Genomic DNA, 113,155 nt, shown 5'->3' on the forward strand with positions numbered 1-113,155 from the left:
CGCTGGCCGTGATCCCCAACAATCCGTCCCGCGCCAAAAAGCACCCGCTCGACCAGCAGCTCTATGCTCAACGTCACCTCGTCGAATGCTGCATCCGCAAACTCAAGCAGTTCCGAAGGGTCGCAACCCGCTTCGAAAAGACCGCCAGGAACTACCTCGCCGTCGTCACTCTCGCCGCAACTGTCTTATGGCTCCGATAAGTGTCCACAGGTCCTAGGCCTGCGCTGGCCGCATGGCGCGTATACCGGGCATTAACCTTGCTGGAGGCTTAACTCGATCCCGAGCATGCGTTTCGCAGGAAACCCCGTTTCGGCCCATCTTTCGCCGGATTTTCAAGCGATTGACGGCACCGGCAGTTCCCCGGATCGCGGATCGGGCGGCGGCGTGGGGTCTCTCGCGACGCGTGCGGCGGGCTTGCGTCGGGAAATCCGGCGCACTCGCTAATGCAGAAGGATGACAGGATGAACCCCGCCGATGTCGCGCAGGCCGCGCCGCAGATCGACATGTCGTTCTGGACGCTGTTCTGGCACGCTCATATCGTCGTCAAGCTGGTGATGTGCGGATTGATCGGCGCCTCGATCTGGTGCTGGTCGATCATTATCGACAAATCGCTGCTCTATCGCCGCACGCGCCGGGACATGGACGCCTTCGAGGAGGGGTTCTGGTCCGGCCGTTCGCTCGAGGAGCTCTACCGCGACCTCTCCAGCAAGCCGGCCAATGACATGGCCGCCGTCTTCGTCGCAGCAATGCGGGAGTGGAAGCGCTCCTTCGAGAATGGCGGGCGCTCGGTCGCCAGCCTGTCGCAGCGCATCGACAAGGTGCTCGACGTCACCATCCAGCGCGAAACCGAGCGGCTCGAATCGAAGCTGCTCGTGCTCTCGACCATCGCCTCCTCGGCGCCCTTCATCGGCCTGTTCGGTACGGTCTGGGGCATCATGCATTCCTTCACCGCCATCGCCGTCTCGAAGAATTCGTCGCTTGCCGTGGTGGCGCCCGGCATCGCCGAGGCGCTGTTTGCCACCGCAATCGGCTTGTTCGCCGCGATTCCGGCACTGATGGCCTATAACAAGCTCCAGGCCGAGGTCGCCAAGGCACAGAACCGGCTGGAGGCCTTCGCCGACGAGTTCTCCGCGATCCTGTCGCGGCAGATCGACGAGCGGCTGGCGGCGTAGGGGCAAACGAAATGGGCATGTCAGCAGCATCCGGCGCGAAGGCCGGGGGGCGACGCGGCCGGCGGGGCCGGCGCCATGGCGCCATCGCCGAGATCAATATGACGCCGTTCATCGACGTCATGCTGGTGTTGCTGATCATCTTCATGGTCGCGGCGCCCCTGATCGCGACCGGTGTACCGCTCGATCTGCCGCAGACCGGCGCCAAGCCGATCAATGTCGACCAGAAGCCGGTCACCATCGCCATCGACAGCAAGGGCCAGATCTTTCTGCAGGACCAGCCGACGCTGGAGCCCGATCTGGTGATGAAGCTGCAGGGCCTGGCCAAGCAGGGCTTCGACGAACGGATCTATGTCCGCGGCGATCGCATGGTCGATTACGGCCGTGTCGCCTCGGTGATGTCGACCATCACATCGGCGGGTTTCAAGCGGGTCGCGCTGGTCACCGAACCGGCGCGGTGAAGACGAGTGCAGTGAGGGTGTTCCAGGCGTGAAGCTTACGACCTCCGAACCGGGCATGATGGTGTCGGCGCTGGGCCACGCGACGTTTCTCGTCGTGGGGCTGCTGGCGTTCGCCTCGCCGGTGCCGCTGCCGGAGAACGAGGAGGCGATCGCCGTCGAGGTGGTCGATCCCAGCGCGCTGAACCAGGTCACGCGCGGCGAACGCAAGGCCGAGAAGGTTCAGGAGCAGCCGATCCAGCGCGCCGAGCGCCAATCCGAGATCGTCGAGCGCAAGGAGGCGGGCGAGGCCAAGCTGGACACGCCCGCGCCGCCGAGCCGGCCGGTGGAGCTCAAGACCGCCGACGACAACGCGGCTGCACCGCTGCCGCCCTCGCGTGCTGCGCTGCTGCCGAAGGCCGAGCCGAAGGTCACGCCGCCGGAGCCGGTGAAGCAGCCGCCGCAGAAGGCCGAGCCCAAGGCGGAGCCGAAACCCGACCTCAAGCGCGAGGAGCTGGCGAAGCTCGCCGAGGACGCCGAGCTCCAATCCAAGGCAAAGCAGGCCGAGGAAGATGCCAAGGCCGCGGCCAAGGCGAAGGCCGAAGCCGAGGCTCAGGCCAAGCAGGAGGCGGCTGCCAAGGCCAAGGCCGAGGCGCAGGCCAAGGCGGAAGCCGCCGAGGCGGCCAAACAGAAGGCCGAAGCCATCGCCAAGGCAAAGGCTGAAGCCGAGGCCAAGGCGAAGATCGTCGCGGCGGCAAAGGCGAAGCAGGAGGCCGAGGCCAAGGCCAAGCGCGAGGCCGAGATCGCCAAGAACTTCAACCCGACCGACATCGCCAAGCTGCTGCAATCGAAGGAGCAGGCGCAATCCTCGGGATCGGCTGCGCCGCAGGTCAACCGTACGGCTTCGCTGGGCACAGAGCGCGGTGCGTCGCAGAAGCTCAGCCCTTCGCTCCGAGCCCAGCTCATCGGTATCATCCAGGACCAGTTGCTGAAGTGCTGGAATGTGCCGATCGCGCTCGCCAACGCCAAGGGCTCGGTGGTGCCTTCCGTGCGGATGAAGCTGAACACGGACGGCTCGCTGGTGGGGCAGCCTGGCGTGGTCAACTCTTCGTCAGATCCGCTGTTCAGGGTGGCGGCCGATTCCGCCCTCACCGCGACCCGCCGCTGCGCGCCTTTGCGCATTCCGGCTCAATTCGCTTCCTATTATGACGACTGGCGCGACGTCGTCGTCAATTTCGACGCAAGGGACGTACTGTGACCCTCATCGACCGCAAAATCCTTTCGCCGGTTGCCAACGGACTGACGCGTCGCGGCGCGCTTGCCCTGGGCGGCGCGGCGTTGCTCGTGCCGGCCGTGGCGAAGGCCGAACTCGTCATCGATCTGCGCGGCGGCTCCTTCCAGCCGCTGCCGATCGCCATTGCCGATTTTGCCGGCGATGGCGGCGTGCTGGTCTCGGGCGTGATCACCAACAACCTCAAGCGCTCCGGCTATTTCACGCCGATCGACAAGAGCCGCCATCCCGACAGGAATCCGCCCTTCGATTCCGTTCCGCAATTCGAGGCCTGGAAGGCGGCGGGCGTCCAGGCGCTGGTGACGGGCCGCGTCTCGCGCGACGGCTCGGGCCGCATCAAGGCCGAATTCCGGCTCTGGGACGTGACCACCGGCACGCAGACCGACGGCCAGCAATATTTCACCGACCCGAGCAATAACCGCCGCGTCGGCCACATCATTTCCGATGCGATCTTCACCAAGGTCACAGGCGTCGGCGGCTTCTTCGACACGCGCGTCGTCTTCGTCGACGAATCCGGGCCGAAGGAGAACCGGCGCAAGCGCCTTGCCATCATGGACCAGGACGGCGCCAATGTGCGCTATCTGACCAATGGCGACGTCTCCGTGGTGACGCCGCGCTACTCGCCGGTGGCCCAGGAGGTCACCTATATGTCGCAGCGCATGGGCGAGCAGCCGCGCGTGCATGTGCTCAACATCGAGACCGGCCAGCGCCAGATCGTCGGCAATTTTCCCGACATGACCTCGAGCCCACGCTTCTCGCCCAATGGCGCGCGCATCGCGCTCTCCCTCCAGCAGGGCGGCAACGCCAATCTCTACGCCATGGATATCGGCTCGCGCACCACGACGCGGTTGACATCGACAGGCGCAATCGACACCTCGCCGTCCTATTCGCCCGACGGCACGCAGATCGTCTTCGAGAGCGACCGCGGCGGCTCGCAGCAGCTCTATCTGATGCCTTCGGGAGGCGGGGAGGGCAAACGCCTCTCCTTCGGCGCGGGCTCCTATTCGCAGCCCTCATGGTCGCCGCGCGGCGATCTGATCGCCTTCACCCGGCGCGGCGCGGGCGGTTTCGCCATCGGCGTGATGCGCCCCGACGGCTCGGGCGAGCGGGTCCTGACCGAGGGCTTCCACAATGAAGCGCCGAACTGGGCGCCTAACGGCCAGTACATCATGTTCTTCCGCGACCCCGGCGGACAATCCGGCGGAAAACTCTACATGGTCGACATCACCGGGCGCGTCGAAGTCCCGGTGCCGACGCCGGCCTTCGCCTCGGACCCGACCTGGTCGCCGCTGCTGACCGCAGGGAAGTAACGCACCTCCTGTCCTGAGCCCTGATCCCGGGGAGCCGCGAGCCCGCGTCTCGAGGGATGGTCAGCCGTCTCGAGAGCCGCGACAGGGATCCTTCGAGACGCTGCCTCGCGGCTCCCCGGGATGGGGCTGCGCAGGATCGAGGGACAGAAGCGATGTATTCGCGCAACACAGTCTGGAAAGCCGCATTTCGCAGTGTTTGGTTAACCATATGCCGCAATGCCGCCACTTCGCCTTGTTTTGGCAAGGTCTCGTTTAGGTTGACGCTTCATTGATGGGCTCCTGTGCAACGCCGTCCGTGAGCCGCGCCCCGCAGATTCGATTGCCCCGGAGTCAAACCATGCTTGCCACTCTTCTTGCCGGCGGCCGCGCCGTCCGCTTCGCCGCCGCGATCGCAGCCTCGCTTGCGCTCGGCGCCTGCGCCAACAACAACCAGAACGCCGACGGTGGTTTCGGTGCCGGCGGCGCCGCCACGCCCGGCAGCGCCCAGGATTTCGTCGTCAATGTCGGCGACCGCGTTTTCTTCGAGACCGACTCGACCGATCTGACGCCGACCGCGACCGCCACGCTCGACAAGCAGTCGGCCTGGCTGCAGCGCTACCCGCGTTACACCTTCGTGGTCGAAGGTCATGCCGACGAGCGCGGCACCCGCGAATACAACTTCTCGCTCTCGGCTCGCCGGGCCCAGACCGTGCGCGACTATCTCGCCTCGCGCGGCATCCAGGGCAACCGCATGCGCATCGTCTCCTACGGCAAGGAGCGCCCGGTCGCTGTCTGCAACGACATCTCGTGCTGGTCGCAGAACCGCCGCTCGGTGACGGTGCTCGACGGGGCCGGCGGCGTCTGATCGTCTCCCAGCATTCCGATCAAGCTCGGGCCGGCGCCTTCCGAAGAGGAAGCCGCCGGCCCTTTCATATTTTGGCCGTGGTGAGGGCGTGTTATAGCGCCCGAACCAAGCGCAACCGGTTGTCGACAATGCTCAAAGACGTCGCTCTTCACCGCAAGGTCCATTCCCTGCTGGTCGTTCTGGCCGCAGGCTGGATGGCATTCGCCCTGGCGGCTCCCGCGCGAGCGCAGGACGCGGCCGAACTCACCGTGCGCACGGCGCGGCTGGAGAACCAGCTGCGTCAGCTCTCCGGGCAGATCGAGCAGCTCCAGTTCGAGAACAAGCGCCTCACCGAGCAATTGCGCAAGTTTCAGGAAGATGTCGATTTCCGCCTGAACGAACGTGGCGGCGGCCGCGCTGGTGGGGCCGCGCCCGCAACGGCGCCGAGCAGCGCCCCTGCAGGCGGCCAGCAGCGCCATCGGCGCGGCGACGCCTTCGATCCCACGACGCAGCAAGGGGCGGCAGGTGCGCCGCGCTCGCTCGGTGGTGGCGTGGAAGGAATCATCGAGGAGGATTTCGCGGGCACGCCCGGTCAGGGACCGCTCGACATCCAGGGCGTAGGCCGCCCGGTGCCGCAAGGCGCCTTGCCTCCAGCAGTTCCGCGTGGGCCCAGCGTGGCCGCGACCGGCGGAGTGACCTCGGCCAAGGAAGCCTATGACATCGCCTACGCCTCGGTGCTGCGCAAGGAATACGAGCAGGCCGAGATGGGCTTCCGCCAGTTCCTGCAGAGCTATCCGCGCGACCGGCTCGCCGCCGACGCGACCTATTGGCTGGGCGAGAGCTATTTCCAGCGCCAGCGCTATCGCGAGGCGGCCGAGCAGTTCCTGAAGATCTCGCGCGAGAACCCGCGTTCCCACAAGGCGCCCGACAGCCTGCTCAGGCTCGGGATGGCTCTGAACGGGCTTGGCGCGCGCGATCAGGCCTGTGCCACCTACGCCAAGGTCGGCGTCGACTATCCCGCCGCCTCCAGCGCGGTGCGTCAGGGCGTCGAGCGCGAGCGCCGCCGCTCCGGTTGCGCTTGAGCGCGCAGCCGGCTCCGGTTGCGGAGCACGAGCCGGTCCTCGCCGGCGAGGCGGAGATGCTATTCGCCGATCTCGCCAATGAACCCAGATTGCTCGTCGCGGTCTCGGGTGGGCCGGATTCGGTCGCGCTGCTGGCTTTGCTTGCTGAATGGGCGGGCCGCCCCGGACGGCCCGAGATCGCTGCCGCAACGATCGATCACGGTCTCCGCGAAGGTTCCGCCGCCGAGGCGCAGGCCGTGGCCCGGCTTTGCGACGGACTCGGCGTTCCTCACGCGCTCCTGCCCTGGCTTGGCCCAAAGCCCGCGACCGGCCTGCAGAACCGGGCGCGAGCTGCGCGCTACCATCTGCTCGCCCGCGAGGCCGAGCGGCGCGGCGGCGCGGTGGTCGTCACCGCCCATACGCTGGACGATCAGGCCGAGACCCTGCTGATGCGCATGGCGCACGGCTCGGGACCAGCCGGGCTTGCCGGCATGCGGGCGCGTAGCCGCCGGGACGGCATCGCGTTGGCGCGGCCGCTGCTGAGCGTCTCCAAGGCGCGGCTTGTTGCGACGGCAGGCGCACGCGGCCTGCGGTTTGCCGCCGATCCGAGCAATCTCGACCCGCGCTTCGAGCGCGTGCGCTGGCGCATGCTGATGCCGGTGCTGTCGGAGGCCGGCCTCGACGCCGATCGCCTGGGGACGCTGGCGACGCGGCTGGCGCGCATGGAGAGGGCGCTGGCGAGCCAGGCCGAGGCGATCTGGCCGGCGATCGTCATGCCCTGCGACGAGGCCGGCGCGGTCAAGCTTGGCTTTACCGCCCTGCTCGCGCATCCCGAGGAGATGGTGTTGCGCCTGCTGGCGCGGGCCGTCGACATCGTCGCGGCCGATGACGACGCGGTGGCGCGGCTGGAGAGGCTTGAAAGCTGCACTTTTGCGTTGATCGAGGCGGCGCGGGCGCGCTTTGCCTTGACACGGACATTGTCGGGGTGCGTGCTGACGCTTGGTCGCGATGGCGTCCTTTGCGTGCGGCGCGAGCCCGTCCGCAAGCGGGGTGTTCACCCTGCGGCGTCATAAGGTCTGGCCGATCGGCCCGTTTCCCTTGGCAAGGGCGTGTGCCGCACCTAGATTAGCCGAGCAAACCCTTGGCCTCCTCCGGAATTCCGGCAGGCCCGATCGGACTGGTGATGAATCCGAACTTCCGTAATTTCGCCCTTTGGGTGGTGATCTTCCTGCTGGTTCTGGCGCTCGTCACGCTCTTCCAGAGCCCAAGCCAGCGCGCCAGCACCAATGAAATTCCCTACAGCCAGCTGATCAACGAATCGGAGGCCGGGCGCATCGCCAATGTCGTGGTCGCCGGCCAGGAGATTTCCGGCACCTTCTCGGATGGCCGCAGCTTCGTGACCTATGCGCCTTATGGCGACCCGGCACTGCTCAAGACCTTGGCCCAGAAGGGCGTTCAGGTCTCGGCACGGGCGCCGTCCGAAGGCACGCCCTGGTTCATGGCGCTGCTGGTGAACTCGCTGCCCTTCGTCATCTTCATCGGCCTGTGGATCTTCATGTCCCGCCAGATGCAGAACGGAGCCGGCAGGGCCATGGGCTTCGGCAAATCCAAGGCGAAGCTCCTGACCGAAGCGCATGGCCGCGTCACCTTCGAGGACGTCGCCGGCATCGACGAGGCCAAGGAAGATCTTCAGGAGATCGTCGAATTCCTGCGTGATCCGCAGAAGTTCCAGCGGCTGGGCGGGCGCATCCCGCGCGGCGTGCTCCTGGTCGGCCCTCCCGGTACCGGCAAGACCTTGACCGCACGCGCCGTCGCCGGCGAGGCGAACGTGCCGTTCTTCACCATCTCGGGGTCCGACTTCGTCGAGATGTTCGTGGGCGTCGGCGCGAGCCGTGTGCGCGACATGTTCGAGCAGGCCAAGAAGAACTCGCCCTGCATCATCTTCATCGACGAGATCGACGCGGTCGGCCGCCATCGCGGCGCCGGCCTCGGCGGCGGCAATGACGAGCGCGAGCAGACGCTGAATCAGCTCCTCGTCGAGATGGACGGCTTCGAGGCGAATGAGGGCGTGATCATCATCGCCGCCACCAACCGTCCCGACGTGCTCGACCCCGCATTGCTGCGTCCGGGCCGTTTCGACCGCCAGATCGTCGTGCCGAACCCCGATGTCGCCGGTCGCGAGAAGATCCTGCGCGTCCATGTCCGCAAGGTGCCGATGGCGCCGGATGTCGACCTCAAGATTCTGGCCCGCGGCACGCCCGGCTTCTCCGGCGCCGACCTGATGAACCTCGTCAACGAGGCGGCGCTGCTCGCGGCCCGTCGCGGCAAGCGCATGGTCACCCATGGCGAGTTCGAGGACGCCAAGGACAAGGTCATGATGGGCGCCGAGCGCAAATCCATGGCGATGTCCGAGGAAGAGAAGAAGCTGACCGCCTATCACGAGGCGGGCCACGCCATCGTCGGCCTTTACGTTCCCGCCGGCATCCCGGTCCATAAGGCGACGATCATCCCGCGCGGTCGTGCGCTCGGCATGGTCAAGTTCCTGCCGGAGGGCGACCGCTACTCGATGAAGTTCAAGGAATTCACCTCGCAGCTTGCGGTCGCCATGGGCGGGCGTGTGGCGGAGGAGATGACCTTCGGCATGGAGAACGTCACCTCGGGCGCGACCGGCGACATCCAGCAGGCGACCAAGATGGCCAAGGCCATGGTCACCCAGATGGGCTATTCCGAAGAGCTCGGCCTGGTCGCTTATGGCGACAATCAGGAGGAGGTTTTCCTCGGCATGTCGATGGGCCGGACCCAGAACTTGTCGGAGGCGACCGCGCAGAAGATCGATAGCGAGGTCCGCAAGCTCGTCCATCAGGGCTATCTCGACGCCAAGGCGATCCTGACCGAGCACCATGAACAGTTCGTCGAGGTGGCCGAGGCGCTGCTCGAATTCGAGACGCTGACCGGCGATGAGATCCGCGACCTGATCGCCGGCAAGCGTCCGGTGCGTGAGACTGACGACACCCCGCATGCACCGCGCGGTTCGGCGGTTCCCAGCGCTGGCCGTGGCCGCAAGCGCGGCGAACCCGACGCCGGGCTGGAACCGCAGCCGCAGATCTGAAGGCCAGGTCCTCTTGAGATTGGAAAAGGCGGCCGTATCGGCCGCCTTTTTCTTGTGAGCCGTAGTTTTCTCTTCTCGGACCGATGCAGTGGTCGAGTGTAGCTGCCCGATCGCAGTCAGTGGCAGCGTCTTGCGTCCGCTCCGCTTCGCGGTCGGATAGGATTCGTCACAATTCGTGAGAAGGCGGAAACCAATTCCGGCTATAGAAGGAAGCCGGATCGAGCCTGCGGGCTCGTGTGGACAGAGCAAACATGACACGCAAATATTTCGGAACCGACGGCATTCGCGGGCGCGCCAACGGCGTCATCACGCCCGACCTCGCCTTGAAAGTCGGCCAGGCGACCGGCATTGCCTTTCATCGCGGTGAACATCGCCACCGCGTCGTCATCGGCAAGGATACGCGGCTCTCGGGCTATATGATCGAATACGCCATGGTTGCGGGCTTCACCTCCGTGGGCATGGACGTGATGCTGCTCGGCCCGATGCCGACGCCGGCTGTGGCGATGCTGACGCGCTCGATGCGTGCCGATCTCGGCGTCATGATCTCGGCTTCGCACAATCCCTATGAGGATAACGGCATCAAGCTGTTCGGCCCCGACGGCCACAAGCTCAATGACGAGGTCGAGGCCGAGATCTCGGCCCTGCTCGATTCCGATCTGTCGCCGCGGCTCTCGACCTCGCCGATGCTTGGCCGGGCCAAGCGCATCGAGAGCGCCCATGCCCGCTATATCGAGTTCGCCAAACGCACGCTGCCGCGCAATATGAGCCTGGAGGGCCTGCGGATCGTGGTCGATTGCGCCAATGGTGCCGCCTACAAAGTCGCCCCCGAAGCGCTTTGGGAGCTTGGGGCGGAGGTCATCGCGATCGGCGTCGAACCGGACGGGCTGAACATCAACAAGGATGTCGGTTCGACCCATCCTGCCGCCTTGATCCAGAAGGTGCGGGAATTGCGCGCCGATGTCGGCATTGCGCTCGACGGCGATGCCGACCGCGTGTTGATCGTCGATGAGCAAGGGCAGGTCGTCGATGGCGATCAGCTCATGGCGGTGATCGCGCGCAGCTGGCAGGAGGATGGGCGGCTGTCGCAGCCCGGCATCGTCGCGACGGTGATGTCCAATCTCGGCCTAGAGCGCTATCTCGGCGGCCTCGGCCTGTCATTGGCACGGACCTCGGTGGGCGACCGTTATGTGCTCGAGCACATGCGCGCCCATGGCTTCAATGTCGGCGGCGAGCAGTCCGGCCACATCATCCTCTCCGATCACGGGACGACGGGCGATGGGCTGGTCGCTGCGCTGCAGCTTCTTGCCGTGGTGAAGCGCCAGGACAAGCCGGTCTCGGAGGTCTGCCACTGCTTCGAGCCGCTGCCGCAGATCCTGAAGAATGTCCGCTACAAGCAGGGCCAGCCGCTCAAGGAGAAGCCCGTCGTCAGCGCCATCGAGGCGGCGACGCAATTGCTCGGCGCGGGCGGCCGGCTCGTCATCCGCCCGTCGGGCACCGAACCGGTGATCCGGGTGATGGCGGAGGGAGATGACGCCGACCTCGTCATGCGCGCGGTCGACGATGTCGTCGAGGCCGTGACGAAGGCGGCGGCTTAACGGCAGTTCGGCGCTGTTGCTAATCCTCGGAACGGCTACGCCATCCCGGACAAGCGGCCTTGGGGTCCGGCCTGCGTCCTGTCCGAGGACGCAAGTTCCGGGAGCCATCGGAGGGCATCATTCTCGGGCTTGTGCGCCTTGAGAATCTCATGACCGGAGCGCTCTGGTTTACGAGGTGGTCGGGTCAAGCCCGACCATGACGCCCGCCGTCGTTCCAGGTCTGCGCTTCGCTGCGCCTGGAATGACGATAGGTTTCCCCGACAGGACAGCCGAAAAGGCTGTGTGGTCAGACAGCCGTGAAGGTCACGCTCCAAGTTATTTCATTCCGCCGCGTCAGGTGAGCGGATTGGCTGGCCGTTAACCCGAACCCCGTCACGGTTAGGAATTCGGTAAGTATTGAGGCGTGCTTCATTCTTTTTTGAGGTTAAGCGTTAGGGTTAAGTCTCGTTTAAGAAATCCCTGCCAATGTCCTTCCCATCGGTAACTCGCGCGAGCTGCGTTCCTTGCGTCGCGCAAACTCGAAGGACACTGCCATGGGCAGCCTGAAAATCCTTGCGCTGGCAGGCGTCATGGCTGTCAGCGCCTCCGCGCTCGCAACCGCTGCCGATTACATGCCGGCTCCGCCGCCGCCGCCCGAGCCGCTCGGCCTCAAAGGCTCGATCTCGAGCGGGGTCTATCTGCGCGGCGATATCGGCGTCGGCTATCAGTCGGTCAGCAAGTATCATCAGGACGATGTCGCGACCTATGGCGGCAGCTTCTTCGGAGCGGCCGAGGGCAACCACGCGGTCTTCGGCGGGCTCGGCATCGGCTACCGCTTCAACAACTGGTTCCGGGTCGATGCGACCGGTGAATATCGCGGCGGCTCGACGATCGGCACCAACGACATCATCTACAATCCCTTCGCAGGGGTGAACCAGACGAACACCTACAAGGGCAACCTGTCCTCGATGGTGGCCCTGTTCAACGGCTATGTCGATCTGGGAACCTGGAACTGCCTGACGCCCTATATCGGCGCCGGTATCGGCTATGCCTCGAACAGGATCACGGGCCTGACCGATCAGGGCATCGTCGGCATTTCGCCGACGCTCGGCACGGCGGCCAGCGGCACCAAATCGGGCCTTGCCTGGGCGCTGATGGCCGGCGTCGGCTACGAGGTGAACAAGAACCTCACCCTCGAAATCGGCTATCGCTACCTCAATCTCGGCGATGCCCGCTCCGGCTCGATCAACAACGCCTTCCTCGCCGAGAGCTATGCGCCGCTCAAGGCCAAGGACATCGACAGCCACGATTTCCGGATCGGCATGCGCTGGAATTTCGGCGAATCGGATTGCTGCGGCCCGGTCGAGCGTCCGGTGGCCTATGCGCAGCCGACCGTGCGCAAATACTGAGAGCCGGCAAAATCCCGCATTGTGGCGGCGCGGACCTCCGGTCCGCGCCGTTTTTGTTTCGGGCTCCCGCCGTCAGCGCATTGCGCGATGCGACGTGATCTAGCGCAGCAGCGAGCGGCCCGTCATCTCGGCCGGCTGCGGCAGGCCGATCAGGGCAAGCAGCGTCGGGGCGATATCGGCGAGGCGGCCTTCGGCCAGGGCCATCGCGCCGCCGCCGACCAGCATGATCGGCACGGGATTGGTGGTGTGGGCGGTATGCGGCTCCCCTGTCACCGGATCGACCATCAATTCGCAATTGCCATGATCGGCGGTGACGATGAGCGAACCGCCTGCTGCCATGATCGCGTCGGCGATGCGGCCGAGGCCGGCATCCACCGTCTCGACGGCCTTGATCGCGGCTGAGAGCACGCCGGTATGGCCGACCATGTCGGGGTTGGCGAAGTTCAGCACGACAAGATCATAAGCGCCGGACTGGATCGCCTCGACCGCCCGCTGAGTCAGTTCCGGCGCCGACATCTCGGGCTGCAAATCATAGGTCGCGACCTTGGGGGAGGGCACCATGACGCGGTCCTCGCCCGGATAGGGCGTTTCCTCGCCGCCATTGAAGAAATAGGTGACATGCGGGTATTTCTCGGTCTCGGCCATGCGGATCTGTGTCATCCCGGCCCTGGCGATCGTCTCGCCGAGGCCGTTGGCGAGCGTCTGCGGGGCGAATAGCGCCGGCATCAGCGGGTCGAGCTCCGCGCTGTAGGAGGTCATGCTGACAGCCTTGACGAGCACGGGGCGGCGCGGGCGCGCGAAGCCCGTGAATTCGGGCTGAAGCACCGCCCCGAGAATCTCGCGAATCCGGTCCGAGCGAAAATTGAAGCTGAGCAGCCCGTCTCCGTCCTGCATGCCGCTATAGCCTGCGATCACGGCAGGCTTGATGAACTCGTCGGTCGTGCCTTGCGCATAGGCGCTGGCGATGGCGGCCTGCGCATCGGCGAAGGCTTGGCCCTCGCCGAGGACCGTGGCGCGCCAGGCCTGCTCGACCCGTTCCCAGCGGTTGTCGCGGTCCATCGCGAAATAGCGGCCCGAGAGCGTCGCGATCACGGCCTGCGGCGGCAGCGCGGCGCTGAAGGCTGCGACATAGTCGGCAGCCGATTGCGGAGGGGTGTCGCGGCCGTCCGTGAAGATATGGACGCGAACCGGGATACCATGCCCGACCAGGATTTGCGCCAGCGCGACGGCGTGGTCCTGATGCGCATGGACGCCGCCGGGCGAGACCAGCCCGAGCAGATGGCAAGCACCGCCGCTGGCCTTCAGCGCCGCGATCAGGCCCGTGCCGTCGAGGGCGCGTGCGATCGAGCCGTCCGTGATCGCCTGGTTGATGCGCGGCAGGTCCTGCATCACCACGCGACCGGCGCCGAGATTGAGGTGGCCGACCTCCGAGTTGCCCATCTGGCCGCTGGGCAGGCCGACATCGAGGCCCGAGGTCTTGAGGGTGGCGTGCGGGGAGGCGGCCCAGAGCCTGTCGAAATTCGGCGTGTTGGCGAGGCGGACGGCGTTGTTCTCACCCTCCCCGCGGCAGCCCCAGCCATCGAGGATCATCAGCATCACGGGGCGTTTGGGCATGGGCTGTCCTTCAGGCGTGGTTTCGGAGCAGGGGAGGGCGATAGCACGACCAGGTGTCGCGAGCGAGGCGGCGCGCGCCTGCGCTTGATGCATCAAGGGAGTCTACGCATTCTTGATGGGCGGAGAGGCTGACAGCCGCCTATGCTGCGCGCTGTTCTCGACGCCCCTTCAAGAGCGGGCGCATGGGGACCCTCAGCCAAGGAGATGATGCGTGATCCAGTTCTATTATCACCCCTCGCCGAATCCCGCGAAGATCGCCCTGTTCCTGGAAGAGGCCGGTCTGCCCTATGAACTCGTGCCGGTCGACACCCGCAAGGGCGAGCAGTTCAAGCCGGAATTCCTGGCGATCAACCCCAACGCCAAGACGCCGGCATTGACCGATGGCGATGTCGCCATTTTCGACAGCAATGCGATCCTGCTCTACCTCGCCGAGAAGACCGGCCAGTTCCTGCCGGAGAACACGCCGAAGGCGCGCGGCGAGATGCTGTCCTGGCTGATGTTCGTGGCGACCGGCATCGGCCCCTATTGCGGCCAGGCGGTGCATTTCAGCCGATTCGCGCCGGAAAAAATTCCCTATGCGATCAACCGCTATGCCCGCGAGGCCGAGCGGCATTGGGGCATCCTCGACGCACAGCTTGGCAAGCATCGCTACATGCTGGGCGACGCCTATACGCTGATCGACATGTCGGTCTGGGGCTGGGCGACGCGGGCGCAGTTCGCGCTTGGCGACGAAGCCTTTGGCAAGCTGCCAAACGTCAAGCGCCATCTCGACGAGATCTCGGCGCGCCCGGCGGCCCAGCGCGCTACGGCGCTGAAGGACAAGTTCGCCTTCAAGACCGAGTTCGACGACGAGGCGCGCAAATTCCTGTTTCCGCAGAACGCGCATCTGGTGGCGTGAGCCAACGCGCTTTCTGAGCCAAGCCGCTTCCTGAGCAACTGCGGCCCGGCGGATCCTCCGCGTCAGGCCGCGAGTACGAAATCGAAGCGGCCCAGCTTTCCGCCCTCGGCTGCGCGGATCTGCATCAGGAGCGACTTGTCGTAGATGCCGTCCCCGGCATTGGCGGGCTCGTCTGGGAAATAGAGTTGCGTCGTCAGTACGGGGCCGGTGCCGGCACGCAGCTTGACATGGAAATGCCGCGTCCGGCCCGGATAGAGTCCCGGAATGCGCGTGATGAACTGGTAGCGCCCCTGCTCGTCGGTGAACTGATGGCCGCGAAAGCGGAAGCCGGAATTGTCGTAGTCGCCGCTGTCATTGGCGTGCCAGAGATCGACCAGCGCCCCGCTGAAGGGGCGGCATTGCCGGGTCAGGACGAAGCCGGACAAGGCCAGGATGTCGCCGGGGCCGTCCCCGCGCAGATCGCGCTTCAACGGGGATGAGGGGACAAAATAAGGTCCCTCCGTCTGCCGTTTCGTCGCTGCGGCCGGCGCGCCGCAGGCGGGCGTGAGCGGCAATTCGGCCTCTTGCGCCATGGCAAGGCGCGGCAATGCCAAAGCGGCGAACCCGGCCGCGGAGAGGCTGGCTGCAACGAGATCGCGTCTGCTGATCATGATGTCGGCTCCGGTTGGAGTTCGTCGTCTAGCTCATCAAGGCGGCCGAAAGCCGGCGCCTGCTTGTCTGCGTTTTTCTCAACTCCGCTGCGCTCGACGGCGCCCCTGACTTGCAGGAAAGCAGTGGCAGCGCGGCGGGTTTCGCGGCAGTGTCGCAGCGACGATTCCGCGCCCGCCGCTTCAGGCTCCGGCGCGCTGCCATGAGGATGGAATGCCGACCGATATCGAAATTGCGCGCGCGGCGAGGCTGAAGCCGATCGCAGCCATCGCCGACAGAGCCGGCATTCCCCAGGAGGCGCTCAACCCCTACGGCAAGTTCATCGCCAAGGTCGATACATCAGCCATTCCCGATTTCGCGAGCAAGCCCGATGGCAAGCTGATCCTGGTCACGGCGATCAGCCCGACGCCGGCGGGCGAGGGCAAGACGACGACGACGGTGGGACTCGGCGACGGGCTTTCGCGCATCGGCCGGAACACCATGATCGCGCTGCGTGAACCTTCGCTGGGCCCCTGCTTCGGGGTGAAGGGCGGCGCTGCTGGCGGCGGCTATGCCCAGGTCGTGCCGATGGAGCAGATCAACCTGCACTTCACCGGCGATTTCCACGCCATCACCAGCGCGCACAACCTGCTCGCGGCGATGATCGACAATCATGTCTATTGGGGCAACGCGCTCGGGCTCGACACCCGCTACATCGCCTGGCGGCGGGTGATGGACATGAACGACCGGGCCTTGCGCTCGACGGTCTCCTCGCTCGGCGGGGCCAGCAACGGCTTTCCGCGCGAGGACGGCTTCGACATCACCGTCGCCTCCGAGGTGATGGCGATCTTCTGTCTGGCGAAGGATCTGCCTGATCTGGAGGAACGGCTTGGCCGGATCGTGATTGGCCGCACGCGCGACAAGCGCCCGGTCACGGCAGCCGAGCTCAAGGCGACAGGCGCAATGAGCGTGCTGCTCAAGGATGCCGTGATGCCCAATCTGGTGCAGACGCTGGAGGGCACGCCGGCCTTCGTCCATGGCGGCCCCTTCGCCAATATCGCCCATGGCTGCAATTCGGTGATCGCAACGCGGGCTGCGCTCAAGCTCGCCGATTATGTCGTAACGGAAGCCGGCTTCGGCGCCGATCTCGGGGCCGAGAAGTTCTTCGACATCAAATGCCGCAAGGCCGGTCTCAAGCCTGCAGCTGCCGTCGTGGTGGCGACCGTGCGCGCCTTGAAGATGCATGGCGGCCTGGCCAAGGACAGCCTGGCCAGGGAGGATCTCGCAGCGCTGGAGGCGGGGCTCGCCAATCTGGCGCGGCATGTCGAGAACATCCGTAAATTCGGCGTGCCGCCGATCGTGGCGATCAATAACTTCACCAGCGACACGGCGGCCGAGCATGACCTGATCCGCAGCTTCTGCCGCAACCATCTTGGCGTCGAGGCGGTGATCTGCCGCCACTGGGCGGAAGGCGGAGCCGGCACCGAGGAGCTGGCGAACAAGGTCGTGGCATTGGCGGAGGGGGGCGAGGCCGATTTCGCTCCGCTCTATCCCGATGTCATGCCGCTCTGGGACAAGCTCGAGACGGTCGCGCGCGAGATTTATGGCGCCGCCGGGCTCGTCGCCGACGCCAAGGTGCGCGCGCGCTTTGCCGAGCTGGAGGGCGCCGGACACGGGGCGCTGCCGGTCTGCGTGGCGAAGACGCAGTATTCCTTCTCGGCCGACCCGACGCTGCGCGGCGCGCCCTCCGGCCATATGGTGCCGGTGCGCGAGCTCAGGCTCTCGGCCGGTGCAGGCTTCGTCGTCGCGATCTGCGGAGACATCATGACGATGCCCGGCCTGCCCCGTGAGCCCGCAGCCGAGCGCATCCATATCGATGCGAACGGGCAGATCGAAGGGCTGTTCTAGAGCAGGATGCCAGACGGGATCACCCCGTGATTCCATCTGAAATCATCCGGCGCTGACGGATACCGGTCGCGCCTTTACGTCATGCCGGAGTAGCGGGCGGAATTGTTGCCGAATCAGCTTGGTCTGTTGTCTTGCTTCTCCAGCAGGGAGCAAGCCGGAGACCATGCTCACGATGCACGCCAATCGTGTCCGCCTCTTCTTCCTGTCGAGCTTGAAGGGCCGGGTCCTGGTCCTGACCTTGATGGCGCTGCTGGCTGTCGCCGTTCCCTCCGCGATCGCCTTTTCCTGGATCGTCAACCTCACCGTGGTGAAGCTCGGCACGCTTTTCGCCGAGAAGCAGATCCTGTTCGATCGCTATCGCGGGCTGGAATCGCTGATGCGGGAGGTCTCGCTGGCGGAAACCGTCGCGCGTTCACCCGCAATTCTTGCATGGGCGCAGGACGAGGGCGATCCGGCCAAGGCGCAGCGCGGCCTTGCCGAGCTCGAGCACTACCGGCTGTCCTTCAAGGACAAGAGCTATTTCATGGTGATCGGCAGGTCGGGGAATTATTACTTCAACGACAAGGACAACAGCTATCAGAACGACCGCAAGCGCTACACGCTCTCGCGCGAAAACCCGCGCGACGGCTGGTACTACAAGACGGAGGCGCTTGGTTCGGGCTGTCATCTCAATGTCGACCATGATGACAATCTGCAAGTCACCAAGGTCTGGATAAACTGCGTCATCCGCCAGGGCGAGCATGTGCTCGGCATCATCGGGACCGGCGTGGACCTGAGCCAGTTCATCCGTGAGGTCGTCGATATCCCGCAGACCGGCGTGCAGAGCATGTTCGTCGACCGCAACGGCGCGGTGCAGGCGCATCGCGACCCGCGCCTCGTCGACTTCCACAGCCTGACCAAGGATCTCAAGGCCAAGAAGACGGTGTTCCTGCTGCTGGATGACGAGGAGGACCGCGCCGCGCTGTCGCTGATGATGGCGCAGGTTTCACGCGGGGATGCGCTGGTACAGTCGCGCTTCATGCGCGTGGACGGGCACAAGACGCTGGTTGGCGTCGGGTATCTCGACCGTCTCGGCTGGTTCAACATCACGCTGATGGATGTCGACGCGATCATCGACCGACGCCTCTTCGCGCCGATCGCGGTGTTGCTGGCCGCGATCCTGCTCGTCGCGGCGGCGCTGATGACCTATCTGTTCAAGCGCAGCGTGCTCGACCGGCTGGCCCGGGTCGAGACCTCGGTCAACAATGTCAGGGGCGGGGCTTTCACGGCGGTGGCGGCCGACACTGCGCAAGACGAGATCGGCCGCCTGTCGCGCGCGCTCGACGAGATGGCGCGGGCCGTCGGCGACAATACCGACCGTCTCGAGGCGATGGTGCGCGAGCGCACCGAGACATTGGAGCGGCTGGCCCATGCCGATCCGCTGACGGGCGTGCTCAACCGACGTGGTTTCGAGGATGCGTTCGCACGCGAACAGAATCGCGCAGGCAGGACGGGGCGGCAATCGGGTCTCGTGCTGGTCGATCTGGATCTGTTCAAGTCGATCAACGACAAGCATGGTCATCAGGCAGGCGACAAGGCGATCATCGAGATTGTCGGGAGGCTATCGGCCGTGCTGCGCAGTTACGACATCTGCGCGCGCTGGGGCGGGGACGAGTTCTTCCTGCTCATCGCGGAATGCGATCTCGGTGCATTGTCGAGCATCGCGTCGAAGCTGGTGAGCGTCGTTGCGCGGGAGCCGGTACGCCTGGCCGACGGAACCGAGATCGCGATGACCGTCAGCGTCGGAGCCTGCCTCGTCTCTTCCAGCCAGAGTTTTCAGGCGGCGGCCGCGCAGGCCGATGCCGCCCTCTACGCGGCAAAACATGACGGGCGTGGCACCTTCGCCATCTACGATGCAGCCCGCCATGGGCGGCCCGGAAGGCCGACTCTGCGGCTCGGCTGATCAGCCGAAGGCGAGTTGCACCTTCATCGCCTTCGACTTGTCGGCGGCGAGATCGAAAGCCTCGATCGCGCGTTCGACCGGGATCGAGGCCGTCAGCAGCGGCGAGAGGTCGATGTGGCCTGAGCCGATCATCGCCACCGCCCAGTCGAACTCCTCATGGAAGCGGAAGGAGCCGCGCAGATCGAACTCCTTGGCGACGAGCACATTCATCGGCAAGGTGAAATTGCCGCCGACGCCGATCTGCACGATGGTGCCGCCCGAGCGCACCACGTCGAAGGCGCCCGTCAGCGCGTGCTGATTGCCGGAGGCCTCGAACATCACGTCGAAGGCGCCCTTCTGCGCACAGTATTCCACCTTCAGCCGCTCCGGCTCAGCCATGACGTTGATTGCGGCGGTCGCGCCCATCTTCAGCGCTGTCGGCAAGGGGCCATCGACCACATCGGTCGCGACGATCTCGGAGGCTCCCGCCGCCTTGGCCGCAACCACAGCCAGAACGCCGATCGGGCCCGAGCCCGTCACCAGCACGCGCTTGCCGAGCAACGGGCCGGCACGCTTGGCGGCATGCAGGCAGACCGAGAGAGGCTCGGCGAAGGCGGCCATGGCCGCGCTGACGCCTGCTGCGACCTTTACCGCCTGGCGCTCCTCGACGACGAGGATGTCGCGGAACCCGCCCTGGACATGGGGAAAGCGCATCGCCGAGCCGTAGAACAGCATGTCGGTGCAGTGTTGCTGCTGACCCATCTGGCAATAGCGGCAGCGCCCGCAGGCGCGGCTGGGATTGACCGCGACGCGGTCGCCGGGCTTGACGCGCGAAACCTCGCCGCCCACGGCCTCGACCGTGCCGGCGATCTCATGGCCCAGGATCATCGGTTCCCTGATGCGGATCGTGCCGAAACCGCCATGCAGGTAATAGTGCAGGTCGGAGCCGCAGATGCCGCCGGCCTCGATGCGCACGCGGACGTCGAGCGGCCCGAGCGCCGGCGCTGTCGTTTCCTCGACGCGCAGATCCTTCTCGGCATGGATGACGACGGCGCGCATGGCGTTCTCCCGGCGCAGGACTTGGGGATATGCGAGACTTGGCGATCTCGGCCCAGCTTACGATTGTCTAATCGATTGAAAGATGCTTACCGAAATCGGGCCCGCGCTGGCAAACGCAAACTGCGCAGGTCAGACGCGCCGCAACCGGAGATCCACCGATGTCGCTTTCGCTGTTCAGCCTCGCGGGCAAGATCGCCCTGATCACCGGCTCCGGCCAGGGTATCGGACTGGCGCTTGCAGAGGGTTTGTCGGAAGCCGGCGCGCATGTCGTGCTCAACGGCCGCGACAAGGCCAAGCTGGAAGCGGCGGCTAAGACGATCTCGGCTGCCGGCCGCAAGGTCTCGGTCGCCGCCTTCGACGTCACGGATCAGGCGACTGTCGAAGCCGGCGTCGCGACGATCGAGGCCGAGATCGGGCCGATCGACATCCTGATCAACAATGCCGGCATGCAGAAGCGCGCCCCCTTCACCGAGTTCCCGGTCGAGGGCTGGCACGAGGTCATGGCGACGAACCTGCATTCGGTGTTCTACGTCACGCAAGCCGTGACCAAGCGCATGGTCCCGCGCAAGCGCGGCAAGATCATCAGCATCGGCTCGGTGATGAGCGAGCTCGGCCGCGCCACGATCATTCCCTACACCGCCTCCAAGGGGGCGGTGAAGATGATGACGCGGGGCCTGGCCGCCGAGCTCGGCAAGCACAACATCCAGGCCAACGCGATCGGGCCGGGCTATTTCACCACCGAGATCAACAAGGCGCTGATCGCCGACGAGGCGTTCTCGGCCTGGGTGAGCAGCCGCACGCCGGCCGGCCGCTGGGGGGAGACGAAGGAGCTGGTGGGCGCCGCGATCTTCCTGTCCTCGGCCGCGTCGGACTATGTCAACGGCCACCTCCTGATGGTCGATGGCGGGCTGACGGCGGTGGTGTGACGGCGTCCTGATGGAGTTCAGGGCATTGCTCCAGCGAAGAACCGGTACCCGCTTCTTCGCGCAAGGCTCTAGGGTCGCGGCGCCCGCGGGTTCGGGTGCCCGTCGATGCGCATCTGGAAGAGGAAATAGGTCGGCGAACAGAAGCCGTAATCCTTGACCCTATCGGCCGCGCCGGGGACATCGTCGGGCATCGCCTGGCACATGTAATCCTCACGGCAGAAGCGCGTCGCGCTGCAGGTGCCGCGATTGCCGCGCGTGACGGATTGGGCGAGGCAGGCGTCGAAATTATTGGTCGCGACGCAGTCGTCGAAGGCCTTGCCGCCGGCGAGGCCGCAAATCTCGTCGGGCGTCCTGCCGCCCGTAAAGCCTGCGAAATTCTTGTCGGCGGCGTTGCATTGGCGATAGGCCATGCCGCCGGGCACGCCGATCTTGGCCGGCCGGCAATTGAAGCTGTCCCGAGAGAAGGTCCTGGCGAAGGCGCCGAACTGTCCGGTCAGCTTGTAGGAGTCGAGATAGGGCTTGCCGATGACCGTCGTGATTGCGCCGGAGAGGCAGGGCTGGCCTGAAAAATTGCGAGCCTCCTCCAGCTTCAGGCATTGGCCGAGCTCGGTGCCGACGGACGGGTTGGCGATGATCGCCTTGCAGGTCGAGCCGCTGCCGCAGGTCCAGTTCTCGCCGAAGGCCGGGCGGGCTGTATCGGTGAGGCACGGCATCGTCAGTCCGGCAGTGCGATAGCTGAACGGCGTGCCGGGCTGCCAGCTGGCGGGCGGCGCGAAGGAGAGCGGACGATAGCGGTCGGGTTCGCGGCCTGCCGCCATCGCCTCGATATAGGCCGCGCGGCGGATGGTCTCGGCGTGGAAATGCGGGGAGACACCGGTCTTGATCCGGTTCAATGGCGATGTGGTCGCATCGTCGAGCCCAAACATATGGAAGCCGGCCGTCGCATTGGCCTGATGGCAGCCCATGCAGGTGCCGTTGTCCAAGCGCTCGATGACGCCGCGCGCCGTGCGGACCAGGCGTGTCGCGCCCAGATCCAGGCCGGCCAGCGCGCCGACCGGCAGGATTTCGGTGAAGGGGTGGTTGGCAAGGCGGGCACTGCCGAAGGTCGAGTACGAGATCGCCTTCGTTGCCAGAAAGCGGGTCGGCAGCAGGTAGACGCCCTGGTCGATCGCCGGAACATGGTCCCGGACATAGTCGACGAGGTCCTTGCGTAGGGCGGCGTCGGCTTTCAGGCGAGGAATGTCGGGGGTGTTCTCGAGCGGCTTAGGCGAGAGCGTCAGGGCGCTATCCTGTCTCGCGGCGGCGAAGACCCGCAGCAGATAGGCGGCCTGACCGCCGAATTGCGTTTCCATGCCGGAGGGAAAGCGCACGATCTGCGCATTGATCTCGACCTGTTTCAGGCTCAGCCGGGCCCGCGCGAGGGGGCCGTCGATGATCGCCTTGGCGCTCACGGCAGTCTCCGTGTTCGCCTGCTGGGACAGCCAGAGCGCGGCCGTATCGTTGCAGGTCTCGCCGGGCAAAGCGGCGGTCGTGAAGACGGCGTTCAGCGTGAAAGGCAGGCGCGAGGCGAGCTGGCGCTTCAGCTGCCTATCCTCGAACGCGTAGGCGAGGCGATAGATCAGCCGAACCTCGCCGCAGCCGGTCTCGCCGCCCAGGCTGGCGAAATCGCGCCGGTCGAGCCGGTTGACGACGGCGCTCAGCCGGAACTGCGCGATCGGCGAATTCAGCCAGCCGAGATCGATGACGCGGCCGACATTGCCGTCGGTGACTTCGAACAGCTTGCGTCCATTGGCGGCCATCTCGGCGCGCAGGCCCGAGACGTCGTCGCGGACATGGCTCGCGATGATGCGGAAGGCTGCGCTGGCGCGCGTGAGATCAGCGGTCGAGGAGGCCTGCGCCTGTCCGAGGATCGCGCCGAGCGAAAAGCCCGCGGCTTCGATCTGCCGCAAGGTCGCGACGTCCTGGACGTCGGTCAGCACAGGTCGGCGACTGGCGGGCTGCTGTGCCGATAGCTCGATGGTCGCCGTTGCCAGAGCGAGCGAGGCGAGGGTGATCCTGAGGCCAGCCGACCAGCGCATCCGCTCTCTCCGCACTGAGGCGCCGTCTCGCTATGATGCAAGGATAGCGAGCGAGCGGCGCCCTCGTCCAGAGCGTTTCCGATCCATTGGATCGTTCGACAGCTCGAAATCTAGCGCACGCCGAGCCGGCGGCAGAACCACAGGCTGATGATGCTCAGCATGATGATTGCCGTCAGATAAATGCCGGGGCTGGTGCGGTCGCCGGTCTGGGCGACGAGTGCGGCGGCGACCAGCGGCGTGACGCCGCCGAACAGAAGCTGGCCCAGCACATAGCTCAACGAAATGCCCGTCGTCCGCCGCCGGACCTGGAAGAGATCCGAGAGCAGGGCCGGTGCGGTCGCGAAATAGCCGGAATACATCACGAAGGCGAGCAGCGCCTGGATGGTGACAAGCTTGGCAAGCGTCGGCTCCTGCACCAGCCAGATGAACAGCGGGTAGGTCATCAGCAGGCCGATGACGGCGAAGACCAGCATCACCGGGATACGGCCAACCTTATCGGAGAGATGTCCGAACATCACCGGCATGACCGTGTTGATCAGGCCTGCGACCATCGTGCCGATCAGCGCCTGCTCGGTGGTGAGCTTCAGCGTGGTGATGGCGAAGGTCGGCATGTATTGGTTCATGAAGCTGCCGGCGGCTCCGGCCGCGACCACGCCCGCGCCGATCAGCACGATGCGCTTGTCATGAGCGGCGATCTCCCGCAGCGGATTCTTGGCGTGCTCGGTCGTGGCGAAGAGCGGGCTCTCCTGCGCGCGCTTGCGGATGTACCAGGCGACCGGGCCGATCATCACGCCGACGATGAACGGGATGCGCCAGCCCCAGGCCAGCACCTGCTCGGGCGTCAGAAGCGTGTTGACCGCATACGCCGAAAGTGAGGCCAGAAGCACCGAGAAGCCCGAACAAGCCCACTGGATCGAGGCATAGAAGCCGGCTCGCTTGGGGTCCTGCTCGGCCATCAGCGCGGTTACGCTGCCGAACTCGCCGCCAGCCGAGAAGCCCTGCACCATTCGCGCCAGGATCAGCAGAACCGGAGCGGCCAGGCCGATGGTGGCATAGGTCGGGAGGATCGCGGTCACGCCCGTGCCGACCATCATCAGCAGGGCCGAGAGCACCATGGCGGGCTTGCGGCCCGCCTTGTCGGCATAGGCGCCGATGACCATGGCCCCGAGCGGGCGCACCAGCCAGGCCGAGGCGAAGGTGCCCAGCCCGAGCAGGATGCCCACCGTTGGGTCGGCAGTCGGGAAGAACAGCTTGGCGAAGACCGGCACGAACATCGCGTAGATGACGAGGTCGTACCATTCGAACACTGCCCCGATCGAGCCGGCGAGGACAGTGCGCCGAATCGCGCGGTCACGCTCGGTCTGGGTCAGAGCAACGGGAGGCGCGAGCGCGATATCGGTCATGACATTGGTCTTCCTGCTGGAGGGACACCGCGCTGCGGCTCGCGAGTAAAACGGCTGATGGAGAAGACCTCGATCGGCGTTGGGCTTTCGCCGTCGCGGATGAGTTCGGCCAGGACCTCGTCGACGCCGGGCGCGATCTGGAAGCCCGTGCCGACGAAGCCGAAGGCGTGTCGCCGGCCCTGACCTCGCGCGCCTGCCCGTCGAGCAGCAATGCGATGGCCGCATGATCCTTGCGTGCGAGGCGACGGAGCAGCGGCATCTGCGCCGCTCACAGCAATCCGACGGGAAAGGCGTCGAGGCCAAAGGCGACGCGTGCGTCATCATCGACAAGGCTCGGCGATGACAGCCTCGGAAAACCCATCGGCATCTCGAGCGGAAAGCACGCAATCGACCTCGGATCAGCCCACCGGACTGCGGTGCAGCGAGGAAAGCGCCACCATCGAGATGGGTCAACGGCGAATTCCACATGACAAAATTTTTATTGTCATAATTTCGCTATATAGAATTTTATCGTGATGTCATGAGTGGTGCTGTCGATATCGCTGAAACTGCCGGGCCCCAATCTAGCTTGCGTCGGGCCCTGGCCCTGCTCCGCGTCATCGCGGCGGGCGATGCCGCCGGCATGCGGCTGAAAGACATCGCCCTGACAGCCGGCTGCGGCCAGCCGACGGCTCATCGCGCCTTACGCGACCTGATGGCGGAGGGTTTCGTCGAGCAGGCAGCGGGCGGCAAGCGCTATCGGCTCGGGCTCGACTTCTTCGTGCTGGCGGCGCGGGCGGGTCAGGCCGGAGGCCTGCGCGATCTGGCGCGCCCGGCGTTGCTGCGCTTGTCGGCGACCTTGAGCGACACCGTCTTCCTGCTGGTGCGCAATGGCTATGACGCGATCTGCCTGGACCGGATCGAGGGACCCTTCCCGATCCGCACCTTCACCGGCGACATCGGCGGCAAGGTACCGCTCGGCCTCGGCCAAGGCAGCCTCGCCATGCTGGCGCATCTGCCCGAGGCCGAGCGGGAGGCGGTGATCCGCTTCAACATGCCCCGCCTGCTCGATCTCGGCTATCTCGACGAGGCGGCGCTGCGTAGCGCGCTCGACACGACCCGGGCACAGGGTTGGGTCAATCTCAACAAGGGCCTGATCCCAGGCATGGCGGGCGTCGCCGTGCCGATCCTCGATCCCGAGGGCCGCGCCGTCGCCGCGCTCAGCATCGGCACGCTGGCGGAACGGCTGCGCGAAGAGCGCCTGCCGAACATCGTCGCCATGCTGCGAGTCGAAGCGGCAGCGCTTGCGGCCCGGCTCAACCCGTTCGACATGACGCTGCGCTATCCCGCGCGCAGCCTCGGCACGATCGCCATGTGACAGTCTTGCCATGTGACAAACCTGCCTCGCAGGCACCAAGGGGGGCTGCGGCGCAGCGGAACGGCTGCCCCGCATTTGACGGGCGCCAAGACTGCTTGGAAAAGAGGTGAGCGAGGAAGAGGTGGCTGTCGATCGGCGCGAGCGTGGCGGACGGCATCGGCATGACTCATCGCGATCGGAAGCGGACCATAGGCAGGCAATTGCCAGCGAATGCCGTCACCGATGTGGAATGTGTAGGAAGACTGCGCGTGTGGCGCCTGAGCAACTCCGGTACCGGATCGCGCTTGATCGCCGACAGTTCGAATTGGCCTCCTATTGGCTGACCATCTGCCGCATCTCGAGACGGCTTCAGGCTGGCTTGCCATCGCGCGCCTTGCCGGCGCGTTTCTCGAATTCCTGGCGGATCGCCTCGAGTTTCTCCTCGTCGAGCTCTTCCAGATCGAGCAGCTCCTCGCGCGCGCCTTCAAGCCGCACGATCAGTTCGTCGAGCTTGATCTGCATGGCGGCGCTGTCGCGGTTCTGGCTGTTCTGGATGATGAAGACCATCAGGAAGGTGACGATGGTCGTCGAGGTGTTGATCACCAGTTGCCAGGTGTCGTTGAAGCCGAAGAAGGGGCCCGACAGGCCCCAGAGGACGATCACCGCGACGGCGACGACGAAGGTCTGCGGCCTGCCCGCCCAATGCGCCGTCGCCTGGGACAGGCGGGTGAAAAGCGAGCGATCGGTTAGCGCTGCGACACGAGACGGCATGGCGATTTCCCCTGGGCCGGATTTCGACCTGGAGATTCAACGCGTGCGAGGGCTGCCCGTTCCGCAGCCGGATGGCTCAGTCGGGCAGCAGGCGCCGCGCATGCCAGCCGATATGCTGGGCCATGAAGGTCGAGACGAAGTTGTAGGAGTGGTCGTAGCTCTCGCGCATCGTCAGTTCGAGCGGGATCTCGGCCTGGACGCAGGCAAGTTCCAGGAGCCAGGGCCGCAGCCCCTCCTGCAGGAAGCCGTCGGCGGTGCCCTGGTCGACCAGGAGGTCCTTGAGGCGATGCCCGTCTGCGATCAATGCGGTGGAGTCGTAAGGACGCCATGTCGTCTCGTCCGGCCCGAGATATTTCTCGAAAGCGGGCCGCGACCAGCCGGCGGTCGAAGGCTGGGTGATCGGCGCGAAGGCCGAGACGGAGGTGTAACGCAGCGGATTCTTGAGTGCGAGCGTGATCGCGCCATGGCCGCCCATCGAATGGCCAAAGATGCCCTGGCGGCCCATGTCGAGCGGAAAATGCTGGGAGACCAGCGCCGGCAATTCGTCGCGGATGTAGCTCTCCATGCGATAATTCTTTGCATAAGGCTCTTGCGTCGCATCGAGATAGAAGCCGGCGCCGGAGCCGAATTGCCAGTTGTCCGGCTCGTCGGGAATGCCCTCACCGCGCGGTGAGGTGTCAGGGCAGATGATGGCGACGCCGTTGGCTGCTGCGGCGGCGCGGTACTCGCCCTTGTCCATGACGTTCTGGTGCGAGCAGGTCAGGCCTGAGAGATACCAGAGCACCGGCACCGGCCCGTCCTCGATCTGCTGGGGCAGGAAGATCGCGAAGGTCATCGGGCAGGCGCAGACCGTGCTGTCATGGCGATAGACACGCTGCGAGCCGCCAAAGGCCTTTGAGGAGGAGATGAGTTCCATCGGGTATCCTTCGCAGTTGCACGACCTTTGTCATTCCGGGGCTTCGCGGAGCGAAGCGCCCGGAACCCACGAGCGGGCGAAAACGTACCCGCCCGGTTCGCCAAGGGTCGCACCCAGTCGTGGGTTCCGGGCTCAGCGCGGAGTTTATCCTTGGGCCGACCAAAGGTCGGACCCGAGGGCGCTGCCCCGGAATGACGCGGTGGTTCAGTGCGTCATGGATGCGGCTAAAGAACGGCCGCTCAGTACACCACGACCGACCTGATCGACTTGCCTTCATGCATCAGGTCGAAGCCGTGGTTGATCTCGTCCAGCTTTAGCTTGTGGGTGATCAGGTCGTCGATGTTGATCTTGCCCTCCATGTACCAGTCGACGATTTTCGGCACATCGGTGCGGCCGCGCGCGCCGCCGAACGCCGTGCCCTTCCAGACACGGCCGGTGACGAGCTGGAACGGGCGGGTGGCGATCTCCTTGCCGGCCTCGGCAACGCCGATGACGATCGACTCGCCCCAGCCGCGATGGCAGCATTCCAATGCCTGCCGCATCACATCCGTGTTGCCGGTGGCGTCGAAGGAGAAATCCGCGCCGCCGCCGGTGAGATCGACGATCGCCTGCACGACCTTGTCGTTGCCGACCTCTCTGGGGTTGACGAAGTCGGTCATGCCGAACTTCTTGGCCATCTCGACCTTGGCCGGGTTGATGTCGACGCCGATGATCTTGTCGGCGCCGACCATGCGCGCGCCCTGGATGACGTTGAGGCCGATGCCGCCCAGCCCGAAGACCACGACATTCGCGCCCGGCCAGACTTTCGCGGTGTAGATCACCGCACCGATGCCGGTGGTCACGCCGCAGCCGATATAGCAGATCTTGTCGAAGGGCGCGTCCTCGCGGACCTTCGCCAGGGCGATCTCGGGCAGCACGGTGAAGTTCGCGAAGGTCGAGCAGCCCATATAGTGGAAGACCTCGCCGCCATCGCAGGAGAAGCGCGAGGTGCCGTCCGGCATCACGCCCTGGCCCTGGGTGGCGCGGATCGAGGTGCAGAGATTGGTCCGGCGCGACAGGCAGGATTTACAGCTGCGGCATTCCGGCGTGTAGAGCGGGATGACATGGTCGCCGGGCTTCAGCGAGGTCACGCCCGCGCCGATCTCACGCACGATGCCGGCGCCCTCATGGCCGAGGATCGCCGGGAACTTGCCCTCGGAATCCAGCCCCGACAGCGTGTAGGCGTCGGTATGGCAGATGCCGGTCGCCATGACCTCGACCAGCACTTCGCCGGCCTTGGGGCCGCCGATCTCGATAGTCTCGATGGTCAGCGGCTTGCCCGCTTCCCAGGCGACGGCGGCGCGTGTCTTCATCGGATGTGTCCTTCTTCTGGCGGTTATTGCGGTTATTTCAGATAGGGGCGGATGGCGCGCATGATCTGTGCGATCTCCGCCTCGCCGGCTTGCGGCGCGGTCTTCCCGCTCGTTCTTCCCAGCAAGGTTTCGCGCAGATGGCTTTCGAGAACCTCGGCCATCAGCCCGGTCGCCGCGCCGCGCAGCGCCGAGAGCTGTTGGAGCAGCGCGCCGCACTCATCGCCGCGCTCGACCGCGAGCACGAGCGCATCGGCCTGCCCTCTGATGCGGCGCAGCCGGGCGATGGCGCGCTTCTTCTCTTCGGGTGTATGCGGCATGCGATCCGGATACTGGGGTGGAGTATAATGGGCGGACGCTAATATGTCGCTGGCGAGCGTGTCAATGCCGCCCCAGCGGACTTAGAATCAAAACGGCGGCCGCGTTGCCGGGGCCGCCGTTCAGGACATGCCTGGAAATGGCTCGATCGCTCAGAAACTGTAAGACGCTTTCACCTTGACCAGATGCTGGCTGAAATTGGTCAGGTCGAGATCGCCGGGCTGACCCTTGGCCTTGCCGGCGACCTGGATGTTGTAGGCGGCCGAGAGGGCAAGCTGCTTGGTCGCCTGCCAGTAGACGCCGGGGCCTGCGAAAGTCGCGTAGCCGGCCTCGGTGCCGAATCCGAGATCGTTGTAGCGGCGCTGATGGCGCACTTCGCCGCTGAGATAGATGCCGTCCACGGCCTGCCAGGCGAGCGAGGCGCCCAGCGTCAGCGTCGAGCTGCGGCCATAGGGGCTGGGGCCCGTCCAGGTCAGGTCGTGCGAGACGTTGAGGGCGGCGTAGAGCTTGCCGGGGATCAGCGTCTTGTCGGCAAAAACCCGGATGCCGGTGTTGTAGCCGGTGAAGCGGCTGGCGCCGTCGGGATCGGTGCGGTTGACGCTGGGGTCGAGCACCACGGTCAGGCCGATGCCGTGGAGGTCGCGGCCGAGCAGCTTGTATTTCATCTCGACGCCAGCGCCGTAGCTGCGCGAATCCGCGTTGACGCCGCCGAAGGAAGCGTCGGTGTAGTTGCCGAGCAGATAGGGGCCGACCTCGAGGCAGGGCAGCAGGCCATAAGAGCCCTGGAGCTGGGCGCTGTGGCTGTTGAGCGTACCGGCGCGCGCACCGAAGCCCCCGCCATAAGTCAGACTCGGGCCGAAGGAGCCCTTATCCGCGACATCGGAGCCGGTGGTGAAGCCGAAGGCGTCGGTTGGGATGCCCTCGCTCTCACTGCAGGCGGACAAGGTGGCCGGAATCGCCGGCGCGCCCTTGCGCGAGGGCAAATCGGCGGCCAGCGAGACGGTTGCAGCAGCGGCCGAGCCGAGCAAGGCGAGAGCGAGGGATCTGAACGACATGGGCGGGTTCCGGTTGAGATGAGAGACCCTTATGCAAATGCGAATGATTTGCAATATCTGATTCCGCGATTATCCAGCAAAATCAGGATGCCTGAGCCGGAAAGGCAGCGCGAGAGTCGGCGGCGGCCAGGTTGCGCAATGCGACGCAATGTTGCGCTGCGGCAACATGAACGACGTCAGCGCGGTGCCATATCGCCGAGTCGGGCATGCACCCGAGGCGCGATCGCGGCCAGTTCCACCATGGGTTTCCAAGCCGCGGCACGGACCTCCTCCACCTGTGCGACGAGCGCCAGCGTCGGGTCGGCGAGGAAGAGATATTGCAGGTCGTGATGGACATGGTCGGGCTCGCCGCGGGCGGGCTTGCCGGGCACGTCATGGCTGTCGATGGCGAAGGGCAGGTCGCCGCCCTGGTGCCAGGGATGCAGCACCAGTCCCTGGATGCCGGTCTCCTCGACCGCCTCGCGCGCCGCTGAATGGTGGAAGGCCTCAGCCGGCTCGTAATGGCCGCCTGGCTGGAGCCAGCGGCCGATCGCGACATGGTCGATCAGCAATATCTGGGCGTGGTCGGGCGAAAGCACGATCGCGCTGGTGGTGAGATGTCCGGGTATGGTCGCGCGCTCGTCGAGCGCATCGCCCCGCGCGATCTGCCAGCGCAGCAGCGCCAGATGCTCGCGCGGGGAGGCGACCTCGCTGCGATAGCGCGCGACGATCGATGACAGGCGGTCGAGGAAGGATAAAGCGGTCATGCGCTCGGTCTAGCCGATTCGCTGGCTTTCAGGGCGCGGGCAGGCGGTATTCCTCGAACTTGCCGTTCCTGGGACCGTCATAGCCGATCAGGATGTCGAGGCCCGTGGCTGTTTCGGAGAGGATCGTCAGCGCCTCGGCCTTGGCGCTGTCGCGGTTGCGCAGCTTGCCCAGCTCCCGCGCCGCCTCGGGCCGCGCCGGGTCGATGAGCATCAGCGCGTAATCCAGATCCTGCTCCTGCGCCGGGCCGACCAGGGCGAGCAGCCGGCCATCCCTAAGGGCTGCGAGATCGCGGAAGCCGCGCTGGCCGCCGAGCGGGACCGCCACGAGGCCGGGCTCGCCCTGCGCCGGCCGATGCCCGGCCGCGAAGAGATCAGCGAGGCTCGCGCCGATGAGGAAGGCCTTGCCGTCGAGTGAAGGCGCGCGCAAGCCGGCCCAGAGCCGGTCTCCGGCAACGGCGATGGCCTCGACATTCGTGCCATTGGCGCTCATCAGATCCCGGCCGAAAAAGCCACCGGCCGTGCCTGCCCGCCGCAGCAGGTCGCTCAGGCGGTAGGTCAGTTCGGGCGCACCTTCAGCCCGGCCATTGGCGTCGACCTTGATGCGGGCGAGGTGGAAGGCCGAAAGTCGGAACTGGCCGGAATGGCGCGAGCAACCATGCGAGCCGGCGACATAGAAATAGGGCGCGGCAAAAGCGACGCTCTCGCCGTCAAGGTCGCGGAACTTGCCCTGTTCCGGACAGGCTACGGCTGGGGCAGCGCCGAGCGTCGCCGGCGATGGCCCTTCGCCAAGCAGCGGCAGGCTCTCGCCGGGGGTGAGGGCGCCGTCACGAAGCGTCGCGAATTGTGCAGCCGTGCTCTCGTCATTGATCAGCAGGCAGCGCTGCCTGCCGTCGCGCGCCGGCATGCAGGCCATGCCGCTGACGTCATGGGCGGCTTTGCCGGGCTTCTTGCCGGCGAAGTCGCTCGTGGCCTCGATGCGACGCGCTGGCTGCAGCGTGTCGGCCAGGGCGGGCGAGGTTGCAAGAAGGGCACCCGCAAGCAGGGTGCAGAGCCGCAGATGCCGCATGATCCGTTTCCCCTTGGAAGGCCCCAAGCGCCTTAGCCTTCCAGCCAGGATTTCATCACACGCCAGAAGGCGAAGCGCTGCTTGCTCGAGACCAGCGTATGCGCGGCACCTGGGATGATGGTGAGCTGCTTGTCGCCATTGGGCAGTTTCTTGAAGAAGTCGCAGATGTCGTCCATCGAGGCGATGCCGTCATATTGCCCGCTGATCATCAGCACCGGAGCCGTGACCCGATCAGGATGGACCACCGGCAGATTGACCGTCATGTCGAGATAGGTGCCGGCCGGCACACTGTCGCCAAAGGGCAGCTCGGCCTTGATGAAGGCGTCGATCACGTCCTGGTCGGTGGTGCCGGGCTTGTCGCGGGTGAAGATGCTGCCCAGCATGCCGGCATCGCGCGGGCGGCGGTTATGGCTGCGGAAATACTCGGCCTGCTCGGCCCGCTTGCTGAGCGTGCCCGAGCCCTGGCCGGTATAGGTGAAGGCCTGCAGCACCAGCCGCCCGACGCGGTCGGGCCGCGCCATCGCATAGGCGCCGACCCGCAGCGCGCCGGAGCTTTCGCCCATCATATGCATGCGCTCCTGGCCGGTTTCGCGGCGCACCAGGTCGCCTGCGACGGTCAGATCCGCGACGCCGCTGGCGATGTCGGAATTGCCGGAGGTGCGCGTGGATTTGCCATAGCCCTCATGGTCCATGGTCCAGACGTCATAGCCCCAGCGCGCCGCGACATTCATCATTGAGATGTCGTCACGCCCGGGAATGGTCAGGTCGTATGTCGGCCGGCCCGAAGCCGATGAGCCATGTACGAAGAACAGCACCGGCAATGGCTTGCCGCCCGGCGGTCCGACGCGCTTGCGATAGATCGCAAGCTCGACGCCGGGCGCTTTTGTGGCGCTGTATTCGGCGCTCCAGATTGCAGGTTCCTCGGCCTTTGCGCCCTGGCTGTCGAGCGAGGAGGCCAGACCGCCAAGGGCCGCGACCTGAAGCAGCGTGCGACGGTGAAGCATATGCAACCCTCCCGGAGCCTGATCTTGCTTTCGGTCAGAGTAGGAGAGGGGAGCCGAGGGCGACAAGCGGAGCCGCTTGGCTTGCGATCACCAATGCGAGATCCGGCAGCCGCGGTTTGATGTTCGGGCTGTGATCTGACCGCCGCTCCATCGTCATTGCGAGCGCAGCGAAGCAATCCAGAGGACGTAGAGCGTGCCCTCCTCGATTGCTTCGCTGCGCTCGCAATGACGGCAAGGCCATCGCGCCACTGGTCCGGCGGTCTACGCCTTACCCTCCGCCCTCTCCGTCATGCTCGGGCTCGTCCCGAGCATACACGTCTTGAACCCAAGTCGCGACCGGCCATCGCTGCGCCTGCGCCCTCAGTTGACTCATCCATAACTCTCTGGTTATTGATCTGAACAATAACCAGAGAGTTATGGATTCGATGCCGGACAGCCACGACATGCTCTTCAGGACGCTCGCCGACCCGACCCGGCGGGCCATCTTCGAGCGGCTGTGCCGTGACGGCGAGCAGACGGTCGGGGCCTTGACGGCCCGGGCCGGCGTCTCGCAGCCGGCGGTGTCGAAACATCTCGGGGTGCTGAAGCAAGCCGGGCTGGTGCGTGACCGCCATCAAGGTCGCCAGACCCATTATTGCGCGCAGCCCGGCGCCCTGAGCCCGCTGATCGACTGGACAAGCCAGATGGCCGGGTTCTGGGAAGCCCGTTTCGACGATCTCGAAGACCTGCTGAAGAGGATGGACCAATGATCGAAACATTGACCGAGACCCGCTCCGTCGTTGTCGAACGGGAGCTCTCTCATCCGCCGGAAAAAATCTGGCGCGCGCTCACGCAGCCACATTTGATCGCGGAGTGGCTGATGAAGAACGACTTCAAACCTGTCATGGACCATCGTTTCAGCCTTCGCGCCGATTGGGGCGCCGTCGACTGTCAGGTCCTGGCTATGGAGCCGAACAGGGCGCTGTCCTATAGCTGGGGCGCTTACGGCCTCGAGAGCGTCGTCACCTGGACGCTGACTCCGACGCCCGGCGGAACGCATCTGCGCATGGAGCAGTCGGGCTTCAGGCCTGATCAAGTGCAGGCCTATCAGGGCGCCAAGGCCGGGTGGCCGCAGTTTTTTGTAAATCTGGAGCAGGTTCTGGCGCGGGTGGAGTGAAGTTAGCGGGAACGGGGCAAGGCGAAGGACGAGCCTGTCGGACAGGGGCGATCATCGACACCTGGTGGACAAAGCAAAAGCGCCGCCTCGCGGCGGCGCTTTTATCTTCCGACAGCAGTCCTTACAGCTTCCCGTAAGCCGGGACGGTCAGGAACTCCTCGAATTCCGGCGCGAGCGAGAGCTGGGAAAACAGCGCGATCGCCTCGGGGAAGCGGCCCTTGTCGTAAGTCTCTGCGCCGAGCTCGCCCTTCACTCGCGCCATCTCTTCGGTGAGGCAGCGCTTGAACAGATCGGCGGTGACTTTCGTGCCGCCATCGACCTCGACGCCGTATTGCACGAACTGCCAGATCTGGGCGCGGCTGATCTCGGCGGTCGCGGCGTCTTCCATCATGTTGTAGATCGGCACCGCGCCGCGGCCGCGCAGCCAGGCTTCGAGATATTGCACGCCGACGCGGATGTTCTCGCGGAAACCCTCTTCCGTGCGCGTGCCTTGATGGACCTCGAGCAGATCCTTTGCGGTCACGCTGACGTCCTCGCGCTTCTTGTCGAGCTGGTTGGCCTGCGGCATCAGCCGGTCGAACACCTCCATGGCGACGGGGACGAGGTCGGGATGGGCGACCCAGGTGCCGTCATGGCCGTCGCCAGCCTCGCGCTCCTTGTCGGCCTTGACCTTGGCGAAGGCCGCAGCATTGGCCTCAGGATTGTTCTTGACCGGGATTTGAGCCGCCATGCCGCCCATGGCGAAGGCGCCACGGCGATGGCAGGTCTTGATCAGGAGCAGCGAATAGGCGCGCAGGAAGGCTTTTGTCATCACGACCTGCGAGCGGTCGGGCAGGACGTAAGCCGCGTTGCGGGCGAGCTTCTTGATGAAGGAGAAGATGTAGTCCCAGCGGCCGCAGTTCAGCCCGGCCATATGGTCCTTCAGCTCGAACAGGATCTCGTCCATCTCGAAGGCGGCCGGCAGGGTTTCGATCAGGACGGTGGCCTTGATCGTTCCGACCTTCAGGCCGAGCGCGTTCTGGGCTGCGACAAAAACGTCGTTCCAGAGGCGCGCCTCGAGATGGCTCTCGAGCTTGGGCAGGTAGAAATAGGGGCCGGAGCCCGCCGCCAGCGCAGCCTTGGCGTTGTGGAAGACATAAAGCCCGAAATCGACCAGGGAGCCCGAAGCGATTTCGCCGTCGATCTCGATATGCGCTTCCGGCAGGTGCCAGCCGCGCGGGCGGATGATCAGGACGGCGGGCTTGTCCTTGAGCTTGTAGGCCTTGCCGGTGCTCGGTTCGGTGAAGTCGATCTTGTTCGCCCAGCGATCCCTGAGGTTGATCTGACCTTCGATCATATTGGCCCAGACCGGCGATGAGGCATCCTCGAAATCGGCCATGAAGACTTTTGCGCCCGAGTTCAGCGCGTTGATGATCATCTTGCGGTCGACCGGGCCGGTGATCTCGACGCGGCGGTCCAGCAGATCGGCGGGGATGGGCGCGATCTTCCAGTCGCCCTCGCGGATATGGCGGGTCTCGGTCAGGAAATCCGGCGTCTCGCCGGCATCGAAGCGCTTCTGGCGCTCGGCGCGCAGGCTCAGCAGGCGCTTGCGCGTCTCGTTGAAGCGGCGCTGCAGATCGGCGACAAAGGCGAGCGCGTCATGGCTCAGAATCTCGTCGAAGCGCGGGCCGAGCGCGCCCTTGATGACGACGCCCTTGGGCAGGCTGAGGCCGTTGGCTTGAGATGGCGACATGATCTTCTCCCTGCGGCGCGAATGCTGCCAGCATCATGTCGCAGTGTTCTCTTTCTCGAAATCCGGAAAAGAGACGGATCACCTTTCTCGATTTGGAAATAATGCCTGCCGTTGCGAGCCGGGTCGGATGGCGAGCGGGATTGGTGCCCTATGGTTGTTTATGTGCATATATTCTCTCAAAAGTTGTGCTGTCGCTGCGTTATTCACGGCAACTGCGAGATAGAGCCGAGTTCCTGCGATCGATTTTAGCGATTCGTAAGGTCCTGGACGCCATCGCTACCCGCGGTTGAAAACGGCGCAAGGTTGAGAGGTGGCTGGCGATGGAGCGGATCAAGATCGAGGCGACGCGTTTCATGTCGCTTTGGGCGCGTTTTGCTCAGGACCGCTCGGGCAATGTCATGATGCTGTTCGGCCTTGCGATGATCCCGGTTCTCGGGCTGGTCGGCGCGGCGGTCGACTATTCCCGCGCTACCACGATGCGCACCATGCTCAACGCGGCGATCGATTCCGCCGCGCTGATGGCGGCGCGCGACGCGACGAAGCTGAGCGACGCGCAATTGCGCGAAAGGGTCAATGGCTGGATCCGGGCAAGCCTGCATGGCGACGCCGCGGATGGGTTCAGCGGCGCCACCGTCACAATCGACCGCACCGGCCGCACGATCAACATCAGCGCCAAGGCAAGCCTGACGGCAAGCCTGACGCAATTGATCGGCCAGGATGCCATCCAGATCAGCAGCAGCAGCCAGTCGTCATGGGGAACCAACACGATCGAGCTTGCCCTGGTGCTCGATAATACCGGCTCGATGGCATCGTCGGGCAAGATGGATGCGCTGAAGACCGCTTCGCTCGATCTCCTGAAGATCATGAAGGAGGCGACCTCCGAGCCGGACCAGATCAAGATCTCGATCGTGCCGTTCTCGACACGGGTCATTCTCGATACGAGCTACAAGGACGCGAGCTGGCTGCGCTGGGACCAGACGCAGACACAGGAAAGCTGCAGCGGCCACGGCCGGAACTACAGCTGCACCACGACGACGACCACGATCAGCAAGAACAGCTGGCAAGGCTGCGTTGCCGACCGCGACAAGAACTATGACGTGCAGGACGGCGATGGCGGCGGCACCAATGCGAGCGCTTATCCTGCCGATTTCTGCGACGCCTATTCCCCGTCGAGCCAGGCGAAGGTCATGCCGCTGACAAGCAATTGGGACGCCCTGACGCAGCGCATCAACGCAATGACGCCGGTCGGCGCGACCAATGTAACCATCGGCGCCGCCTGGGGCATGGCGACTCTGAGCCCGGGCGCGCCCTTCACGGAAGCAAAACCGCTTGCCACGCCGCGCCTGAAGAAGTTCATGATCCTGCTGACCGATGGCGACAACACCAAGAACCGCTTCGAGGGAGATGGCTCGAGTTCGAATCCGAACATCGATGCGCGCACCAAGCTCGCCTGCGCCAATGCGCAGACGGCGGGAATCGTCGTCTATACGGTGCGCGTCATGGATGGGAACCGAGACCTGCTCAAGGCCTGCGCGTCCGATGCCGGCAAGTATTTCGAAGTGACCGCCGCCTCGCAGCTCAGTCCGATCTTCAAGCAGATCGCCAGCGAGATCAGCGCGGTGCGCCTGACGATGTGATCGTCAGTTTGCAGGCGCTTCTCGAAGGGTAAGGGTCATGTCTTTGAAGGCTTCCAAGCTGTTTTGATTGTATATTTTCAGAAGCACTCTCTATGGTTGCGGTTTCAGTGATTTCTTCACCGAGTTTCCGCGATAGAGGCAAGTTCCAATAGTCGGTTTTATCAATTCGTAAGTTCCGGAGCCCATCGCTTTCTAGGCCGAATGCGGCTTTTGAGGTGTGGGATGCCAAGTCGATGATGCGGATCGGGTCCTTGCGTCAGGCTGTGCGATCATTTCGGTCCGACCGAAGCGGCAATGTGCTTATGCTGTTTGCGTTCGCGCTCGTGCCGATCCTCGCGTTGGTAGGCGGATTGATCGACTACACGCAGGCGGCGAACGCCAGGATCCAGCTCAATGCGGCGGCCGACTCGGCTGCGCTCGCCGCCGTCTCGCAAGCGGCGATGCTGAAATCGATCGCCGATTCCAAGGCCGATGCGGAGAAGATCTTCGACGCCAATGCAGCGAGCTACAAGAGCATGCTGGCGAGCCGGACAGTCGAGATCACCAATGTCGGGCTGAGCCGCTCGGCCAAGGTGATCTACAGCGCGAATTACCCGACCCATTTCGCCAGCTTCGTCGGCCAGGACAAGGTCGTGGTCTCGGGTACGTCGAGCGCCGCAGGAGCGCGCGCGCCCTTCATCGATTTCTTCCTGCTGCTCGACAATTCGCCCTCGATGGGCGTGGCCGCGACGACGGACGACATCTCTGTGATGGTGGCCAAGACCTCGGACAAATGCGCCTTCGCCTGCCATCAGATGGATAAGCCGACCAGCGACTACTATACGCTCGCCAAGAAGCTTGGCGTGCAGATGCGTATCGACGTGGTGCGCCAGGCCTCGCAGCAATTGATGGATACGGCCAAATCGACGGCAACGCTGACCGGCCAATATCGCATGGCGGCCTACACCATGGGCCCCTCCTGCAACGGCAAGACGCTGACGACGATCCAGTCGATCACTTCCGACCTCACGGCCGCGAAGACCTCCGCGGGGGCCATCGACCTGATGACGATTCCCTATGCTGGATACAACAACGATCAGTGCACCGATTTCGACGCGACGATGACGAGCATGAACAAGGTGATCGACAATCCGGGCGACGGATCGAGCGCAGCCTCCCCGCAGAAGGTGCTCTACTTCGTCTCCGATGGCGTCGGCGACTTCTACAATCCGAGCGGCTGCTCGCAGCCGACGACCGGCGGGCGCTGCCAGGAGCCGATCGACACCAGCTTCTGCAAGACGATCAAGGATCGTGGCATCAAGATCGCGGTGCTCTATACGACCTACCTGCCTTTGCCGACGAACAGCTGGTACAACACCTGGATCAAGCCGTTCTCAGCCAAGATCCCGACCAATATGCAGAGTTGCGCGTCGCCTGGCCTCTATTTCGAGGTCAGCCCGAGCCAGGGCATCGCGGAGGCGATGAACGCCTTGTTCCAGCGCATCGTGACCAAGGCCTATCTCTCGATGTGACGGGCAGGGCCTGCACTGGCATTTTGTTTTAACGCGTTTTCTTCACGCGAACCGGTGTCAACTTCGCTCGAAAACGCTTTAGCTAGGCGCCGGAGAGTTCCGCAAAGCGTGCGAGGAAACGTGCCTGGGCGGTTTCGGTGTCGAGCGGATCGAGCCAGGCCATGACCGCGCGCGGCAGCGCCTGGGGCCGGCCGAAGAAGCGCAGCGCCTCGTCGCGTGCGAAGCCGGCAAGCTCCGTCGCCTCGAAGTAGGCGGCGACCATATCGGCCTCCTTGGTCTTGCGCTTGAGCACGGCCGGCGTCGTGGCCGGCAAGGCGAAGCGCAGATGGATCGCGGTCAGCAACCGCAGCTCGACGCTCTTATAGGCGTCGCCCATCACCACCTTGAAGGGCGAGATCATGTCGCCGATGACATATTCCGGCGCATCGTGCAGCAAGGCCATCAAGCGCCAGGCATCTGACCAGTCGGGGTTGAGATGGCTGGCGATCGCCTCCACCAGCAGGCTGTGCTGCGCCACCGAGAAGGAATGGGCGCCGTGTGTCTGGCCGTTCCAGCGGGCGACGCGAGCGAGGCCGTGAGCGATGTCCTCGATCTCGATATCGAGCGGGGAAGGGTCGAGCAGATCGAGCCTGCGGCCCGACAGCATGCGCTGCCAGGCGCGCGGTGGAGCGAGGGGCTTGGCCATGCTCAGGCCATTGCGCGAGTGTCGCGCGCCAATACGGCGCATTCCTGCCAGCGGAAGCAGCCGGTGAGATGGTCGTTGACCAGCCCGCAAGCCTCCATGAAGGCGTAGACGATTGTCGGGCCGCAGAAGGTGAAGCCGGCTTTCTTCAATTCCTTGGCCATGGCCTCGGAGATCTTGGTCTGCGTCGGCACCTCCTCATGGGTGCGGAAGGCGTTCTGGGTGACGCGGCCGTCGAGATGCTTCCAAAGGAAATCGGCGAAGGGCTCGCGTTCGCTGATGGCAAGATAGGCGCGCGCGCTCTTGATTGCGCCCTCGATCTTGCCGCGATGGCGGATGATGCCGGGGTCGGCGAGCAGGCGCAGCACATCGACCTCGGTGAAGCGTGCGATCGCCTCCGGCTCGAAATTTGCGAAGCCGGCGCGAAAGGCGTCGCGCTTGCGCAGGATGGTGATCCAGGCGAGCCCGGCCTGGAAGCCGTCGAGGATCAGCTTCTCGAACAGGGCGCGGGAATCATATTCCGGCACACCCCATTCGGTGTCGTGATAGGCGAGATAGAGCGGGTCGGTTCCCGGCCAGACGCAGCGGAATTTCCCGTCCGGCCCTTCGACGGCGGCGCGCCCGCTCATGCTGCGGCTCCGAAACCCGGTTCGCCGGGGAAGGGGAAGCGGATGAAATCGGGCTTGGCCAGAACGAAGGCAAGGCCGCCGCCATTGAGCGTCAGGCCTTCGGACAGCGCATCCGCGACACGGTCGAGCCGGAGCATGGCGAGCCCGCGCCCCTTCGCGCCCGAGCCGATGCGCCCGAGCGTCTTGGCCCCGGCCGTCGCCTCGGCCCCGGTTTCGCTGGCGATCCCTTCGGTGAAGACCACAGGCACGATGCGGGTGCGCGCCGTGCCGCGGTGCTGCATGCGCGAGACAACCTCCTGGCCGATATAGCAGCCCTTCTTGAAGGAGACGCCGCCGAGCTGGTCGAGCAGAGCCTCGTGCGGGAAGGTGTCGCCATAGGCAAAGTCCCTGCCGCCATCGGGCACGCCCAAGGCGATCCGCCTGACATGATAGGTCTCGGCATCGTCGGCCGCGATCTCCTCGACGCCGGCGCGGTCGGTGATAGAGCGCTGGCCGAGCGCGGGGAGCCGCGGATCGGCATAGACGATGCCTGAATCGTCCGGCAGGGGCGCACCGTCGGTCGAGGCGATGACGGCGCTCGCCTCGCTGAGATCGTCGAGCGTGACCTTGGCGCGCAGTTTGTAGAGTTTCAGGCGTTTCATCAGATCGGTGGTCTGGAGCAGCGGAACATCGAGCAGGAAGCCGCCGCCATCTTCATCCGACAGCGCGACGATGAAGAAGTCGCAGATGATCTTGCCTTGTGGTGTCAGCAGTGCGCCGTAGCCGGCCCGCTCCGGCGTGACCGGATCGAGATCGTTGGTCACGAGGTTCTGCAGGAAATCGCGGGCATCCTCGCCGCTGACGCGGATGACGCCGCGATCGATCAATCGGGTTGCGGACATGGTTCCTCTCACGCGCCGCCGTCATTGCGAGGAGCGAAGCGAGGAAGCAATCCAGGGGCGGCATAGCTCGACGTCCCCCTGGATTGCTTCGCTGCGCTCGCAATGACGGTTGCGCTTGCAAATGACTCTGTGGCCGATAGGTAGGCCGCATCCGTCCTTTGCTCAACTGCCCGGAGACAAGCCATGCCGCAGACCTATGATGTCATCCTCAAGGGCGGCACTGTGGTGAACCAGGATGGCCGCGTTGCGCGTGACCTCGGCATCACCGGCGGCAAGATCGTCGCGCTCGGCGATCTCTCCCGCGCCTCTGCGGCTGAGACCGTCGACTGCACCGGCCTGCACATCCTGCCCGGCGTGATCGATTCACAGGTGCATTTCCGCGAGCCGGGGCTCGACCATAAGGAAGATCTGGAGACCGGCTCGCGCGCCGCCGTGCTGGGTGGCGTCACCACCGTCTTCGAGATGCCCAACACCATTCCCCAGACCACGGACGAGGCGGCGCTCGCCGACAAGATCCGGCGTGGGCGCCATCGCATGCATTGCGATTTCGCCTTCTGGGTCGGCGGCACGCATGAGAACGCCAGGCATGTCGCCGAGCTGGAGCGATTGCCCGGCGCTGCCGGCATCAAGGTGTTCATGGGCTCCTCGACCGGCGATCTCCTGGTCGAGGACGACAAGGGCGTCGCCGAGATCCTGAAGCGCACGCGCCGCCGCGCCGCCTTCCACTCCGAGGACGAGACCATGCTGCGCGAGCGCATGGGGTTGCGCGTCGCGGGCGATCCGTCGAGCCATCCGGTCTGGCGCTCGCCGGAGGTGGCGCTGACCTGCACGCAGCGGCTGGTGCGCATCGCGCGCGAGACCGGGGCACGCGTCCACATCCTGCACATCTCGACGGCGGAGGAGATGGTCTTCCTTAGGGATCACAAGGATGTCGCTACCGTCGAGGTGCTGCCGAATCACCTGACTCTGGTCGCGCCCGATTGCTATGAGCGGCTTGGCACCTATGCCCAGATGAACCCGCCGATCCGCGACGACAGCCATCGCCAGCGCATCTGGTGGGGCGTGGAGCAAGGCATCGTCGATGTGCTCGGCTCTGACCATGCGCCCCATACCCATGAAGAGAAGCACCACGCCTATCCCGCCAGCCATTCCGGCATGCCGGGCGTGCAGACGCTGGTTCCGATCATGCTGGACCATGTCAATGCGGGCAGGCTCTCGCTGGAGCGCTTCGTCGATCTCTCGAGCCACGGGCCGCAGCGCATCTTCGGGCTCGAGGGCAAGGGCCGGATCGCGGCCGGCTACGACGCCGACCTCACCATCGTCGATCTCAAGCGCCGGGAGACGATCACCAATGAGTGGGCCGCCTCGAAATGCGGCTGGACGCCTTATGACGGCGTCACCGTCACCGGCTGGCCGGTCGGCACCTATGTGCGCGGGCGGAAGGTGATGTGGGAGAGCGAGATCGTCACGCCAGCTCAGGGCGAGCCGGCGCGCTTCCTGGAGGCGCTGCCGTGTCAGCTCGCATGAGGCCGAGGAAGCGCTGCAGGGCGCGGCTCTCATAGGCGTCGCGGCGGCGGATGAAGAGCGTCGTCACGGCGCCTTCCTCGCCGTCGATTGCGTGCCAGCGCAGAGCGTCGCGCTGGGCCGACTGCATGAACACCGCCTTGGGTAGCAAGGTGATGCCGACGCCGGCGGCGACACAGCCGAGAATGCCGTCCAGCGTGCCGAATTCGAGCCGCGCATAAGAGGGCAGGCCGAGGCGCGCCAGCACCTGCTCCAGGCGCTGGCGATAGGAGCAGCCGGGGCGGAAGGTCAGCACGCTCAGCCCGGTCGAGGCGCTGCGCCGGAGAGCGTCGAGATCGTCGATCGCTGCCGACGTCACCAGCCCGAGGGTCTCCTCGAAGACCGGCAGGGTCGCGATCTCGTCATGCTGGATCGGCCCCGCCACGAAGGCGCCGTCGATCTCGCGGCGCAGCACGCCCTCGACGAGCTGTGCGGTGGGCCCGGTCTGGAGGCTCAGGCGCACGGCCGGGCAGGCCTGGTGGAACGCCGCCAGCAGCGGCGGCAGGCGGATCGCGGCGGTCGTCTCCATCGAGCCGAGCTGCAGCTCCCCTTGCTCGGCCGCGTTGTCGCGCGCGGCGACCTTCGCCTCGCGGAGCAGCGAGAGGACGCGCTCGGCATAGGGCAGCAGGCGCTGGCCGGCTTCCGTCAGCGCCATGCCACGGCTGTGGCGCTCGAACAATGCGAGGCCGATCTCGTCCTCGAGCGCCTTGATCCGCATCGTGACATTGGACTGGACCGTATGGATTTCCCGCGCTGCCGCAGAGATGCCGCCGGACCGAGCCACGGCGGTGAAAGTGGTCAGTTCGTTGATGTCCATCGATCGGCGTTCTTATTTCCAGATGGCAACAATCTTAATAATTCATTTTAGCAGAACGATAGGGTGATCTAGCGTCGCTGTCGACCGGAAGCCGGTGGCGAGGACCGACGTCATGACGATCACGACCCCTCTGACCCGGATGCTCGGCGTCAGGCATCCCATCCTGCTCGCAGCTATGGATCTCGTAGCTGACGCTAGGCTGACGCAGGTGGTCTCGGAGGCCGGCGGCTTCGGCATATTGGGCGGCGGTTATGGCGACGCCGCATGGCTGGGCAGAGAGCTTCCCAAGCTGGTAGAGGCCCGCGCGGCGTCGCCGTTTCGCTTCGGCGTCGGCTTCATCACCTGGGGCCTGGCCAGGCAGCCGGAGCTGCTCGACCTCGCGCTGGCTGCCAAGCCTGACGCGGTCTGGCTCTCTTTCGGCGATCCCGAACCTTTTGCCGGCAAGATCAAGGCTGCGGGCGCGCGGCTGATCTGCCAGGTGCAGTCGGTCGAGATGGCGCGCGACGCGGTGGCGAAAGGGGCCGATATCATCGTGGCGCAGGGGGCGGAGGCCGGCGGGCATGCCGCTTCGCGCGGCACCTTCGCGCTCGTGCCGGCGGTCGTCGATGCGGTCGCTGACCGGGCGATCGTGGTCGCGGCGGGTGGCGTGGCCGATGGGCGCGGGCTCGCGGCGGCCTTGATGCTGGGGGCACAGGGCGTCGTCCTTGGCACACGACTCTACGCCAGCCTGGAGGCCGCGGGCCATGACGCGGCGAAGGAGCGCATCGTCGCGGCCTCCGGCGACGACACGGTGCGCGGATTGATCTTCGACATCTCGCGCCAGAATGTCTGGCCGGCGCCCTTCACCGGCCGCTGCCTGGTGAACGCCCATGCCGAGCGCTGGATCGGGCGCGAGATCGCATTGATGCAGGCTATCGCGACCGAAGCGCCGCGCTATCAGGCGGCGCGCGAGGCGGGCGATTTCGATATCGCCGCGGTCATCGCCGGGGAAGCGGCGGCGCTGGTGCACGAGGTCTTGCCCGCCGCGACGATCGTCGCCGGGATGGTCGAGAAGGCCGAAGCGCTGCTGGCGAACGGGCAGGGCGGCTCGTTCAGCTTCGGGGCTGGCTAGGATCTTTCGTCTTGAGACGGCGCGATGCCAGCTCAGTTGCAAACCGGCACCGGGATGACCTCGGGCGGCGGACCCTGCTCGGATTCCTCGAGCGTCATCCGCCCGTCGCTGCCGGCGAGCCATTTGAATATGCGATCCTCGAAGCTGCGCATTTCCGCGAGCGAGAGCTTCCCATCGCCATTGCCGTCGACGATCCTGAAGAAGCATCGCGCCACCGACAGCAGAGCGACGCGTGGGGCTCCCGGCGTCTTCCTGCCCAGTTCGGCAGCATAGTCCTCCACCGTGACGGCGCCGTCGCCATCGGTGTCGAGCTTGCGGAACTCGGCCTCGACGTTGCCTGAATGCTCGTCATGGCTGATGACGCCATCGCGATCGACATCGATGCGCCGGAACCGCTCGTCACGCGTTTCGGCGAAGGCTGCGGAGGAGAGCGCGAGCAAGCGGCAGGACGCAAGAGGCGCGGGTCGCGACATCGTCTCCGACAGGCCGAACTCGGTGGCGGTGGCGCAACAGGCAGCGGGTCCGGTCGCGTCCAGCGTGCCGGCGATCCTCGAGCACTCCCGAGCCCGAGATGTGCCGCCCGGCCATAAAAAAATTCCGGGGCCTGTCGATTTGGCTTCTCGTCGTTCGACGTGATGTCAGAGAGCGGGTTTTGAAGGCGGCGATAGGAGCTCGCCGGGCCCGCCTCCCGAAACTGGAAAACCAAGGAGAATTCCGATGCGTGTGATGGTTCTGGTCAAGGCCGACAAGGATAGTGAAGCCGGTATCATGCCGAGCGAGGACATCCTCACCAAGATGGGGGCGTATAACGAGGAACTCGTGAAAGCCGGCGTCATGCTGGCGGGCGAGGGGCTGCATCCAAGCAGGAAGGGCTTGCGCATCCGCTTCTCGGGGGCCGAGCGCACGATCACCGACGGCCCTTTCGCGGAGACCAAGGAGTTGCTGGCCGGCTTCTGGCTCTGGCAGGTCAAATCCTTCGACGAGGCCGTCGAATGGCTCAAGCGCGCGCCCTTCGACGGCGGCACCGAGATCGAACTGCGCCCGGTCTTCGAGATGGAGGATTTCGGCGAAGCGATGACGCCGGAACTGCGCGAGCAGGAAGACCGGCTGCGCGCCGGGATCGAAAGGAAGGGCTGACCAGCCCGAAGTCCGCACACCCATTCAAGCAGGAAGGCGCGAGGCACGGCCTCCGCCGCTTCCGCCCCTAAAGGAGAAAACCAATGCGTTTCATGGTGATGGTCAAGGCGACGACCGACAGCGAAGCCGGCGCGCCGCCGACCCAGGAACTGCTCGACGCGATGATGGCGTATAACGAGGAGCTCGTGAAAGCCGGCATCATGAAGGGAGGCGATGGCCTGCAGCCGAGCTCGAAGGGCGCGCGCGTGCAGTTCGATGGCGCGAAGCGGGCCGTCGTCGATGGTCCCTTCGCCGAGACCAAGGAGCTGGTCGCCGGCTTCTGGCTCTGGGAGTGCGAGTCGCTCGACGAGGCGATCGCATGGGTCAAGCGCTGCCCCAATCCGATGCCCGGCCCGTCCGAAATCGAGATCCGCCCGCTCATCGACCTGGCCGATTTCGGCGAGATCGTGACCCCGGAGGCCGCGGCGACGTGGGATCGCCTCAAGACCGAGATCGGCGACAAGGGCTGAATCCGTCTCCTGCCGGCGACTGACGCCGCTTGCCAGCAGCGCCTGCTGATGCTGTGTATCGCCCGTCATGTCGGCGAGCGATGCACACCGCGCCATCGAGACGGTCTTCAGGATCGAGGCCCCGAAGCTGATCGCGGGTCTCGTGCGCCTGACCCGCGATATCGGACGCGCCGAGGAGCTGGCGCAGGACGCGCTGGTCGCGGCGCTGGCGCAATGGCAGCAGGAGGGCGTTCCGCGTAGCCCAGGCGCCTGGCTGATGCAGGCGGCCAAGCACCGCGCCATCGATGCCCTGCGCCGCGACAAGCTGCTCCAGCGCAAGCATGAGGAACTCGGCCACGACAGCGAGGCCGATGCGCTGGCGATGCCGGACCTCGACGCCGCGCTCGACGACGAGGTCGGCGACGACCTGCTGCGCCTGATCTTCACCGCCTGCCATCCCGTGCTCTCGACGGAAGCCAGGCTCGCATTGACGCTGAGGCTGCTCGGCGGGCTGACGACGGAGGAGATCGCGCGCGCCTTCCTGATACCGGAACCGACCATGGCGCAGCGCCTGGTGCGCGCCAAGAAGGTGCTGGCCGATGCGCGCGTGCCTTTCGAGGTGCCTCATGGCGCCGAACTGGCGCAGCGCCTCGGCTCGGTTCTGGAGGTGGTCTATCTGATCTTCAACGAGGGCTATGCCGCGACCGCCGGTCATGACTGGGTCCGGCCGGCGCTGTGCGAGGAGGCGCTGCGGCTCGGCCGCATCCTGGCCGAGCGCGCGCCGCTGGAGCCGGAGGTGCATGGCCTCGTCGCCCTGATGGAATTGCAGGCCTCGCGATTGCGGGCGCGACTGGGTCCCGATGGCGAGCCGATCCTGCTGCTCGACCAGAATCGCGCCCGCTGGGACCAGCTCCTGATCGGGCGCGGGCTCAAGGCGCTGGAGCGGGCACAAAGACTCGCCGGCGCGGCGCCCGGCCCTTACCTGCTGCAGGCGGCGCTGGCGGCCTGCCATGCCCGGGCGCGTACGGCCGAGGAAACAGATTGGCGCCGAATCGCTGCGCTCTATGCCGTGCTCGCCGCAATAAACCCGTCGCCGATCGTCGAGCTCAACCGCGCCGTCGCGATCTCGATGGCGGAGGGGCCGGCGGCGGGGCTGGCGCTGGTCGAGGCGCTGGCCGACGAGCCGGCGCTGCAGGAGTATCATCTGCTGCCGAGCGTGCGCGGGGATCTGCTGGCCAAGCTCGGACGGCATGGTGAGGCGGCGGCTGCCTTCGACCGCGCCGTCGCCTTGACGCGCAACGCCAAGGAACGCGCGCTGATGGAGGAGCGCGCCATGACGGCGCGCAGCGCGGCCGCGTTGGGCTAGAGCAGTTTCCGATCCGATTGGATCGTTCAACAGCTCCAGCTCTTTGTTCTAACGCGTCTTCTTCACGCGAACCGGTGTCCACTTCGCTCGAAAACGCTCTAGAAGATATAGCCCAGCTTGAGGCCATAATTGGTGAGGCCGCGATTGGCGTTGCAGAGGCCGGCATTGGACATGTGCTCGACCGTCGCCATCACCGTCCAATTGGCGTCGAGGCGATAGCCGAGCGAGCCGGCTTCGCGCAGCAGCGGCGTGCAGCCGAGCGCGGCATGGCCCGCCGGCACGAAGCGGCCGGTGTCGCCATTGTGGAATGCGACGCCGAAGGCGCCCTCGACGAAGAGTTTCGGGGTGATGTCGAAGGTCCAGGTCAGGCCGCCATAGACATGGCTGGTCTTGCCGGCCGTGTTGAGCGAGCCGCCGAGATGGAAGCGCGGAACCAGCAGCGCCAGAACCGGATCGGCCGGCAGGAACGGCTTTACCGAGAGGATTTCGAGATTGAGATCGACGGAGCCGCTTTCGGGGCTGGTCGGGTCATGCAGATAGGCGCCGCCGCGAATCTCGGAAATCCACAGGTCTCGCGCCAGAGAGGGCAAGGCCGGTGTCAGTGCGGCCGCATCGGCGGCCTGGACTTCCATCGACAGGCCGGAAAGCAGGCAAAAGAGCGACAATAGGCAAAGCGTAGCGATACGCATGCTGAGTTACCCTGATCGAATCAGCCCCTCTCTCCCTTCTTTAGACAACGGCGATTCGCGGGCAAACGCGCATAACGGCCCAGTTTCAACTTTTTCGGCGGAGTTGCAGTTGTGCCGCAGTCGCAGCAAAGGCTTGCTGCAGAGCGATGCAGGTTGCCGAGCAGCCTCCAAGCCGGATGAGTTAAGAGGCCTAGTGCCGGGTGCCGCTGGTGAAGGCGCCGCCGCGCACCTTGCCGGGCAGCGCTTCGGCGAAGACGGCGGTGGCCTCTTCGCCATAGGTCTCGACCAGCGTCCGGAAGGCGGCGAAGAGGGCGGCATGGGCCAGTGCGTCGCTGTCGAGCCCATCCTGCTGCGCTTCGTTGAAGGCGTCCTCGACATAGCCATAGGCGACGCGTCTTGCGTCGCTGCGGTCCTCGCCCAGGGTGGGATCGAGCGGCAGATCGTCTGGAAAAGTCGACATCGAGGCGGAGACTCTGCGGCTTGGACCTGAACATGCGGCCCGAAGCCCCCAACGGGAGAATCCGTGCCATCGACAGACCTATAGTCATACGCAAAGCCGGCTTGCGCGGCCACCATCCCCTTTAAGAAAGGTTAACGCAGCCGTGAGAGTTTGTGGTTAAGAGCCGGCTCGAGCATTGCGCCGAACGCGGGGGCGCCGGTTTTTCGCATCCTGCTCTAGCCGCCATAACGGCCGGCGAGAAGCCGGGCGAGGCGTTCGCCTTCGCTTGCCAGACGCGCCGCAGCCTCCTGGCTGCTGTCGGTACAGATGCGATGCGTCGCCGAATAGGCGCGGAAGCCGCGGTTATAAGCGCTGGTCAGGCGCTCGCGGCGCTGCGGCGTGCGGCCTTCGGCGTCGATCAGCGCGGTCATGCGTGCGCGCCAGTCCTCAGCCTCCTTGCCGGCGCAAAGGGTGCGCAGATAGGCGAGCGAACCCATGATCTCGGCCAAGCTCAGGAGCTGTGGCTCGTAAGGCGGGGGCGGCGGCTCGCCCGGCTCGGTCGCAGGCTTGGGCGGACTTGCGGCAGGGCGCTGCGTCTGCGCGGCAGCTTCGCCAAGCGAAAGCGCGATTAGGAGCGCCAGGATCAGGACCGCGCCCCGCCTCACGGGCCGCGCCCGGCATCGCGCTGCAAGGCATCGTGCAGCAAGGCCCGGGCGCGCCTGAGTACGTCGCCGAGTTCGCGCGTCGTCGGCAGGCCGCCAAGACGCAGCGGATCGGCCCACATCACGGCGCCGGCCTCCGGCCCGGTCGTCGGCTCGCCCGAGAGCCATTCGCCGACGAAGGAGGCGACGACGAAGTGATGCGTGACGCCGCCCTTGGCGTCGCGGCCGAAGATCTCGACATGGCGGTTGAAGCCGAGGATGCGTGCGGTGACGCCGACCTCCTCCTCAAGCTCGCGCAGGGCGGCTTCTTCCAGGGTCTCGCCGGGCTCGACCTTGCCGCCCGGCAGCGACCAGAGCTGGTCGGCCGGCGGCTTGGTCCGCGTCGCCAGCAGGACCTTGCCGTCGCGGAATACGGCGACGGAGGCCGCCAGAACCGGCCTTGCCGGCGCCTTGCCGACGGCTGGAAACCGGATGACCTGGCCGCTGTCGCCCGTCACACGTGCTGCCCGCCATTGATATGGAGCTCGGAGCCCGTGACATAGCTTGAGGAGTCGGTGCAGAGGAAATAGATCGCCTTGGCGACTTCGTCGGTCTTGCCGAGGCGCTGCAGCGGCAGGGTCGCGACGATCTTCTCCGTGCCGGGCGAGAGGATGGCGGTGTCGATTTCACCGGGCGAAATCGAGTTCACGCGGATGCCGAGCGGCCCGAAATCGGCGGCCATCTCGCGGGTCAGGCTGGCGAGCGCGGCCTTGGAGGTGGCGTAGGCCGCGCCCGCGAAGGGGTGGACGCGGGAGCCGGCGATCGAGGTCACGTTGACGATCGCGCCCTTGGCCGTCGTCAACTCGTCGAGCAGTCCGCGCGCCAGCATGATCGGCGCGAAGAAATTGACCTGGAAGACCTTGTGCCAGTCGTTGAAGGAGGTCGTCGCGGCGCCCAGCCGGCCGCCCTGCGGCCCCTTGGGCGAAATACCGGCATTGTTGACCAGCGCGTTGAGCTTGCCGCCCTCGGCGGCCAAGCGCTTCTTGATCTCGGCGATGCCGCGCATCGTGTCTTCGGGGTCGCCGAGATCGATCTGGACGTGATCGGCAGCGCCCGAGGGCCAGGGGCATTTGTCGGAAAAGGCCTGGCGCGAGCAGGACAGGATGCGCCAGCCCGCCATGGCGAACTGCATCACGGTCGCATGGCCGATGCCACGGCTGGCGCCCGTCAGCAGCATGACCGGACGCTTGCCGGCCTCGGTCTTGGGAAAATCGAATTTTGGCATCGCCATGGAGACTATCCTCAGGGGTAGAGGCGCGTGCGCGACCAGGGCTCGGCTGCCGAGGGGCGACGGAACACGACGCGATCATGCAGACGGAATGCGCCGTCGCGCCAGAATTCGATATAGACGGGCTCGATCCGGAAGCCGGTCCAATGCGGCGGCCGCGGGATCGTGCCCAGGCCGAATTTCGCAGCATAGCTCGCGACCGCCTTCTCCAGCGCAAAGCGGCTTTCCAGGGGGCGTGACTGCTGGGAGGCCCAGGCGCCGATGCGGCTGTCGCGCGGACGCGACTGGAAATAGGCGTCGGCCTCGGCCTCCGTCACCAGCGAAACCGAGCCGCGAATCCGGACCTGCCGGCGCAGGCTCTTCCAGTGGAAGAGCGCGGCCGCCTTGCCCTGGCCGAGCAGCTCCTGCCCCTTCTGGCTTTCGGTGTTGGTGTAGAAGACGAAGCCGGCCGCATCATAGCCCTTCAGCAGCACCATGCGGCTATTGGGCATGCCGTCGGCGTCGACCGTCGACAGCGCCATGCCGGTGGGATCGTTCGGCTCGGATTTCGTCGCCTCCTGCAGCCAGTCATGGAACAGAGCAAATGGCTCATCCGCCTGGGTGAAGTCACCGGTCGTTAACGGTTCCACGTGCTTAATCCTTGCTGGTTCTGGGTAGGCGTCGGGCGAGCGCGATCTGTGATTTGGGGTGTGAGAGCAAGTCTGTATAGGGCAGCGGCGGGGGCGATCCAAAGCCCTCCTGCGCGCTATGCATCCATGCGTTCGGTCCTGGTCGGCGGGGCGCTCGGGCTGGCCGTGTTCAGCGGCGGCTGCTCGGTCTCGTTCCCGATCCTGGGATTGTCCTCCAAGAGCGAGGACGAGGTCGCCACGACATCCTCGATCCCGCCGATACAAAGCCCGGCCAAGGGCGGAGCGCTCGCCTCGCTTGCCTCCGATCTCGGACCTGAGGACATGCGCCGGGCCGATGGCGCGATGGCCGTGGCGCTCGATCCGCAGGGCAATGGCGCGGCGGTGTCCTGGGACAATCCCCAGAGCGGCATCAAGGGCTCCTTCATCCCTGTCGGTGGCCCGTTCCTGCGTTCCGACGAGATTTGCCGCGCCTTCATCGCCAGTGTCCAGTTGCAGGCCAAGCCGGCCAAGCTGCAAGGCACGGCCTGTCGTCCCTCGGGCGGCGACTGGGCGGTCAAGGACGTCCAGCCCTGGAAAGGCCTGACCTGAGCGGCAGGCGGAGGATCGTCGATCGCGATCTTTGCGCTGGATGTTGCGTTCGGGCCACACCATTCCCAGATATCGGGTTGTTGGTGAGAGGCTGCCGGCGGCACGTAGTCGCCTGGCCGTCTCCCTCGTGCGAATGGGGTCTATGAATGCGCGATCCGTATCAGGTTCTGGGCGTCGCCCGGTCGGCCAAAGAGGACGAGATCAAGAAGGCTTACCGGAAGCGGGCGAAGGATCTGCATCCCGATCGCAACCGGGACGATCCCAAGGCGCAGGACCGCTTTGCCGAACTCAACGGCGCCTACGAGATCCTCGGCGACGAGACCAAGCGCAAGCAGTTCGACCGCGGCGAGATCGATGCCGAGGGCAAGCCGAAATTCGCGGGCTTCGAGGGCATGGGCGCCGGGCGCGGCGGCCGCGCCGGAGGCTTTGAATTCAATTTCGGCCAGGGCGGCGGCCAGCCCTTCGGCCGCGGCGGGCAGGATGCCGGCTTCGATCCGGCCGATATCTTCGGCTCGCTCTTCGGCGATGCGGCGCGGCGTGGCGCCCGGGCCAGGCCGGAGGCGCACAAGCCGCCGGAGCAGAGTTTTACGCTGGAGGTGACGCTGGCGCAGGCGGTGGCGGGAGCGTCGCGGCGCGTTCGGCTGCCCGGCGGGCGCGAGGTCGATGTCACGATTCCCGCGGGCGTCGCCGACGGCAAGGTCATGCGCCTGCGTGGTCTTGGCCAGGTCGACCCGCATTCGGGCGAGGCCGGCGACGTGATGATGGCGATCAAGGTCAAGCCTGATCCGCGCTTCACGGTCGAGGGCAATGATCTGCGCACTCGCGTGCCGGTGCCGCTGGCCAAGGCGGTGCTTGGCGGCCCGCTGCATGTGCCGACGCTGACCGGCGCCGTCGAGATGAAGATCCCGCCCTTGACGGGCACGACCCGGCAGTTCCGCCTGCGTGGCAAGGGCCTGAAGGGGGAGAAGGGCGCGGTCGGCGATCTCTTCGTCGCCATCGACATCGAGATGCCGGCGACCGACGACGAACTGACGGCGCTGATGAAGGCGCGCACGCCGTAAGAGGTTGTGCTCGCGCTCTTTACCAGAGTGCGCGGGCCCGCGTCGGCCATCGAAGCGCCGCAACAGGCGAAAACCGGTTTCCACTTTTCGGCGTCCTGTTCTATGAGACCCCTCCTTTTGTTTCGTTCCAGGGTCTCCGATGCCTGACGCCATCACCGCCGTCCTTCCGACCGCCAATCTGCTCAAGGGCAAGCGCGGCCTCGTGATGGGTGTCGCCAATAACCGCTCGATCGCCTGGGGTATTGCCAAGGCCGCCGCCGATGCCGGTGCGGAACTCGCCTTCACCTATCAGGGCGATGCGCTGAAGAAGCGCGTCGAGCCCCTGGCGAAGGAACTCGGCGGCCATGTCGTCGGCCATTGCGACGTCACCGATTCGGCCTCGATCGACGCCGTCTTCGCCGAGATCGAGAAGCTCTGGGGCAAGCTCGACTTCGTCGTTCACTGCATCGCCTTCTCCGACAAGGACGAGTTGACCGGGCGCTATGTCGAGACCAGCGAGGCGAACTTCACGAAGTCGCTCCTGATCTCCTGCTACTCCTTCACCGCCGTGACACAGCGCGCGGAGAAGCTGATGAGCGATGGCGGCGCCATGCTGACGCTGACCTATTACGGCGCCGAGAAGTGGATGCCGCATTACAACGTCATGGGCGTCGCCAAGGCCGCGCTCGAGGCGAGCGTGCAATATCTCGCCGCCGATCTCGGCCCCTCGAAGATCCGCGTCAACGCGATCTCGGCCGGGCCGATCAAGACGCTGGCGGCGTCGGGCATCGGCGATTTCCGCTACATTCTGCGCTGGAACGAGTACAATTCGCCGCTGCGCCGCACCGTGACGATCGAGGAGGTCGGCGAGACCGCCGTCTTCCTGGTCTCCGACATGTCGCGCGGCATCACCGGCGAGATCCTGCATGTCGATGCGGGCTATCATGTCGTCGGTATGAAGGTGCCGACCGCGCCGGATATCTCGCTCGAACGCAGCGAGTGAGCGGGCAGCCGTCCCGCTCCAAAGTTCTGCCATCGATCGAATCGCGGAGCGCTATCGGCTCGGGGCCTGCCCCGAGCCGATAGCGCTTTACGAGATGGCGTTCAGTTGATCGCCTTGATGCTTCCGAAGATCGCGTCGAGTTCCTTGCCATGCGACTCGCGCTCCTCGTCGGAGCCCCAGACCGTCAGCATGATCATGCGGTTTTCGCCGGCGGGCAGCAGGATGAAGTCGACCTTCGTCGGGCCGTTCCCGTCGGTGGTGCGGTACTGGAAGACCGTGGCCGGAATGCCGTTCAAGGGAGCCTCGGCCTTGATCGGCTCGACCTTCTTGATCTTGTTGTCCTTCATCCAGGCATCGTTGTTGGCGAGCATCTTGTCGATGTTGCGCGCATCGGCAAACTCGACGGAGAAGAACACCGACTCATCCTGCGGGCGGGCGGAATAGCCGTAGTCGATCTCCTGGGTCTTCCAGTTGTTCGGAACGGTGATGGTAACGGCCGGGTTCTTGGTGGGGACGGCGAAGTTTTTCGCATATGCCGGCGCGATCATGAGAAGCGCGGCGACGACGGCGGCGAGGGGACGAGCGAGTGTCATGGTAGGTTCTTTCAAGCCAGGCTCCATCTTGTCGCCTGCAGCGCTTTTCTCCTGCGCCGATGATCGAGATGACGCAACGTTGCTCGCGCGGCACTTTGGATAACGGTTAATTAACCCAAGGGCAGAAGAGCGCGTGCCGAGCGTTGCATTGTTCAGGACTGGGCCGCGACCAACGCTGGCGAACGGAGACCGCCGCGATTGCGAGCAGGTGGCGGGACGATTTCCGTCTTGCCTGGAGCAGTTTCGGATCCGATTGGATCGTTCAACAGCTCCTGCTCTTCGTTTCAACGCGCCTTCTTCACGCAAGCAGGTATCCGCTTCGCTCGAAAACGCTCTAGTCCAGTACGCTCCGCAAGCGCTCGGTCGCCTCCGCGTCCCGCCTGACAGTGGGGTCGGCGAGCTCGTCGCGGAGCTTGGCTGCGGTCCGGCCGCCGATTGCCAGCATGGGCGCGATCTCCGCCAGCGGCGCCAGGGCAAAGGCGCGCTCGGCCAGGCGCGGATGCGGCACCTGCAGGCCGGGCTGGTCGATCTCGGCGTCGCCATAGCTCAGAATGTCGATGTCGAGCGTGCGCGGCCCCCAGCGCTCGAGGCGCTCGCGACCCTGCCGCTTCTCGATGTCGAGGACGAGGGTAAGCAACTCGGTTGCAGGCAGGCTGGTTTCGACCAGTACGGCCATGTTGAGGAATTCCGGCTGGTCGAGCCGTCCCCAGGGCGGCGTCCGGTAGACCGAGGAGATCTTGCCCAGCCTGATCCCGGGATGCGCGGCGAGCGCTTTCAGCGCCGCCGCGAAGGCTGCGACCGGGTCGCCGAGATTGCCGCCGAGCCCGAGCGCGGCCTCAATCGCCACGCTGGTAGCTCAGCTTTATGCCGACGCTGGCGAGCGTGGCATGGATCGGAGGGGCAGGCTTGCGCAGGGTAACTTCGACGCGATTCACCGGGGGAAAGCCGTCGAGCACGGCCATTGCGACGGCGCGCGCCGCTGCTTCCAGGAGGTTGAAGCGCTTGGCGGTGAAGGCATCCGTCACCACACCGACGACCTTGCCGTAATTCACCGTGTCGGCGAGGCTGTCGCTGATCGCCGAGGAGCGCAGGTCGGTCTCCAGCAGGAGGTCGAGCGTGAAGCGCTGCCCGAGCCGCTCCTCCTCCGAGAAGAAGCCGTGATAGGCGTAGATATCGAGCTTCTCGATCAGAATGCTGCCGGTTTCGCTCACGGGGCGCCCTTTGCGGAGTTCAGGCTGGCGGAATTGGCGATGGCGGCCCAGACCTGGAGCGCCTCGCGATGGACGCGCACGTCATGGGCGCGGATGATGGCCGCGCCCTGCGAGACGCCATAGAGATGGCTGCTGATGCTGCCGGCGACGCGCTCGGCGGCAATTTTCTGGCCGGTGATCCGGCCGATCATCGATTTGCGCGAGGCCCCGAGCAGGATCGGGCAACCCAGCTCCTTCAGCCGGCCGAGATCGCGGATCAAGGCGAGGTTCTGCGCTGGGGCCTTGCCGAAGCCGATGCCGGGATCGACGACGATCTGGCTGTGCGGCACGCCGGCGGAGGTGGCGATGGCGATGGAGCGCTCCAGGAAGCGCAGCACGTCGTCGAAGATGTCGATGTCGGGATCGATCGTGTCGCGGTTGTGCATCAGGACCATGGGCGCGCCGTAGCGCGCCGCGACCTTGGCGATGGCGGGCTCGCGCTGCGCGCCCCAGATATCGTTGACGATGGCGGCACCTGCGCTCAGCGCGGCTTCGGCAACTTCGACCTTCCATGTGTCGATCGAGACCGGCACCGAGAGCGCGTTGGCGAGACCCGCGACCACGGGCCGCACCCGCGCGATCTCCGTCGCGGCGTCGATGGCGGCATGGCCCGGCCGGGTCGATTCCCCGCCGACATCGATGATGGCAGCCCCCTCCATCGCCAAAGTGAGGCCATGAGCGATCGCCTCCTCCGCATTGGCGAGCAGGCCGCCATCGGAGAAGGAATCGGGCGTGATGTTGACGACGCCCATGATGAGCGGCCGCGCATCGAGGGCGAGGCTATGGCCGTCGGGCAAGGTGAGAGCCAGGGACATTCAAACCTGCTGCAGCAGCGAAGAGCCGCCTATATACGGCGCATCGGGCCTCGGCCAACAGAAAGCGATGGGGCTCGTCATGGCCGCGACGCATGACCGCCGCCCGCGAGGGCCTTTGACGGGCAAAGCGCCAGCGTGCATGAGCCCCCGCATGGTCCCGATCACGCTCCCGCAACGGCTCATTCTCATTCGCCACGGCGAAACCGAGTGGAATCGCGAAGGCCGCCTGCAGGGCGCCCAGGATGTCCCGCTCAACGCTTTGGGGCGGACGCAGGCCGCGGAGGCGGCTGAGCGACTCAAGGCTCTGGCGCCGGATTTCGCGGCGTTCGACTACATTGCTTCGCCGATGGAGCGTGCGCGCGAGACCATGGACATCCTGCGCGGCCAATTGCAGCTGCGGCCTGGGGCTTACCGCATCGACGAACGCTTGCGCGAACTGACCTTCGGCGAGTGGGAAGGCTTCACCTGGCGCGAGATCCGCAAGAGCGAGCGCGAACAGGCGCAGATGCGCGAGCGCGACAAATGGGGCTTCGTCCCGCCGGGCGGCGAGAGCTACCGGATGCTCGCCGAGCGCATCAGGCCCGTGCTGGAAGAACTGCGGCGCGAGACGGTCATCGTCAGCCATGGCGGCATTGCGCGTGCCGTCCTGGCATTGGTTGGGGCGGTGTCTCCGCAGAAGGCCGCGCTGGTCGATATCTGGCAGGGCAAGATCCTGGTGGTGTCGGGCAATCAAGCCGACTGGCTCTGAAAATGCCGTGGGAGTAGTCTGCTGTTGCGGCAGCGTGGTGGAACCCAAGCGTTCATCACGGGTTCAGTCAGGGTTTGGCAAGGTCGATCTGCTAAGGCAGTTTCGTGCAGCGGTGGCATGCTCGGCCGGTAAGGCACAGCGGGAAGAGCGCATCGGGGGGTGTGGCTCGCCCGTGTTTTTTTGAAGGTGCGTCGCAGGGGTGCGAGTGCCTGGTTCGAGGGTGCTTTCCGCCTCGCTCCGGGATGTCGTGGTTCTGAGCGCAGCGGGGCGCGATGAACGACATCAGCAATCTGTCGGCAAAGACGGCCGTGTTGGGCGCGCAGCCGCTCGCGACTTTGACGGGCGAGAAGCGCCTGGATTTGATTCGAGACGAGGTTCTGGGCGAGATCTTCGCCGCGACCGTCGCAGTGCGCGGCGGCGAGACCGCCTTGCGTGATGGCGCGCGACGCTTGAGCTATGCCGAGGTCTGGGCGGCTGCCGGGCGGCAGGCGCGTGGATTGTCCCTCGCGGGCGTCGGTCCCGGCGACATGGTCGGCCTGTGGATGCCGCGCGGCATCGATCTCCTGATCGCGCAGATCGCGATCGCGCGTTCAGGTGCGGCCTGGGTGCCGTTCGACGCCGAGGCGCCTGTCGAGCGGATCGCCGTTTGCCTGAAGGACGCCGAGGCCAAGGGCATCGTCACCTCCGCGGATTGGCAAGGCAGGGCAGCGGGAACGGACCGCACCGTCTGGAGCCCAGAGGATCTGGCGGCTGGCGACGACGGCGCTGAGATGCCGGCGCGGGCAGCCGGCCTGACCAAGGACCATCCCGCCTATCTCATCTACACCTCCGGCTCGACGGGCACGCCCAAGGCGATCGTCATCAGCCATCGCAACATCTGCCATTTTCTGCGCTCGGGGAACGCCTTCTACGGCATCGGCCCCGACGACGTCGTGTTCCAGGGCGCTTCCGTCGCCTTCGACCTGTCGATGGAGGAGATCTGGACGCCTTATCTGGTTGGGGCGGCTCTGTATGTCGCGAGCCCCGAGACCATGGGCGATGCGGAGAAGCTCCCGGCCCTGTTGACCGAGGCCGGCGTGACCGTGATCGACACGGTGCCGACCCTGCTCGGCATCCTGCCCTCGGACGTGCCTTCGCTCAGGCTGATCCTGCTCGGCGGCGAGGCTCTGCCGCCGGCGATCGTCCAGAAATGGTCGCGGCCGGGACGGCGCATCCTCAACACCTATGGCCCGACCGAGGCGACCGTGGTCGCGACCGCGGCCGAGGTCCTGCCGGGCGAGGTCGTGACGATCGGGCGGCCGATCGCCAACTACACCGCCTATATCGTCAATGAGGCCATACAACTGGTTGGCCCCGGCGAGCAGGGCGAATTGCTGATCGGCGGCCCCGGCGTCGCCAAGGGCTATCATGGCCGCCCTGAGCTGACGGCCGAGAAATTCATCGCCAATCCCTTCGGCGGGATCGACGATCCGGTGCTCTATCGCTCCGGCGATGCGGTCAGTCTTGATGTCGACGGCAATATCGTCTTCCACGGCCGCATCGACGATCAGATCAAGATCCGCGGCTTCCGGGTCGAACTCGGCGAGATCGAATCGAAGCTCGCCGACGAGCCGGGCGTCAGCCAGGCCGCCGTGGTGCTGCGCATCGATGACGAGATCGAACGGCTCGTCGCCTTCGTCGTGGCCGAGCCCGGCGTGGCGGTCGATGGCGCGGCCTTGCGCGCGGCGCTGCGCGACAAGCTGCCGCCCTATATGGTGCCGGCGCATTTCGAGGCTGTGGGCTCGCTGCCGCGCATGGTCTCCGGCAAGGTCGACCGCAAGATGCTCAAGGCGGCGCCGCTGACGGCGCCGAGCGCGGCTGGCGAGCAGGAGCCGCCGCGCAACGCGACGGAAGCGGCGCTGCTGGACGCCGCCAAGCGCGTACTGGGTGCGGCCAGCCTGCCGCTCGATGCCGATTTCTTCATGGATCTCGGCGGTCACTCGTTGCTGGCCGCGCGCTTCATCTCGATCGTGCGCGAGACGCCGGCCTATGCCGGCATCACGCTGCAGGATGTCTATGGCGCGCGCACCCTGCGCGGCATGGCGGCGCTGCTCGACGGGCGCGGCATTGCGGAGGTCGAGGATCTTTCCTTCACGCCACCGCCGTTTCTGCGCCGTTTCCTCTGCGGCCTCGCCCAGGCCGCGGTGCTGCCGATCCTCATCGGCCTGTCGACTGCGCAATGGCTCGGCATCTTCGTCACCTACATGATCATGTCGGGCGAGGATCTGTCGCTGACCGGCCAGGTTTTCGCGCTGCTCGGCGTCTATGTCGCGATCACCATCGTGACCGGGCTGATTGCGATCGCGCTGAAATGGATCGTACTCGGCCGGACCAAGCCGGGCGTCTATCCGCTTTGGGGTGTCTATTATTTCCGCTGGTGGTTCGCGGCCCGCGTCGCCGGACTCGTGCACATCAAATGGCTCCAGGGCACGCCGGTGATGCGGTTCTACTGGCGCCTGCTTGGCGCCAAGGTCGGCCGCGACGTCATCATCTCGGATTATGAAGCCGGAGCGATCGACCTGATCGAGATCGGCGAAGGCACCGCACTCGGCTCCAAGACCACATTCGCCAATGGCGAGGCGATGGGCGACAAGCTGATCATTGGTCGGATCAGCATCGGCAAGGATGTCTCGGCGGGCGCCTCCGTCGTGTTCGGTCATGGCAGTGTCATCGGCGACCATGCCGAGATCTGCGATTTGAGCGCGATTCCGCCCCAGACCCATGTCGGCGAGGCCGAAATCTGGGACGGCACGCCCGCGCGCAAGACCGGCATGGTCGATCTCGCCTCGCTGCCGCCGCAGGCGCAGGCCAGCACCCGTCGGCGCGCTGCGATGACGGCCTTCTACGTCGCCATGCTGATCGTGCTGCCGCCGGTCAGCCTGCTGCCGATCTTCCCGGCCTTCTGGCTGTTCGACCAGATCGACGACTGGGTCGCGAGCTGGTCCGAAATCAGCTATCTCTGGTATCTGCCGCTCCTGACCTGGCCGACGGCGATCGGTCTGATCGCCTTCACTGTCTTCCTGATGGCGGGATTGCGCTGGGCGATCCTGCCGCGCGTGACCTCGGGCTCGTATTCGATCCATTCCGGCTTCTACGCCCGCAAATGGACCGTGGCGCTGGCGACCGAGGTGACGCTCGAGACGCTGTCCTCGCTGTTTGCGACGATCTATATGCGGGCCTGGTACCGCATCATGGGTGCGCACATCGGCCAGGGCGCCGAAATCTCGACCAATCTCTCGGGCCGCTACGACCTCACCGGCATCGGCGCCGGCAATTTCATCGCCGACGAGGTCGTCTTCGGCGACGAGGACATGCGGCGCGGCTATATGCGGCTCGACATGACCCGGACGGGCGATCAGGTCTTCGTCGGCAACGACGCGGTCGTGCCGCCGGGCGCGGTCATTCCCGACCGCGTGCTGATCGGCATCAAGTCGAAGCCGCCTGCCAACGAGTTGATGCAGCCCGGCGATACCTGGTTCGGCTCGCCGCCGATCCGCCTGCCGACGCGCCAGAAGGTCGATCTCGGCGCCGACTGGACCTATAAGCCGTCATTGGGCAAGCAGTTCGCGCGCGGCATCTTCGAGGCATTCCATACCTCGTTCCCGGCGATGCTGTTCATCACCTTCGGTACGATCGCGGTCGATCTCGTGCTGCAGCGTGAGATCAACCATCAGGATTGGCTCGGCCTTGCCGTTTCCTTCACCGTTGTCGCCATGATCATCGCAATCACGCAGGCGCTGATCTGCGCCGCGATCAAGTGGCTGATGATGGGCGTCTACAGGCCGGTGATGAAGCCGATGTGGTCTTGGTGGGCGATGCGCACCGAGGCCGTGGCGGTGCTGTATTGGGGATTGGGCGGCAAGGTGCTGTTCGACCATCTGCGCGGCACGCCGTTCCTGCCCTGGTTCCTGATGCTGTTCGGCGCCAAGTTCGGCAAGGGCTGCTGGCTCGACACGACCGACATCACCGAGTTCGACTGCGTCAAGATGGGCGATTTCTGCACCGTCAACGCCCATTCGGCCCTGCAGACGCATCTCTACGAGGATCGTGTCATGAAGGTCGGCCGGGTCCATCTCGGCAAGGGCGTCTGCGTCGGCGCGGGCGCGACCGTGCTCTACGACACCCATGTCGGCGACTACGCCCAGATCGGCCTGCTGACCGTGATCATGAAGGGCGAAAACCTGCCGGCGCATACGCGCTGGGAGGGCGCCCCCGCGGTGCCGGCAAAGGCGCTGGCGGCACACTGAGACTGCTGGGATAAAGATGGCCTCCGACAGGTGGCCATCTTGCAGAACACTGGGACAGGCGCCGCCACTCCATTGCTAGTGCGCCTTCACCCGCATAGCCTGAGGTCAGGTGCTGCGGGCGAGATCGGGTTCATGGGAAAATCGGTTGTCCTGGCGGCGGTGAGCGCTGTGCTGCTGGCGGGCTGCAACGCTCATACCGTCACGGTTCCAGCCGGTGGGAACGCGATCGTCAGCCAGCTCGCTATGTTCCAGCTTCATGCCTGCACGAGTTGGGAGCCGCCGCGCGCGAAGCTGGACCAGCTGCCCATCAATGGCACCGCTTCCATCGGGCAGATCAAGGGCGTCATCACCGCTCCATCTCACCCCTGCGCTGGGACGGTGCTCGACCGCACGGTGGTCAGCTACACGCCGCGCCCCGGCTTCGTCGGTCAGGACAGCCTCTCAGTGACCTATGACTACATCACCAATGATGCCGGTGGCCGTGGCAACCAGACGGATACGGTGACGATACAGGTTCGATGATCCGACATTCTGGGGCTATGTTTGACGTCCGGCGGTAGCTTCACTAAGTCCGCCACGTTGCTCCGCGTCAGGCTGCCCATGTCACACAATACCTTCGGCCATCTTTTCCGCGTCACGACCTTCGGCGAGAGCCATGGGCCGGCGATCGGCTGCGTCGTCGATGGCTGCCCGCCGCTGCTGCCGCTGACCGAGGCCGATATCCAGGTCGAGCTCGATCGCCGCCGGCCCGGGCAGTCGCGTTTCACCACGCAGCGCCAGGAGCCCGACCAGGTGCGGATCGTCTCGGGCGTCTTCGCGCGCGAGAGCGATGGCGTGCAGGTTACGACCGGGACCGCGATCGGGCTGATGATCGACAATGTCGACCAGCGCTCGAAGGACTATTCGGACATCAAGGACAAGTACCGGCCCGGCCATGCCGATTTCACCTATGACGTGAAATACGGAATTCGCGATTATCGCGGCGGCGGGCGCTCCTCGGCGCGCGAGACGGCGATGCGGGTCGCGGCTGGCGCGATCGCGCGCAAGGTCGTGCCCGGCATGGTGGTGCGCGGCGCGCTGGTGCAGATGGGGCCGCACAAGATCGACCGCAACAACTGGGATTGGGCCGAGATCGGCAACAACCCGTTCTTCTGCCCCGACGCCAAGGCGGCCCAGCTGTTCGAGAGCTATCTCGACGGGATCAGGAAATCCGGCTCCTCGATCGGCGCCGTGCTGGAGATCGTCGCGGAGGGCGTGCCGGCGGGCCTGGGCGCGCCGATCTATGGCAAGCTCGATGCGGAGATCGCCGCCGCCCTGATGAGCATCAACGCGGTCAAGGGCGTCGAGATCGGCGATGGTTTCGGTGCAGCCGAGCTGTCGGGGGAGGAGAATGCCGACGAGATGCGCGCCGGCAATGACGGCCGGCCGCTGTTCCTGTCGAACCATGCCGGCGGCGTTCTCGGCGGCATCTCGACCGGGCAGCCGATCGTGGCGCGCTTCGCGGTGAAGCCGACCTCCTCGATCCTGGCGACGCGGGCGACCGTGACGCGTACCGGCGGTGAGGCCGAGATGTTCACCAAGGGCCGCCACGATCCTTGTGTCGGCATCCGTGCCGTGCCGGTTGGCGAGGCGATGCTCGCCTGCGTGCTGGCGGACCAGTATCTGCGCCACCGCGCGCAGGTTGGCGTGATGGAGCCGCGCTGGCCGTTTCAGCCGTAGCGAGCCGTCATTCTCGGGCCGCGCCAGCGGACCCGAGAGGCTCTGGCAGAAGAGGGGCCTGTTCCGGGAAGAGATGCCCCAGGGCAGGCCCGAGCATGACGGCGGGAGCATGCGTTTCAGCAATACTGAAAATGCTCTCCCGCTTCATTGCAACTGAAGCCGCCGCGCATTAGCTTGCGCTCATGAAACTCGACGCCTGGCTCCAGCAGAACAAAATCGGCCGCAGCGCCTTTGCGCGGCAGGTCGGGCTGTCGCCGGCGAGCGTCACCGCGCTCTGCAACGATCAGAGCGCCTGGATCTCGCGCGAAAGCGCCGAGCGTATCGCCGCCGCCACGGGCGGTTCCGTCACCCCCAATGATTTTCTCGGCCTTGTCGGGCCGCGGGAGGCTGCCATGTCCAGCAATGTCACCCAGGCCATCGAGGCTTTCGCGCGCGGCGACATCGTCATCGTCACCGATGACGACGACCGTGAGAACGAGGGCGATCTCATCGTCGCCGCCTCGCTCTGCACGCCGGAGAAGATGGCCTTCATCATCCGCAACACCTGCGGCATCGTTTGCGCGCCGCTGACCGCGAGCGAAGCGCGCCGCCTGCGACTCGACCCGATGGTGTCGTCGAACGATGCCCCGCTCGGCACCGCCTTCACGGTCACGGTGGACGTCAAGCATGGGCTGACCACCGGCATCTCGGCCGAGCAGCGCTGCAATACGGTGCGCGCGCTCGCCAACGGCAATATGGGCGCGGCCGACTTCGTGCGGCCCGGCCATGTCTTTCCGCTGATCGCCAAGGATGGCGGCGTGCTGATGCGCTCGGGCCATACCGAAGCTGCCGTCGATCTCTGCAAGCTTGCGAGCCTGCCGCAGGTCGGCGTGATCTGCGAGCTCGCCAATGACGATGGCACGGTGATGAAGGGGCCACAGATCACGGCCTTCGCCCAGAAGCATGGATTGCAGCAGATCACGGTTGCGGATCTGATCGCCTATCGCCAGTCGCGCGAGAAGCTGGTCGAACGGGTGCACAGCTTTCCGGTGAAGACCGCCTTCGGCGAGATGACAGGGCATGTCTACATCACGCCCTTCGAGGATACGCAGCATTTCGCCTTCGTGATGGGCAAGATCGGCGATGGCGAAAAGGTGCCGGCGCTGTTGCACCGGGCCAATGTCGTCGCCGATGTGCTCGGCGGCGCGCCCTCGATCCAGTGTGCGCTGAAGCGCTTCCAGCGGGATGGCCGCGGCGTGCTGATCTATCTGCGCGACGGCTCGGCTGGCGTGCCGATCAAGAGCGTCGAGGATGGTTCCGACGCGCAGCGCACGCAGCAATGGCGCGAGGTCGGGCTGGGCGCACAGATCCTGCGCGACATCGGCGTCGGCTCGATCGTCAACCTTGCCTCCTCGCCGCGTTCCTTCGTGGGGCTGAGCGGCTTCGGAATCGAGATCGCGGACACGCAACCGCTGGAGTAGGGCTCGTCATTCCGGGGTCTCGGCTGCGCGAAGACCCCGGAATGTCGCTCTAACCGCGCATCAGTGCCATGACATGAGCCGCGGCCGAGCGCGACAGGCCCTCGAGGTCGTAGCCGCCTTCCAGGACCGAGACGATGCGCCCCTTGGCGTGGCGGTCGGCGATCTCCATCAGCTTCTGCGTTGCCCAGGCGAAGTCGGATTCCTTCAGATTGATATTGGCGAGCGGGTCGCGCCAATGCGCGTCGAAGCCGGCCGAGATGATGACGAGGTCGGGTGCGAAGGCTTCGATCCGCGGCAGCAGCGCTGCCTCGAAGGCCTCGCGGAACTCCTCGGAGGCGTCGCCGGCCCGCAAGGGGGCGTTGACGATGGTGCCGTGCTGGCCGCGCTCCGAGGCTGCGCCGGTGCCGGGATAGAGCGGCATCTCATGGCTCGAGGCGTAGAGCACGCTCGGATCATCCCAGAAGATCTCTTGCGTGCCGTTGCCGTGATGCACGTCCCAATCGACGATGGCGACGCGCTCGACGCCATGGGCCTTCTGGGCGTGGCGGGCAGCTATCGCGGCGTTGTTGAAGAAGCAGAAGCCCATCGCCTTGTCGCTCTCGGCATGGTGACCAGGCGGGCGCGTGGCGCAGAAGGCGTTGGCGATGGCGCCGCGCATGACCTCGTCGACGGCGAAGGTCGCAGCGCCGACGCCGCGTAGCGCAGCCTCGACCGTTCCCGGCGACATCAGCGTGTCCGCGTCGATCTGGACGAGGCCGGTTTTGGGGCCGGCTGCGATCACGGCCTGCGCAAAGGTGGGCGGGTGGCAAAGCGTGACCTGCTCCAGCAGGCCCAGCGGCGCGGTCGCGCGAATCAGGCCCGCGAAGCGCTCGTCCTCCAGCGCCTGCTCGACGGCGCGAATGCGCTCGATGCGCTCGGGATGGCCGGCGGGAGTCTCATGCAGGAGGCTGGCCGGATGCGTGATCAGGAGGGTCGTCACGGAAAAGGCGCCTCGCATTGCGGGTTACCGGGGATCAGCGTGGCCGCTTTGCAACGGTCCGCCGGGAAGAGCACGAATCGGCAACCACGGCGGGAACGAGATTGCGCCATCTATGTTACCAGCCTAGTCGTTCGCTCGTTTTTCCGTGCCGCGGCCTGTGTTTGGCGTCACAAAACGTTAACCTTCGATTCATCATAAAAGTCGCCGCAGGGCCGCTTGGATGGAATGCATGAAACAGACTGTGATCGTATCTCTGGCACTGTCGGTCCTTCTGGGCGCCTGCCAATATAAAAGCGTGAATGCGCCGGCCTTGTCCGCACGCGACGCCGAATATATCGCGCTGGTGCCGAAGTTCGAGCATTACGTCACGCAGCTTCCTTATGAGATCACCGATCCGACCGGGCTCGCGCCCGGCACGATCCTGATCGATACGACCGAGAAATATCTCTATTATGTCGAGCCGAACAAGAAGGCGATCCGCTATGCGGTCGCCACGGGCGACGAGGCCTTCGGCTGGACCGGCGAAGCCGTGATCCAGCGCAAGGCCGAGTGGCCGCGCTGGACGCCGCCGGCCGAGATGCTGGTGCGCTGGCCGCATCTGAAGCCCTTCGCCGGCGGCATGGAAGGCGGCCCGGAGAACCCGCTGGGTGCGCGCGCGCTGTATCTCTACCAGAACGGGCGCGACACGCTTTACCGCATCCATGGCACCAACGAGCCCGAGACGATCGGCCATTCCGCCTCGTCGGGCTGCATCCGCATGCGCAATATCGATGTGGTCGACCTGTTCAACCGCGTGCCGGTCGGCACGAAGGTGATCGTTCGCTGAGGGTGCGGCGGCGCCTGGAGCTGGATGCGAAAAAGTGGGAACCGGTTTTTCGCATTGATCCTGCTCTAACTCCTTGATGAGAGACGGATTCAGATTTCAGATGGAGACACTTTGTGACTCCGTCTGAAATCATCCGGCTCTAGCGCGCCGCGTATCCTTGGGACCGCGCTGTCGTTCCGGACGCAGAGAAGCGAAGGTCTGGAATCTATCGTAGAGTTCCGGAGTCCTTTGATGGAGTCCGGATCTGCGCCGCTGACGCGGCTTGTCCGGAATGACGGCGCGTTTCTGAGGCAAAGCAGAAAACGCTAGCCCAGCTCCACCATCACGATCTCCGGCGGCATGCCGAGCCTGACCGGCAGGATGCTGGTGCCGATTCCCCCCGAAACGATCAGGTCGCGCCCGTCACGCTCGCGGATATGGCCGTAGGCGTAACGCTGGCCATAGCGCGAAGGCACGACCGGCGCCCAGCCGAACAACCTGACCTGGCCGCCATGGGTATGGCCCGACAAGGTCAGCGCGATGCGCGGCGGCATGCGCACGAAGGCGTCGGGCTCATGCGCCATCATGATCACTGGCGCGCCGTCGTCATCGATCTGGGCCAGTGTCCCGGCGAGGTCGTCGACGCCATGGGGCAGGCCCTGGACGCGCTGCAGGAAGGCGATCTGGTCGCCGAGGCCGGCGAGCCAGAGCGGGCCCGCCGCCGTGTCGAGCTTCATTGCACGGTTTTCCAGCACGGCGATGCCGTTGGCTGCCAGCGCTGCGCCCACCTGGGTCGGACCCGAGCGGGCGGTTTGCGTCGGCCTGTCGTGCCACCAGTCATGGTTGCCCAGCACGGCGTAGACCCCGTCCTTGGCCTGAAGCCGTGCGAGCTCTCCCGCCCAGGCCTGCATGGGCGGGTCCGAGGCGCGGCGCTCGCGGCTCGCGACGAAATCGCCGAGCAGGAGCGTCAGGTCAGGTTTCAAGGCGTTGGCCTGCGTCACGATGCCGGCGACGCGCGCGAGCGGGACGTGAAACCCGCCGATGTGCAGATCGGAGATCACGGCCAGACGCAAGCGCCGGCGGGCCGGCCAACCGCGCGGCGTCAGGCCATAGCGCGTCACGCGCAGCTGCTCCGGCTCCCAGCCCGCGGCATAGCCGGTTGTGCCGAGGCCGGCAAAAAAAAGACCGGCGAGAGCTTGGAGAACTCTGCGCCGGTCAATCATTGAGGGTCTCGAAGAATCTTCGAAGATCAGTCGTCGATGCCATCGCGAAGGACACCGGCAAGCCGGGATGGTTCATCCTTCGCGTCGTCATCCAACGCGGCTGATATGCATCTCGTTCCATCGGCAACTGCGGGAAAGGCGATTGGACGGAAACGAAAAGCATCGACTTCCCTAGCGGAGGTAACGTGGAAGCCCGCGCTCACTTGCGTCGTTGCACGAGATATTGGGTGAAATCATGGCCGCGGACGTTGTCGATTTTAGCAGGCCGATGGTTCCTGGCCATCGGTCGACGCCATACTGGCGAACGATCCCGCCGCTGGCGCGGCGTGATCGTGATCTCTCCGTGTCAAATTGTATGCTGCCGTAACCGGCCGCCACAATGATGAACGAGGAGGCTCAGGCGGCCAGCAGGCCCTCGGCCTTGGCCCAGTCGAGGGTCTTGTTCAGGGCGCGCTCATAGCGGTTGAACATCTCCTCGATCTCGGCCTCGGTGATGATCAACGGCGGGCAGAACGCGACGCGGTCGCCCATGGCGCGGGTGATCAGGCCTTCTTCCTGCGCGAAGACCACCGATTTGGCGCCGACGCCCTTCTTGGCCTCGAACGGGGCCTTGGTCTGCTTGTCCTTGACCAGCTCGACGCCGCCGATCAGGCCGACGCCACGCGCCTCGCCGACCAGCGGATGCTCGCCGAGCTTCTCCAGCCGCTTGACGAAGGTCGGGGAGACCTTGCGGACATGGTCGACGATCTTCTCGCGCTGGTAGATCTCGAGCGTCTTGACCGCGATCGCGCAGCCGACGGGATGGCCGGCATAGGTGTTGCCATGGCCGAAGACGCCGATCTTGCGGCTCTGGTCGACGAGCACGTCATAGACCGGCTCGCTCAGCATCACCGCACTGAGCGGGAAATAAGCCGAGGTGATCTGCTTGGCGAGCGAGATCGTATCGGCCTTCATGCCATAGGTCGTGGTGCCGAACATGTTGCCGGTGCGGCCGAAGCCGGTGATGACCTCGTCCGCGATGAAGAGGATGTCGTATTTCGCCAGGATCGCGTTGATCTTCTCGAAATAACCTTCCGGCGGCAGAATCGCGCCACCGGCGCCCATCACCGGCTCGGCGAGGAAGGCGGCGACCGTGTCGGGCCCCTCGCGCAGGATCATCTCCTCGAGCTCGGCGGCAAGCCGCGACGAGAAATCCTGCTCGCTCTCGCCGGGTTCGGCGAAGCGGTAGTGATGCGGGCAGGAGGTGTGCAGGATACCCGGCAGCGGCAGATCGAAATCGATATGGTTGTTGGGCAGGCCGGTCAGCGAGGCCGAGGCGACGGTGACGCCGTGATAGCCCTTCAGCCGCGAGATGATCTTCTTCTTCTGCGGCCGGCCGAGCGCATTGTTCATGTACCAGACGATCTTCACCTGGGTGTCGTTGGCGTCCGAGCCCGACGCGCCATAGAAGATCTTGGAGATCGGAACCGGAGCGATTTCCTTCAGCTTCTCAGCCAACTCGATCGCCGGGTCATGGCTGCGGCCGCCGAAGATATGGGTGAAGGGCAGCTTCTTCATCTGCTCGGTGGCGGTCTCGATCAGCTCCTGATTGGAGTAGCCGAGCGAGGTGCACCACAGCCCCGCCATGCCCTCGATATATTCCTTGCCGGCGGTGTCGTAGACATAGACGCCCTTGCCGCTCTCGAGCACGAGCGGGCCGACCTCGCGATGCGTGGCGAGGTTCGTATAGGGATGGACGAGGGTCTCGATATCGCGGACGGCGAGGTTGGACAGCATCGTGCGGTTCCCGATCCTTATGGATTGCTTATGCGAGCATAGACCGGGTGCGGCGCAAAAGCTGAGCGATTTTCATGCAGGCCTGCGCAGACTCTGGCGCGGAGCGGCATGGCTGCGTCAGGATATTGAGCGGGCCCCGGGCGGGGCGCGAAAGCCGGCGCCGGAGCGCTCCAGCATGGCGCCGACGGCGATCGCCATGCGGTCCTCGCCGGCCGCCGCGATGACCTGCACGCCGAGCGGCAATTCCGCCTTCGAGAGGCACACCGGCGCGCTCAAGGCAGGCAGGTCGGCTCCTGTGGCAAGCGAGGCCCAGAGCAGGAAATCGAGATAGGGGCGCGGCTCGCCGTTCACGCTCAACCGCCTGGCATGGATGTCGGGCGCATGGTCGTGCGGGATCGCAGCCACGGGCGCGGGCGGGCAGAGCAGCACGTCGTAACGCGTGAAGAAGCTGGCCCAGCGCCGCTTCAGCGCCAGCCTGCGCTGGGAAAGCTGCTGATACAGCCCCGGCGTCATCCGCGCGCCGCGCGCCTGCAGGGATTGATGCGAGAGATCGTTGGGGCTGAAGCCTGAGGCCTGCGCCTGGATGCGGGCGCGTATCTTTGGCGGCAGGCCATAGGCGACGACGGCGTGGTTGAGCAGCGCATAGACTTCGAAGGCCTCCGCGAAGCGCAGCGAGGGCCGGGCGGTCTCATCGACGGTCGCGCCTGCAGCCTGCAACTGCCGCGCCGCCTCGCGCACGGCGTCGGAGACTTCACGATCGGCCGGGGCGAAGGGGTCCTCGGCCCAGAGCGCCACCCGCAGGCCGTGCGCCGTCTCGCGCCGGGGCGGTGTCAGTACGGGACCGGGCGTGGTCGCGTCGCGCGGGCCGGCCAGCACCGGCAGGATCATGTCGAGATCCCCGGCCGCCCGAGCGATCGGCCCGGCGACAAGGAGGTCGGGATTGCGCAGCGTGCGCCGCTCGGGCGGCGGGGGAATGGCGCCCCAGGTCGAGACCAGCCCCCAGCTCGTCTTGAGACCGAAGACGCCGCAGGCATGGGCAGGCCAGCGGATCGAGCCGCCGAGATCCGAGCCGAGCTCGAAGGCGCACATGCCGGTCGCGACGGCTGTCGTTGCACCGCCCGACGAGCCACCGGGCGAACAGGCCGTGTCCCAGGGATTGTTCGTCACGCCATGGGCGGGGTTATAGCTCTGGAAATCGCCGGAGAAGACCGGGACATTGCTCTTGCCGATGATGACGACGCCGGCAGCGCGCAGCCTTGCGACGGCGGTCGCATCCTCCGCCGGGATGCGCTCGCGATAGGCCGGCAAGCCGCCGGAGGAGGGCAGGCCGGCCACGTCGAAGGCGTCCTTGATCGTGATGGGCAGCCCTTCCAAGGGGCGGGCTGCGCCGGAGGCGATACGCCTGTCGGATTCGCGCGCCGCGGCGCGGGCGAGGTCGCGATCCTGGGCGATGATGGCGTTGAGGCCGGGATTGAGCGCGTCGATGCGGGCGAGGCTGGCTTCGAGCAGGTCGCTCGCGGTGAAACGGCGCGCGAGAAGCGCTTCTCTCAGGCTCGTTGCGGGGGCTGTGAGATCGATCGTCGCGCTCATCTTACAGCCTTCTTCATGCCGTGCTGGCCGGTGGCGTCAGCTGGCGTCGACGGCGCGGGCCAGATCGCGCCATGCCTTGACGAGACGGTCGAGCTCGGCGAGGTCGTCGCCCGGGAGCTTGCCCAGCGTGTTGGCGACGAAATCGCGCTGCGCGGCGATACCGGCCTCGGCCAGCCTGCGACCTTCCGGGGTCAGATGCATTGCATAGGAGCGCCGGTCGCCGGCGATCGCCCGACGTTCGACGAGGCCGGCCTGGACGAGGCGGTCGGCGAGGCCCGAGACATTGCCCTTGGTGACATAGAGACGCTCGGCGAGTTCGCTCTGGCTGATGCCCTCGCGCTCGGTCAGCGTCGAGAGCAGATCGAATTGCGGGATCGAGAGCCCGAGCGTCCGGATTCGCGCCGTCATCTGCATGAGCATGCGCTGGTGCAGCCGCATGAAACGGAACCAGACGCGATCGGGCTCGGCAGGCTCAGGGCTCGGGGCGAGGTTGGAGGCGGACACGGGCTTCGGGCTCTCCGGGCGGAATTGATACGACCTAAACCATCTCGCTCCCGGGCGCGAGCCCCGCTTTCATATCCGCGTGGCTTGCGCCTATTCTGCCCGCAACAACAAGCAAGAATTCGGGGGAGGCGCCGATGCTCGGGTTGATGCAGGACTGGCCGCTGCTGCTGCACCGGATCATCGACCATGCCGCGATCCAGCACGGTACGCGCGAGGTCGTCAGCCGGGCGGTGGAGGACGGAGTTTTGCGGCGCACGACCTATGCGCAATTGCGCCGCCGCGCCCTGCAGGTCGCCAAGCGGCTCGGCCGGGAAGGCATGGCGCCGGGCGACAGGGTGGCGACGCTGGCCTGGAACACGGACCGCCATCTCGAACTCTGGTACGGCATCAGCGGCATGGGGGCGATCACGCATACGGTCAATCCGCGCCTGTTCCCGGAGCAGATCGCCGGGATCATCGACCATGCCGGCGACAGGATGCTATTCCTCGACCTGACCTTCGTAGCCCTGGTCGAGCAGCTGCAGGCGAAGATTCCGAGCGTCGAGCGTTTCGTCATCCTGACCGATGCCGCCCATATGCCCGAGACGTCGCTCAGGGGCGCGGTCGCCTATGAAGACTGGCTCTCCGAGGCCGATGACGATTTCGCCTGGGCGAAGCTCGACGAGGATACGGCGGCCGGGCTCTGCTACACCTCGGGCACCACGGGCGGCCCCAAAGGCGTGCTCTATTCGCACCGCTCCAACGTGCTGCACGCCATGGCCTGCGCGACGCCAGACTATCTCGGCCTGTCCTCGCGCGACACGGTGCTGCCGGTGGTGCCACTGTTCCACGCCAATAGCTGGTCGCTGGCCTATTCCGCGCCGATGACCGGGGCCAAGCTCGTCATGCCGGGCGCCAAGCTCGACGGGGCTTCGCTGCTGGAGCTGCTGGAAACGGAGGGCGTGACCTGCACGGCGGCGGTGCCGACGGTGTGGCTCGGCCTGCTACAGCATCTGGAGACGACAGGTGCGGGCCTCTCCACGCTGAAGCGCGTCGTCATCGGCGGTTCGGCCTGTCCGCGCGCGATGACGGAGGCCTTCGAGCGCAAATACGGCGTCACCGTTTCGCATGCCTGGGGCATGACCGAGATGAGCCCGATCGGCTCGTTCTGCTCGGTCAAGCCGATCTATCAGCATCTCGAAGGCGAGGCGCTCTACGACCTCAAGGTCAAGCAGGGCCATCCGCCCTTCACCGTCGAGTTCCGCATCACCGACGACGCGGGCAAGGACCTGCCCTGGGACGGCGCGACCTTCGGCCGGCTCAAGGTGCGCGGGCCCGCTGTGGCTGGCGCTTATTTCCGCCGCGAGGACGAGCCGATCCTCGACGAGCAGGGCTTTTTCGACACGGGCGATGTCGGCACTATCGACGCCGCCGGCTACATGCAGATCACCGACCGCTCCAAGGATGTGATCAAATCGGGCGGCGAGTGGATCTCCTCGATCGATCTCGAAAACCTCGCGGTCGGTCATCCCGATGTGCTCGAAGCCGCGGTCATCGGCGTCTGCCACCCGAAATGGGACGAGCGGCCGCTGCTGGTGATCGTGCCCAAACCCGGCCGGACGCCCGGCAAGGAGGAGATGCTCGCCTTCATGACCGGCAAGATCGCGAAATGGTGGCTGCCCGACGATGTCGTGCTGGTCGAGGCGATCCCCCATACCGCGACGGGCAAGATCCAGAAGACGGCGCTGCGCGAGCAGTTCAAGGATTATCGCCTGCCGGGTGTGTGACCGGGCCGCGCGCAGCCTATTCCGGGATGGCGGGTCGATGCCGGGGCGTGGCGGCATTCGCACGAGCGTGAGCTGAGGCGAGCAGTCACCGGGATGTGATCGCGGCGACGGATCCGGAGGCCGGATCATGGTTAACCTTCATTGTATGTTCATGCCAAAAGGCCGATATTTCCCACAGGGCGAGGCTCATTTGATGGGGGAATCGTCATGATCTCGACATTCAGCATCAGCAAGACGACTGTCGCCGCTCTCGCCGCGGCAGTGATGTCCGCAGGCATCGTCGCATGGTCGGCGCCCGCCGAGGCGCGTCCCCATGGCGGCGGCTTCTATCGTGGCGGCATGGCCTTCCACGGCGGCGGCTTTCATCGCGGCTTTGCGCGGCCGGCCTTTGCCGGTCGCGCGGCTTTCTTCCACGGCCGGCATGTCCACCGCGGTCGCTTCTTCTGGGGCGCTCCGGCCGTCGCGCTCGCCTTGGGCGCACCCTACTACTACGACAACTACTATTATGGCGGTGGCTGCTACCCGGTGTGGCGGCGCTATTACGCCCCTTGGGGCTATGTCGTGACGCGTCGGGTCATGGTCTGCAATTGATGGCCAGCGCTGTGACGCCTAGCGAAATCCGGCGGCGGCCTACGTGGCCGCCGTTCCAAGATGGTCCGTGATCACGGCAAGCTCGATGGGATATCCGGGGCTCTTCTCGCTTCGGAATTGTGACGCGGACGATTCCTGCTTCGCGGGCTTCCCGCGATGGGATCGAACGTCTCTACATACCTGCCAATGGGAAGTTACATCTGCCGGCGGAAAGTACTGTGGGCAGGGAGATGTTGCCGGTGCCGGTGATATAGGCGTCCTAAAGCAAGATTAAAATTGGCGGTTGCGCTGGCCGGTAACGCTGATGTTACGAGAAGCGGCGCGAATCTTCTTGGGCGCCTCCAGGGAAAAGAGCAAATGCACCAAGCGCTGCGAGGATAATCGGCCATGTCGCGCTGACGAATGCGATCGCGATCGCATCGCTCCAAGTGACGCGGCGAATCGGCAACTCCACGATTGAGTTCAGGCCGAACCACACACCGCCAGCTCCATAGATCAGCGCGAGCCAGATCATGAGAACGCTTTCGATATACCGCATTTCAACGATAACATTAAATTCCTGGTAATCACAGGATTGGTTTCCGTTTCGGCAGAGAACGGCCGGGGCCGGCACCTGCTTTGCGGGGCGTGCCGCCGACGCCCGGACATTCAGGCGCTGAGCGGCGGATTCTTGCCTTGTTCCGTCTCTAGAGGCTGGGCTGCCAGCAGCATGAGCTTCGTGCTAGTCAGCCCCGATCGTTCCTGCCCCAGGTTGTTCTTGCCCATAGTCTTCCCGCCCATCCGGAGTCAGCATGTCGAACGCGTTGCGGGTTCTCCGCATTGAGACGAGCCCCTTTCCCGATCAGGAGCCCGGCACGTCCGGCCTGCGCAAGGCGGTCCCGGTTTTCCAGCAGCCGCATTATCTTGAGAACTTCGTTCAATCGATCTTCGACGCCGTCCCGGAATTGCGCGGCGGCACGCTGATCCTGGGCGGCGACGGCCGCTTCCATAATGCCGAGGCTGTCCGCGTCATCGTCGCCATGGCGCTCGCCAATGGCGTCGCGCGCATCGTCGTGGGCCAAAGTGGGCTTTTGTCCACGCCCGCCGTCTCGGCGATCATTCGCAAGCGCGGCGCGCAAGGTGGCATCGTGCTGTCCGCGAGCCATAATCCAGGCGGGCCGGACGGCGATTTCGGCATCAAGTTCAATGCCGACAATGGCGGGCCGGCAGCGCCCGCTGTGACCACGGCGATCTTTGCCCGCACGCGCGAGATCAAGGCATACCAGATCGCCGACGGTCTCGCGCTCGCGTTGGAAACGATCGGGACCACGACGCTCGGCTCGGGCCAGGTCGTCGAGGTGATCGATCCGGTCACCGATTACGTCGCGCTGATGCAGACCCTGTTCGATTTCGACAGGCTCGGCGCCCTGTTGCGTTCGGGCTTCCGGATGCGGTTCGACGCCATGAATGCGGTAACCGGTCCCTATGGCCGGCGCATCTTCGAGGAGCGCCTGGGCGCGCCTGCGGGCAGCGTCATGAATGCGGTGCCGCTGCCCGATTTCGGCGGGCTGCATCCAGACCCGAACCCGGTCTATGCGGCCGAATTGATCGCGGCGATGGCCGGGGCGGAGAAGCTCGATTTCGGCGCGGCCTCCGACGGTGACGGCGACCGCAACCTGATCGTGGGACCCGGCGGCCAGGTCGTGGCGCCAAGCGACAGCGTCGCGATCCTTGCGGCCAACGCCCATCTTGCGCCGGGCTATGCCGCCGGCCTCAAGGGCGTCGCCCGCTCGATGCCGACGAGCCGCGCGCTCGACCGCGTCGCGAAGGGGCTCAACCTGCCGCTCTACGAGACGCCGACGGGCTGGAAGTTCTTCGGCTCGCTGCTCGATGCGGGGATGATTTCGCTCTGCGGTGAGGAAAGCGCGGGGACGGGCTCGAACCATATCCGCGAGAAGGACGGCGTCTGGGCCGTGCTGCTCTGGCTCTCCATCGTGGCGGCGCGCAAGCAATCCGTGACCGAGATCGTCGCCGATCACTGGCGCCGCTATGGCCGCGACTATTACCAGCGCCATGACTATGAGGAGATCGACAGCAAGGTCGCTGCCGACCTCGTCGCAGCGCTCAGGAGCAGGCTCGCGACCCTGCCGGGGCAGAGCTTCGCCGGCATGACCGTCGCTGCTGCCGATGAATTCAGCTACACCGATCCGGTCGACGGCTCCGTGACCGAGCGCCAGGGCCTGCGCATCCTGTTCGACAACGATGCCCGCATCGTCTTCCGGCTCTCGGGGACGGGCACCAAGGGCGCGACGCTCAGGATCTATCTGGAGCACTTCGAGCTGGACCCGGCGCGGCACGGGCTCGACCCTGCGCAGGTGCTGGAGCCCCTCGCGAAGGCTGCCGCGGCGATCACGGAGCTGGCGGAGCGTACCGGCCGGACGAAGCCGACCGTCGTCGCCTAGTGTTGGGTGGGGTCTGCAGGAACCGCGCCGTCCCGCTCGGAATGACGGTGTGGTTCCGAGTATAAGCAGCGCGCTTTAGATCACGTCGCATTCGGACGATTCCGTCCGAATGCGACGTGATCGATTCTAAAGTTTAGAGCATTGCTCTTGCGAAAAACCGGTACCCACTTTTTCGCGCAATGCTCTAACGCACCTCGTTGACGTAGATATGGGCGCGGGTGGTCGCGCGGTGCTGGCCCAGGATGGTCGGCACGCCGGCCTGGTCGTAGGCGACTTCCTCGATCGTCAGCACGGCTTCGCGCCCGCTGAGAGCGAGCAGGGCGATGTCCTCGTCATTAGCGAGATCGGCCGCGATCTGCTCGCGCACGGCCGAGATGCGGATGCCGTAGCGCTCCAGCAGATGCAAATAGAGCAGCTGGGGCAGGGCGGCGGGATTGCGCGGCAGGCCGGGCACGCGCTCTGCCGCGAGGACCAGACGGTCATGCATCACCGGCTTGCCGTCGGCATGGCGGATGCGGTGCAGCTTCACCACTTCGGCATCCGGCTTGGTCTGCAGCAGCGTGGCCTGCTCGGTCGTCGCCCGCGCATGCTCCACGCTGAGCATCTCGCTGGTCGAGCGCGTCAGGCTGCCATCGGCGCGATGCAGCCGGAAATACTGGAAGAAGAAGCGCAGGCTGTGATGCGGGCTGCGGCCGGTCACCATCGTGCCGGTCTTGCGCCGGCGTGAGAGCAGGCCTTCCGCGACGAGATCGCTCATCGCCCGGCGCACCGTGCCGACGGCAATGCCGAAACCTTGGGCAAGCGCGGTTTCGTTGGGAAGCACCATGCCCGGCTGCCATTCGCCGACCAGGATGGCCTCCGACATATGGCGCTTCACCTTCTCGTAAAGCGGGGCCGCATCGCTATTGGCCAGGTTGGGAAGCGTGGGCTGGGCGTTTGCCCGTTGCGTGGCGGGTTCTGAGGCAGCAGCCGTCGTTTTTTTGGCATTGACAGCAGGCATGCGCTCGTCCCTATTTCTATATAGTTTATATGAAAGCGAGGTTCTTGCAAATGGCGACGCCAGTTGGGCCCGCTCGACGTCTCCATTGCAGATCGCGCCTGCGCGCGACAAGCGCCGTCTCGGCGCGCTGATCGCAATGACCTCCGCTTCCGCCCCGAGACAGGATGCTTCCGCCTTGGCGCCGGCCATGGCGTGGATCGCCGGCGAGGTTGAAAGCGCTGCCAACGATCTCGGCGCGATGATCGCGGTCGATACCTCCTTTCCGCCAGGGCGGGGCTATGACGCCTTCGCCGATCTGATGGAGGGGCTGGTCGCGCCGCTCGGCTTCGCGCATGAGCGCGTCGTGGTGCCCGAGGTGCTTTGGCAGGTGCCAGGCGGCCCGGCATCCGGCCCCCGGACCAATCTCGTCGCGACGCGGCGCAGCGGCAGACCGGTCTGCGGTCTGTACTTCCATGTCGACACCGTGCCGGCCGCGCCCGGCTGGCAGGGCGATCCGCTGCGCATGGCGCGCGACGGCGACATGCTGATCGGGCTCGGCGCCGCCGACATGAAGGGCTGCATCGCAGCCGTGCTGCTGGCGCTGCGCGCGGCGGAGGCCTGCAATGTCGCTCTCGCCTATGATCCGATGCTGCTGTTCTGCACCGACGAGGAAGGTGGGCTCTATCCCGGGATTCGCTATCTCGCCGAGCAGGGCCGTCTCGAAGGCCATGTCCTGAATTTCAACGGCAGCGCGGAGGCCCGCATCTGGGCCGGCTGCTTTGGCCTGTTCAACCTGCTGGTGCGGGTGCGCGGCCAGGCGGTGCATGCCGGCGAGGGCAATCGCTCCGGTTCGGGCCTCAACGCGATCGAGGGCGCGCTGCCATTGCTCAATGCGCTGGCGGTGCTGAAGGCGCGCGTGGCGACGCGTGTCTCGGCCCTTCCGCCGCCGCCAGGCAAGCCGGCGCTCGCGGCGCAGCTCAACATCGCGACGATCAATGGCGGCACGGCCGGCGGTCAGGTGCCGGCGCTGCTCGAACTGACGCTCAACCGCCGTTACGCGCCCGAGGAATCCTTCGAGTCGGCCCTGGCCGAGATCGAGGAGACGATCCTGCGCAGCGTCGCCTCCGTTCCGGGCCTGTCGGTCGAAACCGCCCTGGTCGGTCATCTCGCCCCGACCTCCGATCCGACCGGGCCGCATTGGCCGCGCTGGCAGCATGCGATGGGACAGGGCTTCGGCTATGCGCCCGAAGAGTTTCGCAAATGGGGTGCTGCGAGCTGCTCCGATTTCGGCTGGGTCCAGCGCGCCACCGGAATGCAGGAGGTGCTGCTCGGCGGGCTTGGTCGCCCGAGCCGCAACATCCATGCGCCGGGCGAGCACACCACGACGACCGATGTGGTCGCCCTGGCGCGCAGTGTCCTGGCCTATCTCGCTGCCGATTTCGCGCCTGAACTGATCCCCGAAAACACCTCGTCCCGAAGCTGAAGGAGCGCCCCATGCCGAGCGTCAATCGTCGCCATTTCCTCGCCGCCTCCGCTGCGCTCAGCGGTCTTGCCATGACCGGCTTCGATGCCGTGGCGCAGGCCCAGGCTCCCCGCCGGGGCGGCACGCTGCGCGTCAGCGTCGACCAGGCCGTGGCCAAGCTGAACCCGCTCGTGACCCGGGTGAACCCGGAATATCTGGTCTCGGAACTGCTCTATTCCGCGCTCACGCGCCTCAAGGTCGATATGAGCGTCGAGCCGGATCTCGCCGAATCCTGGAGTAACTCCGCCGACCTGCTCGAATGGACCTTTGTCCTGCGCAAGGGCGTGACCTTCCATGACGGCAGCGCCTTCACGGCCGCCGACGTGGTCGCGACCTTCGAGGCGATCCTCGACGCCAAGACCGCCTCGCCGGCGCGCCAGAATGTCGGCCCTATCAGCAAGGTCGCGGCGAAGGACGACACCACCGTCGTCTTCACCCTCTCGGCGCCCTATGCCGACCTGCCGGTGGCGCTGGCCTATACCAACGCCAAGATCGTGCCCGCTGCCGTGATCAAGGCCGGGCTTGGCCGTCTCGACCGTGAAGCTGTCGGCACCGGCCCGTTCAAGCTGGTCTCCTTCGAGCCGGAGCGGCTCATCGTGGTCGCCCGCAACGACGCCTATTACGACAAGGCGCGGCCCTATCTCGATCGCGTCGATGTCGTGGTCTACCCCGACATCAGCGCCGAAAGCTCGGCCCTGATCGCCGGCGACACCGACCTGATCTCGACCGCCCAGCCGACCGAGTATGGCCGGCTGGCGAAGGCTGCCGGCGTCAAGGGGCTGCGCGTCGCCTCGGGTCAGTTCTGCAACGTCAATTTCGGCTGCGACACCAAGCCCTTCAGCGATGTGCGGGTGCGCCAGGCGCTGGCCCTGACGGTGGACCGCACCGCGATGGTCGATTTCGTCACCGAGGGCTACGGCACGCCGGGCAACGACACCCCGCTCAACGCCGCCTATCGCTTCTATTCCGAGCAGGCGCTGAAGAAGCCCGACATCGCCAAGGCCAAGGCGCTGCTGGCCGAGGCCGGCTATCCCAACGGCCTCGAGGCGACGCTGATCGCCTCCGACCGTCCGTCGCTGCGCACCCAGATGGCGGTCGCGCTGCGCGAGATGGCCAAGCCAGCCGGCTTCCGCATCAATGTCGAGACGATGCCGCATGCGACCTATCTCGACCAGGTCTGGAAGAAGGGCTCGTTCTATGTCGGCTTCTACAACATGCAGCCTACGGCCGACGCCATCTTCGCGCTGCTCTACACCTCCAACGCCGCCTGGAACGAGACGCGCTGGAACAACGCCGCTTTCGACAAGGTGGTGAACGAGGCGCGTGCGACGGTCGACGAGGCCAAGCGCCGCGAGCTCTACGGGCAGGCGCAGGCGCTGATGAACGCCGAGGTCCCTTCGATCATTCCGACCTTCTTCGATCTGCTCGCCGCCCGGCGCGACTGGGTGCAAGGCTATGAATTGCATCCGCGCGGCGCGGTGTTCCGGCTCGATCATGTCTCGCTGGGCGCCAACGCGCCCAAGCGCGCCTGAGAACGGGTCAACGCGCGTGTCGCCGGCCTATATCCTCAAGCGTATCGTGCTGGTCGGCTACACGCTGCTCGTCGTGTCGCTCATTGTCTTCGCGATCACCCAGATTCTGCCGGCCGACGCGGCCGTCATGATGCTGGGTGAGAACGCGACGGCCGAGGCGCTCAGCGCGCTGCGCGCCAAGATGGGCCTCGACGCATCGATCTGGGCGCAATACGGCCATTGGCTCGCCGGCGTGCTGCGCGGCGATTTCGGCGTCTCGATGCGCACCGGCCAGCCGGTCGGTCCGGTGATGATGGAGGCGCTCGGCCGCTCGCTGCTGCTCGCCTTGTTCTCGATCGTGCTGATGCTGGTGCTGGCCCTGCCGCTCGGCATCATCGCTGCGGTCAGGCGCGGCCGCATCGCCGATCTTCTGGTCAGCGTGATCTCCTATATCGGGGTCTCGCTGCCGGAGTTCGTCACCGCCACGCTTGTCGTACTGGTGCTGGCCGATTGGCTGCAATGGTTGCCGGCGACGGGCTATGTGCCGCTGACCGAGAATCCGTTGCAGGGCCTCAGGCATCTCGTCCTGCCGGTCTTGACCATCTCGGTGATCCTGATCGCGCATGTCTCGCGCATGGTGCGCTCGGAACTGGTCGATGTGCTGCACACCGACTATGTCCGCGCCGCCCGCCTCAAGGGGCTGCCGAAGCGCACGGTTCTCTACAAGCATGCGCTGCGCAACGCGCTGCTGCCGACGATCACCATCGTGGCGCTCGATATCGGCTATCTGCTCGGCGGCGTCATCGTGGTCGAGGAGATCTTCGCACTGCCCGGCATCGGCCGCCAGCTCATCGTCGCGATCCAGAGCCGCGACCTGCCCTCGATCCAGGCCGGCGCGCTGATCATGGCCGCGACCTATGCCATCGCCAGCTTCCTCGCCGACATCGCCTATGCCCGGCTCGACCGGAGAATCCAGTATGATTGAGCTGTTGCGCCGCGTGCTGCGCTCGCCGCAGGGAGCGCTCGGGCTCGTCCTGGTCGGGCTGATCCTGCTCGTGGTCATCCTGGGCCCATGGATTGCGCCTTACGACCCAGAAAGCCTCGCGCCGCTGCAGCGCTACAAGCCGCCGAGCGCGCTGTTCTGGCTTGGTACCGACCAATATGGCCGCGACATCCTGAGCCGCCTGCTGCATGGCGCACGCGCCACCGTGGTGATGGCGGTGTTCGCGACCGCGCTCGGCACGCTGGCTGGCGCCGTGATCGGCACGATCTCGGCCTTTCTCGGCGGCCGCAGCGACGAGGCGATCATGCGCACCGTCGATGCGGTGATGGCGATCCCGAGCCTGTTGCTGGCCCTGCTGATCGTCAACCTGCTCGGCAAGAGCAGCTGGAACGCGCTGCTTGCCATCGCCATCGCCTTCACGCCCGGCATGGCGCGGGTGACGCGTTCGGTCGCGCTTGCCGTGCGCAAGCAGGATTATGTCAACGCCGCCATCGCGCGCGGCGAGAGCGCGCGCTTCATCGTCTGGCGCGAGATGCTGCCCAATGTCGTGGCGCCGATCATCGTCGAGATGACGATCCGCGTCGCCTTTGCCGTGATGCTGTTCGCGACCTTGAGCTTCCTTGGGCTGGGCGCCCAGCCGCCGGCCTCGGAATGGGGGCTGATGGTCGCCGAGGCCAGGCGCTTCATGCATCTGAGCCCGTGGATGATCCTCTGGCCGAGCCTGGCGGTCGCCTTCGTTGCGATCGGCTTCAACCTGCTCGGCGACGGCCTGCGCGACGCGCTCAACCCGCGCACATGAGGTCGTTCATGACGCCGATCCTCGACATCGCCGGCTACAGCCTCGACTACGCCACGCCCGCCGGCTTCACCCGCGCGCTCGACGCGGTTACGCTCGCCGTCGCCAAGGGCGAGGTGCTCGGCCTCGTCGGCGAATCCGGTTCCGGCAAGACCTCGCTCGCCTGGGCGATCATGCGCCATCTGCCGGAGAGCGCCCGGGAGGCCGGCCGAATCCGGCTGGTCGACAAGGAGTTGACCACGACCAGCGAGGCCGAGATCGAGGCCATTCGCGGCCGGCGCATCGGCATGGTCTTCCAGGATCCGAGCACCTCGCTCAACCCGACCTTGCCGCTGGGCGAGCAATTGGCCGAGGTGCTGGAACATCATCGCGGCCTGACGCGCAAGCAGGCCTGGGCCGAGGGCGAGGCGATGCTCGCCCGCGTCGGCCTGAAGGTCCCGGCCGAGATGATGCGGCGCTATCCGCATGAGGCCTCGGGCGGCGAGAAGCAGCGCGTGGTCATCGCTACCGCCTTCGCCTGCCAGCCGGAATGCATCATCTTCGACGAGCCGACCACGGCGCTCGACGTCATCACCGCCCGCCAGATCCTCGATCTGTTCGGCGAGCTGCAGGCCGAGACCGGCGTCGCCTCGCTCTACATCTCGCATGATCTGGCTCTGGTCTCGCGCGTTGCCAATCGCGTCGCGGTGATCCATCGCGGCCGCATCGTCGAGCAGGGCAAGGTGGAGGAGGTCTTTGCCTCACCGCAGGATGCTTATACGCAAAAGCTGCTCGCCGCCGTGCCGCGACCGGACCATCGCCTGATCGAGGCGGGGCCGGGCCCAGAGGCGAAAGTGCTGGTCGAGGTCGACAAGGTCAGCGTCCGCTATGGCCGCAAGCCCTTCCTGGCGAAGCTGCTCGGCCGCGAGAACACCCAGTTCACCGGCAATCGCGACGTCAGCCTCTCCGTGCGCGAGGGCGAGATCCTCGGCATCGTCGGCGAATCCGGCTCGGGCAAGTCGACGCTCGCCAGGGCGCTGACGGGGCTGAACCCGTTCGAGGGCGAGATCCGTTTCGCCGGCCGCCCGATCGGCGGATTGAAGGATATGGACCGGGCCTATCGCCGCGACGTCCAGATCATCTTCCAGCACCCCGATTCCTCGCTCAATCCGCGTCAGCGCATCCGCGAGATCCTGTCGCGGCCGCTGGCGCTCTACGGCACGGTCGAGCAACGCGAGGACGCAAAGGCGATCGGCGAGTTGCTCGAACAGGTGCGCCTGCCGGCGGCTTATGCCGAGCGCTATCCCCACCAGCTCTCAGGCGGCGAGAAGCAGCGCGTGGCGATCGCGCGCGCCTTCGCCTCGCGGCCGAAGCTGGTGATCTGCGACGAGATCACCTCGGCGCTCGACGTTTCCGTGCAGGCCTCGGTGGTGGAGCTGCTGGTCGATCTGCAGAAGCGTTTCGGCACCGCCTATCTCTTCATCACCCATGATCTCAACCTGGTGCGCCAGATCGCGCATCGCATCGCGGTGATGTATCGCGGCGACCTCGTCGATCTCGTCGATGTCGCCGACCTCTCGGGCGGGCAGGTCCATGCCTATACCCGTTCGCTGATCGAGGCCGTTCCGGCCCCTGCTGCTCCCGCATCTGAGCTTCCAAGGATTTGACGATGGATCGCGCTGCCCTCCTGGCTCGTCTCGACGAGAAAGCCGCCCTCGATTTCCTCAGCGCCATGGTGCGCCACAAGAGCTATTCGGAGACGGAAGGCGAGCGCGTGCTCGCCGCCTTCATGGCCGATAAGATGCGTGAGATCGGCATCGAGGCCGAATTGCAGCCGGTCGTCGGCGAGCGCGTCAACGCCATCGGCCGCTGGAAGGGAACCGGCGGCGGCAAGAGCCTGCTGTTCAACGGCCATCTCGACACCAACCCGGCAACCGAGGGCTGGACGGTCGATCCCTGGGGTGGGCTGGTCGACAAGGAGTTCATCTACGGCATCGGCGTCTCCAACATGAAGGCCGGCGACGCCGCCTATTTCTGCGCGGTCAAGACGCTGATCGACGCCGGCGTGAAGTTGAAGGGCGATGTCGTGCTGACCTATGTGGTCGGCGAATTGCAGGGCGGCGTCGGCACGGTCGCGGCGATCAGGAACGGGGTGAAGGCCGACTATTTCATCAACTCCGAGCCGAGCGACCTGCAGGCCATCACGATGCATGCCTGCGCCTTCACCTTCGTGATCGAGCTGACCGGCAACACCCGCCATCTCTCCAAGCGCGAGCAGGCGGTCGATGCCATCGTCGCGGCCTGCGACCTGATCCCGCGCCTCAACGCCATGACTTTCTCCGGCGCGAAATCCGATGAGCACCGCTCGATCAACCGCGTCCATGTCGGCGTGGTTCGCGGTGCGCTTGGCAAGGAGCTGCACGAATGGCGCGCGCCGCAGGTCGCCGACTTCGCCCGGATCAAGGGGTCGGGGCGCTATGCGCCGGGCCAGACCGAGGCCGGCGCCATCGCCGACATGCGCCGCGAGCTCGATGCGCTGGAGGCGCGCTTCCCCGGCCTCAAGGCGACGATCCGCACCGAGAAGGAAGAGGGCCACCGGTCGATGCCGGCCTTCGAGGTCGCCAGGGACGCCCGCATCGTCAAGACGATCAACGCCGCCTATCAGGAGGTGCGCGGCGAGGCGCAGCCGACGGGGGCGATCGCGCCTCCCGGCTTCTTCGGTACCGATGCCGGCCATTTCTATGCCGAACTCGGCATGGAAGGCATCGTCTGCGGGCCGGGCGGGCGCTACAACACCATGCCCGATGAGCGCGTCGAGATCGTCGACTATCTCGCCATGATCCGGATCTACATGCTCTGCATCCTCGATATCTGCGAGATCGCCTGAGCGATGTTCGCGCCCGCGGAATTCGCCGGCCGCGTCGCCAGGGCGCGGGCGGCGATGGTCGGGGCCGGTGTCGATCTCCTTTTGATCGACCATGCCGAATGCCTGGCCTGGCTGACCGGCTACACCGTCTCGGAGACGATGTATCGCGCGGCTTTCCTGCCGCTCGAAGGTGAACCCTGGTTCGTGCTGCGCGAACTCGACGCGCAGCCCTGCCGCAACGCCTGCTGGTTTTCCGACATCCGGGGCTTTGCCGATACGGCGGAGCCACATGCGGTGATGGCCGAGGCGATCCGCGCCCGGGGCCATGCCGCCTCCCGGATCGGGGCCGACCACACTTCCTATGGCTTCACGGCTGCGACGCGCGACCGGCTCCAGGCGCTCCTCCCGGAGGCACACTTCGCCGACATGCCGGGCGCCGGCGACCTGCTGCGCCAGGTCAAATCCGAGGCCGAGATCGCGCTGCTGGCGCAGGCGGCCGGGATCGCCGACAAGGCCATGGCAGCCATCGTGGCGAAGGCGCGGCCGGGGTTGTCACCGCGAGCAGCGGCGGCGATTGCGGCTGCGAGCTTCCTGGAGAACGGTGCCGATACCGGCGAAACGGGGCCGATCGTGCCCGGCATCGGCGACCACGAGTTCCTGCATGGCGCGATGACCGCGCAGCCGCTCGCCGACGGCGATGTGCTGCATGTCGAATTGATCCCGAAGGTCGCGAATTATGGCGCAAGGCTGATGCGGCCGGTGCTGATCGGCTCGGACCGGCGCGGTCTTGCACCATTGGCCGAGCGGCTCGTCGCCCTGCAGGACCGGCAATTCGCAGCGATGCGGCCGGGCGCTCTCGCTGGCGAGGTTGACGCCGTCCTGCGCGAGGCGGTGCTCGCTGAGCGCCTGCGGCCGACTTACGACAATGTCAGCGGCTATACGCTCGGGCTGTACGCGCGGACGCCGCGCCCGAGCGATTTTTCGCGCGTCTTCCTGCCCAATTCGACATGGCGACTGGAGGAGGGCATGGTCTTCCACATGTATGTCTCGGCCGGCGGGCTCGGCTTCAGCGAGACCATCGTCGTTCGTGCCGGCGGCGGGGAGCGATTGACCGGGACGGCGAGGGCGTTGCTGCGGGCCGGCGGCCCGCAGCGCTCCTGACCGGCATCCAGCCTCTCAATCGATCCGTGACAGGGCGGCCTCGATCGTCGCGAAGATCGTTTCGATCTCGCCGGGCGCGATGACCAGTGGCGGCGACAGCACGAGCGTGTCGCCGGCATTGCGGATCAGGAGGTCCGCCTCGTAGCAGAGCCTGGCGCAGGCGCCGCCGCGTGCGCCCTCGGCGCCGGGGCGTGGCGTGAGATCGATGGCGCAGAGCAGCCCGGCCGTGCGGATATCCGCGACATGCGGCGCGCCCTTGAGACTGTGGGCGCGATCCTCCCACAGCGGCAGCACGCTGCGCAGGCGACCGAGCAGATCCTGTTCGGCGAAGACATCAAGCGTCGCGAGGCCCGCCGCGCAGGCGAGCGGATGGGCCGAATAGGTGTAGCCGTGGAAGAGCTCGACCGCCTCCGGCGGCCCGGCCATGAAGGCCTCATAGACATGGCCGGCGACGAGCACGCCCCCCATCGGCACGGCGCCGTTGGTCATGCCCTTGGCGCAGCTCATCAGATCGGGCTTGACGCCATAGGCCTGCGCCGCGAAGGGCGTGCCAAGCCGGCCGAAGCCGGTGATGACCTCGTCGAAGATCAGGAGGATGCCGTGCTTGTCGCAGATCGCGCGTAGGCGTTCGAGATAGCCCTTGGGCGGCGGGTAGACGCCGCCCGAACCGGTGACGGGCTCGACGATGACGGCGGCGACGGTCGAGGGATCATGGATCTGCAGCAAGGTTTCCAGGGCCTCGGAGGCGCTCGCCCCGCCCTCCGGCCGGCCGCGCGAAAAGGCCATCGTGGCGCGGTCATAGGGCAAAGGCAGATGGGCGACATCGGCGAGCAGCGGACCGAAGGCCGCCTTGTGGCGGCCGATGCCGGCGACGGAGAGGCCACCAAAGCCGACGCCATGATAGCTCTTGTGGCGTCCGATCAGCTTTGTGCGGCCGGCCTGGCCCCTGGCATGGTGATAGGCGCGGGCGATCTTCAGCGCCGTATCGACGGCCTCCGAGCCCGAATTGACGAGGAAGACATGGTCGATGCCCTCGGGCGCGAACGCGCAGAGCCGCTCCGCATAGGCTTCCGCGGCCGGGTGGCTCATCTTGAAGGAGGAGACGAAATCGAGCCGGCCGGCGGCCTCGCGAATGGCCTCGACGATGCGCGGCTGGCCATGGCCGGCGTTGACGCACCAGAGCCCGGCCATGCCGTCGAGGATGCGCCGGCCTTCCGGCGTGACGTAATGCATGCCCTCAGCGCTTTCGAACAGCATCGGCTCGCGCTGGAAGTCGCGCATCGGCGTGAACGGCATCCAGAAGGCGTCGCGCCGGTTGGCGAGACGGGGCTGGGGCGGGGCGGCATGGGCGGTCATGATCAGTCCTCGGCGAAGCGGGACGGCCATGATGTCTTTATTAAATACAAAAGACAATATCTGTTCGATGGCGCCGTTTCGCGGTTCAGAGCCGGATGCGGAAAACCGGTTCCCGTTTTTCGCGTCCTGATCTCGGTTTTTGTTTTGACGCGTTTTCTCCGCGCAAACGCTTCGCGTTTGTCGCGAGGGAACCGGTATCCACTTCGCGTGAAAACGCTCTAATCGAACCCGTTGGCGCGGCGGAGTTGGCTGGCCCGCTGGAGATGGCTGCGCATCAGGGCGGAGGCGAGTTCGCGGTCTCCCGCTTCGAGGCAGTCCAGCATCTGCAGATGTTCGCGGCAGTTCACGACCACGCGCTCGAAGCCGAAGACCCAGTCGTAATTGGACAGGCGGCGCAGCTGGTTCTGCCGCCGGATTGCCGAGTGGATGTAGCGGTTGCCGGATGCCGCCGCTAATCCTTCGTGGAAATCGGCGTTCATCTCGTAGAAGCCGATGCTGGAGGCTTCGCGCCAGGGACGTTCGAGCGTCTCGCGATGGCGCGCGCGCATCTCGTCGATCCAGCCCTGTTCGAGCGAGAAACCGGGCTCCAGCAGCGCCATCGGTTCGATCAGCAGGCGGAAGCGGTAGCGCTCGTCATGGGCTGAAGGGTCGCGCGGATCGTGCAGGAAGCGCCAGCCATAGCCGGGCTTGCGCTCGACCATGTCGAGGTCGGCGAGGCGGGCGAGGAGGCGCTGGACCTCCGGCCGGCCGAGCTCGTAGCGCCGCATCACCTCCAGCTCGGAGATGTCGTCGGGAAGTTGGCCGGTCTCGCGGTCATGGGCGATCTTGACCATGGCGAGCTCGGTGGCGTCGGGATTTCCGCCATTGCCCGCAGTCGTCGTCGGCGTGCTCAGCAATTCGACGCCCTTGTTGGGATGGCGCCGAACGACGCCTTGCCCGGCGAGATAGTCCAGGGCGGCGCGGACCGGCGTGCGCGAGACATTCAGGCGGCGCGCGGCGCTGTTCTCGTTCAGCCAGGCGCCGGCCTCCAGGCCGTCCTCGCGCACCATCTGGAGAATGCGCTCGGCGATGTCCTGCTGCAGCCGGGTGGGGGTCGTCATTGAAAAACTCTTGATTGTCTTAGTTGGCAATGAAATACATCAAGGATTGACGGTGCGCCAGCGCGCTACTGCGGAGTCCCGACCATGGTTGAACCTTGCCCCTTCGTCGACGTTTCCGGCACGCCCTATGAGCGCGGCCGCCAGCATGGCGCCGCGGTGCCGCAGCGCGTCAAGCGCTCGATCGAGCTCTATGGCAGCCAGCTTGGGGATCTCGGCTATGACGCTGCCGCGAAATCGGCCCTGATCGCCGAATTCGCCCGCGAGATCGAAGCCTTCGGCGCCCATTACATCGAGGAGATGCGCGGCATCGCCGATGGCGCCAAGGTGCCGCTCGAAGACATCGTCATGATCAATGCCCGCACCGAGGTCATCGCCAAGGCCAAGCTCATCAAGAGCACGCCGATCGCCGAGACCGAGGAGCTCGACGATGGCTGCACCGGCGCGGTGATCCTGCCCGAGCGCAGCGCCAGCGGCGAATTGATCCACGGCCAGAACTGGGACTGGAAGGCCGAATGCGCGGAGACCGCGATCGTGCTGCGCGTGCGCCGCGAGGACGGGCCGGATTTCCTGACCTTCGTCGAGGCCGGCGGCCTCGCCCGTTGCGGCACCAATGCGGCCGGCATCAGCATCACCGCGAACTATCTCGAATCCGAGCGCGATTTCACGCAAGTGGGCGTACCGCTCGCCCTGATCCGCCGCAAGGTGCTGGAGCAGGAGCATCTCGCCTTCGCGATCAAGGCGGTCGCGACCACGCCCAAGGCCTGCTCGAACAACATGATGCTCTCGACGGTGAAGGGCTTCGCCATCGATTTCGAATGCGCGCCGGACGAGGCCTTCCCGATCTTTCCGAGCGAGGGGCTGATCGTGCACGCCAATCACTGGGTCGGGCAGGTCGCGCTGACGAAACTGAAGGATACGGGTACGCCGCGCGTCCCCGAGAGCTTCTACCGCGACTGGCGGGTGAAGAAGCTGCTCGACGAGGCCGGCGAGAAGCTGACGGTCGCTGATCTCAAGCACGCCTTCTTCGACGATTTCCTCACCCCCCATTCGGTCTGCCGGCCGCCGCGCCTCAACGATGCCGGCAATCTCTCGGCCACCGTCGCGATGGTGATCATGGAGCCCGCCAAGGGAAGCATGGAGGTCGCACTGCTGCCGGCGCTGAACCGGGTCTTCACGCGCTACAGCCTGACGGACGAGCCGGTCACGCTCGCGCAGGCCGCCGAATAGCGCAATCCACACGCCGGCCGAACAGCTCGCCAAAAAAGAGGGGAACATGCCGATGCGTCGATGGAATCCGTGGTTTACCGGCCGTGCTGCGAGTCTCGCTGCTGGCCTGGCGTTCGCTGTGGCGATCGCAGCTTCGGCGCAGGCGAGCAGCCTGCGCGTGCAATTGCCCTTCGACATCCGCTCGATCAATCCCGGCGTCAATCGCGACCACAACACCGACGGCGTCGTGCTCCACATGGTCGAAGGGCTGGTCGCCTATGGCGAGGACGCCTTGCCCAAGCCGCTCTTGGCCGAGAAGATCGATATCTCCGGCGATGGCAAGACCTACAGCTTCACGCTGCGCCAGGGCGTGAAGTTCCATAACGGCGCCAGCCTGAGCTCGGACGACGTGCTCTGGAGCTGGAACCGCTACATGGATCCGAAGACGGATTGGCGCTGCCTGTCCGAATTCGACGGGCGCGGCACGGTCAAGGTCGAGAGCGTGACCGCACCCGACGCCCGCACCGTCGTGTTCACGCTGGACAAGCCGAGCGCGCTGTTCCTGACCTCATTGGCGCGTACCGACTGCGCCATGACCGGCATCCTGCACAAGGATTCCGTCAAGGCCGACGGCAGCTTCGACAAGCCGGTCGGCACCGGCCCGTTCAAGCTCGGCGAGTGGAAGCGCGGCGAATATATCAAGCTGGAGCGCTTCGCCGACTACGCGTCGCTGCCGGGCAAGATCGACGGCTTGACCGGGGCGAAGCGGCCGCTCGTCGATGAGCTTCGCTTCGTCATCATCCCCGACAGCGCCACGGCCAAGGCGGCGCTGGAGCGCGGCGATGTCGATGTCGTCCCCGATGTCGCCAATGCCGATGTCGGCGAACTCAAGAAGGGTGGCAAGGTTTCGCTGTCCGTCGTCTCCAGCATGGGCCTTGTCGGTTTGATCATCCAGACGCGCGACCCGGTGATGGGCAACGTCAAGCTGCGCCAGGCCATCGCGGCGGCAATCGATGCCGATGAGCTCGTCGGTGCGGTGACGGACGGCATCGGCAGGCCCAATCGGTCGATCGTTCCCGCGCTTTCGGCCTATCACGGCCCGGTCGAGCGGCAGGGGGTGAAATACGATCCGGCTGCGGCGAAGAAGCTGCTCGCCGAGGCCGGCTACAAGGGCGAGAAGATCGTGATGCTGGCCAACAAGCGCTACACCAACAGCTTCGACGCCGCCGTCATCGCCCAGCAGATGCTGAAGACGGCCGGTATCAATGTCGAGATCGAAGTGCTGGAATGGGCGACGCAGCTCGACCGCTACAACAAGGGCAATTACCAGATCCAGGCCTTCCCCTATTCGGGGCGGCTCGACCCGTCGCTCTCCTTCGAATCGATGACCGGGCCAAAGGACAAGCAGCCGCGCAAGCTCTGGGACGATCCGCAGGTGCAGGCGCTGCTCGAGAAGTCGATGGTCGTTGCGGGGAAGGCCGAGCGCCAAGCGATCTTCGACGAATTGCACAAGCGCTTCATCGCCGATGTGCCGATGGTGATGCTCTATAACGGCATCGTCAGCGGCGCCTTCTCGAAGCGGGTCAAGGGCTACACCTCGTCCCTGACTTCGCTGCCCCGGCTCTGGGAGGTCTCGGTCGATGGCTGAGCGTGCGCCTGGGCCTCGATCATGTCCTTGACGATATGATGGGCGATCAGCTCGGCAAGGCGCGTCGCATCGCCTGCACGCAGCGCCTCGACCATGGCGTGGTGGTCGCGGTCGCTGTTGAGCAGCGCCTGATGCGAACTCCAGACGGTGACGGAGGAGCCGCGCGAGCGGTCCCTCAGCCCCCAGATCGTCTCTTCGAGCACGGGGTTGCCGCAGACCGCGTACATCAGATGGTGGAAGGCGCTGTTGATTTCGCTCTGCTCGATGCGCGTGCCGCTCAGGACCGCCTGGCTGAAGCGGTCGGCGAGTTCGCTCAAGCGCGCGATCGTGGCGGCATCAATGCCGGCCATGATGCCGGGCACGGCGGCAGTCTCCAGGATGATGCGGGTGTCCCGGATCGCGCGCTGGGTCTTCAGGTCGATCTCGGCGACGCGGTAGCCGCGATTGGGCACGTGCTCGATGGTCTTGCGGACAGCCAGCTCGTCGAGCGCGCTGCGCACGTCGAAACGCGTCGCCTTGAACGCCTCTTCGAGATCGATCTGGCGCAGCCATTCGCCCGGCCGGTAGGCGCGCATATGGATCGCTTGCGCGATCTCGCTGGCCAGCGCGCGCTTCTCTTTTTGGCGGGTCGGACGAGTCGTCATCGGGTGTCTTTAGCAGATTCCAGATTTGTCGCATCGGGCCGTTGCGAGCCTCACAATAACATGCGACATAATTGGCGCCAATTATTACGCCAATCGAAAGGCGCGCCATGACCGCTCCCGCAACCGCCTCCTCCCAGCTGGAAGACGCCGCCGCGATCGCCCGCGCGCTCTACGATCTCGGCCCGACGCCGGTGATCGCCTGCAAGGCCGATCCACGCTTCAGCTATTGCCTCTATGTGCCCAAGACGCTGGGGCAGGGTGGCGAGCCGCCGGAGCTCGTCGTCGCCATGCACGGCACCGGGCGCGGCTTCACCGGTTATCGCGACGCCTTCGAGGAATTCGCGCGCTGGAACAACTGCGTCGTGCTGGCGCCGCTGTTTCCGATCGGCGTGCTCGGCGACGATAATCGCGACGGCTTCAAATATATGCGCGAGGGCGAGATCCGTTATGATCACGTCCTGCTCGCCATGGTCGACGAGGTCGCGCAGCGCTATGGCCTGAGCTTCGATCGCTTCGCCCTGTTCGGCTATTCCGGCGGCGGCCATTTCGCCCATCGCTTCCTGTTGCTGCAACCGCAGAAGCTCTGGGCCTGCTCGATCGGCGCTCCGGGCTCGGTGACCTTGCTCGACCCGACGCGCGACTGGTGGGTCGGCACCCGCAACATGGCGCAGCTCTTCGGCGTGGCTCCCGATATCGAGGCGATGCGCCAGGTTCCGGTGCAGATGATCGTCGGTGCGGCCGATCTCGAGACCTGGGAGATCACCCACAAGCAGGGCGGCCGCAACTGGATGCCGGACGCCAACCATGCCGGCGCGACGCGCCCCGAGCGACTGGCGAGCCTGCAGAAATCCTTCGAGGCCGCGGGCGTGTCGGTGCGCTTCGATCTCGTGCCCAACATGGCCCATGACGGACTGAGGGCCGTGCCGCGCGTGCAGGATTTCTTCGCCGATGTGCTGGCCCGCCGACGCGGCGGCGCGGCCAAGGCCGCCTGACGATTGCCGATGGGGCAGGGAGAGAGACAGATGGATTGGAAAGCGACAGCTGCCCTTGCCCTCCTGCTCGGCACCGCCTCCGCAACGGCGCAACAGCCAATCACGGTTGCGCTCAACGCCGACATCCGCTCGACCAATCCCGGCGTCAACCGCGACGACAACACGGACGCGATCGTGCTGCATATGGTCGAGGGGTTGGTCGGCTATCGCGAGAATGGTGCGGTCGCGCCCCTGTTGGCTGAAGCGGTCGAGGTCTCGCCGGATGGCAAGACCTACAGCTTCCGGCTGCGCAAGGGCGTGAAATTCCACAACGGCGCCGAGATGACCTCGGCTGACGTGATGTGGAGCTGGAACCGCTACATGGATCCGAAAACGGATTGGCGTTGCCGCTCCGAATTCGACGGCCGCACCGGGATGAAGGTCGTCGAGGTGGCGGCGCCCGACGCTGCGACCTTCGTCATGACCCTGGATAAGCCGAGCGCACTGTTCCTCGACACGATGGCGCGCACCGACTGCGCCATGGTCGCGATCCTGCACAAGGATTCGGTCAAGGCCGATGGCAGCTGGGACAAGCCCATCGGCACCGGCCCCTTCATGCTGGGCGAATGGAAGCGCGGTGAATCCGTTTCGCTCAAGCGCTTCGACGGCTATGTCTCGCCGCGGGGCGATGGGCGCGATGGTTATGTCGGGCGCAAGCGCGCGCTCGTTCCGGAAGTGCGTGTGCTAGCCATTGCCGACGGCGCCACTGTCAAGGCGGGGCTGATGTCGGGCGCGATCGACGTTGCGGACGTACCCGATTCCGATGTGGCGGAGATGCGGAAGAGCGCCGCGGTTCAGGTCCTGACCGCGCCGAGCGCGACCAAGCCCGCCATCCTGTTCCAGACGCGCGATCCGCTTCTCGGCAACGTCAAGCTGCGCCAGGCGATCGCGGCCGCGCTCGACCTCGACGAGTTGGTCGCGCAGGCCTCCAACGAGCTCGGCAAGACGAATAATTCGGCGATCTACGTGACCTCGCCCTATTACGACGAGGCGCAGAGCAAGCGCTATCAGGCCGACCCGGCCAAGGTGAAGCGCCTCCTGGCTGAGGCCGGCTACAAAGGCCAGCCGATCAAGATCATCGCCAATAAGCGCGCGACCGTGCCGAGCTTCCCGGTCGCGGTCGTGACCCAGGCCATGCTGCAGGCCGCCGGCATCAAGGCGGAGATCGAGGTGCTGGAATGGGCGACGCAACTCGACCGTTACAGCAAGGGCAACTATCAGATGATGTCCTTCAGCTATTCGGCCCGCATCGACCCGGCCCAGAGCTACAACCAATTCAGTGGTCCCAAGGACCAGTTCCCGTCCAAGGCCTGGGATAATCGCCGCGCCGACGAGCTGATCGAGCAGGCGACCCTGATCTCCGACTCGGCCCGGCGCCAGGAGCTCTTCGATGAATTGCACGAGCTGATGCTGGCCGATGCACCCTTGATCTTCCTCTACAACCAGGTCGACACGGCGGTCGTGTCCAAGCGCCTGCGCGGCTTCGCGCCCTGGGTGGCGTCCAAGCCCAGGCTCTGGGAGGTCAGCGTCGCCCCCTGAGCGACGGCACTCCCGGAAGCCGACCAAAAACAGATAACAAAACTGGGGAATTCTCGACATGAACCGTCTGCCCGCCCATCTGATCGGCGCTGCCGTCGCCGCCACGCTTGCTGGCCCTGCGCTGGCGCAGTCGCTCACCGTCTCGGTCGCCGCCGACGTCCGCAGCATCAATCCCGGCGTCAACCGCGACGACAACACCGACGATTTCGTGCTGCAGATGGTCGAGGGCCTCGTCGGCTATGACGAGGGCGGCACGCCCGGCTCCCTGCTCGCAGAAAAGATCGACGTCTCCGCGGACGGCAAGACCTACATCTTCACCCTGCGCAAGGGCGTGAAGTTCCACAACGGCGCGCCCCTGACCTCGGCGGACGTCTTGTGGAGCTGGAACCGCTACATGGATCCGAAGACGGACTGGCGTTGCCTGACCGAATTCGACGGCCGCAACGGGCTCAAGGTCGAGGCGGTGGAAGCTCCCGACGCCAATACCGTGACCATGAAGCTGAATGCGCCCAACGCGCTCTTCCTCGACGCTCTGGCCCGCACCGACTGCGCCATGGCCGCCGTGATCCACAAGGATTCGGTCAAGGCCGACGGCTCCTTCGACAAGCCGATCGGCACCGGCCCGTTCAAGATGGGCGAGTGGAAGCGCAACGAATTCTACACGATGAGCGCCTTCGAGGACTATGCCTCGCCCCGGGCCGACGGCAAGACCGATGGCTATCTCGGCTCCAAGCGCCCGCTGGTGAAGGATGTGAAATTCCTGATCGTGCGCGACCCCGCGACGGTCAAGGCCGGCCTGCTTTCGGGCGCCATCGACATGGGCGGCATCCTCAACAGCGATGTCGATGAGCTGCGCAAGGCGCCGAGCCTGACCGTCCAGGTCGGGACGAATGCCGTGCGCCATGGCCTGCTGATCCAGACGCGTGACCCGCTGCTCAAGAACGTCAAGCTGCGTCAGGCGATCGCCGCCGCGATCGATTATGACGAGCTGGTTTCCGCGGCCTCGGCCGATCTCGCCAAGCCGAACAACTCGCCGCTCTACCCCGGCTCGTCCTATTTCGGTGATGTCGAGAAGCAGGGCTTCAAATACGACCCGACGCGAGCAAAGAAGCTGCTTCAGGAATCCGGCTACAAGGGCGAGACCATCACCATCCTCGCCAATAAGCGCCCGACCGCGGTGAGCTTCCCGCAGGCGGTCGTCGCCCAGGCCATGCTGCAGGCCATCGGCATCAAGGTCGAGATCGAGGTGCTGGAATGGGCGACCCAGCTCGATCGCTACAACAAGGGCAACTACCAAATGCAGGCCTTCTCCTATTCGGCCCGCTTCGACCCAGCCTTGGCCTTCGAGCAGTTCTCCGGCAACAAGGACAAGCAGCCGCGCAAGATCTGGGAGGAGCCGCAGGCGCTGGCCCTGATCGACAAGGCGATGACGGTCGCCGACAAGGCCGAGCGTCAGAAGCTCTTCGACGAATTGCACAAGCGCTATATCGCCGAGGTGCCGATGATCTTCACCTTCAACGGTGTCGAGCCTTATGCCCTGTCCAAGCGCGTCAAGGGCTTCCAGGCTTGGCAGTCCAAGCAGCGCATGTGGGAAGTCACACTCGCCAACTGAGCCATCCCCGACAGTCCTGAACCGGGGAGAGCCCGATGCTGCGTTTTGCACTGACCCGGATCGTGATGGCGATCCCGACCCTGCTGATCGTGGCGGTGTCGGTCTTCGTCCTGATCCGCCTGATACCGGGCGATCCGGCCTCGCTGATGCTGGGCGATCTCGCGACGCCCGCTTCGATTGCTGACCTGCGGGCCCGGCTTGGGCTCGACCAAAGCCTGTTCACGCAGTTCGGCATCTGGTTTAGCCATCTGCTGAAGGGCGATCTCGGCGTCTCGATCAATTCGCAGGAGCCCATCCTGCCGCTGATCCTGTCGCGTTTCTGGGTCAGCGCCCAGATCGTGCTGGTCGCGGTGTTCTTCGCCAGCCTGGTTGCGGTGCCGGCTGGTGTCATCGCCGCCTGGCAGCAGGATTCGACGCTCGATCTCGGCCTCGTCGGCGCTGCGACGCTCCTGCTCTCGATCCCGACCTTCTGGCTCGGCCTGCTGCTGCTGCTGTTCTTCGGCCTCAAGCTCGAATGGCTGCCGGTGGTGGGCTATGTCTCGATCGGCGACGATCCCTGGCGCGGCATCATCTATCTGATCATGCCGATCCTGACGCTGTTCCTGCATGAGATCGGCGTGATCCTGCGCATGGCGCGGGCCTCGACACTCGAGGTGCTGCGGCTCGACTACATCACCCATGCCCGCGCCAAGGGGCTCTCGGAAGGCGCGGTGCTCTGGCGCCACGCCTTCAAGAACGCCTTCGGGCCGACCTGGACGCTGATCGGCCTCGTGCTCGGCAATCTGCTCGGCGGCATCGCGGTCGTCGAAACCGTCTTCACCATTCCAGGCCTTGGCCGGCTCCTGGTCGATTCGATCTTTGCCCGCGACTACCCCGTCATCCAGGGCTGCATGCTCTTCGTCGCCTTCTGTTACGTGCTGGTCAATCTCGTGATCGACCTCTGCTATCCGATCTTCGACCCGAGGGTGACGGCGCAATGAGGCTCCCCGCATTCAATGCGCTGATCGGGGGCGGCCTCATCGGCGGCCTCCTCATCGCCGCCGGCACCGGCGCGCTCTGGACGCCCTATGATCCGCTCAAGCTCTCCTTTCGCGAGAAGCTCGCCGCGCCCAGCGCCGCCCATTGGCTGGGCACCGACGAGTTCGGCCGCGACGTGCTCTCGCGCCTGATGGCGGGCGCCGCCACGAGCGTCTGGATCAGCCTGCTGACGGTCGTGCTCGCCGTGATCTTCGGCACGCTGATCGGGCTGTTCTCAGGCTATGTTCGTGGCTGGGTCGACCGGGTCATCATGGCCTTCAACGACGCGTTGCTGGCCTTCCCCGGCATCCTGCTGGCGCTCGGCCTGCTGGCGGTCGTCGGCGCCAACAAATACGGCATCATCGTCGCGCTCGGCATCGCCTATACCCCATCGGTCGCGCGCATCGTGCGCGGCACGGTCTTGTCGTTGCGCGAGAAGGAGTTCATCGCCGCCTCGCGCGTGATGGGCAATTCGGAGGCCTTCACCATGACCCGCCATATCCTGCCGAACTGCATCGCGCCCCTCACCGTGCTGGCGACCTCGATGTTCGGCTATGTGCTGCTGGCCGAGAGCTCGCTCTCCTTCCTGGGGCTGGGCGTGCCGCCGCCGGCTCCGACCTGGGGCAACATGCTTGCCGGAGCGCGCCCCTATATCGGCCAGGCGATGTGGCTCGGCATCTTTCCCGGCCTGTGCATCTCGCTGACGCTGCTCGGCATCAACCTGCTCGGCGATGCGGTGCGCGACCGGCTCGATCCGCGGATGAGGGGCATGCGATGAGCGCCGGCAATCCCGTGCCCGAGAGCAAGCCCTTGCTCACGGTCTCCAATCTCACGCTCAGGATCGGCGTGTCCGGCAGGACCGTCGTCAACGATGTCGGCTTCTCGGTCTCGCCGGGCGAGATCGTCGGCATCGTCGGGGAATCCGGTTCAGGCAAGACCTTGGCCGCGCGCGCCATCATGGGCTTCGTCCCGCCGGCGGTGAAACTCGTTTCCGGTTCGATCCTGTTCGACGGCGACGAGATCACCACGATGGCGCCCAAACGCCTGCGTGCGGTGCGCGGCGCCAAGGTCGGCATGGTCTTCCAGGAGCCGATGACCTCGCTCAACCCGTCGATGACGATCGGACGGCAGCTCGAAGAGGGCCTTGCGCTTCATCGTGATCTCAATGCCGCCGGCCGGCGGGCGCTGATCCTCGACATGCTCCGGCGCGTCGGCCTCTCCGATCCCGAAGGTGCGCTCCACGCCTTCCCTCACCAGTTCTCCGGCGGCATGCGCCAGCGCATCATGCTGGCCTCGGTGATGCTGCTGAAGCCCGCCTTGCTGCTTGCCGACGAGCCGACGACCGCGCTCGACGCGGTCGTCCAGCGCGACGTCATGGAGCTGATGGTCGACCTGACCAAGGAGAACGGCACGGCTGTCCTGCTGATCTCGCATGATCTCGGCATGGTCGCGCGCTATTGCAGCCGCATCGTCGTGATGAGCCAGGGCGACGTCGTCGAGCAGGGCGCGGCCGACGACATCCTGGCGCGGCCGCAGCATCCCTATACCCGCAAGCTGCTCGCCGCGATGCCGCTGCGCGGCCTGGCCCGCGAGCTCCCGCAGGCGAAGACGCCGATCGTGGCGGTGCACGACCTCGTCGTCGACTATCCAGGCCGTCAGCGTTTCTTCCGCAAATCGGCACCCAAGCGCGCGCTGCACGGCATCTCGCTTGCGGTGCAGCCAGGCGAGGTCGTCGCGGTGGTCGGCGGCTCGGGCTCGGGCAAGACCACGCTCGGCCAGTCCATCGCCGGCCTGGTCAAATCTAGCGGCGGCGAGATCCTGTTCAACGGCAAGCCGATCTTCAAGAGCGAGACGGCCTATTGGGACTACCGGCTGAACTGCCAGATGGTGTTCCAGGATCCGTATTCCTCGCTCGATCCGCGCATGTCGATCGGCGAGCTCGTCATCGAGCCGCTGCGATTGGTGCCGGGCATGGGCGCGGCCGAAAAGAAGGCCCGCGTCGCCGAGGTGCTGACCGAGGTCGGTCTTGCCAACGGTTTCGCCGATCGCTTTCCACATGAGCTCTCCGGCGGGCAGCGCCAGCGCGTCGCGATCGCGCGCGCCGTGGTGCGCCGGCCGAGCTTCGTCATCGCCGACGAGCCGGTCTCGGCGCTCGACGTGACCGTGCGGGCGCAGGTGCTGGAGCTCTTTGCCGAGCTGCAGCGCAAGCACGGCTTCTCCTGCCTGTTCATCAGCCATGATCTCGGAGTGGTCGAGCAGGTCGCCGACCGTGTCGTGGTCATGCAGGAGGGCCGCATCGTCGAGGAGGGCTCGCGCGACCAGATCTTCGACGATCCCAAGCACGCCTATACCCGCAAACTGCTCTCGGCCGTGCCGGCGCTGGAAAGCAGCGGGGATGGCGGGGTGAGGCTGTTCTGGCGCCTGGGCGAGCCGACGTAATTCCTCAACTGGGCGTCGGCGTCATGGTCTGGCTCGACCCGGCCATCTCGGAAACCAGCGTCATCTCGTCATGAGATTCTCGGGTCTCCACTTCGCTCCGCCCGAGGATGACGGTCACCTGAGCGCTATCCCAATGTCAGAGGCCAGTTCGATGAAGAACGGAATGATCGTCTGCCCGCAGCCCGAGGCCGCCGAGGCGGGGGCGGCGGTGCTGGAACGCGGCGGCAATGCGGTCGATGCCGCCATCGCCTGCGCCTTCATGCAGGGCGTGGTCGACCCGCTGATGAGCGGGATCGGCGGCTTCGGCTCGATGCAGCTCTACATGCCCGGTCGCGGCGTCCATCAGATCGTGGAATTCTACGCAAAAGCCTCGCTCTCGGCGACGCCCGAGATGTGGGCCGACAAATTGCTCGGCCAGTCGCGCGACGGCTTCGCCTTCCTGCTCGAGGGTGGCATCAGCGAGTTCGGCCATCTCGCCGTCTGCACGCCGGGCAGCGTCAAGGGCTATGACTACGCGCTGTCGCGCTTCGGCACGATGGACTGGGCCGATGTGATCGCGCCGGCGATCGCGCAGGCGCGGAGCGGCGTGCTGGTGCGCCCGCATATGCACTGGTTCTGGTCGCAGGATCAGAAGGGCTCGGGCCAGGTCAACACTGCCGACAAGCTGCGCTACAGCGAAACCAGCAAGAGCCTGTATTTCCGGCCCGATGGCAGCCTGAAGCGCGTCGGCGATCTGCTCGCCAATCCCGACATGGCCAACACGCTCGAACGTCTCGCCAAGGGCGGGGCGGAGCTGTTCTACAAGGGCGAGCTCGCCGAAGAGATCGCCGCCGACTTCGCGGCACATGGCGGCCTGATCTCGCGCGAGGATCTGGCGGCCTATTAGCTTTCGGTCGCCGAGCCGATCTGGGGTTCCTATCGTGGTCACCGCATCTCCACCAGCCCGCCGCCGGCCAGCGGTATGCTGATGCTGCAGATCCTCAACATGCTGGAGAATTTCGAGATCGGCGCGCTGAGCCATGGCGGCACGGAGCATGTCCGGCTGCTGGCCGAGGCGATGAAGCGCATGACCATCGACAAGGATCAGCATATGGGCGATCCGGCCTATGTCGATGTGCCGGTCGAGCGGTTGATCTCGAAGGAGCATGCCGCCGCCCAGGCCGACAGCATCCGCCGTGGCGAGCGCGCCGATGTGAAGCGGCTGGAGCGCTCCTCCTCGCGCGAGACCACGCATATCTCGGTGGTCGACTGCCAGGGCAACGCGGTCGCGCTGACGCATACGCTGGGCAGCCCGTCGGGCGCGATCACGCCGGGGCTGGGTTTCATGTATAATGGCACGATGAGCCGCTTCGACCCGCGCCCCGGCCGCGCGGGGTCGATCGCACCGGGCAAGCGCCGCTCTTCTTCGGCCGCGCCGACCATCGTCTTCAAGGACGACAGACCCTTCATCGTGATGGGTGCGCCGGGCGGCAGCTATATCGCGCCCGCCATGGCGCAAGGCATCATGAACGTGGTCGATTTCGGCATGTCGATGCTGGAGGCGGTCGCCGCGCCGCGCATCGTCGCAGTCTCGAATTCAATCGACATCTCGAACCGCATCCGCCGCAGCGTCAGTGCTGAACTCGCGGCTCTGGGCTACGACATCAAGCGCTCGGCCCAGAGCTATCCTTTCGCGGCCCTGCACGGCATCAGGATCGATGACGGACGCTGCTCGGGCGGCGCCGACCCGCAGCGCGACGGCATGGCGATCTCGGTCCCGGTGGGTTGATCCGCAGCACGCAGGTTTTTGCGATCGACTGGAGGGACGCAGGCTGCTCGGCGCCTCCGCCCCCCGCAGGGACGGCTGCGCGCCGGGCTTCTGAAACCGTCTCGCAACTAGGCGTGAGAGCAGGATCGATGCGAAAAACCGGTTCCCACTTTTTCGCATCCTGCTCTTGTGCCTTCACCGGAAGGGCGGGCTGTATTGCAGGCCGCCCTGCGTCCACAGGGCGTTGGGGCCGCGCGCCAGGCGCAAGCGGGATTTCTGGCCGAGATGGCGCTCGAAGCTTTCGCCGTAATTGCCGACGGCCGAGATGATGCGCACGACCCAGTCATTGCTCACGCCCATCGCCTCGCCGAATTTGCCGTCCTGCCCGAGGAAGCGCTTGATCTCGGGATTGGTCGACTTCGTCATCTCGGCGAGATTGGCCTTGGTGACGCCGAGCTCCTCGGCGTTGATCAGGGCGAACAGCGTCCAGCGCACCAGGTTGAACCAGACCTCGTCGCCGCTGCGGACCCAGGGGCCGAGCGGCTCCTTCGAGATCACCTCGGGCAGCACGACATGCTCTTCCGGCACGCGGAATTTCAGCATGTTGGCCGAGAGCGCCGAGATGTCGGTGGTGTAGGCGTCGCAACGTCCGGCTTCATAGGCGCGCAAGGCCTCCTCGGAGGTGGCGAAGGCGGTGGGCTCGTATTTCTGGCCGAGCTTGCGGAAATAATCGGCGAGGTTGAGCTCGCTCGTCGTGCCCTGCGCCACGCAGATCGAGGCGCCGCCGAGCTGGCTCGCCGAGGTCACACCGAGCTTCCTCGTCACCATGAAGCCCTGGCCGTCATAATAGTTCACGCCAGTGAAGGTGACGCCCTGGCTGGCGTTTCGCGACAGGGTCCAGGTCGTGGTGCGCGGCAGCACGTCGACCTCGCCGGCCTGCAGCGCGATCAATCGGTCCTTCGAGGTCAGCGGGACATAGGCCGCCTTGTCCGGATCGTTGAAGATGACGGCGGCGAGCGCCCGGCAGATATCGGTGTCGAAACCCTCCCAGCGGCCATTGGCATCCTGCAGCGAGAAGCCGGCGACGCCGGGGCTCGTGCCGCAGATGATCTTGCCGCGCTCGCGGATGGCTTTCAGCGTGTCGGCTGCCAAGGCGGGCATGGCGAAGCTCACGGTGAGCAAGGCCGCGCTCGTCATGCGGAGCAGTATGCGTTTCATTCCAGATCCCCTTCTTGTTGATTTTGGACAAGGCTCTCCCTGCGCGGCGATGCGTTGCCGCCGCGTTCGTTTCTCTCCCGGAGATGGTTTTGGCTCAGGCGACCTTGGCGGCCGCCGGGCGTTCGAGTGCGACGAGCAAGGCGTCGAGGTCGTTCCAGAGATCGTCGGGATCCTCCAGCCCGATGCTGATGCGCAGGACCGTACCCGGATGCGTCCAGGGCTTGACCGTGCGGTCGCCCTTCACTGCCATGGGTGCGATCAGGCTGCGCGTGCCGCCCCAGGACGCGCCGATCGCGAAGACCTTGAGCGCGGTCAGCGCGGCTTCGAGCTCCGCCTCGGCGACCGGCTTGAGCACCACGCTGAAGACGCCAGAGGAGCGGCCCATGTCGCGCTTCCAGAAGTCATGGCCGGGGCAGGACGGCAGTGCTGGATGGAGCACGGTCTCGACCGCCGGAGAATGCGTCAGGCGCCGGGCGAAATCCTCGGAGACGCGGCCCATATGGGCGACGCGCAGACCCATGGTCTCGATGCCGCGAAGCGCCAGCGCGCATTCGTCGGGCGAGACGCCGACGCCGAGCCCGCGCAAGGTCTCCTTGAGTTTTTGCCGCAGCGCCATGTCGGCGACCGTGACCGAGCCGAGCAGCAGGTCGGAATGGCCGCCGACATATTTGGTCAGCGCCTCGCAGGCGAAATCGGCGCCATGCGCCAGCGGCTTGAACAAGAGCGGGGTCGCCCAGGTGTTGTCGCAGCCGACGAGCGCGCCCTTGGCCTTGGCCGCCTTCACAATGGCGGGTACGTCCTGCACCTCCATGGTGCCCGAGCCCGGCGACTCGATCCAGACGAGCTTGGTCCTGCCGTCGATGAGGTCGGCGATGCCGGCGCCGATCAGCGGGTCATAGACGCCGTAGTCGATGCCGCGCGGCTTGAGGTACTCCTCGCAGAAGCTGCGGACGGGCGGATAGACATGGTCCGGGATCAGCACCTTGTCGCCCGGCAGCAGCACCGACAGCATCACGATGGTGACGGCGGCCTGGCCGGAGGGAACGAGAACCGTGCGCACACCGCCATGCAGCTCGGAGAGCTGCGCCTCCAGCGTGCGGGTCGTCGGCGTGCCGTGAAGGCCATAGGTATAGCCGTCGAAGCCGCGATATTTGCGGGCGGCGAAGCTTGCCGCATCGGGGTAGACGATGGTCGAGGCGCGGTGCGTCGCGACGGCGAGGCTGGCATAGCCCTCGTCGGAGACGGCGGGATGGTGAACGCAGCGGGTCAGGTCGTGCATGATGGGCCTCTTTCGATGCGTCAGGTTGACGACCCTGACAGCTCGAGACAATCGAGCCGGGATCATGAGATCATGAGCCTGGCTTATGGTTCGCGGGCTTATGGTCTGCGAGCGAAGCTCAGGCGCCCGGCGCCTCGGTGAGGGCGAGCTTGGCGACATGCGTCAGCCAGCCCACGGCCGCGGGCAGGATCGCGTCGTTGAAGTCGTAGCGCGAGTTGTGCAATTCGCCGCCGGGCCCGGCCGGGCCGTTGCCGATCCAGACATAGGCGCCGGGGCGCTGCTGGAGCAGGAAGGAGAAGTCGTCTCCGGTCGTGCTCGGGCGCAGGTCGCGGCGGACGGCCAGACCTGCCATCCCGGCGGCGGCGACGGAGAGATCGCCCTCGGCCCTGGTGTTGATCGCCGCACGCCCGGTCGAGAGGATCTCGACATCCGTGCGCATGTCATAGGCCTCGGCGATGCCCGAGATGATGCTTCTCATCCGCTTGATCACGGCCTCGCGCACCTCCGGCCGATAGGTCCGCAAGGTGCCGAGCAGTGAGACGCTGGGCGGAATCTGGTTGCTGACGACGCCGCCGCTGACCTGACCGATCGAGAGCACGACGGCGTCGATCGGATCGACATTGCGCGCCACGATGGTCTGGAGCGCGACGATGAGGTGGCCGGCGGCGACGATCGGGTCACGCGTCTGGTGCGGGATCGCGGCATGGCCCGCCAGGCCGTGCAGGGTGACGCTCCAGCGTCCGCCTGCCGCCATCACCGGCCCGTCATGGACGGCGACCGTGCCGGCCTCGAGCCCCGGCCAGTTATGGAAGGTGAAGACGCGCTCCATCGGGAAGCGCTCGAGCAGGCCGTCGGCGAGCATCGCCTTGGCGCCGACGCCGTTTTCCTCCGCCGGCTGGAAGATGAACTGTACCGTGCCTTTCCAGCTCGCATCGCGCGCCAATATGGCGGCTGCCCCGAGCAGGGAGACGGTGTGGCCGTCATGCCCGCAGGCATGCATCACGCCGGGCGTCCTCGAGGCATAGGGAAGGTCGTTCTCTTCCGCGATCGGGAGCGCGTCGATATCGGCGCGCAGACCGACGGAGCGGTTCGAGCCCGGCCGACTCAACGTCGCGACGATGCCGGCGCCGCCGATACCCGCCACGAAGGGAATGCCGAGTGCGGTCAGCTTCTCCTGCACGAAGGCGGCGGTGCCGTGCTCATGCTCGGAGAGCTCCGGCTGCGTGTGAAGATGCCGACGCCATTGCGTCAGCGTCGCGAGAAGTTCGGTGTCCATGGCGGGGCCTCGGATCGGGATGGCGGGGCGTATCGGGGGCTGTCACCGGCCGGGGAGGGCGAGACGCGCCTCGAAGCGGTGAATGAGCCAGGAGAAACTGACGGCGATGGCGAGGAAGATCGCGCCGACGACGGCGAGCGGCTCGCCATAGCGGAAGGTGTCTGAGGCGATATCGAGCGCCGAGCCGAATGATTCCGGCACGGCGATGACCGCGAGATAAGGCGTCGATTTGAAGATCGAGATGAAATAGCTGCCCATCGGCGCGGCGATGTTGCGCAGCATCTGCGGGGCGATGACCAGGATGACGGTCTGGAAGCGGCCAAGCCCGAGCGACTTGGCCGCCTCGAACTGGCCCCGCGCGATGCCGTCGATGCCGGCCTTGAAGACCTCGGCGAGGTAGCCGCAATAATAGATGCTCAATGCGGCGACGCCGACGACCAGAGCCGGCAGCTTGATGCCGTAGACGGGCAGCACGTAGTAGAGGAAATAGAGCTGCACCAGCACCGGCGTCGAGCGGATGAAGTCGATGACGAAGCGCATCGCGTAGCGCATCAGCTTGCTCGAGCGGCGGGCGATCTCGAGGCTGAAGCCCAGCAGCGCCGCGAAGATGCAGCTCAGCAGCGTCACTGCGAGCGTGGTGGTCAGCGCTTTGCCTATGACGGGAATGATCGACAGGGCGAAGCCGAAGTCAAACATCATGGACGAGCTTCCGTCCGGCGCCGACCTTGCGCTCCAGCCAGCGTCCGACCACGGTCGCGGGGTAGCAGATGACGAAATAGGCGACGAGCAGCCCGGTATAGACCTTCACCGGGTCGTAATGGAGCTGCGAGATCTCCTTGGCCCGGAAGGTCATGTCGCTGAGCGTGATCAGCGAGACCAGCGCCGTGCCCTTCACCAGCTGGATGAACTGGTTGATGAAGGTCGGCATCATCGCGAGCAGCGCCTGCGGCAGTTCGATCAGCAGCAGGATCTGCCAGCGCCTGAGGCCGAGCGAGAAGCCGGCCTCGACCTGTCCCTGGTTGAGCGCCTGCAGCGCGGCTCGCACCGCCTGGCTGCCATAGGCGCCGATGTTCAGCCCCAGCACCATCGCGCCGACGGTGAGGCCCGACAGCCGCAAGCCGAAGCCCGGCAGCGTGTAATAGAAGGCGTAGAGCAGGATGATGACCGGCGAGGAGCGCCAGAATTCGATGAGGGCGGTGACGGCGGCATGCGGCCAGCCCCGGGCGCTATACTGCGCGATGCCGGCGATGAAGGCGAAGGGCACGGCGTAGAGCATGCCCAGCAGGGTGACCAGGGCGGTGACCCGGAAGCCTTCGAAAATGCCGGCGAGAACCTCGGCGAATGTCATGATGATGCGCGGATCTCGTCAAAGAGTTGGAGCACCGCTCCTGCGAAAAGCCGGTACCCAGTCTTTCGCGCAGTGCTCTGGGCTGGGCGTCAGTTTTCCTGGCGTCAGCTCTTGGCGCAGAGTTCCGCCGAACTGGCGCGTGGCGGCGCCTCGGCATCGGTGAAGTTGTACTTGTCCATCAGCGCCTTGACCGTGCCGTCGGCCTTCAGCTTGGCGAGCTGCGCGTTGTAGATCGCCTGCAACTCCTTGTCCCTGGGGGCGAACACCACGGCGGTCGCCATCATGTATTCGCTGCCGTCGGGCCGGACATAGCCCTTGAATGGCAGGGCGCGCTCGATGCCGTTCATGCCGCCGGCTTCCATCAATCCCGACACGCTGGGTGCCGACAGGGTCGCGGCATCGACGCGGCCGGCCAGCATGGCGCTGACCACCGCCTCGTTGTTCGGGAAGAGCAGGAGACGGTCCTCGGGCACGCCGGCCGCGAGCGCATTCTTGGCGTTCTCCGTGCCGCGCCCGCCGCCGAGCTTCACCTTCGGATTTTTGACGATATCCTCATAGCTGTGCAGGTTCAGCGGGTTGCCCTTGAGCACGAGCAGCCCGTCGCCGGCCGAGAGATCGGGCTCGCCGAAGAGCACCTGCTGGCAACGCGCCGGGGTGATGGCGACGCCTGACGCGATGATGTCGAAGCGGTTGGCCAGCAGGCCGGGGATCAGCGCACCGAAATCGGCCACCGTGAACTCGATGGCCTTGACGCCGAGCGGGGCCAGAGCCGCGCGCACCAGATCGGGATGATAGCCGATCACATCGCCATTCTTGTCGCGATAGCCCCAGGGTGCACGGTTATGGATGCCGATGGTGATGGTCTTGCCTGCGAGGCTGGATTGCTGGGCTTGTGTCGCACACGGCGCAGCTGCGACGAGGCCGAGCGCCATGACAGCCATCGTGATGCGTTTGGAAAAGAACGGCATGGCATGCTCCCCTATGTCGGCCGTCTGCGACGATAGTGGCCGTTGCCCGGGCGACAATCGCGTCGCGGTAATGAGACGATGCCTGGGACTTATACTTGTTCGGTTCCGGCGCGGTCGCTTCAGCGCGCCGCCATCAGGCAGTCGATGAAATCGCGCACGAGCTGGGACTTAGGGCGGTCGAGCGGCAGGATCAACAGGCTCTTGCTCTGGACCACCGGCTCGAAGGGCCGCAGCACCAGGCGGGTCGAATCTGCTCCTGCGATGGCATAGGGGCTGACGAGGCCGACGCCGACGCCCTCGGCCACCAGCGCGCAGACGGTCGCGGCATAGATCGTCTCGACCACGATATTGGGGGTGACGCCGGCTTCGGTGAAGATCAGGTCGAGGCGCTGCCGGGCTCGATCCTCGGGGACATAGGCGACGAAATCGACGCCATCGAGATCATGGGGACCGATGATGTCCCTCGCTGCCAGGGGATGGCCCTGTGGCATGGCGCAGAGGACGCGCGGCGTGACGAAGGATTGATGCAGCACGCCGGTGACGTCGATCTCGTCCGCCGCCAGCCCGATGTCGAACTCGCCCGAGGCGACGCCGTCGCGCACGTCGCGGGAGGGCAGCACCATCAGCGTGACGCGGATATCGGGATGCACCACGCGGAAACGCTTCACCGCGCGCGGGACAAGCGAGGAACCCAATGCCGAGAGCGAGCCGATGCGCAATTGGCCCGAGCCATGGTCGCGGATGCGCGCGGCGGCCGCACGCAGCGTGTCCATGCCGAGGAAGGAGCGCTCGATATCGGCGTAGAATAATTTGCCTTCGGGCGTCGGAATGATGCGGTTGCGGACGCGGTCGAACAGCGAGAAGCCGATGGCGCGCTCCAGCTCCGCGATGGCGCGGCTGACGGCCGGCTGGGTCAGCCCGATCAGCTCCGCTGCGCGCGAGACGGTGCCGGCCTTCATGACGGCCGAGAAGATTTCGATCTGACGGTAGTTCACGCCAAGCAGCCCGCTAGTGGTTTGATTCCGACATTTGCTCCCCAATCTATATCGAGCTCGGAGCAAATGTCGGAATCACCAAAACCACTAGCAAATCTTTGGTTTTCTAGTGGAACTTATGAATTTGACATTTGCCTCGCGGCCGATATCGGGCGGGTCGCAAATGTCAAATTCGTTCCACTAGTCTCGGCCACCGGGCCGGCCTCTTCAGGCGCTCAGTCTCGCACAAGGCCGCCCGCTTCGCGAGTTGGCGCGTGCGTGGATCGACGGAGAGGTTTCTTCCGGTCTGACGGCAACCGTTCATCTTGGCCTCGATATTGCTGGTCTGGCGCGCCTTCGCGTTCTGTGCCGAATGGAGACGAGTTGATGACGGGAACGGATGGGACGGCTCAGTTCGCCTGCAGAGCGTGCGGCTCGCCCTCGATCGTCCTCCCCGCCGTGCTGGCCGATGAAGCCGTCGTGTCCTGCGGGCGCTGCCAGAGTGCCTTGGGCTCCTGGCTCGGCTACAAATCCTATGTCAGCCGCTCGATCCATGCGGAATATGAGGCGGTTCCGGCGCAGCCCATGATCTGTGTCGATCCGATCATCGCGCCGGCATTGGCGGGGGCGCTGTGATTGCGATCTTGCTTCCGCGATCTGTGGTCGTTAGCGGATAAGTCAGCCGGTCCGGGTAATCTCGGCTGATGGCGGCGTCGATTCGATGATCTGGCCGTGGCCGGCCGAGAATGCTGTGTTGGGGTTGTTCATGCGCGTCTTGAAATCGGCAGCCCTGGTTTGCGCCTGGATCGGGCTTGCCTATCTCGTCTGGGTTTCGGTCATGCCGATCGGATCCAGGCCGCATCTCTTCGACGGGATTCCGGACATCAGCCGCTTCCTCGGCTGGTTCGTCATTACATCGGCCTTCGCGATCGCCTATCCGCGCCGTCTCGGCCGGGTCCTGCTCGCGATGTCGGTCGCGATCGTCATGCTCGAAGCCGCCCAATATCTCGAGGTCACGCGCCATGGCCGGATTCACGACGCCGCGATCAAGGTCGCGGGCGCGGCGGTCGCGGTCGCGTTGGCCCTGGCCTATCTCGCCGTGGCGCGCAAGCGCGCGCTCGTGCAGGAGCGCTCCTGATCGGGCCCAGAGTTCCTAGAGCCTTTCCGCGTTTCTCCGAATCGCGAGAATGCCATAACTCTTTGTTTTATCGCATTTTCTTCACGCAAACCGGTGTCTACTTCGCTCGAAAATGCTCTAGCAGCCTCTCGTTCTGTGAGCCGGCGGGACGCTCTGATCAGCCGGCATTGGCGAAGGCCTTCTTACTGAAGACCGTCCGCAGCAGGATGCCGAGATCGAGCCAGAACGACCAGTTGTCGATGTACCAATGGTCGTAGGCGATGCGCTTGGCCATCTTCTCGTCGGTATCGGTCTCGCCGCGCAGGCCGTTGACCTGCGCCCAGCCGGTGATGCCGGGCTTGACGTTATGGCGGCGCGCATAAAGCGCGATCTTGCGCTGGAACTCGTGGTCATGCGCCAGCGCGTGCGGGCGCGGGCCCACCAGCGACATCTGGCCGGCGACGACATTCAGCAATTGCGGCAATTCGTCGAGATTGTAGCGCCGCAGCACGCGGCCGACGCGCGTGATGCGCGGATCGTTGCGCCGCGCCTGGCGGATGACGTCGCCGTCATCGGTCGTGGTCATGGTGCGGAACTTCAGGATGCGGAAGGTCTGCTGGTTGAAGCCGTAACGACGCTGCAGGAACAGGACAGGGCCCGCTGAATCGAGCCGGATGACGAGGGCGATCAGCAGCAGCAGCGGCAGGGTCAGGAGCAGGATCGTCAGCGCGCCGACCATGTCGAAAATGCGCTTGGCAGTGTTCTCGAGAGCGGACAAGGCCGGCCGCGTCAGACGGAGGCTGGCGAAGGTCCCGGTGCGAACGATATGGGGGTTGTCGAAGCGATCCATGATCCGCTCGGGGGCAAGGTGAATCGCGGCCGGCAGGTTCATGAAGGCGTCGATGCAGGCGTCGATCGCTTCCTGCTTCGACCAGGGCATGGCGATGTAGATCCCGTCCGGCTGCATCGCCCTGCAGCGTGCGACGGCGGCGCCGAGATCGGCTGCGAGCGCATCGGGATTGTCGGTGTCGCAGAGGAAGGCGACGTCGACGATGGCGAAGCCCATGTTCCAGGGCTGGTGCCTGGAGACGAACGACATCACGTCCTGCTCGCGCCCGATCAGGAAAATCCGCTCGGAGGTGATGCGCCCGCTCTTGCTCGCCATCGCGATGCTGCGGGTGATGGATGAGCGCGCCAGCGCGATCAGGAGGGGGGCGGCGAAATAGGTCGCGATGATCACGCCGCGGGAATAGTGATCGATGGTCTTGGCCATGAAGGTGATCGCGATGAAGGCGATCATGGTGATGTTCCAGACTGCGAAGGCCGCCGAAACCTGCCCCTTGGTCGAGAGATAATTGGCGATCTGGTAGCGGCCGCGCAGCAGGTTGCTGAAGACGAAGATGGCCGCCAGCATCATCGCCAGCTCCAGCATGATCCGGGGACTGCCGAAGTCGCCGAAAGCCAGCATATGGTACGCGACCGAGGAGAGGGCGACGATGGCCATGACCACGACGGCGTCGGTCAGCGCGGTGATCAGGCCGATCCAGTGCCGCAAGGGCGAGCTGCGCTCTGGCCTGACGCGCGCTTTCGCGGTTCGCGAGGTCGCGTAGTTCAGATCGTCGACGCTTGCCATCCTGCCCGACTCCACCATGGCGCGGGAGCCCGAAGGACCGTGCTGCATTCGGCGACCCGGATCGGAACACGTGTCCGGCCGGGAACGCTTTCGGCGGTGAAATCGCAAGCGCCATACCGCTGCGGACTGACCCGAAATGGGACGAAATTCGGCTGGAAGCGCCGTTCGCGGGATGGCCTCTCTCAGATTGGCTGATCGTGGCGGGCCGAATGTGCCAACTCCATCCGGTATGGCCAAACGACGGGTGACGCCCGCCGCGAACCAGGCCGCCTGGCGTGCCCGGTTTGAACGCCACGCCGACGCGGCGCTTCCTGCTGTCGTCCGCCGGCCTTTCCGCTGCGGCTGGAGGCTGTTATGACCGTCGTCTCCCGTTGTGAAACCTTGCCGATTATCCTCATTCAGGTCGACACCAGCATCATGGCTTCAGCGAACATCATACCCTTGATCATGGCTGGTGGTTCCGGGACGCGGCTGTGGCCTTTGTCTCGCGATACGATGCCCAAACAGTTCATCGGTCTGCTGGATGACGGTCTGTCGACCTTCCAGGCGACGCTGCTGCGCGTGAAGGACGCCTCCTTCGACAAGCCGATCGTCGTCACCAATCATGAATTCCGCTTCGTCGTCGCCGAGCAGATGCAGGCGGTCGGTGTCGAAGGCGACATCGTCCTGGAGCCGGAGCGGCGCGATTCCGCTGCCGCCATCGCCGTCGGCGCGCTCCTGGCGAGCAGCCGGGCGGGAGATGCGATCTGCGTCGCGCTGGCGGCCGACCATATCGTCGCCGATGTCGACGGCTTCCGCGCCGATTGCGCCAAGGCTGCAAGGCTTGCAGCCTCGGGCCTGATCATGACCTTCGGCATCGTGCCGACGAAGCCCGCGACCGGTTACGGCTATCTTGAGCCCGGCGGCGCGCTCGACGTGCCCGGTGCGAGCCGGCTGACTCGCTTCGTCGAGAAGCCGGATGCGAAGACGGCCCAGCTCTATGTCGACCAAGGCTTCCTCTGGAACAGCGGCAATTTCGTTTTTGCAGCCGCCGGTATGATCGAGGAGCTCGACCTCTATGCGCCGGAGGTGATCGCGGGCGCGCGCGCCGCGCTTGCCGAGGCCAAGCGCGACCTCGACTTCCTGCGGCTTGATGCGGCCGGCTTCGCGCGGGCGATGAAGGTTTCGATCGACTACGCCGTGATGGAGAAGACCAAGCATGCCGGCGTGCTCGCGGCGAGCTTCGATTGGTCGGATGTCGGCGCCTGGGACTCGATCTACGAGGTCAAGCCCAAGGACGGGGATGGCAATGTGCTGGAAGGGCCGGTGGTCGCGCTCGACACGCGCGGCACGCTGGTGCGCAGCGAGGACATTCTGACGACGGTGATCGGGCTCGATGACGCCGTCGTCGTGACGACGCGCGACGCGGTCCTGGTCACGACCAAGGCACAGGCCG

The 113,155-nt window shown here is 65.7% G+C and carries 102 protein-coding genes and 1 pseudogene (1 of these 103 cut by a window edge); 56 read left to right on the top strand and 47 right to left on the bottom strand.

Annotated elements, in window-relative coordinates:
• The 11 genes from CYD53_RS00005 to CYD53_RS00055 all read left to right on the top strand — a co-directional run.
• The coding region (locus CYD53_RS00005) for a transposase (protein ID WP_146055777.1) at positions 1-200 on the top strand (200 nt) is incomplete at its 5' end.
• Between the two features lie 261 nt (positions 201-461).
• Positions 462-1,172: a protein TolQ gene (tolQ, locus tag CYD53_RS00010; RefSeq protein WP_069692956.1), complete on the top strand. Its 711-nt coding sequence runs from the start codon at positions 462-464 to the stop codon at positions 1,170-1,172.
• Positions 1,173-1,183: 11 nt separating this feature from the next.
• Positions 1,184-1,630 carry an ExbD/TolR family protein gene (locus CYD53_RS00015; protein WP_069692955.1) on the top strand — a complete coding sequence of 149 codons (447 nt, stop codon included), beginning with the start codon at positions 1,184-1,186 and terminating at the stop codon, positions 1,628-1,630.
• A gap of 28 nt (positions 1,631-1,658) precedes the next feature.
• A complete protein-coding gene (gene tolA / locus CYD53_RS00020; RefSeq protein ID WP_146055778.1) occupies positions 1,659-2,864 on the top strand; it encodes a cell envelope integrity protein TolA in 1,206 nt (401 codons plus the stop codon).
• Positions 2,865-2,905: 41 nt separating this feature from the next.
• Positions 2,906-4,207: a Tol-Pal system beta propeller repeat protein TolB gene (gene tolB, locus CYD53_RS00025; protein WP_103716611.1), complete on the top strand. Its 1,302-nt coding sequence runs from the start codon at positions 2,906-2,908 to the stop codon at positions 4,205-4,207.
• A 337-nt stretch (positions 4,208-4,544) separates the two neighbouring features.
• A complete protein-coding gene (pal, locus tag CYD53_RS00030) occupies positions 4,545-5,051 on the top strand; it encodes a peptidoglycan-associated lipoprotein Pal (RefSeq protein ID WP_103716125.1) in 507 nt (168 codons plus the stop codon).
• 128 nt (positions 5,052-5,179) lie between these two features.
• On the top strand, positions 5,180-6,112 hold the full coding sequence (gene ybgF, locus CYD53_RS00035) for a tol-pal system protein YbgF (protein ID WP_181011651.1): 933 nt from the start codon (positions 5,180-5,182) through the stop codon (positions 6,110-6,112).
• Between the two features lie 56 nt (positions 6,113-6,168).
• Positions 6,169-7,164: a tRNA lysidine(34) synthetase TilS gene (gene tilS / locus CYD53_RS00040; RefSeq protein WP_146055779.1), complete on the top strand. Its 996-nt coding sequence runs from the start codon at positions 6,169-6,171 to the stop codon at positions 7,162-7,164.
• A 110-nt stretch (positions 7,165-7,274) separates the two neighbouring features.
• A complete protein-coding gene (gene ftsH, locus CYD53_RS00045; RefSeq protein WP_103716613.1) occupies positions 7,275-9,200 on the top strand; it encodes an ATP-dependent zinc metalloprotease FtsH in 1,926 nt (641 codons plus the stop codon).
• A 251-nt stretch (positions 9,201-9,451) separates the two neighbouring features.
• Positions 9,452-10,795, top strand: coding sequence for a phosphoglucosamine mutase (gene glmM / locus CYD53_RS00050; protein WP_103716127.1), 1,344 nt, complete (start codon positions 9,452-9,454; stop codon positions 10,793-10,795).
• 533 nt (positions 10,796-11,328) lie between these two features.
• Entirely contained in the window at positions 11,329-12,183 is an 855-nt protein-coding gene (locus CYD53_RS00055; RefSeq protein WP_103716128.1) for an outer membrane protein, read from the top strand.
• Between the two features lie 99 nt (positions 12,184-12,282).
• Here the strand turns inward: CYD53_RS00055 and gpmI are convergent, their stop codons facing one another.
• Positions 12,283-13,797: a 2,3-bisphosphoglycerate-independent phosphoglycerate mutase gene (gene gpmI, locus CYD53_RS00060; protein ID WP_103716129.1), complete on the bottom strand. Its 1,515-nt coding sequence runs from the start codon at positions 13,795-13,797 to the stop codon at positions 12,283-12,285.
• Positions 13,798-14,008: 211 nt separating this feature from the next.
• Here gpmI and CYD53_RS00065 point away from each other — a divergent pair, with 211 nt between their 5' ends.
• Positions 14,009-14,695, top strand: coding sequence for a glutathione S-transferase family protein (locus CYD53_RS00065; RefSeq protein ID WP_103716130.1), 687 nt, complete (start codon positions 14,009-14,011; stop codon positions 14,693-14,695).
• Between the two features lie 62 nt (positions 14,696-14,757).
• On the opposite strand, the gene CYD53_RS00070 is transcribed toward CYD53_RS00065, so the two are convergent.
• Positions 14,758-15,345, bottom strand: a complete 588-nt coding sequence (locus tag CYD53_RS00070; protein ID WP_210202268.1) for a dioxygenase family protein — start codon at positions 15,343-15,345, stop codon at positions 14,758-14,760.
• A gap of 211 nt (positions 15,346-15,556) precedes the next feature.
• Here CYD53_RS00070 and CYD53_RS00075 point away from each other — a divergent pair, with 211 nt between their 5' ends.
• Both CYD53_RS00075 and CYD53_RS00080 read left to right on the top strand, forming a co-directional pair.
• Positions 15,557-17,230: a formate--tetrahydrofolate ligase gene (locus CYD53_RS00075; RefSeq protein ID WP_103716132.1), complete on the top strand. Its 1,674-nt coding sequence runs from the start codon at positions 15,557-15,559 to the stop codon at positions 17,228-17,230.
• Positions 17,231-17,393: 163 nt separating this feature from the next.
• A complete protein-coding gene (locus CYD53_RS00080) occupies positions 17,394-19,172 on the top strand; it encodes a sensor domain-containing diguanylate cyclase (protein WP_245928011.1) in 1,779 nt (592 codons plus the stop codon).
• Here the strand turns inward: CYD53_RS00080 and CYD53_RS00085 are convergent, their stop codons facing one another.
• Positions 19,173-20,210, bottom strand: coding sequence for an L-idonate 5-dehydrogenase (locus CYD53_RS00085; protein ID WP_103716133.1), 1,038 nt, complete (start codon positions 20,208-20,210; stop codon positions 19,173-19,175).
• 158 nt (positions 20,211-20,368) lie between these two features.
• Between CYD53_RS00085 and CYD53_RS00090 the strand changes: the two genes are divergently transcribed.
• A complete protein-coding gene (locus CYD53_RS00090) occupies positions 20,369-21,136 on the top strand; it encodes an SDR family NAD(P)-dependent oxidoreductase (RefSeq protein ID WP_103716134.1) in 768 nt (255 codons plus the stop codon).
• Between the two features lie 68 nt (positions 21,137-21,204).
• Here the strand turns inward: CYD53_RS00090 and CYD53_RS00095 are convergent, their stop codons facing one another.
• Complete coding sequence (locus CYD53_RS00095) at positions 21,205-23,214, bottom strand: hypothetical protein (RefSeq protein WP_103716135.1); 2,010 nt, start codon at positions 23,212-23,214, stop codon at positions 21,205-21,207.
• Positions 23,215-23,324: 110 nt separating this feature from the next.
• Positions 23,325-24,617: an MFS transporter gene (locus CYD53_RS00100; protein WP_103716136.1), complete on the bottom strand. Its 1,293-nt coding sequence runs from the start codon at positions 24,615-24,617 to the stop codon at positions 23,325-23,327.
• 520 nt (positions 24,618-25,137) lie between these two features.
• Here CYD53_RS00100 and CYD53_RS00110 point away from each other — a divergent pair.
• Positions 25,138-25,974 carry an IclR family transcriptional regulator gene (locus CYD53_RS00110; protein ID WP_103716137.1) on the top strand — a complete coding sequence of 279 codons (837 nt, stop codon included), beginning with the start codon at positions 25,138-25,140 and terminating at the stop codon, positions 25,972-25,974.
• A gap of 348 nt (positions 25,975-26,322) precedes the next feature.
• Here CYD53_RS00110 and CYD53_RS00115 read toward each other — a convergent pair whose 3' ends face one another.
• From CYD53_RS00115 to CYD53_RS00150, 8 genes are all read right to left on the bottom strand, one after another.
• Positions 26,323-26,724, bottom strand: coding sequence for a low affinity iron permease family protein (locus CYD53_RS00115; protein WP_103716138.1), 402 nt, complete (start codon positions 26,722-26,724; stop codon positions 26,323-26,325).
• Between the two features lie 76 nt (positions 26,725-26,800).
• Positions 26,801-27,640, bottom strand: a complete 840-nt coding sequence (gene fghA / locus CYD53_RS00120; protein ID WP_103716139.1) for an S-formylglutathione hydrolase — start codon at positions 27,638-27,640, stop codon at positions 26,801-26,803.
• A gap of 239 nt (positions 27,641-27,879) precedes the next feature.
• Complete coding sequence (locus tag CYD53_RS00125; protein ID WP_103716140.1) at positions 27,880-28,992, bottom strand: S-(hydroxymethyl)glutathione dehydrogenase/class III alcohol dehydrogenase; 1,113 nt, start codon at positions 28,990-28,992, stop codon at positions 27,880-27,882.
• Positions 28,993-29,024: 32 nt separating this feature from the next.
• Positions 29,025-29,309, bottom strand: coding sequence for a metal-sensing transcriptional repressor (locus CYD53_RS00130; protein WP_103716141.1), 285 nt, complete (start codon positions 29,307-29,309; stop codon positions 29,025-29,027).
• Between the two features lie 150 nt (positions 29,310-29,459).
• Positions 29,460-30,362: a hypothetical protein gene (locus CYD53_RS00135; protein ID WP_103716142.1), complete on the bottom strand. Its 903-nt coding sequence runs from the start codon at positions 30,360-30,362 to the stop codon at positions 29,460-29,462.
• Between the two features lie 176 nt (positions 30,363-30,538).
• Positions 30,539-31,108 carry an NUDIX hydrolase gene (locus CYD53_RS00140; protein ID WP_103716143.1) on the bottom strand — a complete coding sequence of 190 codons (570 nt, stop codon included), beginning with the start codon at positions 31,106-31,108 and terminating at the stop codon, positions 30,539-30,541.
• 28 nt (positions 31,109-31,136) lie between these two features.
• Entirely contained in the window at positions 31,137-32,174 is a 1,038-nt protein-coding gene (locus CYD53_RS00145; RefSeq protein WP_103716144.1) for a DUF3616 domain-containing protein, read from the bottom strand.
• 32 nt (positions 32,175-32,206) lie between these two features.
• Positions 32,207-33,178, bottom strand: a complete 972-nt coding sequence (locus CYD53_RS00150) for an alpha/beta hydrolase (protein ID WP_103716145.1) — start codon at positions 33,176-33,178, stop codon at positions 32,207-32,209.
• A 425-nt stretch (positions 33,179-33,603) separates the two neighbouring features.
• Between CYD53_RS00150 and CYD53_RS00155 the strand changes: the two genes are divergently transcribed.
• Together CYD53_RS00155 and CYD53_RS00160 are read left to right on the top strand one after the other, a co-directional pair.
• A complete protein-coding gene (locus CYD53_RS00155) occupies positions 33,604-33,927 on the top strand; it encodes an ArsR/SmtB family transcription factor (protein WP_103716615.1) in 324 nt (107 codons plus the stop codon).
• Positions 33,924-34,334, top strand: coding sequence for an SRPBCC family protein (locus CYD53_RS00160; RefSeq protein WP_103716146.1), 411 nt, complete (start codon positions 33,924-33,926; stop codon positions 34,332-34,334). Before CYD53_RS00155 ends, CYD53_RS00160 begins: the two co-directional genes overlap by 4 nt.
• A gap of 121 nt (positions 34,335-34,455) precedes the next feature.
• Here the strand turns inward: CYD53_RS00160 and aceB are convergent, their stop codons facing one another.
• Positions 34,456-36,066 carry a malate synthase A gene (aceB, locus tag CYD53_RS00165; protein WP_103716147.1) on the bottom strand — a complete coding sequence of 537 codons (1,611 nt, stop codon included), beginning with the start codon at positions 36,064-36,066 and terminating at the stop codon, positions 34,456-34,458.
• 320 nt (positions 36,067-36,386) lie between these two features.
• Between aceB and CYD53_RS00170 the strand changes: the two genes are divergently transcribed.
• Both CYD53_RS00170 and CYD53_RS00175 read left to right on the top strand, forming a co-directional pair.
• Positions 36,387-37,703 (top strand): pilus assembly protein, encoded by a 1,317-nt coding sequence (locus CYD53_RS00170; protein WP_103716148.1) that lies wholly within the window; start codon positions 36,387-36,389, stop codon positions 37,701-37,703.
• A 302-nt stretch (positions 37,704-38,005) separates the two neighbouring features.
• Positions 38,006-39,214, top strand: a complete 1,209-nt coding sequence (locus CYD53_RS00175; protein ID WP_245928013.1) for a pilus assembly protein TadG-related protein — start codon at positions 38,006-38,008, stop codon at positions 39,212-39,214.
• A gap of 82 nt (positions 39,215-39,296) precedes the next feature.
• Here CYD53_RS00175 and CYD53_RS00180 read toward each other — a convergent pair whose 3' ends face one another.
• Genes CYD53_RS00180 through ygfZ form a run of 3 tightly spaced genes read right to left on the bottom strand, consistent with a single transcriptional unit; the run spans position 39,297 to position 41,406 of the window.
• Entirely contained in the window at positions 39,297-39,899 is a 603-nt protein-coding gene (locus CYD53_RS00180; protein WP_103716149.1) for a YfbR-like 5'-deoxynucleotidase, read from the bottom strand.
• A gap of 2 nt (positions 39,900-39,901) precedes the next feature.
• A complete protein-coding gene (locus CYD53_RS00185; RefSeq protein WP_103716150.1) occupies positions 39,902-40,525 on the bottom strand; it encodes a DNA-3-methyladenine glycosylase I in 624 nt (207 codons plus the stop codon).
• Positions 40,522-41,406, bottom strand: coding sequence for a CAF17-like 4Fe-4S cluster assembly/insertion protein YgfZ (gene ygfZ / locus CYD53_RS00190; RefSeq protein ID WP_103716151.1), 885 nt, complete (start codon positions 41,404-41,406; stop codon positions 40,522-40,524). Before ygfZ ends, CYD53_RS00185 begins: the two co-directional genes overlap by 4 nt.
• Positions 41,407-41,589: 183 nt before the next feature.
• Here ygfZ and CYD53_RS00195 point away from each other — a divergent pair, with 183 nt between their 5' ends.
• Positions 41,590-42,933: a dihydroorotase gene (locus CYD53_RS00195; RefSeq protein WP_103716152.1), complete on the top strand. Its 1,344-nt coding sequence runs from the start codon at positions 41,590-41,592 to the stop codon at positions 42,931-42,933.
• On the opposite strand, the gene CYD53_RS00200 is transcribed toward CYD53_RS00195, so the two are convergent.
• Positions 42,872-43,786 carry a LysR family transcriptional regulator gene (locus CYD53_RS00200; protein ID WP_103716153.1) on the bottom strand — a complete coding sequence of 305 codons (915 nt, stop codon included), beginning with the start codon at positions 43,784-43,786 and terminating at the stop codon, positions 42,872-42,874. The genes CYD53_RS00195 and CYD53_RS00200 overlap by 62 nt on opposite strands.
• Positions 43,787-43,898: 112 nt before the next feature.
• On the opposite strand from CYD53_RS00200, the gene CYD53_RS00205 reads away from it, so the two are divergent.
• Positions 43,899-44,897, top strand: coding sequence for an NAD(P)H-dependent flavin oxidoreductase (locus CYD53_RS00205; protein ID WP_103716154.1), 999 nt, complete (start codon positions 43,899-43,901; stop codon positions 44,895-44,897).
• A 32-nt stretch (positions 44,898-44,929) separates the two neighbouring features.
• Here the strand turns inward: CYD53_RS00205 and CYD53_RS00210 are convergent, their stop codons facing one another.
• A complete protein-coding gene (locus CYD53_RS00210) occupies positions 44,930-45,370 on the bottom strand; it encodes an EF-hand domain-containing protein (protein WP_103716155.1) in 441 nt (146 codons plus the stop codon).
• Between the two features lie 244 nt (positions 45,371-45,614).
• Here CYD53_RS00210 and CYD53_RS00215 point away from each other — a divergent pair, with 244 nt between their 5' ends.
• The 3 genes from CYD53_RS00215 (at position 45,615) to CYD53_RS00225 (ending at position 47,888) form a co-directional block, all read left to right on the top strand.
• Complete coding sequence (locus tag CYD53_RS00215) at positions 45,615-46,034, top strand: YciI family protein (RefSeq protein ID WP_103716156.1); 420 nt, start codon at positions 45,615-45,617, stop codon at positions 46,032-46,034.
• Positions 46,035-46,117: 83 nt separating this feature from the next.
• Positions 46,118-46,543, top strand: coding sequence for a YciI family protein (locus CYD53_RS00220; RefSeq protein WP_103716157.1), 426 nt, complete (start codon positions 46,118-46,120; stop codon positions 46,541-46,543).
• A 67-nt stretch (positions 46,544-46,610) separates the two neighbouring features.
• Complete coding sequence (locus tag CYD53_RS00225) at positions 46,611-47,888, top strand: RNA polymerase sigma factor (protein WP_103716158.1); 1,278 nt, start codon at positions 46,611-46,613, stop codon at positions 47,886-47,888.
• Between the two features lie 98 nt (positions 47,889-47,986).
• On the opposite strand, the gene CYD53_RS00230 is transcribed toward CYD53_RS00225, so the two are convergent.
• The 6 genes from CYD53_RS00230 to pdxH all read right to left on the bottom strand — a co-directional run bounded on the left by CYD53_RS00230 (position 47,987) and on the right by pdxH (position 51,574).
• Entirely contained in the window at positions 47,987-48,577 is a 591-nt protein-coding gene (locus CYD53_RS00230) for an acyloxyacyl hydrolase (RefSeq protein ID WP_245928016.1), read from the bottom strand.
• Between the two features lie 190 nt (positions 48,578-48,767).
• On the bottom strand, positions 48,768-49,037 hold the full coding sequence (locus CYD53_RS00235) for a hypothetical protein (protein WP_069692920.1): 270 nt from the start codon (positions 49,035-49,037) through the stop codon (positions 48,768-48,770).
• A 215-nt stretch (positions 49,038-49,252) separates the two neighbouring features.
• Positions 49,253-49,681: a TIGR02301 family protein gene (locus CYD53_RS00240; protein ID WP_103716159.1), complete on the bottom strand. Its 429-nt coding sequence runs from the start codon at positions 49,679-49,681 to the stop codon at positions 49,253-49,255.
• Positions 49,678-50,175: an NUDIX hydrolase gene (locus CYD53_RS00245; protein ID WP_245928017.1), complete on the bottom strand. Its 498-nt coding sequence runs from the start codon at positions 50,173-50,175 to the stop codon at positions 49,678-49,680. The genes CYD53_RS00240 and CYD53_RS00245 overlap by 4 nt, the downstream gene beginning before the upstream one ends.
• A complete protein-coding gene (locus CYD53_RS00250) occupies positions 50,172-50,894 on the bottom strand; it encodes an SDR family NAD(P)-dependent oxidoreductase (protein WP_083269918.1) in 723 nt (240 codons plus the stop codon). The genes CYD53_RS00245 and CYD53_RS00250 overlap by 4 nt, the downstream gene beginning before the upstream one ends.
• 65 nt (positions 50,895-50,959) lie before the next feature.
• Complete coding sequence (pdxH, locus tag CYD53_RS00255) at positions 50,960-51,574, bottom strand: pyridoxamine 5'-phosphate oxidase (protein WP_103716160.1); 615 nt, start codon at positions 51,572-51,574, stop codon at positions 50,960-50,962.
• 126 nt (positions 51,575-51,700) lie between these two features.
• Between pdxH and CYD53_RS00260 the strand changes: the two genes are divergently transcribed.
• The 3 genes from CYD53_RS00260 to fabI all read left to right on the top strand — a co-directional run bounded on the left by CYD53_RS00260 (position 51,701) and on the right by fabI (position 54,205).
• Positions 51,701-52,162: an RT0821/Lpp0805 family surface protein gene (locus CYD53_RS00260; RefSeq protein ID WP_103716161.1), complete on the top strand. Its 462-nt coding sequence runs from the start codon at positions 51,701-51,703 to the stop codon at positions 52,160-52,162.
• A 146-nt stretch (positions 52,163-52,308) separates the two neighbouring features.
• Positions 52,309-53,223 (top strand): DnaJ C-terminal domain-containing protein, encoded by a 915-nt coding sequence (locus CYD53_RS00265; RefSeq protein WP_103716162.1) that lies wholly within the window; start codon positions 52,309-52,311, stop codon positions 53,221-53,223.
• Positions 53,224-53,362: 139 nt separating this feature from the next.
• Positions 53,363-54,205: an enoyl-ACP reductase FabI gene (fabI, locus tag CYD53_RS00270; protein ID WP_092167505.1), complete on the top strand. Its 843-nt coding sequence runs from the start codon at positions 53,363-53,365 to the stop codon at positions 54,203-54,205.
• Between the two features lie 101 nt (positions 54,206-54,306).
• Here the strand turns inward: fabI and CYD53_RS29790 are convergent, their stop codons facing one another.
• Genes CYD53_RS29790 through folP form a run of 4 tightly spaced genes read right to left on the bottom strand, consistent with a single transcriptional unit; the run spans position 54,307 to position 56,863 of the window.
• Positions 54,307-55,104, bottom strand: a complete 798-nt coding sequence (locus CYD53_RS29790) for a hypothetical protein (protein ID WP_146055780.1) — start codon at positions 55,102-55,104, stop codon at positions 54,307-54,309.
• Positions 55,105-55,132: 28 nt separating this feature from the next.
• Entirely contained in the window at positions 55,133-55,645 is a 513-nt protein-coding gene (folK, locus tag CYD53_RS00280; protein WP_103716164.1) for a 2-amino-4-hydroxy-6-hydroxymethyldihydropteridine diphosphokinase, read from the bottom strand.
• On the bottom strand, positions 55,635-56,009 hold the full coding sequence (gene folB, locus CYD53_RS00285; protein WP_181011652.1) for a dihydroneopterin aldolase: 375 nt from the start codon (positions 56,007-56,009) through the stop codon (positions 55,635-55,637). The genes folK and folB overlap by 11 nt, the downstream gene beginning before the upstream one ends.
• The gene (gene folP, locus CYD53_RS00290) at positions 56,006-56,863 is read right to left on the bottom strand and encodes a dihydropteroate synthase (RefSeq protein WP_103716166.1); all 858 of its coding nucleotides are present in this window, start codon (positions 56,861-56,863) and stop codon (positions 56,006-56,008) included. The genes folB and folP overlap by 4 nt, the downstream gene beginning before the upstream one ends.
• A 151-nt stretch (positions 56,864-57,014) precedes the next feature.
• Between folP and CYD53_RS00295 the strand changes: the two genes are divergently transcribed.
• The 5 genes from CYD53_RS00295 to ribB all read left to right on the top strand — a co-directional run bounded on the left by CYD53_RS00295 (position 57,015) and on the right by ribB (position 65,076).
• Positions 57,015-57,611, top strand: coding sequence for a histidine phosphatase family protein (locus CYD53_RS00295; RefSeq protein WP_103716167.1), 597 nt, complete (start codon positions 57,015-57,017; stop codon positions 57,609-57,611).
• 272 nt (positions 57,612-57,883) lie between these two features.
• Positions 57,884-61,897 (top strand): Pls/PosA family non-ribosomal peptide synthetase, encoded by a 4,014-nt coding sequence (locus tag CYD53_RS00300; RefSeq protein ID WP_103716168.1) that lies wholly within the window; start codon positions 57,884-57,886, stop codon positions 61,895-61,897.
• A 132-nt stretch (positions 61,898-62,029) separates the two neighbouring features.
• Positions 62,030-62,419 carry a hypothetical protein gene (locus tag CYD53_RS00305; RefSeq protein WP_103716169.1) on the top strand — a complete coding sequence of 130 codons (390 nt, stop codon included), beginning with the start codon at positions 62,030-62,032 and terminating at the stop codon, positions 62,417-62,419.
• A gap of 78 nt (positions 62,420-62,497) precedes the next feature.
• Entirely contained in the window at positions 62,498-63,616 is a 1,119-nt protein-coding gene (aroC, locus tag CYD53_RS00310) for a chorismate synthase (protein WP_103716170.1), read from the top strand.
• A 182-nt stretch (positions 63,617-63,798) separates the two neighbouring features.
• Complete coding sequence (ribB, locus tag CYD53_RS00315) at positions 63,799-65,076, top strand: 3,4-dihydroxy-2-butanone-4-phosphate synthase (protein ID WP_103716171.1); 1,278 nt, start codon at positions 63,799-63,801, stop codon at positions 65,074-65,076.
• 49 nt (positions 65,077-65,125) lie between these two features.
• On the opposite strand, the gene CYD53_RS00320 is transcribed toward ribB, so the two are convergent.
• Positions 65,126-66,055 (bottom strand): histone deacetylase family protein, encoded by a 930-nt coding sequence (locus CYD53_RS00320; protein WP_103716619.1) that lies wholly within the window; start codon positions 66,053-66,055, stop codon positions 65,126-65,128.
• A 229-nt stretch (positions 66,056-66,284) separates the two neighbouring features.
• On the opposite strand from CYD53_RS00320, the gene CYD53_RS00325 reads away from it, so the two are divergent.
• Positions 66,285-66,881: a L,D-transpeptidase gene (locus tag CYD53_RS00325; RefSeq protein ID WP_103716620.1), complete on the top strand. Its 597-nt coding sequence runs from the start codon at positions 66,285-66,287 to the stop codon at positions 66,879-66,881.
• Between the two features lie 305 nt (positions 66,882-67,186).
• Here CYD53_RS00325 and CYD53_RS00330 read toward each other — a convergent pair whose 3' ends face one another.
• From CYD53_RS00330 to CYD53_RS00345, 4 genes are all read right to left on the bottom strand, one after another.
• Positions 67,187-68,083: a metallophosphoesterase gene (locus tag CYD53_RS00330; RefSeq protein WP_103716172.1), complete on the bottom strand. Its 897-nt coding sequence runs from the start codon at positions 68,081-68,083 to the stop codon at positions 67,187-67,189.
• A 396-nt stretch (positions 68,084-68,479) separates the two neighbouring features.
• On the bottom strand, positions 68,480-69,859 hold the full coding sequence (locus tag CYD53_RS00335; RefSeq protein WP_103716173.1) for an aspartate aminotransferase family protein: 1,380 nt from the start codon (positions 69,857-69,859) through the stop codon (positions 68,480-68,482).
• A 117-nt stretch (positions 69,860-69,976) separates the two neighbouring features.
• On the bottom strand, positions 69,977-71,449 hold the full coding sequence (locus tag CYD53_RS00340; RefSeq protein WP_103716174.1) for an amidase family protein: 1,473 nt from the start codon (positions 71,447-71,449) through the stop codon (positions 69,977-69,979).
• 36 nt (positions 71,450-71,485) lie between these two features.
• On the bottom strand, positions 71,486-71,887 hold the full coding sequence (locus CYD53_RS00345; protein ID WP_103716621.1) for a MarR family winged helix-turn-helix transcriptional regulator: 402 nt from the start codon (positions 71,885-71,887) through the stop codon (positions 71,486-71,488).
• A gap of 200 nt (positions 71,888-72,087) precedes the next feature.
• Here CYD53_RS00345 and CYD53_RS00350 point away from each other — a divergent pair, with 200 nt between their 5' ends.
• The gene (locus CYD53_RS00350) at positions 72,088-73,719 is read left to right on the top strand and encodes a long-chain-fatty-acid--CoA ligase (protein ID WP_103716175.1); all 1,632 of its coding nucleotides are present in this window, start codon (positions 72,088-72,090) and stop codon (positions 73,717-73,719) included.
• Positions 73,720-73,926: 207 nt separating this feature from the next.
• Positions 73,927-74,310 (top strand): hypothetical protein, encoded by a 384-nt coding sequence (locus tag CYD53_RS00355; RefSeq protein WP_103716176.1) that lies wholly within the window; start codon positions 73,927-73,929, stop codon positions 74,308-74,310.
• 307 nt (positions 74,311-74,617) lie between these two features.
• Here CYD53_RS00355 and CYD53_RS00360 read toward each other — a convergent pair whose 3' ends face one another.
• Complete coding sequence (locus CYD53_RS00360) at positions 74,618-74,824, bottom strand: hypothetical protein (RefSeq protein ID WP_146055781.1); 207 nt, start codon at positions 74,822-74,824, stop codon at positions 74,618-74,620.
• A 289-nt stretch (positions 74,825-75,113) separates the two neighbouring features.
• On the opposite strand from CYD53_RS00360, the gene CYD53_RS00365 reads away from it, so the two are divergent.
• Entirely contained in the window at positions 75,114-76,751 is a 1,638-nt protein-coding gene (locus CYD53_RS00365) for an alpha-D-glucose phosphate-specific phosphoglucomutase (RefSeq protein ID WP_103716622.1), read from the top strand.
• 184 nt (positions 76,752-76,935) lie between these two features.
• On the opposite strand, the gene CYD53_RS00370 is transcribed toward CYD53_RS00365, so the two are convergent.
• Positions 76,936-77,751, bottom strand: a complete 816-nt coding sequence (locus CYD53_RS00370) for a GntR family transcriptional regulator (RefSeq protein ID WP_103716178.1) — start codon at positions 77,749-77,751, stop codon at positions 76,936-76,938.
• 187 nt (positions 77,752-77,938) lie between these two features.
• Here CYD53_RS00370 and CYD53_RS00375 point away from each other — a divergent pair, with 187 nt between their 5' ends.
• The 7 genes from CYD53_RS00375 to CYD53_RS00405 are packed head-to-tail and all read left to right on the top strand — an operon-like array spanning position 77,939 to position 86,568.
• Positions 77,939-79,213 carry a M20 family metallopeptidase gene (locus CYD53_RS00375; RefSeq protein ID WP_245928018.1) on the top strand — a complete coding sequence of 425 codons (1,275 nt, stop codon included), beginning with the start codon at positions 77,939-77,941 and terminating at the stop codon, positions 79,211-79,213.
• Positions 79,214-79,224: 11 nt separating this feature from the next.
• Positions 79,225-80,784 carry an ABC transporter substrate-binding protein gene (locus tag CYD53_RS00380; protein ID WP_103716179.1) on the top strand — a complete coding sequence of 520 codons (1,560 nt, stop codon included), beginning with the start codon at positions 79,225-79,227 and terminating at the stop codon, positions 80,782-80,784.
• Between the two features lie 16 nt (positions 80,785-80,800).
• Positions 80,801-81,748 (top strand): ABC transporter permease, encoded by a 948-nt coding sequence (locus CYD53_RS00385; RefSeq protein WP_103716180.1) that lies wholly within the window; start codon positions 80,801-80,803, stop codon positions 81,746-81,748.
• Positions 81,741-82,565 (top strand): ABC transporter permease, encoded by an 825-nt coding sequence (locus CYD53_RS00390; RefSeq protein WP_103716181.1) that lies wholly within the window; start codon positions 81,741-81,743, stop codon positions 82,563-82,565. The genes CYD53_RS00385 and CYD53_RS00390 overlap by 8 nt, the downstream gene beginning before the upstream one ends.
• An 8-nt stretch (positions 82,566-82,573) precedes the next feature.
• Positions 82,574-84,208 (top strand): dipeptide ABC transporter ATP-binding protein, encoded by a 1,635-nt coding sequence (locus tag CYD53_RS00395; protein ID WP_210202269.1) that lies wholly within the window; start codon positions 82,574-82,576, stop codon positions 84,206-84,208.
• Between the two features lie 2 nt (positions 84,209-84,210).
• Positions 84,211-85,428 carry a M20 family metallopeptidase gene (locus tag CYD53_RS00400; RefSeq protein WP_103716183.1) on the top strand — a complete coding sequence of 406 codons (1,218 nt, stop codon included), beginning with the start codon at positions 84,211-84,213 and terminating at the stop codon, positions 85,426-85,428.
• Between the two features lie 3 nt (positions 85,429-85,431).
• Positions 85,432-86,568, top strand: coding sequence for a M24 family metallopeptidase (locus CYD53_RS00405; RefSeq protein WP_103716184.1), 1,137 nt, complete (start codon positions 85,432-85,434; stop codon positions 86,566-86,568).
• A 15-nt stretch (positions 86,569-86,583) separates the two neighbouring features.
• On the opposite strand, the gene aptA is transcribed toward CYD53_RS00405, so the two are convergent.
• Entirely contained in the window at positions 86,584-87,924 is a 1,341-nt protein-coding gene (gene aptA, locus CYD53_RS00410; RefSeq protein ID WP_103716624.1) for an omega-aminotransferase AptA, read from the bottom strand.
• A gap of 218 nt (positions 87,925-88,142) precedes the next feature.
• Complete coding sequence (locus tag CYD53_RS00415) at positions 88,143-89,024, bottom strand: GntR family transcriptional regulator (protein WP_103716185.1); 882 nt, start codon at positions 89,022-89,024, stop codon at positions 88,143-88,145.
• Between the two features lie 84 nt (positions 89,025-89,108).
• Between CYD53_RS00415 and CYD53_RS00420 the strand changes: the two genes are divergently transcribed.
• The gene (locus tag CYD53_RS00420) at positions 89,109-90,251 is read left to right on the top strand and encodes a C45 family autoproteolytic acyltransferase/hydolase (RefSeq protein WP_103716186.1); all 1,143 of its coding nucleotides are present in this window, start codon (positions 89,109-89,111) and stop codon (positions 90,249-90,251) included.
• Between the two features lie 46 nt (positions 90,252-90,297).
• Positions 90,298-91,878 (top strand): ABC transporter substrate-binding protein, encoded by a 1,581-nt coding sequence (locus CYD53_RS00425; RefSeq protein ID WP_245928019.1) that lies wholly within the window; start codon positions 90,298-90,300, stop codon positions 91,876-91,878.
• Here CYD53_RS00425 and CYD53_RS00430 read toward each other — a convergent pair.
• Positions 91,821-92,522 (bottom strand): GntR family transcriptional regulator, encoded by a 702-nt coding sequence (locus CYD53_RS00430; protein WP_103716187.1) that lies wholly within the window; start codon positions 92,520-92,522, stop codon positions 91,821-91,823. The genes CYD53_RS00425 and CYD53_RS00430 overlap by 58 nt on opposite strands.
• A gap of 107 nt (positions 92,523-92,629) precedes the next feature.
• On the opposite strand from CYD53_RS00430, the gene CYD53_RS00435 reads away from it, so the two are divergent.
• The 7 genes and pseudogenes from CYD53_RS00435 (at position 92,630) to ggt (ending at position 101,928) form a co-directional block, all read left to right on the top strand.
• The gene (locus tag CYD53_RS00435; RefSeq protein WP_103716188.1) at positions 92,630-93,514 is read left to right on the top strand and encodes an alpha/beta hydrolase family protein; all 885 of its coding nucleotides are present in this window, start codon (positions 92,630-92,632) and stop codon (positions 93,512-93,514) included.
• A 30-nt stretch (positions 93,515-93,544) separates the two neighbouring features.
• Positions 93,545-95,092 carry an ABC transporter substrate-binding protein gene (locus tag CYD53_RS00440; protein ID WP_103716189.1) on the top strand — a complete coding sequence of 516 codons (1,548 nt, stop codon included), beginning with the start codon at positions 93,545-93,547 and terminating at the stop codon, positions 95,090-95,092.
• Positions 95,093-95,150: 58 nt separating this feature from the next.
• Complete coding sequence (locus CYD53_RS00445) at positions 95,151-96,704, top strand: ABC transporter substrate-binding protein (RefSeq protein ID WP_103716190.1); 1,554 nt, start codon at positions 95,151-95,153, stop codon at positions 96,702-96,704.
• Positions 96,705-96,739: 35 nt separating this feature from the next.
• Positions 96,740-97,684, top strand: a complete 945-nt coding sequence (locus CYD53_RS00450) for an ABC transporter permease (RefSeq protein ID WP_103716191.1) — start codon at positions 96,740-96,742, stop codon at positions 97,682-97,684.
• Positions 97,681-98,499, top strand: a complete 819-nt coding sequence (locus tag CYD53_RS00455) for an ABC transporter permease (protein ID WP_103716192.1) — start codon at positions 97,681-97,683, stop codon at positions 98,497-98,499. The genes CYD53_RS00450 and CYD53_RS00455 overlap by 4 nt, the downstream gene beginning before the upstream one ends.
• On the top strand, positions 98,496-100,160 hold the full coding sequence (locus CYD53_RS00460) for an ABC transporter ATP-binding protein (protein WP_103716193.1): 1,665 nt from the start codon (positions 98,496-98,498) through the stop codon (positions 100,158-100,160). The genes CYD53_RS00455 and CYD53_RS00460 overlap by 4 nt, the downstream gene beginning before the upstream one ends.
• A 151-nt stretch (positions 100,161-100,311) precedes the next feature.
• Positions 100,312-101,928: pseudogene (gene ggt / locus CYD53_RS00465) on the top strand (gamma-glutamyltransferase).
• Positions 101,929-102,102: 174 nt separating this feature from the next.
• On the opposite strand, the gene CYD53_RS00470 reads toward ggt, so the two are convergent.
• The 7 genes from CYD53_RS00470 to CYD53_RS00500 form a co-directional block, all read right to left on the bottom strand.
• Positions 102,103-103,125, bottom strand: coding sequence for an amino acid ABC transporter substrate-binding protein (locus CYD53_RS00470; protein WP_103716194.1), 1,023 nt, complete (start codon positions 103,123-103,125; stop codon positions 102,103-102,105).
• A gap of 94 nt (positions 103,126-103,219) precedes the next feature.
• Positions 103,220-104,404: a cystathionine beta-lyase gene (gene metC / locus CYD53_RS00475; protein WP_103716195.1), complete on the bottom strand. Its 1,185-nt coding sequence runs from the start codon at positions 104,402-104,404 to the stop codon at positions 103,220-103,222.
• A 118-nt stretch (positions 104,405-104,522) separates the two neighbouring features.
• Entirely contained in the window at positions 104,523-105,680 is a 1,158-nt protein-coding gene (locus tag CYD53_RS00480) for an amidohydrolase (protein WP_103716196.1), read from the bottom strand.
• A 42-nt stretch (positions 105,681-105,722) separates the two neighbouring features.
• Entirely contained in the window at positions 105,723-106,379 is a 657-nt protein-coding gene (gene ehuD / locus CYD53_RS00485; RefSeq protein ID WP_103716197.1) for an ectoine/hydroxyectoine ABC transporter permease subunit EhuD, read from the bottom strand.
• Positions 106,369-107,028, bottom strand: a complete 660-nt coding sequence (locus tag CYD53_RS00490) for an amino acid ABC transporter permease (protein WP_103716198.1) — start codon at positions 107,026-107,028, stop codon at positions 106,369-106,371. Before CYD53_RS00490 ends, ehuD begins: the two co-directional genes overlap by 11 nt.
• A 104-nt stretch (positions 107,029-107,132) precedes the next feature.
• Positions 107,133-107,996 (bottom strand): ectoine/hydroxyectoine ABC transporter substrate-binding protein EhuB, encoded by an 864-nt coding sequence (ehuB, locus tag CYD53_RS00495; protein ID WP_103716199.1) that lies wholly within the window; start codon positions 107,994-107,996, stop codon positions 107,133-107,135.
• A gap of 119 nt (positions 107,997-108,115) precedes the next feature.
• Positions 108,116-108,991, bottom strand: a complete 876-nt coding sequence (locus CYD53_RS00500; RefSeq protein WP_103716200.1) for a LysR substrate-binding domain-containing protein — start codon at positions 108,989-108,991, stop codon at positions 108,116-108,118.
• Between the two features lie 366 nt (positions 108,992-109,357).
• Between CYD53_RS00500 and CYD53_RS00505 the strand changes: the two genes are divergently transcribed.
• Both CYD53_RS00505 and CYD53_RS00510 read left to right on the top strand, forming a co-directional pair.
• Positions 109,358-109,606, top strand: coding sequence for a hypothetical protein (locus CYD53_RS00505; RefSeq protein ID WP_103716201.1), 249 nt, complete (start codon positions 109,358-109,360; stop codon positions 109,604-109,606).
• Between the two features lie 130 nt (positions 109,607-109,736).
• Positions 109,737-110,108 (top strand): VanZ family protein, encoded by a 372-nt coding sequence (locus CYD53_RS00510; RefSeq protein ID WP_103716202.1) that lies wholly within the window; start codon positions 109,737-109,739, stop codon positions 110,106-110,108.
• A 157-nt stretch (positions 110,109-110,265) separates the two neighbouring features.
• Here CYD53_RS00510 and CYD53_RS00515 read toward each other — a convergent pair whose 3' ends face one another.
• Positions 110,266-111,720: an undecaprenyl-phosphate glucose phosphotransferase gene (locus CYD53_RS00515; RefSeq protein WP_181011653.1), complete on the bottom strand. Its 1,455-nt coding sequence runs from the start codon at positions 111,718-111,720 to the stop codon at positions 110,266-110,268.
• 417 nt (positions 111,721-112,137) lie between these two features.
• On the opposite strand from CYD53_RS00515, the gene CYD53_RS00520 reads away from it, so the two are divergent.
• Positions 112,138-113,155, top strand: the 5' portion of a protein-coding gene (locus CYD53_RS00520) for a mannose-1-phosphate guanylyltransferase/mannose-6-phosphate isomerase (RefSeq protein ID WP_103716626.1). 401 nt of this gene lie beyond the right edge of the window; only the first 1,018 of its 1,419 coding nucleotides appear in the window; the start codon lies at positions 112,138-112,140; its stop codon lies off the right edge, out of view.

Origin of the sequence: Allobosea psychrotolerans, from assembly GCF_002917105.1 — a bacterium.
GTDB classification, from domain to species: Bacteria; Pseudomonadota; Alphaproteobacteria; order Rhizobiales; family Beijerinckiaceae; genus Allobosea; species Allobosea psychrotolerans.

Excerpts from the sequence above, each read along its gene's own strand:
- CYD53_RS00470 (WP_103716194.1), bottom strand. The coding sequence starts at position 103,125 with ATGAAACGCATACTGCTCCGCATGACGAGCGCGGCCTTGCTCACCGTG.
- CYD53_RS00170 (WP_103716148.1), top strand. The coding sequence starts at position 36,387 with ATGGAGCGGATCAAGATCGAGGCGACGCGTTTCATGTCGCTTTGGGCG.
- gpmI (WP_103716129.1), bottom strand. The coding sequence starts at position 13,797 with ATGCCCAAACGCCCCGTGATGCTGATGATCCTCGATGGCTGGGGCTGC.
- CYD53_RS00370 (WP_103716178.1), bottom strand. The coding sequence starts at position 77,751 with ATGCCTGCTGTCAATGCCAAAAAAACGACGGCTGCTGCCTCAGAACCC.
- CYD53_RS00430 (WP_103716187.1), bottom strand. The coding sequence starts at position 92,522 with ATGACGACTCGTCCGACCCGCCAAAAAGAGAAGCGCGCGCTGGCCAGC.
- CYD53_RS00490 (WP_103716198.1), bottom strand. The coding sequence starts at position 107,028 with ATGACATTCGCCGAGGTTCTCGCCGGCATTTTCGAAGGCTTCCGGGTC.
- fghA (WP_103716139.1), bottom strand. The coding sequence starts at position 27,640 with ATGGAACTCATCTCCTCCTCAAAGGCCTTTGGCGGCTCGCAGCGTGTC.
- ribB (WP_103716171.1), top strand. The coding sequence starts at position 63,799 with ATGAAACTCGACGCCTGGCTCCAGCAGAACAAAATCGGCCGCAGCGCC.
- glmM (WP_103716127.1), top strand. The coding sequence starts at position 9,452 with ATGACACGCAAATATTTCGGAACCGACGGCATTCGCGGGCGCGCCAAC.
- CYD53_RS00355 (WP_103716176.1), top strand. The coding sequence starts at position 73,927 with ATGATCTCGACATTCAGCATCAGCAAGACGACTGTCGCCGCTCTCGCC.
- aroC (WP_103716170.1), top strand. The coding sequence starts at position 62,498 with ATGTCACACAATACCTTCGGCCATCTTTTCCGCGTCACGACCTTCGGC.
- CYD53_RS00200 (WP_103716153.1), bottom strand. The coding sequence starts at position 43,786 with ATGGACATCAACGAACTGACCACTTTCACCGCCGTGGCTCGGTCCGGC.
- CYD53_RS00155 (WP_103716615.1), top strand. The coding sequence starts at position 33,604 with ATGCCGGACAGCCACGACATGCTCTTCAGGACGCTCGCCGACCCGACC.
- CYD53_RS00510 (WP_103716202.1), top strand. The coding sequence starts at position 109,737 with ATGCGCGTCTTGAAATCGGCAGCCCTGGTTTGCGCCTGGATCGGGCTT.
- folP (WP_103716166.1), bottom strand. The coding sequence starts at position 56,863 with ATGTCCCTGGCTCTCACCTTGCCCGACGGCCATAGCCTCGCCCTCGAT.
- CYD53_RS00300 (WP_103716168.1), top strand. The coding sequence starts at position 57,884 with ATGAACGACATCAGCAATCTGTCGGCAAAGACGGCCGTGTTGGGCGCG.
- ehuD (WP_103716197.1), bottom strand. The coding sequence starts at position 106,379 with ATGATGTTTGACTTCGGCTTCGCCCTGTCGATCATTCCCGTCATAGGC.
- CYD53_RS00295 (WP_103716167.1), top strand. The coding sequence starts at position 57,015 with ATGGTCCCGATCACGCTCCCGCAACGGCTCATTCTCATTCGCCACGGC.
- CYD53_RS00445 (WP_103716190.1), top strand. The coding sequence starts at position 95,151 with ATGAACCGTCTGCCCGCCCATCTGATCGGCGCTGCCGTCGCCGCCACG.
- CYD53_RS00330 (WP_103716172.1), bottom strand. The coding sequence starts at position 68,083 with ATGATTGACCGGCGCAGAGTTCTCCAAGCTCTCGCCGGTCTTTTTTTT.
- CYD53_RS00220 (WP_103716157.1), top strand. The coding sequence starts at position 46,118 with ATGCGTTTCATGGTGATGGTCAAGGCGACGACCGACAGCGAAGCCGGC.
- CYD53_RS00205 (WP_103716154.1), top strand. The coding sequence starts at position 43,899 with ATGACGATCACGACCCCTCTGACCCGGATGCTCGGCGTCAGGCATCCC.
- CYD53_RS00145 (WP_103716144.1), bottom strand. The coding sequence starts at position 32,174 with ATGCGGCATCTGCGGCTCTGCACCCTGCTTGCGGGTGCCCTTCTTGCA.
- aptA (WP_103716624.1), bottom strand. The coding sequence starts at position 87,924 with ATGACCGCCCATGCCGCCCCGCCCCAGCCCCGTCTCGCCAACCGGCGC.
- ybgF (WP_181011651.1), top strand. The coding sequence starts at position 5,180 with ATGCTCAAAGACGTCGCTCTTCACCGCAAGGTCCATTCCCTGCTGGTC.
- CYD53_RS00260 (WP_103716161.1), top strand. The coding sequence starts at position 51,701 with ATGCGTTCGGTCCTGGTCGGCGGGGCGCTCGGGCTGGCCGTGTTCAGC.
- CYD53_RS00130 (WP_103716141.1), bottom strand. The coding sequence starts at position 29,309 with ATGCCGCATACACCCGAAGAGAAGAAGCGCGCCATCGCCCGGCTGCGC.
- ehuB (WP_103716199.1), bottom strand. The coding sequence starts at position 107,996 with ATGCCGTTCTTTTCCAAACGCATCACGATGGCTGTCATGGCGCTCGGC.
- CYD53_RS00230 (WP_245928016.1), bottom strand. The coding sequence starts at position 48,577 with ATGCGTATCGCTACGCTTTGCCTATTGTCGCTCTTTTGCCTGCTTTCC.
- CYD53_RS00455 (WP_103716192.1), top strand. The coding sequence starts at position 97,681 with ATGAGGCTCCCCGCATTCAATGCGCTGATCGGGGGCGGCCTCATCGGC.
- CYD53_RS00415 (WP_103716185.1), bottom strand. The coding sequence starts at position 89,024 with ATGACGACCCCCACCCGGCTGCAGCAGGACATCGCCGAGCGCATTCTC.
- CYD53_RS00305 (WP_103716169.1), top strand. The coding sequence starts at position 62,030 with ATGGGAAAATCGGTTGTCCTGGCGGCGGTGAGCGCTGTGCTGCTGGCG.
- CYD53_RS00425 (WP_245928019.1), top strand. The coding sequence starts at position 90,298 with ATGCCGATGCGTCGATGGAATCCGTGGTTTACCGGCCGTGCTGCGAGT.
- CYD53_RS00480 (WP_103716196.1), bottom strand. The coding sequence starts at position 105,680 with ATGGACACCGAACTTCTCGCGACGCTGACGCAATGGCGTCGGCATCTT.
- CYD53_RS00400 (WP_103716183.1), top strand. The coding sequence starts at position 84,211 with ATGGATCGCGCTGCCCTCCTGGCTCGTCTCGACGAGAAAGCCGCCCTC.
- CYD53_RS00325 (WP_103716620.1), top strand. The coding sequence starts at position 66,285 with ATGAAACAGACTGTGATCGTATCTCTGGCACTGTCGGTCCTTCTGGGC.
- CYD53_RS00110 (WP_103716137.1), top strand. The coding sequence starts at position 25,138 with ATGAGTGGTGCTGTCGATATCGCTGAAACTGCCGGGCCCCAATCTAGC.
- CYD53_RS00100 (WP_103716136.1), bottom strand. The coding sequence starts at position 24,617 with ATGACCGATATCGCGCTCGCGCCTCCCGTTGCTCTGACCCAGACCGAG.
- CYD53_RS00075 (WP_103716132.1), top strand. The coding sequence starts at position 15,557 with ATGCCGACCGATATCGAAATTGCGCGCGCGGCGAGGCTGAAGCCGATC.
- CYD53_RS00250 (WP_083269918.1), bottom strand. The coding sequence starts at position 50,894 with ATGCTGCTGACGGGCGCCAGCCGTGGCATCGGCCATGCGACCGTGATG.
- CYD53_RS00420 (WP_103716186.1), top strand. The coding sequence starts at position 89,109 with ATGGTTGAACCTTGCCCCTTCGTCGACGTTTCCGGCACGCCCTATGAG.
- CYD53_RS00140 (WP_103716143.1), bottom strand. The coding sequence starts at position 31,108 with ATGACCGCTTTATCCTTCCTCGACCGCCTGTCATCGATCGTCGCGCGC.
- CYD53_RS00180 (WP_103716149.1), bottom strand. The coding sequence starts at position 39,899 with ATGGCCAAGCCCCTCGCTCCACCGCGCGCCTGGCAGCGCATGCTGTCG.
- CYD53_RS00095 (WP_103716135.1), bottom strand. The coding sequence starts at position 23,214 with ATGCGCTGGTCGGCTGGCCTCAGGATCACCCTCGCCTCGCTCGCTCTG.
- metC (WP_103716195.1), bottom strand. The coding sequence starts at position 104,404 with ATGCACGACCTGACCCGCTGCGTTCACCATCCCGCCGTCTCCGACGAG.
- CYD53_RS00435 (WP_103716188.1), top strand. The coding sequence starts at position 92,630 with ATGACCGCTCCCGCAACCGCCTCCTCCCAGCTGGAAGACGCCGCCGCG.
- CYD53_RS00070 (WP_210202268.1), bottom strand. The coding sequence starts at position 15,345 with ATGATCAGCAGACGCGATCTCGTTGCAGCCAGCCTCTCCGCGGCCGGG.
- CYD53_RS00115 (WP_103716138.1), bottom strand. The coding sequence starts at position 26,724 with ATGCCGTCTCGTGTCGCAGCGCTAACCGATCGCTCGCTTTTCACCCGC.
- CYD53_RS00515 (WP_181011653.1), bottom strand. The coding sequence starts at position 111,720 with ATGGCAAGCGTCGACGATCTGAACTACGCGACCTCGCGAACCGCGAAA.
- CYD53_RS00460 (WP_103716193.1), top strand. The coding sequence starts at position 98,496 with ATGAGCGCCGGCAATCCCGTGCCCGAGAGCAAGCCCTTGCTCACGGTC.
- CYD53_RS00125 (WP_103716140.1), bottom strand. The coding sequence starts at position 28,992 with ATGAAGACACGCGCCGCCGTCGCCTGGGAAGCGGGCAAGCCGCTGACC.
- CYD53_RS00135 (WP_103716142.1), bottom strand. The coding sequence starts at position 30,362 with ATGTCGTTCAGATCCCTCGCTCTCGCCTTGCTCGGCTCGGCCGCTGCT.
- CYD53_RS00195 (WP_103716152.1), top strand. The coding sequence starts at position 41,590 with ATGCCGCAGACCTATGATGTCATCCTCAAGGGCGGCACTGTGGTGAAC.
- CYD53_RS00350 (WP_103716175.1), top strand. The coding sequence starts at position 72,088 with ATGCTCGGGTTGATGCAGGACTGGCCGCTGCTGCTGCACCGGATCATC.
- CYD53_RS00390 (WP_103716181.1), top strand. The coding sequence starts at position 81,741 with ATGATTGAGCTGTTGCGCCGCGTGCTGCGCTCGCCGCAGGGAGCGCTC.
- CYD53_RS00175 (WP_245928013.1), top strand. The coding sequence starts at position 38,006 with ATGCTGTTTGCGTTCGCGCTCGTGCCGATCCTCGCGTTGGTAGGCGGA.
- CYD53_RS00345 (WP_103716621.1), bottom strand. The coding sequence starts at position 71,887 with ATGCGGCTGCACCAGCGCATGCTCATGCAGATGACGGCGCGAATCCGG.
- CYD53_RS00150 (WP_103716145.1), bottom strand. The coding sequence starts at position 33,178 with ATGCTTCACCGTCGCACGCTGCTTCAGGTCGCGGCCCTTGGCGGTCTG.
- CYD53_RS00405 (WP_103716184.1), top strand. The coding sequence starts at position 85,432 with ATGTTCGCGCCCGCGGAATTCGCCGGCCGCGTCGCCAGGGCGCGGGCG.
- CYD53_RS00375 (WP_245928018.1), top strand. The coding sequence starts at position 77,939 with ATGGCGTGGATCGCCGGCGAGGTTGAAAGCGCTGCCAACGATCTCGGC.
- CYD53_RS00015 (WP_069692955.1), top strand. The coding sequence starts at position 1,184 with ATGGGCATGTCAGCAGCATCCGGCGCGAAGGCCGGGGGGCGACGCGGC.
- CYD53_RS00055 (WP_103716128.1), top strand. The coding sequence starts at position 11,329 with ATGGGCAGCCTGAAAATCCTTGCGCTGGCAGGCGTCATGGCTGTCAGC.
- CYD53_RS00185 (WP_103716150.1), bottom strand. The coding sequence starts at position 40,525 with ATGAGCGGGCGCGCCGCCGTCGAAGGGCCGGACGGGAAATTCCGCTGC.
- CYD53_RS00440 (WP_103716189.1), top strand. The coding sequence starts at position 93,545 with ATGGATTGGAAAGCGACAGCTGCCCTTGCCCTCCTGCTCGGCACCGCC.
- CYD53_RS00335 (WP_103716173.1), bottom strand. The coding sequence starts at position 69,859 with ATGCTGTCCAACCTCGCCGTCCGCGATATCGAGACCCTCGTCCATCCC.
- tilS (WP_146055779.1), top strand. The coding sequence starts at position 6,169 with ATGCTATTCGCCGATCTCGCCAATGAACCCAGATTGCTCGTCGCGGTC.
- CYD53_RS00505 (WP_103716201.1), top strand. The coding sequence starts at position 109,358 with ATGACGGGAACGGATGGGACGGCTCAGTTCGCCTGCAGAGCGTGCGGC.
- tolQ (WP_069692956.1), top strand. The coding sequence starts at position 462 with ATGAACCCCGCCGATGTCGCGCAGGCCGCGCCGCAGATCGACATGTCG.
- CYD53_RS00225 (WP_103716158.1), top strand. The coding sequence starts at position 46,611 with ATGTCGGCGAGCGATGCACACCGCGCCATCGAGACGGTCTTCAGGATC.
- CYD53_RS00265 (WP_103716162.1), top strand. The coding sequence starts at position 52,309 with ATGCGCGATCCGTATCAGGTTCTGGGCGTCGCCCGGTCGGCCAAAGAG.
- CYD53_RS00080 (WP_245928011.1), top strand. The coding sequence starts at position 17,394 with ATGCTCACGATGCACGCCAATCGTGTCCGCCTCTTCTTCCTGTCGAGC.
- ygfZ (WP_103716151.1), bottom strand. The coding sequence starts at position 41,406 with ATGTCCGCAACCCGATTGATCGATCGCGGCGTCATCCGCGTCAGCGGC.
- CYD53_RS00090 (WP_103716134.1), top strand. The coding sequence starts at position 20,369 with ATGTCGCTTTCGCTGTTCAGCCTCGCGGGCAAGATCGCCCTGATCACC.
- pal (WP_103716125.1), top strand. The coding sequence starts at position 4,545 with ATGCTTGCCACTCTTCTTGCCGGCGGCCGCGCCGTCCGCTTCGCCGCC.
- CYD53_RS00085 (WP_103716133.1), bottom strand. The coding sequence starts at position 20,210 with ATGCGCGCCGTCGTCATCCATGCCGAGAAGGATCTGCGCGTCGAGGAA.
- CYD53_RS00395 (WP_210202269.1), top strand. The coding sequence starts at position 82,574 with ATGACGCCGATCCTCGACATCGCCGGCTACAGCCTCGACTACGCCACG.
- aceB (WP_103716147.1), bottom strand. The coding sequence starts at position 36,066 with ATGTCGCCATCTCAAGCCAACGGCCTCAGCCTGCCCAAGGGCGTCGTC.
- CYD53_RS00235 (WP_069692920.1), bottom strand. The coding sequence starts at position 49,037 with ATGTCGACTTTTCCAGACGATCTGCCGCTCGATCCCACCCTGGGCGAG.
- CYD53_RS00450 (WP_103716191.1), top strand. The coding sequence starts at position 96,740 with ATGCTGCGTTTTGCACTGACCCGGATCGTGATGGCGATCCCGACCCTG.
- fabI (WP_092167505.1), top strand. The coding sequence starts at position 53,363 with ATGCCTGACGCCATCACCGCCGTCCTTCCGACCGCCAATCTGCTCAAG.
- CYD53_RS00360 (WP_146055781.1), bottom strand. The coding sequence starts at position 74,824 with ATGATCTGGCTCGCGCTGATCTATGGAGCTGGCGGTGTGTGGTTCGGC.
- CYD53_RS00160 (WP_103716146.1), top strand. The coding sequence starts at position 33,924 with ATGATCGAAACATTGACCGAGACCCGCTCCGTCGTTGTCGAACGGGAG.
- ftsH (WP_103716613.1), top strand. The coding sequence starts at position 7,275 with ATGAATCCGAACTTCCGTAATTTCGCCCTTTGGGTGGTGATCTTCCTG.
- CYD53_RS00210 (WP_103716155.1), bottom strand. The coding sequence starts at position 45,370 with ATGTCGCGACCCGCGCCTCTTGCGTCCTGCCGCTTGCTCGCGCTCTCC.
- CYD53_RS00340 (WP_103716174.1), bottom strand. The coding sequence starts at position 71,449 with ATGAGCGCGACGATCGATCTCACAGCCCCCGCAACGAGCCTGAGAGAA.
- CYD53_RS00215 (WP_103716156.1), top strand. The coding sequence starts at position 45,615 with ATGCGTGTGATGGTTCTGGTCAAGGCCGACAAGGATAGTGAAGCCGGT.
- CYD53_RS00380 (WP_103716179.1), top strand. The coding sequence starts at position 79,225 with ATGCCGAGCGTCAATCGTCGCCATTTCCTCGCCGCCTCCGCTGCGCTC.